This window comes from Burkholderia sp. D-99 (assembly GCF_011605345.1).
Lineage (GTDB): Bacteria > Pseudomonadota > Gammaproteobacteria > Burkholderiales > Burkholderiaceae > Burkholderia.
This window is the reverse complement of sequence record NZ_JAAOXM010000010.1, coordinates 56,330-170,158: the sequence shown is the minus strand read 5'-3', so window position 1 is coordinate 170,158 and position 113,829 is coordinate 56,330. Positions and strand designations below refer to the sequence as shown.

The following is a 113,829-nucleotide window of genomic DNA, read 5'->3' as shown; positions in this document are numbered from 1 at the left end:
GTCGCGGTGCCGGAAGGCACGCCGATCGTGCCGCCGCATCGCGACCGGCCGACGGTGCATGGCGTGCAGGCCGCGATCGTGGTCGGCGAGCCGGGCGGCCGCGTCAGCAGCACGCGCGATCACCAGGTCCGCATCCAGTTTCCATGGATGCGCGGGGTCGCACCGCTGCCGGGCGGGCTGACTGATACGGCGAGCCGCGCCAATCCGGCCGGCCATGCGCCGGGCGACCATCGGTCGGGCATCCTGGTCCGCGTCGCCGAACAGGCCGCCGGGCCGAATTTCGGTCATGCGTTCGCGCCGCGCGTGGGGGCGGAGGTGGTGGTCGGCTTCGAGTCCGGCAACATCGATGCGCCCGTCGTGCTCGGGCAGGTGTACGGCGGCCGGGTGCGTCCGCCGTTCTCGGCCGGCGAAGGCAGCGACGCGAATCATTCAGGATCGCTGACGGGCCTGCAGACGCAAACGCTCGACGGGCAACCGGGTAGCCGCTGGGTGATGGACGATGCGGCCGGGCAATTGCGCCACGAGCTGAACAATTCGACAGCCGGCACGCGCCTCGCGCAGGGCTATCTGATCGACCAGCAGGGCACGATGCGCGGCGCCTATCGCGGCGAAGGCTTCGAACTGGCGACGCAGGGTTGGGGCGTCGTGCGGGCCGGCGCGGGCCTGCTGGTATCGAGTACCGCGCGTCAGCTCGGTGCGTCGACGCAGATGGACGTCGCCGAACGCGTGGAGCAGTTGAAGGACGCGGCGAAAACCGCGCATGAGCTCGACACGGCGGCGACCGGCGCGCAGGCGGTCGGCCTGAGCGCGAACGCGGCGCTGACGGATTTCCTGAAGGCGATCGATCCTGCGCAGGACGGCAAGTATGCGGGGAGCGTGGGCGGCCAGAGCGCGACCAAGCCGAGCGGCACGCAGCGCGACGGCGGCGATCCCGTCGAGCGATTCGCGACACCCGCGGTGCTGATGGAGTCGCCGGAGAACATCGTGGTGACGACGCCGGACAGCGCGGTGTCGTATGCGGCGCAGCATGTTCATGTGACGTCGCAGGGCGACGCGCACGTGGGCGCCGGTGCGACCGTGGCCGCGGCGACGGGCGATGCGATGAGCCTGTACAGCGTGGCGGGCGGGCTCAAGGCGATCGCGGGCGAAGGGCCGGTGAGCGTCGAGGCGCACGCGTCGACGATGGAGATTCTCGCGGACCAGACCGTGCGCGTGACGTCGACCGACGAGCGCGTCGACGTGCTCGCGCAGGATGCGATCGTGCTGCAGCAGGGACCGAACCGGATCACGCTGAAGGGCGGCGACATCATCGTCGAGACGCCGGGGCAGTTCGCGGTGAAGTCGGGCGGGCATCCGTTCCCGGGGCCGCGCGCGACGAGCGTGAAGCTGCCGGCGCTGCCGGTGTTGCCGCAGGGCGATCCGTGTGACTTCCTCGTACAGGCGCTGGCGGCGAGTCCGGCGGGGAGAGGGGTGGTGGCGGCGGGGGTGAGTGCGGTGGGGGCGGCGACATGGAGCGGGGCAGCGTCGGGCGCGACGGCTTTGATGGCCGACATGCCGGCTCCGGGAGCAGGTAACTTGCCGCTTGTCCCGCAGGCATTGGCAGATGAGTCGAGTCGATCCATGCCGGCACCGGTACCCGCTTCGTCGGGACAGAATGCGGCGCCCGGCCCGTCGCTCGGTTATTCGACTCCGCCGCCGGTGTCCAGCGAACTGGAAGGCATGCCGAAGAAAGGCCCGGCTGCGCAAAGCGGGACGTGCAATCTTCACGTCCCCGCGATTTCCACCGAGCTTCATACGGTCGATGCCGGATGCGTCAGCTATTACCAGACGGGAGAGGACGGCAAGGCGGTGCTCAAGGACAAGAAGCGAATCTGGCTGAATATGTCCGGCACGGAGGATTCGTATGACATCGAATACGCACCCGCGACGGCGACCGTGACGGCGATGATCTATATCAAGGTCAACCTGAAGGACCAGTACTGGATCAAAGACGGAACCGTCTACATGGATCCATCGACAGGAAAACCGTTCTCGGTGCCGTTCAATAGCGATGGAAACCGTAAAGACCTGGTGATTAAGATCGTGGACCGGCCGGGTGGTCTGGGTCCCATATCGTCGGGCTTCAAGAAGCGCATCGAGGACGGGCTGAATAGAGGGAACTATTCGATGCAGCCGAAAGAATGCCCGCTGGGTAGTGCATGTACATGCAAGGTCAAGCTGAGACTGGAAGTCGAACTGGTTCAAATTGGGCGATGCCATGCGGAGGTCAATCTGTTTCCGATGGCGACCCGGGCGGATTCGGGGAACTGGGGGGAAGTGAACGTCCAGTGGAACGGCCGGGAGAATCGGTACGTGCCGCTGAAAACGCAACATACGATCGTGCACGAGGCCGGCCACCTGTTCGGCTGGCCCGATGAGTATTTCCTGGATGGCGGGTCGGTGTATGGCAAATACATCAACTCGCAACACCTGGTCGACGTGAAGATGGCCCAGCTTGTCGACAACTGGCAGCGCGACACCCCCACGAACTTGATGGGCCGGGGGGTGTACACGGAGAAGCCGGAAATTGCGAAGCACTACATGTACAGCTTCCGCAACTGGTTCAACAAGAAAACCGGGATTGAATGGGAGGTGCTGAAATGAAGCGCTCGATCCTGTTCCTGGTGATGTCAACGATTTCTTTCGGGGTGGCGGAAATGACGCTTGCACATGATCGTCCGGATTATTTCGAGATTCGTAGCGGACAGGGACAGCTCAATCCGTCGCCATCGATGGTCTTCACGGCCGATGGTCAAACGGTGTCATATTTTTCGCGTGGGCGGGACATCGACCCGATGCCGCCATCGAGTTACGTCGGAATCGGGAAATATACGGCGGATCTCACGGGAACCTATCGCCAGCATGTCGATATGGTCAAGGCGACGTTGAGCAGCAGGACAATCCCCCAGATCCGCGCAATCAATAAGGGGTCCGTGCTCGTCTATTCGTTCAACAAGGATGGCCACCATTACGAGGGCACGTACAACTATCAGTTCGACGATCAATTCAACGAGAACCTTTCGGCGCTTTATGACCTTGCCCACGATTTGCTGGCGCGTGGCACGCCCGAGATCAATTTTCATCCGGAATTTTCGGTGCGATCCACCGCCGACCATCTTGTCGTCGACGTGACGTTCGCAAACGATGGCAAGCAGGATGTGGCGATCGACGGTCCTGATCGTTGGTCGCCAGATCTGGCGAGGCCCGATGTGCAATACATGGAGATCAGCGGCGGCAACAAACTCGTGGGTTTCGACGTCAGGCTTGTCAGCAAATATCTGAGTGACGTATCGCGCCACTATCGGCGCGAAATCGTCGTCAAGCCCGGTCAGCCCGAGAAGATGGAATTCCTCGTGCCTTACGCAGATCTGACCTATGACGCCGATTCGCCGATGCGCCGTGTCGAGCCCGGCACCTACGTCTTCGCCGGCAAGATGAACGTCGACATCCTGCGTCCGCAGGAAATGGACGGACGGATCTTCACGCCGACGAATCGGTTGGAAAACGTGAACCTGACGGGGAAGTGACCCTCACGTGATGCGCGTTATACGAATCCTGGTGTTGGTGGCATTGCTTCCCTGTGCGACGGACATGGCAGTGGCTGAAACAAAGATAGATTACTTCACGATCGCGGACAGCCCCGGGCAGAGCAAGCCTTTGCCTCCGCTGGCTCTCGCGTTCGACGGCAATCGTGCCGCCTACTATTCGCGTGGACTGGATCTTGATCTCATGCCGCCGCCGAAGTATGTGGGAATCGGAAAATACACGGGAGAACTGAGCGACGGATATCGTCGGGCGATCGATCAGATCAAGCAGATTCTGGTCAATCACGAGGTCGAGTCTGTCCCGGGCCGGAATATCGGATCGGTCCTGAGATATTCGTTCGATCAGAATGGAACGCGTTACCACGGCAGTCTTCAGTATCGATCCAGTGACGAGATCAACGGCAAGCTGTCGTTTCTTGCTGAGCTTGCACTGGATCTACTTGAGCATGGCAAGCCGGAAATCAATCTGCATCCGGAGTTTTCCGTGCGTTCTGCGTCGCGAAATCTGGTGGTCGATGTCGTGTTCAGGAATGAAGGAGAACAGGACGTCGTTATTGACGGTCCTGCCGAATGGGTGCCGAAAATTACGAATCCGAATGTGCAATACCTTCAGATCCATGGACTCGGCGACTCCGGTGTCAACTTCAAGGTCAGACTCGTTGCGAAGTACTTGACTGCCGCATCCGGATCCTATGCTCCGTCAATTGCCATCAAACCGGGGCAGACGGTAAAGGTCGAATTCGTCGTGCCTTATACGGAGGTGACGTTCGATCCGGACTCGTCTGCACGGCAGATCCATGCGGGCACGTACCGGATGGGAGGCGCACTCAAGGTCAACATTCAGTCGCCCGACGAAATGAAGGGCGAGATGTTTACGCGAATGGACATGCTGCCGGCCGTCGAACTGACCGAGTAGTGATGCGGGCTTCGGGCATCCCGAACGCCTCGATTGGAAACACCGCCCCCCGCGAACCCCGAACCCACACATCATGTCGACCCAATCTGACCTCATCCAGGCGTTCTTCCGCGGCTGGTCGCAGCACGACCGGTTCCTGTGGCTGACCACGCCGCTCGGCGTGGACAAACTCGTCGCCGAGAGTCTGCACGGATGGGAGTCGCTCGATCGCGGCGGCTTCCGGTTCCAGGTCACCGCGCTGACCGAGCGTCCCGACGTGCCGCTCGACAAGTTGATCGGTGCGCCGATCCTCATCGAATGGCAGGCCGCCGACGGGCAGGACGTACGGCGCCCGTTCCACGGCCATGTGATTGCCGCGGAGCTCGTCGGTTACAACGGCGGGCTCGCGCGCGTGCGGCTCGTCGTCGAACCGTGGCTCGCGCTGCTGCAGCAGCGCGTCGACAGCTACAACTTCGTGAACGCGAGCGTGGTCGAGATCAGCGAACAGGTCTTCGCGCACTACGCGCGTGGCGCGGTCGCGCCGGCATGGCGCTGGGCGCTCGCCGACCCCGCGCGATATGCGAGCCGCAGTCTGACAGCACAGGCCGGCGAATCGGACTTCGCGTTTCTCGAACGTCTGTGGGCGGAAGAGGGCATCTTCTACTGGTTCGAACACGAGGGCGACGCGCAGTCGACGAACCTCGGCAAGCACACGCTCGTCCTCGCCGATACGAACCAGCGTTTCGACCCGGCCGAACCCGAGGTCGTCGGTTTCCATCAGACGAGCGACGGCGATCCGCGCGGCGGTATCCGGCACTTCCTGCATGCGCGCCGCTGGCGCATCGGCAGCGTCGCGCGCGCAAGCTGGGATCATCGAAACCTGTCGACCCGTCCGTCCGACGTGCGCGCGATCGGCGCGGTCGTGCCGGGCGAGGATCGCGACGTCGCCGGCCCGTACGCGTTCCAGACTGCCGCGATCGGCGACCAGCGCGCCCAGCAGCAACTCGACGCACAGCGCGTGGCGGCGCTGCAGGCCGAAGGCAGCGGCACGCGTCGCGATCTGCGGCCGGGGCTGCATTTCGCGATGTCGCAGCATCCGTCGCTCGATGCATCGCACGCGTTCGTGTGCCTGCGCGTCGAGCACGACGCGCGCGCGAACGTCGGCGCCGACGTGCACGGCGCGATCGCGCAGAGACTGGGCGCGATTCCGCCGATGCTCGACGCCGCGCCCGGCGAGTCAGTCGGATACGGCGGCGCGCAGGCGCTGCGTGCGGCATTCGACGCCACGACGCACGCCGGCGGCGCGCTCGTGGACGGCGACGAGGTGTACCGGAATCGCTTCGCTGCGTTGCCGTTCGACCAGGCCTATCGGCCGCTGGCGCCGAACGGGCACGGTGCGCGCGTGCATCCGGTCGCGGTGATGCCGGGCGCGCAGACAACCGTCGTGGTCGGCGCGGGCGATCCGGTTCACACCGAACGCGATCACCGGATCCGGATCCAGCATCACGCGCAGCGCGGGCAGAATTCCGCGAGTCGCGAGGCGCATCCGCGCGCGGCGAATGCGCCGGCCGATCGCGGCGCCGGCACCTGGACGCGCATGGTGACCCCGGTCGGCGGCGACAACTGGGGCGGCGTGAGCGTGCCGCGCGTCGGTCAGGAAGTCTGGACCGAGTGGCTGGAAGGCCAGCCGGACCGGCCGGTCGCGGTCGCCGCGCTATACAACGGGCAGGGCAACGCCGACGCGCAGCACAACGCGCTCGCGGGCGGCCCGAGCAGCAGCACGGCCAATTCGGCGGCCTGGTTTGCCGGCAACGACCATGCGGCCGTGCTGACCGGCTTCAAGACGCAGGACATGAGCGCGAGCCAGACCGGCGCGGGCGGCTCGCGGCAATTCATGCTCGACGATACGGCCGGCCAATCGAGTGCACGCCTTTACACGACCGATCACGGCAGCGGCCTGACGCTCGGGCACATCAAACAGGTACAGGACAACCGGCGTCTGGCCGATCGCGGCTACGGCGCCGAACTGTCGACGCAGGCGGCCGGTGCGCTGCGGGCCGGCGCCGGCCTGCTGATCAGCACGGCGCCGGGCGTGAACCAGATGGACGCGAGCGCGGCGAGCCAGGTGCTCGCGCAGCAACGCGAGATGCTGCAAGGGCTCGCGGATTTCGCGCGCAAGCAGGGTGCGGAGCCAGGTGCGGGTGCGGCGCAGCCCGGTGCCGCGAGTGCCGGCGCCACCGCCGCCCCGTCGCCGCTCGCGGCGATCGAGGGGCTGCAGCAGAGCCAGGCGTCGATCGGCGCGACGCGCGAAGGCAACGGCGCGGGCGGTGCCGGCGGCGGCGGTGCGGTTGCGTGGCAGCATCCGCATCTTGTCGCGCACGGCGCGGCCGGCGTTGCCGCGGTGACGGCGCGAAGCCACGTGTGGACGTCGGGCACGCAAACCGTGCTGAGCGCCGGACGCGACGTGCAGGTCACGGTCCAGGGCAAGTCGAGCATCGTCGCGAAGGAAGGCATCGCGCTGTACACGCACGGCACCTCGGGCGGCGCTCGCCCGGTGCCGGCCATCGGCATCGCGCTGCACGCGGCGACGGGCGCCGTCACCGTGCAGGCGCAGAACGCCGGAGCGCTCGACGCCAATGCGCAGCGCGCGGTGACGGTGTCGAGCGCACAGGCGAGTGTCGCGCTGCAGTCGCCGAAGCGGCTGCTGCTGACGGCCGCCAACGCGTTCCTTAAGATGGAAGGCAACGACATCGTGATCGGTGCGCCCGGCAAGGCGACGTTCCATGCGGCCCAGCACACGCTGACCGGCCCGCGTTCCGCGAACGTGCAGTTGCCGTCGATGAACAAGCCCGCGTGCGTCGAATGCATGCGGGATCTCGCGCATCGCCACGAAGCGATCGCCACGCGCGGGTGATGGCGATGACTACGTTGCTTCAGGCATGGGAAACGACCGCCGCCGCGGAGCACACGGCGTTTCCGGATACCCATCGCTATCTGCTGGCCGATGCGTCGCAACTGCCGATCAACGCGGCGCCGTGGCGCGAGCTGATCGCGCAAGGGCAGGTTCACAACCTGCTCGCCGGTCAGCCGGAAGCGAGCAACCCGGAAGTCTGCGCGTTGGTGTGCGACTATCGTGCGCCGCACGTGTCGGCGTTGCTCGAACGGCAGCTCGCGCGGCGGCCGTTCGCGTTTCTGTCGCTGGTCAGCGTCTATCCGCTCGACGAACTCGCGCCGAAGCTTGGCGTCAGGACGCGCGTGACGCTGCCCGACGATCGCGACGGCCTGCTGCGGTTTTACGACGCGGCGGTGTTCCAGACGCTGGCGGGGGCGCTGTCGGAATCGCGCTATCAGGCGTTGCTGTCGCCGTGCGTGTCATGGACCTACGTCGGTCGCGACGGTGTCGTCGGGACGGCGCGGCACCCGCGCCGGCATGAACGGATCTTCTATGCGCGCGTGGATGCGCGCGAGCTCGACGCATTGCGCCACGACGGCAGGCCGGACGCGGTGATCGCCGAGCTGCGGCGCAACGGCCGGATCACCGTCGATGCCGATCCGTTCGACACGTATGCGAGCATGCGAAACCTGTACGCGCTACTGGATGCGCACGGGCTGCCGGACGACCGGCTGGCCTACCGGATCGACGCGACGCTGGCGATGTACCGCACCGTATCGCTCGGCAATGCAGCGATCGACGAATGCATCGCGTTGCATCGCAACGACCACGATGCGTTGTGCGATGCGTTGCTCGACCGGTTGCTCGAACATGACGAGGCGATCGCCGATGCGACCGACCCGAGGGCACAGCGATGAGCGTGCCAACGCTGTTCTCGTTCAGCGGCCGTGCCGGCCGCATCCAATGGTGGAGCGTGACGGTGCCGCTGCTGATCGCCGGTTCCCTGATCGACGCACTGGTCGACCTGCCGTTCGCGCAGCGCATGGCAACCTTCGTCGACGTCGTCGGCTGGGCATTCGCGATCGTGATGGTCTGGATGCTCGTGGCGGTATCGGTCCGGCGCTGGCACGACCTCGGCAAGTCCGGATGGTGGACGCTCCTTCATGCCATTCCGATCGGCGGCGCGTTCATCGTCATCGCGATGAACGGGTTCTATCGCGGGGACGACGCACGTAACCGGTTCGATCCGCCATTGCCGGAAGCAGGCAACAACGACGCAAGTGTGTGAGGGTATCGATGAAATTCAGAGCAGGGATGCACGTTTTGGCGCTGGTCGGGCTCGGTGTGCTCGCCGCATGCAGCAAGCACGGTGTCGACGTGTCGGCGGAACCGCACAACGTGTGCGTCACCGGATATAACGAGTACGGCCGCAAGCTTCACGAGTTCTGGCTCGACAACGAGCACAAGTCCGGGTGCTTCGGCAATCCGTCGGCACGGGAAGACGGCGAGGCATTCGGCGGCGGCGGCGGATTCGCGTGCGGCTGCAAGGTGACGCCGGGGCAGAAGGTAAAGCTGTTCTGGGAGTTTGCGCAGCCGCTTGACGACATTCAGCGCGGCATCCAGCCCGAGCGCAAGACGATCGACGTGACCATTCCGCAGCCGGAATCGTCGACGTCGCGCTATCTGCGCGTGTATTTCCGCAAGAACGGCACCGCCGAGCTGCAGTGGGTCGACGACATGAACGCGCCCGAACTCAAGCCGACTCAGGAGAAGTGAGCGCCATGGCCGAAATCAACCTGAAGAAGGACGCCGTAAGCGCGGAGACGGATCGCGTCAAGGCGGAAGCCGAGCAGATGTGTCCCGCGTGCGAGCACATGCTGTGGGTCAGCTTCTATTTCGACGGATTCGGTTTCGGCGACAAGGAAGGACCGCGAACCAACATCCTGAAGCTGTTCAATGCCGCCTACGACAAGAAGAACAAGAACATGCGGCGCTTCTACTATCCGGGGCTCGGCGCCGACTTTGATCCCGAAGCCGCCGTGCTTCGGCAGGTGTTGAAGGACAAGGCGCTCGACACCGCCGGTGAAAAGGCCGGCGACAAGTTCAAGGAGATGACCGTCGGCAAGGCCAAGGAGACGGTCATTAAAACGACCGGGGACGCGTGGAAGCAGAGCGGCAGGACCGGGAATCCTACGTTGAGCCGCCGCGTCGGCGACACCCTCGACACGGTGCTCGGCAAGGCGAAGGAAGGCGTGGGCGATGCGCGCAAGCGGGTCGAGCGTGCGATAGAGCGGCCGGGCTCGGAAAAGAACCGCGCGTTGCGTTACCTGAAGCGCGAATGGCGGGGGTTATGGCGTGATGTCGTCAAATATCCGTACCGGATTCCCAAGGCCATCGCGAGGGAGATCGGCAAGGAAACGGTCGGTGCGCTGGCCGAGTCGTTCCAGCTCACGCGCGACACGAAGCTGGGCGCCGCCCTGTTCAATACGGGCGTCGATACGCGCCTGAAGGCGGCGGACGAGGATTTCAAGGCGGCGGTGGCCGGCGCGAAGCAAGCGGGCACGGTGAACAGGATTCACGTCGCGGTTTTCGGTTACGACATGGGCGGCGGCCTCGCGCTGGCCTTTGCCAAGCAGTTGCTGGAGGAAACCTGCAAGGGCGGCAAGTACGACGGCGTGGCGGTCAAGATCAAGTTCATGGGGCTGTTCGACTGCGTGACGAACCGCTTCGACGACAACCTGCTGACGGGCTACATCCCGATGAGCAACGCGGTGTCGTCGGATCTGATCCTGTCGCCGGACATCGAGAAATGCGTGCACTACGCGGCCGCGCACGAACTGCGCGTGTACAAGCCGCTGACGATGCTCGGCGTCGACCCGGCCGACATGCGCGGCCGGCGCCAGGAGCGCCTGTTTCCCGGCGCGCAGGTGGACGTGGGCGGCGGTGCGATCGAAGGCGAGGACGGCATTTCCGACAAGCTGGCGCGCCTGCCGCTCGAGATGATGTACCACCGCGCATACGGTGCCGGTATTCCGATGCCGGGCCTGACCGCGCTGGCGAACGAGGACGGCGCGCTGTATCAGCAGATCGTCGCGCCGCAGGACGTGCAGAGCTTCCAGCTCGACTACCGGATGGCCGTCAAGAAGCTCGTGGCGACGACGCGCGAGATTCCGCCGCTGTCGCCGCTGGGCGCGGGCATCGGCTATCCGTCGGCGGCGCTCAAGCCGTCGACCGGGCCGCTCGACTTCCTCAATCCCAAGCCGGTGCCCGACATGACGGACGGTTGCCGCGTGCCCGATCCGGCGCCGCCGCGCCCGGTTGTCGTGACCGATCTGCCGAAGGACATCCAGGGCGAACTCAAGGGCCACATGGTCGTGTATATCCAGTGGCTGCGCATGTGGTACGACCGGGCCGAGAATCGCACGGCCGCGGAGCAGCGCAAGCCGGGCTGGCTGGGTGGCGCGGCCAACCCGCTCGCGTACGGGCGTTACGAGAAGCTGGTGCGCGAAATCGACTACCAGAAGCAGCACGGTACGCGCCCGGGATACGGGTTCGACCGGAAGCAGGCGATGAAGCAGCTCGACGGCGAGTTGCCGGCGTCGATGTTCAACACCGACCCGCAGGCGCAGGCGCTGTTCTGGCTCTGGAGCAATCCGGGCGAGCGCCTGCCGCAGGTCGAGGCGATGTATCCGCTGTTCGTGAAGCACGTGCACGACAGCATGGCCGAAAGCGATATCGAGGCGGTGTGGAGTCACCTCGTGTCGATCAAGAACTACATGAATACGCGGGCCATGCAGAAAATCGCGACCGCACCCGACAAAGCGTTCCTGGACCGCGTCGCGGACGTGTACCACTCGCTGGTGTCGACCGTATCCGCGCCGTCCGGCACGACGGTCGTCCGATAGTCCGCCGGCCGCCGCACGCCGGTCGACGGCGCGCGGCTGGCCCGTGCGTTACTTCGAGAGATACCAGAGCGCGTCGGTGCTGACGCGCGCGGCCGGCTTCGTCGTGGCGGGCACCGGTGGCGTCGCAGCGGGGGGCGGCGTGTTCGACGTCACTGCGGTGGGCCACGTCGCCGGCGTATTCGACGGGGTCGATGCCGTCGGCGCATTGGCCGTACTCGAGGTCGCTGCAGAACCCGACGTCGATGCCGTGTCGATATACCAGAGCGCATCGGACGACGCGGCGCGCTTGGCCGACGCATTCGCACCCGGCTGTTTCGCTGCCGGTGCGGTGGCAGCCGTTGCCGCCGTCGCGCCCGAACGCGGCGTTCCCGCTGCCGCTCCTGCTCCCGCCCCAGCCGTTGCCTGCGCCGTCGTCCCGGCGCCGCCACGCTGCGCACGCGCCTCGAACGGCCCGAGCTGGAAGATTAACGTTTGCGCGGGACGCGTCAGGACGGCATACGGGAACTGCAGCTCCCACGACATCAGCACGCGGCCCGACGACGTTTCGGTGAAGATCGCCGGCAAGTGCTTCATGTCGCTGAACTGCACGTAGATTCGCGAACCGTCGTCGAACACCTGGGTCGGCTTCGCCTGGTCGGCACCGGTGACCGTCCAGCCGAAGTTGTACGTGCCGGCCGGGCCGGCGGGCCCGCCCTGCGGTGGCGGAGGCGGCGGGGCCGACGAGATCGTGCGCGGACGCGTGACCTGCTGCGGGGCGGACACGCTCAGGCTCGCGAACGGGTTGTACGCCTGTGCCTGTTGCGGCGGCGTAAAAGAGGGAGGCAGGATAGGCATGGGAGTATCCGGCGAATCCGGCATGGTCCGGATTGCATCATAGACCTTGCGCGCATACGCGAGGCGCTTGTCGGGCGAGGCGGAGTTGTACGCGCCGATCGCGTTCCAGTTGGCGCCGAGCTGGCGGATGTTCTGCGACAGGATCCACGCGCCGACATACGCGTTCGTACACGCATCGAACAGGCTCTCCCGCGTAATGCCTTCGCGTGCGAGCGTCGGCAGCCAGGTGCTGTTGATCTGCATCAGGCCGATGTCGACCGTGCCGTTCGTATTGGTGTTGACGGCGTTCGGGTTCATGCCCGACTCGACTTGCGCGATGCCGCGCATCAGGCTGACGCTCACGTGCTGGAATGCGGCCGCGTCGTCGAGGCAATCGGCCCGCGCGACACCGTGCAGCGCGCACGAGAGTGCAATCGTCGAGGCGATTTTCAGCGTTTCTCGGCTGATCGAACGGGTGGTCTGACGCGGCATGGCAGGATGGGGCGGAATCCGGGCGCCCGGTGCAAGGAAATTACGCGAGACGCGAAGTGTGCCATAGCGCGCAGGCAAATGGCTCGCGTCAAACTTTCCTTTGCATTTGCCCATGCGTTCGCCGCGCATTTTTATCGCGTCCGATCACGCGGTCAGGCGACGCATTATCGGTAAAAATGGCCGGATTTCATGATGAATGGCGGGGCAATGACGGCGCCGGAATACTGACGCATCGCGTCATTTATCCCGTGAAATCGGTGCTGAATCGAACCGGATTGGAAATCGGGCGGCAGTCGATATCCGGGTTGAAAAGGGCGATGAAAAGGCGATCCGGAAACGCCGGCGGCCGAAACCGCCGTGTCGGTCGATGCGGATTCGGCCGGCCGCGCAACGCACCGCCGGCCGTCTTGCATCAGAAGCTGTGACGCAGGCCGAGGTTGACCATCGTCTGCGAGCTCGTGCCCGCGTAGCCGTACGAACCGATCGACGCCTGCGCGGCCATCGACCCGCCGCTGCCGTCGCCGGTCCGGCCGCTCGCGTGCTGGTACGCGGCGGTCACGTACACGTCGGTGCGCTTCGACAGGCTGTAGTCCGCGCCGGCCGATGCCTGGTGATAGGTCGCCGACGTATCGCCGCCCGAGCGCGTATAGCTGTAGCCGAGGCCGATGAGCAGTGCACTCGTCGCCTGGTAGTTCACGAAGCCTTGCCCGGTGTTGTAGTGCTCGTTCGAATTGAATACCGAGCTCGCATCGCGGCGGTACTGCGCGTTGCTGTAGCCGAGGCCGAACGTGAACGGGCCGGCGACGTACTGGCCCGCGATGCGCGCGATGCCGATCGAGTGCGCGCTCGCGTAGCCGTTGTTGATCGGGCCGTCGAAGGTGCCGTCCGACGAGCTGGTCCAGCCGTTGCGCAGCCCGTTCGATGCAGGGCTGTTGGTCGCATGGAAATAACCGCCCGCGACGCTGAACGGCCCGTTGTTGTACGACACGGCTGCCGAATACGACTGCGCGGCGCCGGTGCTGCCGGCGATCCCCCCAAACGAATACATCGCGGAGAACTGCAGGCCCGAATACACGGCCGACGTGTACTTCACCGCGTTGTCGACGCGGAAGCTGTTGTCGTAGTTGTCGACGTCGCCGGGTGTCGCAAACACGCTGCCAAGATAATTGTCGGCGGTGATGCCCTGCACGAGATCGACGAGCGGATCGTACTGGCGGCCGAACGTGAGCGTGCCGTAGCGGTTGCTCGTCAGGCCGACGAACGCCTGCCGGCCGAACATGCGGCCGCCCTGGCCCTGCCGGCCGTTGCTCGGGTCGAAGCCGTTCTCGAGCTGGAACAGCGCCTTCAGCCCGCCGCCGAGATCCTCGGTGCCTTTCACGCCAAAGCGGCTGCCGGCCAGGTTGCCCGCGCTGCTGTTGCCGAGCATCCACGCGTTGTCCTTGCCCTGCGCATGGTTCACATAGGTGATCGACGTGTCGATCACGCCATACAGCGTGACGCTCGACTGCGCATGCGCGACGGGTATCGCCGCGAACGACGCGACGGAAATCAGCGAGAGGGTCGTGCGTTTCATTTCATCTCCTTGCGCATTGGCTTGTGTTCGTGATCCGGAATGGCAGGAGACTACCGAGCCCGATTAAAACGGCAAAAATGAAATTCTCTTTTGTGGCCTGACGCAGACAGGGATGTCCTCCGATCTCGACGATCGAGGGATTTGAATTATTGAAAATTACGTATCAATTGATTGTCATTTCGCGATTTCGCCATGGCGGCTTGCATATCTCGCGATAATTCCGGGCAATTCGACGGGGAATAAAGGTGGCCGGGATATTGTTATCGATCAGTCAAATAATTATTTAATGAATCGATTTGGCTGGGCTGTAATGCATGTGTTAGCGACGCGCGTATCCGGCGACGGCATCGCGGTTTGGTCACCCATTCCTGCCTCGTTGTCGCGGTGTACGTCGAACGCCGTGCTTGGCCGCCCCCGGGCGTGAACGACATCGGTGCGCCCCCCGCCGATGCGCGGCAGCGGCCCGCACGCACCGGAGCACCGGTCGTCGCCCCGGTTTTGTATATAATAATCATTCTCATTTACAAGATCGTTGACGCCTGCGCACCCCGGAACCCGGCCATGTCTGCTGACCAGCTGTCCCTCCATCGAGAAATCGACGCCCTCTATACCGGCCACCACGCGTGGCTGCGCGGCTGGTTGAGCCGGAAGCTCGGTTGCGCGCACCGTGCGGCCGATCTGGCGCACGATACGTTCATGCGGCTGCTCGCGCGCGACGAGCCGATCGGTGCCGACGAGCCGCGCGCGTTCCTGACGACGGTTGCGCAGCGCGTGCTGAGCAACCACTGGCGGCGCGAGCAGATCGAGCGCGCGTATCTCGATGCGCTTGCGCAGCGGCCTGAAGCGTATGCGCCGTCGCCGGAGGAGCGGGCCGTCGTGCTCGAGATGCTGCTCGAAATCGACCGGCTGCTCGACGGCCTGCCGCTCGCGGCGAAGCGTGCGTTCCTGCTCGCGCAGCTCGACGGGCTCACGCAGGCCGAGATCGCGCGCGAACTCGGCGTGTCGCTGGCGACGGTGAAGCGCTATCTCGTGAAGGCCGGCACGCAGTGCTTCTTCGCGATGGCGGCCTGACCGATGGCCGCCCCGGGAGCGCCGGCGGTGCCGCCGCAGGTTGCGCGCCGCGCGGTCGAATGGTGGGTCGACCGGCAGGCCGGCCGCACCGGCGAAGCGTTCGACGCCGCGCTCGCGCGCTGGCGCGCGGAGGATCCGGCGCACGACGCGGCATGGCGCCATATCGAAACGATGCAGCACCGGCTCGGCGGGCTGGCGGCCGGACTCGACCCGCAGGTCGCGCGCGCGGCGCTGCTGCCGCCGCGTGCGGGCCGCCGCCGCGCGGCCGTGAAGGCGCTGGCCGTGCTGCTGTTCGCGGGCGGCGCCGCATGGATGGCCGAGCCTGCGCGGCGCGCGGTGATCTGGCCGGCGGACCTGCGAACGGCGGTCGGCGAACGGCGCACGGTGACGCTCGCGGATCGCACGGTCATCGTGCTCGACACCGATACGGCGCTCGACGTGCGCTTCGACGACACCGCGCGTCACCTGCGCCTGCTGCGCGGGACGATCATGGTGACGAGCGGCCACGACGAGCGCGTGCCCGCGCGGCCACTCGTCGTCGCGACTGCGCAGGGCGAGCTGCGGCCGCTCGGCACGCGCTTCACGGTACGGCAGCGCGACGGCGCGACGCGTGTCGAGGTGTTCGCCGGCGCGGTGCGCGTGCAGCCGGCCGACGCGCCGGCCGGCACACGCGTGATCGCGGCCGGAGAGGGCACGGCTTTCACGCGCGACGCAATCAGCGAGCCGACGCCGCTCGATGCATATGCGTCCGCGTGGACGGACGGCATGCTCGTCGCGTCGCGCATGCGGCTGGCCGACCTCGTCGCGGAGCTCGACCGCTATCGCCGCGGCAGCCTGCGCTGCGATGCGGCCGTGGCCGACCTGCGCGTGTCGGGCACCTATCCACTCGACGATCCCGCGCGCGTGCTCGACACGCTGAAGGCGACGTTGCCGATCGACGTGCGCTACCTGACGCGCTATTGGGCGACGGTCGTGCCGGCCCGTTCCTGAAGCGCGTCGAAAAAAAGTTTCCGCCGACCTGAGCTGTTTCTCGATGTTCGCGTGACATGGGTAATGAAAGCAGCACTGGCCCATCGTCCACCGACTTCCCGATCATGGTTTCCATCCGTCTCACCTATCGGCGCCGTCCGGCGCCCGACCGACATCTGCCGCGCGCCGCGCGCCCGGCCGCACCTGCCGCGCCGGGTCGCCTCGCGCGCCGGCTGGCCGGCGCCGTCCTGGTGTCCGCGCTGCTGCCGCTGCCCGCGCTGGCCGACACCGACACCGATGCGGCGCCAGCCGCGCAGCGCGGGGCGCGCCGTGCGTTCGACATTCCGGCCGGGCCGCTCGAAGCGGCGCTGAACCGGTTCGGCCGCGACGCGGGCATCCTGCTCGCGTTTCCGGCCGAACTGACGGCCGGCCTGACGAGCGGCGGCGTGCAGGGCCGCTTCGACGTCGACGGCGCGCTCGATCGCCTGCTGACGGGCACGGGGCTCGTCGCGTTGCGCCAATCGGGCGGCGGTTACACGCTGAAGCGCGCGGACAGCACGGTCGCACGACCCGTGGCGGCCGGCGTCGCCGCGGGCGCCGAATTGCCGGCGATCACGGTGCGCTCCAGTGCGCTGCGCGCCGAAAGCTACCGCGCGCCGAAGGAGGCGGGCGTGCTGCGTTCCGACATTCCGCTGCTCGACACCGCGCAGGCCGTCAACATCGTGCCCGCGCAGGTGCTGCGCGACCAGCGTCCGCGCAACCTAGACGACGCGCTCGGCAACGTCAGCGGCATCACGCAGGGCAACACGCTCGCGGGCACGCAGGACACGATCATGAAGCGCGGCTTCGGCGGCAATCGCGACGGCTCGATCATGCAGAACGGGATGCCGCTCGTGCAGGGGCGCGCGTTCAACGCGGCGGTCGACAGCGTCGAGGTGCTGAAGGGGCCGACTTCGCTGCTGTACGGGCTGATGGACCCGGGCGGCGTGGTCAACGTCGTCACCAAACAACCGCAGCTCGTGCGCTACAACGCGATCTCGCTCGGCGCGTCGACGTTCGGGCACGGCAAGAACGGCGGCAGCGCGACCTTCGATTCGACCGGGCCGATCGGCGATTCGCGGCTCGCGTACCGGCTGATCGTCGACCAGTCGAACGAGCAGTACTGGCGCAACTTCGGCGAATACCGGCAGACCTTCGTCGCACCGTCGCTCGCGTGGTATGGCCGCGATACGCAGGTCGTGGTGTCCTACCAGTACCGGACATTCCATTCGCCGTTCGATCGCGGCACGGCGCTCGACCCGCGTACCAACGCGCCGCTCGACATTCCCGCACGGCGGCGCATCGACGAGCCGTTCAACAACATGGACGGTGAATCGCACCTCGCGCAGCTGAGCGTCGATCACCAGTTCAACGCCGACTGGAGCGCGCATGTCGGCTACAGCTACAACCGCGAGACTTACGACGCGAACCAGTTGCGCACGACCGGCGTCGATCCGGTGAAGGGCACGATGACGCGCAGCAACGATGCGACGCACGGCTCGCTCAGCACCGACAGCTACGGGATCGGTTACGTGAACGGCAAGCTGACGCTGGGCGGGATGCGGCACGACGTGCAGGTCGGCTTCGATACCGAATACCGTCGCATCTACCGCAAGGACATGCTGCGGCAGGCCGTGAAGACGCCGTTCAGCTATATCGATCCCGTCTACGGGCTGCTGCCGCCGTCGAGCACGGTGTCCGCGAGCGACAGCGACCAGACCGACACGCTGCACGATGCGTCCGCATTCGTGCAGGACACGATCCACCTGACCGACAAGTGGATCGTGTCGGGCGGGTTGCGCTACATCACGTACAACCAGGTCGCGGGGCGTGGCCGGCCGTTCAAGGCGAACACCGATCTCAGCGGCTCGAAGTGGCTGCCGCGAGCGGGCGTCGTCTACAAGTGGACCGATACGTTTTCGCTGTACGGCAGCTATTCGCAGTCGCTGAAGCCGTCGTCGTCGATCGCGCCGATGACGGGCTACATCATCGACGGTGCGACACCGCCCGAGGAAGCGACCGCGTGGGAAGTGGGCGGCAAGCTCGATCTGCCAGGCGGGATGACGGGCACGCTGGCATTCTTCAACATCGACAAGAAGAACGTGCTCGTGTCGCAATACAACGACGCGACCAAGCTGACCGACTGGCGCACGTCGGGCAAGGCGCGCTCGCGCGGGATCGAGCTCGACTTGTCGGGCAGGATCGGCGAGCGCGTGAACGTGATCGCGAGCTACGCGTACATCGACGCGAAGACGACCGAGGATCCGCTTTACGCGGGCAACCAGCTGTGGAACGTCGCGCGCCACACGGCGTCGCTCGCGGCCGTCTACGATTTCGGCACGGTGGCAGGCGGCGACGACCTGCGCGTCGGCGCGGACGTGCGCTACGTCGGCGCGCGGCCCGGCGATTCGGCGAACAGCTTCACGCTGCCGTCGTACGTGCTCGCCGATGCGTTCGCCACGTACGACACGCGGATCGGCAAGCAGAAGCTGTCGTTCCAGCTCAACGTGAAGAACCTCTTCAATCGTACCTACTACCCGTCGAGCGCGAACCGCTACTTCGTCGCGATCGGCGATGCGAGACAGGTGTCGCTGCTCACCACGCTGCAGTTCTGACCACGCAATCGCCGCGCGGCCGTCACGGCGGCGCGCGGCTTCGGAGAAGATCCAGATGAACCGGAACATGAAGACCGGCGCCGTGCGCGCCGCGGCCGCCGGTGCGCGGCGTCGCACCTTGCGCGCGATCGCGGGCTCGGTGCTCGCGATCGGCGCGGGCCTGGGCCTCGGCGCGGGTGCGGCCGCCCCCGCGTGGGCGGCCGATGCACCGCAGGCCGTCACGCGCGTCGCGATGCTCGTGCAGCTGCGCGGCCCGAACCTGAAGGTCGACGAACGCATCGGCCAGCATCTCGGCGAACGCGGCTACGCGGTGCGCCTGATCGACGAGTCGTCGACGCCCGATGCGGCGCGCGACGCCGACCTGGTCGTGATTTCGTCGACGGTGTCGTCGAAGAACGTGCGGCCCGGCTGGCGCACGCTCGACAAGCCGCTCGTGACCTGGGAAAACGACCTGCTCGACGATCTCGCGATGACGGGCAAGCGTCATGACGTCGACTTCGGCGAAACGGGCAAGGAACGCTACCTGTGGCTCGTCAATGCGCCGCACCCGATCTCGGCCGGGCTGCCGGCCGGTACGACGAACGTGTACGGCAAGCAGGCGCCGATGAGCTGGGGCAAGCCGGGGCTCGGCGCGATCACGATCGCGACCGTGTACGGCCAACCCGACAAGGCCGCGATCTTCGCGTACGAGAAGGGCGCGACGATGGACTACGAAGCGCTCGCGCCGGCGCGCCGCGTGATGTTCTTCCTCGACAACGACACGTTCGTGAACCTGTCGCCGGCCGGTGTCGCGCTGTTCGATGCGGCGGTCGACTGGGCGGCCGGTCGGCGCTGATCGACGACATCGGTGCTATGCCGCCTGCGGCGGCAAGCGCCGCCGCGACGCCGCTTCGATCAGTTGCGCCAGTTGCTGCGCCGGCTCCGACATCGTCCGCCGCGCGCGATGCACGAGCCCGATGTCGCGGTGGAACGTGTGATGCCCGAGATCGAGCGCGCGCACGCCGGCCGGCCAGCGGCGATACACGGCGGTCTGCGGGACGATCGCGACGCCGACGCCGTGCTCGACCAGCTTGACGATCGCGTCGAGCTCGTCGAGTTCACACGTGTCGCGCACCGCGATGTGCATCTTTCTCAGGAAACGATCGACCTGGCGGCCGCCGAACGACGCGCGGTCGTAGCGCACGAACGGCTCGCTCGCGAGCAGTTCGGCCCAGTCCTTGCCCTTCACGCTGCGCGGCACGATCAGCCGGAACGGTTCCTGCGCGAGCGTCGTCCAGTGCAGGTCGCTCTGCAGCGAAAACGGCGGCCGGATGATCGTGGCCATGTCGATCTCGCCCGCGTCGACCCGATTGACCAGTTCGATCGACAGCCCCGGTATCACGCGCGTCCGGCAGCCGGGATGGCTACGATGGAAATCGGCCAGCGCGGCCGGCAGCAGCGCACTCTGCACCGACGCAATCGCGCCGATCGTCACGCGCACGGCGGCCGGCGAGCCGGGCGCGGTCGAGCTCAGGTTCTCGTACAGGCCGAGCAGCGCTTGCGCCTGGCCGAGCACGTGATGACCCATTTCGTTGAGCCGAGCCGACCGGCCTTGCCGGTCGAACAGCGCGAAGCCGAGTTCGGCTTCGAGGCGCTGCATCTGCGCGCTCACGGCCGCTTGCGTGAGCCCGATGCGGTGGCCGGCCGCGGCGAACGTGCCTTCCCGGGCGACGGCGACGAGGGTTTTCAGTTCGCGGATCATTCATCAATTCCGTTTGTGAATGGTGCAACTATATATTGATTTAATTTCTGCTTGACCTTGACTACCATGGTGCCGTCCTCGCGTCACGCGAGCGTTCCATCACGAGGCAACCATGAGTCTTTCCCCGTTTCACCTGGCGATTCCGGTCTACGATCTGGCGGCCGCGCGCGATTTCTACGGCCGTGTGTTCGGGCTGGCAGAAGGGCGCTCGAGCGCGCAGTGGGTCGACTTCGACTTCTACGGGCACCAGCTCGTGATCCATGAGCATCCGAAGACCGCGTCGCAGGAAGGCGCGCATACGAATGCGGTCGACGGTCACGACGTGCCGGTGCCGCATTTCGGGATCGTGCTCGACTGGGCGAGCTGGGAAGCGCTGGCCGAGCGGCTGAGGTCGTTCGGCGTCACCTTCGTGATCGAGCCGTACGTGCGGTTCCAGGGCCAGGTTGGCGAACAGGCGACGATGTTCCTGTTCGATCCATGCGGCAATGCGCTCGAGTTCAAGGCGTTCCGCGACATCGGCCAGTTGTTCGCGAAGTGACGCACGGGGCCGTCAGCGCCGATTGAAATTGGGTGCGAGAATGCGGCCTTCGGCCGGGCCGCGCGCACGCGCGCCGGCCGGTGCCGCGCCGCATGGCCTTCGTCCGTGCGCGCCGTTCTCCAAGGAACCCGTATGGACAGTCATATCGCTCCGGTGGAGCTGAAGAAAGCCTACCGTCTTCTCAACCACGGGCCGACCGTGCTCGTGTCGGCCCGCCACGGCGGCATCGACAACGTGATGGCCGCCGCGTGGGCGTGCGCGCTGGACTTCCTGCCGCCGAAGCTGACGGTCGTGCTCGACAAGTCCGCGAAGACGCGCGAGCTCGTCGAGCGCAGCGGCACGTTCGTGATCCAGGTGCCGACGGCCGCGCAGCTGCGGCTCACGCACGCGGTCGGCAGCCACAGTCTCGCCGAGCGGCCCGACAAGCTGCGCGAAGCGGGCGTCACGCTGTTCGACGTCGACGGCCACGACCTGCCGTTTGTCGCCGGATGCTCGGGCTGGCTCGCGTGCAAGCTGATTCCCGAGCCGCACAACCAGCAGACCTACGATTTGTTCATCGGCGAAGTGGTCGGTGCGTGGTCCGACACGCGCGTGTTCCGCGACGGCCACTGGTATTTCGAATCGGCCGATCCCGCGCTGCGCAGCCTGCACTACATCGCGGGCGGCAATTTCTATGCGATCGGCGAATCGCTGCACGTCGATCCGGACGCACCGTAAGCGTCACGCGATCTTCCGGTTTCGCTCAGGGCGCGCGGTTCACGCGCGCTTTTTCAATTCCGCCAGCATCGCTTCGGCGAACGCCTGCGCGACGCGCGGCAGCGTGCGGCCGCGCTTCGTGACGAGCGCGATCGGCCGCACGAACGCGGGATCGTCGATCGGCCTCGCGACCAGCTCGGGCTCGGCGCGTACCTCGCGCGCGGTCGCGGGCAGGATCGTCACGCCGAGGCCGCCGCGCACCATCGCGACGGCCGTCATCATGTAGGTCGGTTCGCACGCGATGTCGGGCGTGCAGCCGGCCGCGTCCAGCGCGGCATCGACGACGCTGCGCACGCTCGTGCCCTGCGCGGTGAGCACGAGCGGCACGGCCGCGACATCGGCGGTGCTCACGCGGCGCTTGCGCGCGAGCGGATGATCCTTCGGGCATACGGCAACGAGCCGGTCGGCGCCTGCATACAGCACCTCCAGCGACGCATCGAACGTATCGCCGCCCGTCAAGCCGAGATCGGCCTCCTCGTTGCGCACGAGCGCGGTGACGAGGCTCGCGACGCCGTCGCGGATCTCGAAGCCCGCACGCGGCACGTCGCGCCGGAACGACTGGATCAGCTCCGGCAGCACGCTGGACGCGAAGGTCGGCAGGCACGCGAGCCGCACCGTGCCGCTCGTGCCTTCGCCGAGCGCGCGCGCATCGCGCAGCACGCGCTCCATGTCGTCGAGCGAGCGTTGCAGCAGCGGCAGCAGCTCGCGCCCGGTCTGCGTGAGCGCCACGCTGCGGCTGTTGCGGTCGAACAGGCGCGCGCCGACGATTTCCTCGAGCCGGCGGATCTGCACGGTCAGCGCCGGCTGCGACAGGTGCAGCCGCGCGGCCGCGCGCGTGAAGTTGCCGGCCTGCGCGACGGTGACGAACGCGCGAATGTCGCGAAGATTCAGATCCATAACGGTTCGTGATTGCTGCGATCAAATCATTTCAATTGTGCTATCGCTGCGCCGACCTTACGCTCGTCTCCAACAAAAGACAAGGTAGGAGACACGGATGCTGCCGTTACTCGGGCTTGGCACGATCGTCGTGCTGCTGGCCGCGATTCTGTCGAAGCGGATGTCGCCGCTCGTCGCGCTGATCATCGTGCCGATCGCCGCCTCGCTGATCGGCGGCTTCGGGCTGCACACCAGCAAGTTCGTCATTGACGGGCTGAAGGGGCTCGCGCCCGTGGTCGGGATGTTCGTGTTCGCGATCCTCTATTTCGGCACGATCACCGACGCCGGCACGCTCGACCCGATCATCGACCGCATCCTGCGCGCGGTCGGCACGCGGCCGACGCGCATCGTGATGGGCACGACGCTGCTCGCGCTGCTGATCCACCTCGACGGCTCGGGCGCCGTGTGCTTTCTCGTGACGATTCCGGCCGTGCTGCCGCTGTACGACCGGCTGAAGATGGACCGGCGCGTGCTGGCTGCCGCGGTGTCGATGGCCGCGGGCATCAACTTCCTGCCGTGGACGGGGCCGATGATCCGCGCGTCGGCGTCGCTGCACCTGCCGGTGTCGGCGCTGTTCAACCCGCTGATTCCGGTGCAGGCGATCGGCCTGGTGTTCGTGTTCGGCGTCGCGTACTGGCTCGGGCGGCGCGAGGAGAAGCGGCTCGGCCTGTCGCGCGACGATGCGTCCATCCCGCTGCCCAAGCGCGAGCTGACACCCGACGAGCAGGCGCTGCGCCGGCCGCACCTGTTCTGGTTCAACCTCGTGCTGACGCTCGTCGTGCTCGGCACGATGGTCGTGATGGGCGAGAAGATCCCGCCCGCGATCATGTTCATGGTCGGGCTGTGCATCGCGTTGATGGTGAACTACCCGGACGTCGACATGCAGCGAAAGCGCATCGACGCGCATGCGCGCGCGGCGCTGATGATGGCCGGCATCCTGCTCGCGGCCGGCGTGTTCACGGGGATCATGCAGGGCAGCGGCATGCTGAAGGCGATGGCGCAGGCGGCGGTCGGCTTCGTGCCGCCGTCGATGGCCGGCCACATCCCGGTCGTGCTCGGCTTCGCGTCGATGCCGCTCAGCATGCTGTTCGATCCCGATTCGTTCTACTTCGGCGTGCTGCCCGTGATCGCGGAAGTGGCCGGCCAGCTTGGCGTGCCGGCCGTGCAGGTCGGGCAGGTCGGGCAGGCCGCGCTGCTCGGCCAGATGACGACCGGGTTCCCGGTCAGCCCGCTGACGCCCGCGACGTTCCTCGTGGTCGGCCTGTGCGGCATCGAGCTGGCCGAGCACCAGAAATTCACGTTCCCGCTGCTGTTCGGCGCCTCGATCGTCATGACGATCGCGTGCGTCGTGCTGGGCATCTTTTGACTTTTCCCGGCGGCGCACCCGCCAAACGACGGTATGGACATGACAGCAAAGCAACCTGAACGGCGCGTGCGCATCGGCGCGGGTGCCGGCTACTCGGGCGACCGCATCGAGCCCGCGGTCGAACTGGCCGAACACGGGCAGTTGGACTATCTCGTCTTCGAATGCCTGGCCGAGCGCACGATCGCGATCGCGCAGCAGGCACGGCGCAACGATCCGGCACTCGGCTACGACCCGCTGCTCGACGCGCGGATGCGCGCCGTGCTGCCGGTCGCGGCGGCGAAACGCGTGCGCATCGTGTCGAACATGGGCGCGGCGAATCCGCGTGCTGCCGCGCGGCGCACCGCGCAGATCGCGCAGTCGCTCGGTATCGCGGGGCTGAAAGTCGCGGCGGTCGAAGGCGACGACGTGCTCGACGTGGTGCTGAGCGGCGCGTTCCGCTTCGAGGAATCGGGCGACGACGTCGCCGCGTATCGCGACCGCATCGTGTCCGCGAACGCGTACCTCGGCGCCGCACCGATCGTCGACGCGCTTGCGGCCGGTGCGGACGTCGTGCTGACCGGGCGTGTCGCCGATCCGTCGCTGTTCGCCGCGCCGCTGATCCACGCGTTCGGCTGGCGGATGGACGACTGGGACACGCTCGGGGCTGCGACGGTCGTCGGCCACCTGCTCGAATGCGCGGGGCAGGTGACGGGCGGCTATTTCGCCGACCCCGGCTACAAGGACGTGCCGAACCTCGCGCGGCTCGGCTTCCCGATCGGCGAAGTCGCGGCCGATGGCTCGGTCGTGATCACGAAGGTGCCGCACGCGGGCGGCCGCGTGAGCGCGGCGACCTGCAAGGAACAGCTGCTCTACGAGATCCACGATCCGGCGCGTTACCTGCAGCCCGACGTCGTCGCGGATTTCACGCGAGTCACCGTTGCCGAGGAGGCGCCGGACCGCGTGCGCGTGACGGGCGGGCGTGGCACGGCGCGGCCCGACACGCTGAAGGTGTCGGTGGCTTACGTCGACGGCTGGATCGGCGAAGGCCAGATCTCGTACGGTGGCCCGGGCGCGCTTGAACGCGCGCGCCTTGCGCTCGAGATCGTCCGCGAGCGGCTGGCATTGACCGGCGTCGCCGCGACCGAATTGCGCTTCGACCTGATCGGCGTCGATGCGCTGTATGGCGACGCGACGCCGGCCGTGCGCGGCGAGCCGGCCGAGGTGCGTGTGCGGGTGGCCGGCCGCGCGGCGAGCGCCGCCGAAGCGGCGCGGATCGGCAATGAAGTCGAGACGCTCTATACGAACGGGCCGGCCGGCGGCGGCGGCGCGTTCAAGTCGACGCGCGAGGTGATCGCCGTGCAGTCGGTGCTGTTGCCGCGCGCGGCCGTGACGCCGTCGTTTTCATTCGTGGAGGCATGATGCAACTGCGTGAACTCGCGCATGCGCGCACCGGCGACAAGGGCAATACGCTGAACGTATCGGTGATTTGCCGCGATCCGCGCCATTACGATCATCTGCGCATGTACCTCGATGCCGACGCGGTGAAGGCGTGGCTCGCGGGCATCGTGCACGGCGACGTCGTGCGTTACGAACTGCCGGCGCTCGGTGCATTCAATTTCGTGCTGCGCGATGCGCTCGGCGGCGGCGTCACGCGCTCGCTCGCGCTCGACGCACACGGCAAGTCGGTCAGTTCGGCGCTGCTGGCGATCGAGGTGCCCGACCCGGCGTGACGGAGGGCGCCGCGCCGGGCGGGCGAGCGCTTACGGAATCAGCAGTTCGCGAAGGCCGTTGGCGTGCTCGATACGTTCGCCGGCGAGGTGCAGGCGCCGATCCCTGCGATAGTCGTAGACCGCGCGCGACACGGCGAGCTGGTCGAAATCGAGTTCGACCGCGTGACGCGATTCGGTGTTGCCGGCCTCGAAGATCAGGTTGCCGAACGGATCGGCCGCGAGGCTGCCGCCCGCGAATACGACATCGTGCGTGCTGCCGCCGACGCGGTTGGCGACCACCGCGAACACCTGGTTCTCCATCGCCCGCGCCGTTGCCGACGTGCGGTGGACCGGGCGGTACGGCTCCATGTTGCCGTCGGTGATGAGGATCAGCTCGGCGCCGAGTTCGGCGAGCGCGCGGCCGGTTTCGGGGAATTCGTTGTCGTAGCAGATCAGCAGGCCGATCCGCACGCCGTGCCATTCGATCGTCGCGTAACGGTCGCCGGGCAGCACGACGCCGTGCTCGCTCACCCACAGATGCGTCTTGCGATAGCGCAGCGCGATGCCGCCCGGCGTGACGAACACGGTAGTGTTGTAGAAGCGGCCGCTGTCGTTCTCGATCAGCCCGACCACGACGGCAACGTCACGCGCGCGTGCGGCCGCGATGACCGCGCCGACGCTCGGGCCATCGAGCGGCTCGGCGCATTCGGCGAGATTCGACGGATCGAGGAAGCCGGTGAGCTGCGCTTCCGGGAACATCACGATGTCGGTGCCCGGTGCGCAGGTCGCGATCGCGTCGAGCGTGCGCTGCAGGTTGTAGGGTGTGTCGCCGTCGCGACCGGCGAGCTGGACGATGTCGAGCTTCAGTTTCATGGGCGGTTTCGGTAGGCGGGACCGGCGCGGCCGGCTCCGCAACGATGGATGTCGGAACGCCCGAGTATGCGCCGAACCGCCGGTTTTCCCATCCCGCCGGCGTGTTAACCCGTCGGGGGTATCCATCTCGCGTGCCGTCGCCGGCATGGGTTCGCCACTTTTTTTGGGCGGTCTGACCAGTCGAACCTCAAGTTGCGTCGCGGGTGGTCGTTAAGGACGGTTGAGTGCCCATTTGACCCATCGAGAACAACGCGGCAACCGGAGACCACTGTCATCATGCTGTCATCGATTCGCGCCCGGATTCTGGCGACCTGCGTCGCCATCGTGGTCACGGCTTTGGCCGTGACGGGCGGCCTTGTGTACTACGTCGTCAAGCAACACAACGACACGACCATCGACCAGAACCTGCAGTCCGTCCTGACCGGCCACGCGCTCGCGCTCGACGAGTGGGTCGCGAGCCGCGCGCAGCAGACCCAGGCGCTCGCCGACACGCTGGCGCCGGGCGAAGGCGACCCGCTGCCGGCGCTGACGCTGCTCGGCAAATCGGGCGGTTTCCAGGTGCTCACGCTCGGCTTGCCGGATCGCACGGCGTACTCGAACGTCCCGCTCGCGGCCGGCTACGATCCGACCGCGCGCCCGTGGTTCAAGCAGGCGGTCGAGGCCGGCCGGCTCGTCGTCACGGCGTTGTACCGCGACGCATCGACCGGCAAGCCCGCCTTCGCGTTCGCCGCACCGATCGTACGCGGCGGCACGCTGAAGGGCGTGCTCGCGGCGAGCCTCTACATGGAGCGCGCGAGCGCGATCGTCGCATCGATGCACCCGACGCCGTCTAGCTTCGCGTTCCTCGTTGACAAGGGCGGGCGCCTGATCGCGGGCGCGAAGACCGATCTGATCATGAAGCCGGCCGCCGAGCTGTCGCCCGAACTGACGCCGGAGCGGCTCGCCAGCCTGCAGACGGTGACCGAACCGGTGGCGATCGACGTGGACGGCGTGACCAAGCTGCTCCGCGCGCGCCCGATCGCCGGGACGGACTGGTCGCTCGTCATCGCGCTCGACCGGTCGGACGTGACGGCCGGCATGCGGGCCGTCGCGACGACGACGCTCATTGCGATCCTCGTCGTCGCCTGCATCGCGGCAGCGCTCGTCGGCGCGCTGACGAACGCGGCATTCAAGCGCGTGCTGCTCGTGCGCGACGCGCTGACCGACGTCGCGAGCGGGAGCGGCGACCTGACGAAGCGGCTGCCGGCCGACGGCGGCGACGAGGCCGCGCAGATCGCGCGCGCCTTCAACCTGTTCGCCGAAAAGATCAGCGCGATCCTGCTGCAGATACGCGGATTCAGCGAATCCGTGAGCGTGGCGAGCGCGGAGATCGCGCAGGGTAACCAGGATCTGTCGAGCCGCACCGAACATGCGGCATCGAGCCTGCAGGAGACGGCGGCGGCGCTCGAGGAGATCGCCGGCACGGCGCGCAACTCGGCCGATTCGGCCACGCAGGTGAGCCGGCTGGCGGAATCGGCGTCGGGCGTTGCCGTGCGCGGCGGCGCGGTGGTGAGCGAAGTGGTCGCGACGATGGGCGAGATCACGAAGGCGTCGGCCGAGATCTCGAACATCATCGGCGTGATCGACGGCATCGCGTTCCAGACCAACATCCTCGCGCTGAATGCGGCCGTCGAGGCGGCGCGCGCGCACGAGCACGGGCGCGGCTTCGCGGTCGTCGCGGGCGAGGTGCGCACGCTCGCGCAACGCAGCGCGGTGGCCGCCCGGGAAATCAAGCAGCTGATCCAGTCGTCCGTCGAGAAGATCGAAGGCGGTTCGGGGCTCGTGCAGACGGCCGGCGCGACGATGGACGAGATCGTCGAGGGCGTGCGCGGCATCACCAGCGTGATCGCGGAAATGACGGTCGCGGCGAACGAGCAGAGCACCGGGCTCGCGCAGGTGAACCAGGCCGTGTCGCAGCTCGATCACTCCACGCAGCAGAACGCGGCCCTCGTCGAGGAATCGGCCGCGGCCGCTGCGCTGTTGCGCGAGCAGGCGGCGCAGCTCGCGCAGACGGTCGGCGAATTCAAGCTCGCGGGTTCGCACCGGGCCGCGACGGCATCGGCGTGACCCGGCCGCGGCCGCCGACGGCGGCCGGAACGCGGCACACAGGGCCGAGCGCGCGCCGGCGGAACGTGCGTCGCGCACTATCCGTCGGTCTGCGCCTTCAGGAACAGTGAAAACAGCTCCGATTGCGAATTGATCGCGAGCTTCCCGTAGAGGTTGCGGCGATGCACCTTGACCGTTTCGGCGGAAATCGACAGCTTGTTCGCGATTTCCTTGTTCGAGCGGCCGCTCAGGATCAGCCGGATCACGTCGAGTTCGCGCGCGGTGAGCGGCGTGCCGAGCCGCGCCATCGCCTGCTCGAAGCCGTCGTGCGCGCCGGGCCGGCGCGGCGGCGCATGTTCCGCGGACGCGGGCTCGAACGCGAGCCGCTGCCGCATCAGCCCGGCCACCCACGGCCGGATCAGGTCGAGCAGTGCAACCTGCCCGGGGCTGAAGCGCCGCTTGCTGCCGAGCGACAGGCACAGCGTGCGCGCATCGTCGAGCACGACGTTGAACTGCACCTCGTCCTCGACGACGTTGTGCGTGAAATAGCGCGTGTAGTACTCGGTATCGCGAAAGCATTCGGGCGCGACGTCAGATAGCCGGAACAGGCCGCTCTTCGGCGCGTCGCGGTTCGCGATGTAGAACGGGTCGAGCTGGTACAGCCCCTGCACGTAGTCGCGGAACAGCGGGTCGGGGCCGCCGCCTTCGTACGGGCATTCGGCGAACACCTGCGGGCGGCCGTCACCGAACGTCAGCGCGACCCAGCTGTCGACCGCGACGTATTCCTCGATCAGCCGGATCAGCGCCAGCCAGAAGCCCGGCTGGTCGAGCGACTCGATGAGCCGCCCGACCGAACGGTGCCATGCGACATCCTGCAAGGTGAGGTTCATGCGTATTCCGGGGCGGGCAGGACCGGTCGATGCGCATCGCGCTGGCGCACCGTGCGCATCGAACGGATCCGGGAATGAAGAACGAGATCGTAACGCCGCTCGACCCGAATGGCGAGGCCACGCACGGCCACCGTCTCCTGATAAGCTATCGCGATTCCGAGATGGGGGAGTCGATGACCCCCAGCGCCAATACAACTACAAACACCCATATCGATATGACAACGATGACCCTGACGGGCCAGCCGCTCGACACGCTGATGAACCGGCTCGAAGCCGATCTCGAAGAAAGCGATTCGAGCCGCGAGAGCGACCTTGCGGCAAGGCTGCGTGCCCAGCCGTTGCGTGCCGATTCGCTCGACGCGATCGCGCGCCTGCATTCGCTGTGGATGCACGCCGGCGATCCGGCCGCCGCGCGCGCCGTGCTCGACGACGACGGCGCGGGCGTGCACGACGCGGCGCCACCCGACGCGCGAGCCGATATCCGCATGCAACTCGCGCTCTACCGGCTGCGGGTCGCCCGGCACCTGGGCGAAAACGACGCCGTCACGCACGCGATCGGCCAGATGCACGACATCGTGCGCACGTCGCCGACGCTCGATGCCGATCACTTCGTCCGCGCAGACATTTTCGATACGCTGGAATACGACCATGCGGAGCACGCGCTCGACGCGATCGAACTGCGGTATGCGCTGAACGGCGCGATTGCCGAACGGGCCACGTTTCGCGCATGGGACGAGGCGAACCGGCAATGTCTGCGTGCGTGGGCACTGCAGCGTCTCGACCGCGCCGACGACGCGCGTGCGGCGGCCGAGGCCGCGGTGGCTGCCATCGCGTCGGCAGCCGCGGACCAGGACATCGACGCCGACGACTGGCTGCGGATCGGCCGGGCGATGATCGAGATCGCACCGCTGCAGTACGACACGATTCGCCAGGCCGTCGAGTCGCGCATTGCCGACTGGGCGCTGCCGCCGCGCCGCGAAGCCGAGGTGAGGCTGGCGCGGCTTGCCGCGCGGGCGGCGCACGCGCAAGGCGATCTCGCGGGCGCGCTCGCCCGTTGCGAGATGGCGAGCCACAGCCTCGAGTCGGGCGGCTCAGACGATTTCATCGAATACGAACTGCCGTGGCTGCTCGAGGCGGGCCGCTTCGACGAAGCTGGGCGCCGGGCGTTCTTCCACGTGTACCAGATCGAAAGCAGCATGCTCGACCGGGTGGGGCAGATCATCCATGCACGCCTGGCCGAGCCGACCGACACGTCGGTCTGGTGGCCGTTGTGCGCGATGCGCGCGGCCGGTTTCCAGCCGACGCTCGAGCGGCTCGTCGAACTCGGCGCAGAACGGCCTGACGCGCTGGCCGCGCGTTCGCCGGCGCATGGCGAGATCTTTGCCGCGCTCGGCTCGCTCGAGGGCGACGCGTTGCGCTACGCGATCGCCGACGCCGCGCGCGAGGTCGCACTGCGGCGCGCGCCCGGCCATCCGTGGATCGCCCGGCTCGCGGCGGTGTACGACGGCGAAACCGGCCGCATCGACGCGACGACCCAGGCCGCGCGCCTGCTCGCGGCCGCGCAGGAAGGCGAGATGCACGACAACCGCACCGCGTTCACGCTGACCGAGGCGCGCATTCGCGCGCTGGGTGTCGCCGCCACGATGAAGCTGCCGCCGCCGTCGCTGCGCAGCGGCTTGTGGAGCTACGCATTCGCGGGCTGGATCGAGGATAAGGCCGAGGAGGCGATCGACGCGCTGCCGGCCGCGGAACAGACGGCGGTGCGCGCCGATCTCGAGCGCCTGCGGATCGCCGCCTACGAGCAGGGCCGCGCGTGCATGGAGCGCTTCTTCGAGACGGGCAAAGGGCATCCTTACGATGCGTGTGCGCACCTGTATTCGATGCTCTGCAACAACCTCGCGATCCTCTATCGCGGCGTCGAGCGTTACGACGACTCGCTGGTCCTGCATCGCAACGGGATTGCGGCGAGTTCGTTTGCCGAGCATTACGACGGGGTTCGTTATGTGCTTGCCCGCCAGGGCAAGGACGACGAGATGCTCGAAGCCGCCGAGCAGTTGTGGCACTACGCCGCCGAATACGGCTACAGCCGGCACGAGCCGAACTGGTACGTGCGCGACGTGGTGCGCGCGCTGTACCGTGTCGAGCGCTGCAACGAATTGCCGATCTGGCTCGAGCGCCTCGTCGGCTGGCAGCGCGAGCACAACCAGTTCGACGGCAGCCTGCCCGGCGAGGCACTGGTGGCCCGCCTGTTGTTCGCGGTCTACATGGCGGAGTCGCATCCGGACCAGGCGTCGGCGCTGTACGACGCCGCACGTGCGCAGGCCGACGCGTCGCGCGATCTGGACGTGCTGCTCGGGGCCGGCAACGCGGCGTACGAACTGGGGCGCCAGCCGGACGCGAAGTATTTTTACGAACGTGTGCTCGCGGGCAACCGGCACGCCGCCGAACCGCTCGACCTGAAGGTGGACGAGATCGAGCGGCGGATCAACGAGGCCGGTGCGCCGCCTCCGGCATCGGGCCCGACGACGGCCGCGCCGAACAAGCGCTGGTGGAAGTTCTGGCAATGACGGCCGTCGGTCGGCAGGTCGGTTATGCGCCGCGCAACGCGTTGAACGCCGATGCGCTGAAAGCGGCAATCGCTGCGCGCAGCACCGCGCGAGGCGATGCCGACGCGGTGTGTGCGTGGCTGCTCAACCATTTCTATCGGCATGTCGTCGCGAACTTCGAGCCCGCGCGCACGATCGGGTCGCTCGACGATGCGCGGCAGGCACTCGGCCAGGCCGCGCCGCCGGCGTGGGTCGCGCGGCGCTTCGGTGCGGACGCGAAGACGATCGGCGAGGCCGACGCCGGCAGGCAGGCACCCGTCGTCTGGGTCGACCCGGGCGATCCGCAGCTCCTCGCGCTCGAAGCCACGCTCGTCGAGTTTCTCGAATCGCGCAATGGGACCGGGCTCGAGGGCAAGCTCGACCGCGTCAATTGCCCGCAGGCGCTCGCGATGTGGGAGCGCGAGCATGCCGAGATGGCGACCCGGATCGCGCGCGGCTGGCGCGAGAGCCAGCCCGATGCGCTGCGCACGTGGTGTGAAACCGCGAACGGGCGCTTCGTCGAATTCCTGCCGGACAGTACGCTGCTGCGCGCCGAAATGGCGTTCGAGAGTTACGTGATGCGTCATTGCCTCGGCCAGTTCGCCGACCGGCAAGCGCTGGCGGGCGGCTACGGCGGGCGCTACGCGGAAGCGATCGAGGCGCGCACGCTGCGGCTGCTGAGCTTCCGGGATGCGAGCGGCCAGCCGCACATCACGATCAGTGTCGCGGTGCGTGCCGACGGGGGGCTCGACGTCGATCAGGTCAAGGGCAAGCAGAACCGGCCGCCGGTCGAGCGCTATGTCGACGACGTGCTGGCCTGCCTGAATGCGCTGGGGACGACGGATCGCACGCCGCCCGACTGCATCGCGCTCGGTGTCGTCCATACGGCATCGGGGTGGTGCAGGATCGAGGACGTGGCGGATGCCGCGTCGCAAGCACGGCTCGTCGCACGCCATCCGCAATTGTTCGGGCGGCTCGCCGAGCCGACGCCGACCGTCGAGTGGCTGGTTGCCGCGCGGCAGCCCGAACTGTTGCAGGCGCGGCCGCCGCGTGCCGGTTCGGTGCGTTACGCGGTGCGCGCGACGCTGGCGCCCGCGGTGCCGTCCACACCGCCGGACGACGCACGGCCCGCCTTTGCAACCGAGAACGTGCGCTGGCCCGGCTACGACGCGCCGCGTGGCGCCAGTGCCGGCGAATGACAGGGCGAAGACCATGATATTCAAACTGATCGTTGCCTTGTTCGTCCTGTGGCGTATCGTCCGCTACTTCCGCCGGCGCGGGGCGCGCCATTCGACCTTGTCCGCCCGCAAGCGCTGGGCGCTGCTGCTCGCGCATCCGTACGTGGAAGCGACGGGGTTCGCGGGTTTCGACGATGCGGATACGAGCCACCTGAACGACACGTCGCGCAAGTTCCTGCGCGCGCAGATGCTGCACCAGATGGAGTTGCGCACCGACGCGACGGACGACGATGCGCGCGCGCACCTGGCACGCGTGCTCGAGACGCAGTGGTTTCGCGCCGACCTGCATGCGCTGCAGCCGACCGACGACCCGCGCGCGGCACTCGCGTTCGCCGGTGCGCGGATGGCGTTCCTCGCGCGCGTGGCGATGCTGATGGGCTGGACCGAGCCGGACACCGCATGGCGCGTGTTGTTGCTCAACGCGCAGCGCGCGCAGGATTGTTTCGACAGCTGGACGGATTTCGGTAGCGCATACGTCGCGGGCCGCAAGCAGTGGGTGGCCGGGTTTCGCGCCGATCCGTTCGGCAAGGCGTTCGACGACGCCACGCTGCAGCGCTGGCTCGCCCCGGGTGACGGTGCGTGGGGGCAGGCGGCGTGGCCGGGGCTGGCGGCGTTCGATCCCGAGCCGGTCGCGCAGCCACGGTGATGCCGCCGGTCGTTCGTTTCCTGCACCGCTTTTCATCCCGATCGACGCCGACATGATTTCATCCGTTCATCCCCTGTTGCGACGTCTGGCGCTGTCCGTTGCGTGCGCGGTGCCGGCGTCGGTGTTGCCCGCGGCGGCGCACGCGGTCGAGCCGGCCGCGGCCGACCGCCTGCTGCGCACGTTTCTCCACGACGGCTACGGCAACTGGCGCGCGGACCGCAAGGGCTGGCAGTCGGACGCGGGCGATTTCATCTATTCGCCGTGCGGGTCGCTGCGTGTCGCGACCGCCGACGGCCCGCGGTATCTGCTCGCGGTGTGCGGCGAGACCGACGCGGCCATGCAGAACGGAATGCCGGGGATGGATTCGGAAGGCACGACGGGCACCGTCGACCTGTACGTGCTGAAGCCCGCGGCGGACGGCAAGACGCTCGAACCGGTGGTGAAGAAGACGGATATCGCGTCCGGCAAGCGCGGCGAGCCGGGTACGGTGCACATCGAGCGGTACGGCCCGCACCTGTTCGGCTTCACGATCGGCGACGGCGTCACGCTGCAGGGCTATACGATGGCGATGCGGTCGATCTGGCTGCCGGTCGGCAACGCGATCGTCGAAGCGGCGCCGCGCATCAACGAAGCGCTCGACAACACGGGGTCGCTCGATTGCGGGAACGCGAAACCGCATTGCGAGAGCCGGACGTTCACGATCGTGCCCGACACGACCGGCACCGGCGACGTCTATCCGTTGACCGTCACGGAAACGGGCTCGCGCGGCGACAAGGACCTCCACGCGCGCTACACGGTGAAGTTCGACGCGGCGCGCGGCCGCTACGTCGTGCCGAAGGTATTGCGCGAAGGATACTGATCGTCCGCGCGAAGGAACGGGCGGCGCGATGCCGCCCGCGCGTCACACGTACAGATACCGCACGAGGTGGAAGAACACCGGCGCGGCGAAGCAGATCGAGTCGACGCGATCGAGCATGCCGCCGTGGCCCGCGATCATCGAACCCCAGTCCTTGGTGCCGAGCGAGCGCTTGACGGCCGACAGCACGAGGCCGCCGACGAAGCCCGCGATCACGATCGCGAGCGAGATCCCGAACGCGGCGCCGAAACTGAACGGCGTCACGCGATACAGCGACGCGCCGCACAGCGTCGCGAGCAGTCCGCCGCCGACGAAACCCTCGATCGTCTTGGACGGCGACAGCTGCGGTGCGATCTTGCGCTTCCCGAACAGTTTGCCGACGACATACTGCAGCACGTCGCTGACCTGCACGACGAACAGGAAGAAGAACAGCAGCAGCGCGTTCTGCCCCGTGTAGTGCGGAATGTCGAGGATCAGCACGGCCGGCGCGTGGCTCAGCCCGTACACGCACACCATCAGCGCCCAGTTGATCTTCGCGTTGCGGCTCAGGAATTCGCGCGTGTCCTGCGTGAGCGCCGACACGAGCGACATCGCGAAGAACAGGTGCACGGGCACGAAGATCGAATACATCCCGTACCAGTCGATCCCGAGCAGCAGGTACTGCACGGGGATCGCGACGAAGAACGCGATGAACAGCGTCGTGTGGTCGCTCGCGGTCGTCGGCGTGAGCGTGATGAATTCGCGCAGCGTCAGGTAGGACAGCACGGCGAACACGAGATACGTGATGTTGTTGCCGAGGCTGATCGCGATGACCATGATCGCGATCATCGCCCACCACGCACGGATGCGCTGGTTCAGGTTGACGATGGTCGCGCTCGTGCCGCCGCTGCGCGCGCCGAGGATCGCGCCGATCACGGTGGCGATGGCGAGCACGCCCGTGACGCCCGCGACCAGTTCCCAGAAAAGAGTTCGCATGGAGATATCCGCAAAAAGGGAGAGGAGGGGGCGGGGTTCAGCCGGCCGGCCGCTGCGGCGGCGCGAGCGCGACGATCGCGTCGCGCATGCGGGCGAGGAACGTCGGCTTGTCTTCCTGGGCGCCGAGCGCATCGTTCGCGCCGAAGTGCACCTTGCAGATCAGCGGCACCGGCCAGATCGCACCCTTCGGCATGATCCGTTGCAGGTTCTCGAGATAGACGGGCGCGAGCGCGACGTCCGGAAACTCGGTCGCGAGGTGGAACAGCCCGCTCTTGAACGGCTGCGGCAGGATCTCCGCGCCACGCGTGCCTTCCGGGAAGATGATGATCGAATGGCCCTGCTTGAGCGCGTCGCGCACCGGGTCGAGCGGGTCCCCGCCGGATTCGCGATGGCGATCGATCAGCACGACGTTCAGCAGCTTCTGCGCGATGTGGCGCTTCATGTCGCTGCTGTCCCAGTAGTCGCGCGCGGCGACCGGGCGCACGACCGCGCGCACGTTGCGCGGCAGCGCGGCGAGGATCGCGAGCGTGTCGATGTGGCTCGTGTGGTTCGAGAAATAGATCTTCTGCGTCGGGGATGGCGGCGCCTGATGCCAGACCGGATACGCACCGGCGACGAGCCGCACGATGGACAGCAGGAAATCGCGCTGCCAGACATTGAGAATGTTCATCGGCGCAGCGCCCCCTGCCTGCCTGCATGGCCCGCTGCGCGTGCGCGGCGGGCGGGACCCCGGAATGCCGGTGCGGCAGGATGCGCGCCGGACGGTCCTTGTTTAAATTTTTTCAAATTCGTGGCTGCCTGTCGCAGGTCCGCGATAATCGGACGATTCGCCGCCACACGCTGTTGCGTCCCGGCGAATGCGCCGGTCGGCGGCGTGATAATCGGCTGTTGCACGAGTGCCCGTTTGCAGTTCGAATGGATCGTGCTGCGATCGGGCCAGCGGATTATCGCGAGTTTCCGTCAAAAACGCCAGATTGGCGCCGCGCTTGCGGGCCGGGCGCATGCTTGACGCATCGGGGCCGCTCGGCGACGATTAGGGCCGTCCATGGAAGGCCGTCCAGGGCCGTTTCGCCGCCTGGGGCATGGCGGCGGGAAAGGTGTCCGACTGTGCCGCGCGAATAGAACGAATACGAAACGATGAGCCTCTACGCACTCAAACCCAAATTCCAGAACCGTCTGCGCCCGTTCGCGAACTCGCTCGCCGAGCGCGGCGTCACGGCCAACCAGGTCACGCTGTTCGCGGCCGGCGGCTCGATCGTCGTCGGCGCGCTCGCCGGGCTCGGCGTGTTCGCCCGCGCGCTGTTCCTGCTGATCCCGCTGTGGCTGTTCGCGCGGATGGCGCTCAATGCGATCGACGGGATGCTCGCGCGCGAGCACAACCAGAAGAGCACGCTCGGCGCGTACCTGAACGAACTCGGCGACGTCGTGTCCGACGTCGCACTGGTATTGCCGTTTCTCGCGATTCCGGCGTTCGCTCCGGCAGACGTCTGGCTGTTCGCGCTGACGGCGGTAATCGTCGAATGCGCGGGGCTGATCGGCCCGCTGGTCGGCGTGAGCCGCCGCTACGACGGCCCGTTCGGCAAGAGCGACCGTGCGCTCGCCCTCGGCGCGTTCGCGCTGTGGATCGGGCTCGGGTTTCCGGTCGGCGGGCTCGCCGCCTGGCTGTGGCGGTTGCTGATCGTGCTGTCGATCGTGACCGTGGTGCGGCGCGTGCAGGCCGGCATCGCGGAAAAGGGCGGTTGAAAGGGCAGTAAAGGCAGTGACAGGCAGTTGCGGTACCGGGCGCCGGAGGGCGGCGCACCAAGATACGAATAACGAAACGAGAGAAAACGCATGAGCGCACGCATGGCCCGCGAGGCCGACTTCATCACGCACGACGGCGAAACGCTGTTCTATCGTCACTGGCCCGCAACGGGCCCGCGTTGCCGCGGCGCCATCGTGCTGCTGCATCGCGGCCACGAACATTCGGCGCGCGTCGCACACCTCGTCGACGAGCTCGACCTGCCCGATTTCGCGTTCTTCGCGTGGGATGCGCGCGGCCACGGCCGCTCGCCCGGCGCGCGTGGCTACAGCCCGAGCGCGGCCGCGTCGGTGCGCGACCTGCAGACCTTCGTCGAACATATCCGCGACACGCACGGCATCGCGATCGAGGACATGGCCGTGGTCGGCCAGAGCGTCGGCGCGGTGCTCGCGGCCACCTGGGCGCACGACTACGCGCCGCCGATCCGCGCGCTCGTCGTCGCATCGCCGGCGTTCCACATCAAGCTCTACGTGCCGTTCGCGCGGCCGGGCCTGCGGCTGATGCACAAGCTGCGTGGGCTGTTCTACGTGAACAGCTACGTGAAGCCGAAATTCCTCACGCACGATCCCGAGCGTATCGCGAGCTATGCGTCCGATCCGCTGATCACGCGGCCGATCGCGGTCAACATGCTGCTCGACCTGCACGACACCGCGCAGCGGATCGTCGCCGATGCGGCCGCGATCACCGTGCCGACGCAACTGCTGATCTCGGGCGCCGACTGGGTCGTGCATCGCGGCCCGCAGGACCGCTTCTTCGAACGCCTCGGCTCCGCGCGCAAGGAGCGCATCGTGCTGCCGGGCTTCTATCACGACACGCTCGGCGAACGCGACCGCGCGCAGGCGCTCGCGCCGCTGCGTGCGTTCGTGCTGCGCGAATTCGATGCGCCGAGCCCGCGTGTGTCGCTCGCCGAAGCCGACCGGCGCGGCGCGTTCCACGACGAATACGCAGCGCTCGGCCGCCCGCCCGCGAATGCGTTCGCGCGTGCGTACTGGGCGCTCACGCGGGCCGGCCTGAAGGCGGGCGGCGCGCTGTCGGACGGTATCGCGCTCGGGCTGCGGCTCGGCTTCGATTCGGGCTCGACGCTCGACTACGTGTACCGCAACCGCGCGCAGGGGCGCCTCGGCGTCGGCGCGCTGATCGACCGCACCTATCTCGATTCGCCGGGCTGGATCGGCATCCGCCAGCGCAAGGTGCATCTGCAGGAACTGATCGGCGCGGCGATCGGCCGCCTGCGCGGCCACGGCACGCCGGTGCGGATCGTCGACATCGCGGCCGGGCACGGGCGCTACGTGCTGGATGCGATCGCGACGGCCGCCGAGCGCGACGGCGCGGCGCCCGACGACATCACGCTGCGCGACTACAGCCCGCCGAACGTCGAGGCCGGGCGCGTGCTGATCGCGCAGCGCGGCCTGGAGCCGATCGCGCGCTTCGAGCGCGGCGACGCGTTCGACGAGGCGTCGCTCGCGACGCTCGAGCCGCGTCCGACGCTCGCGATCGTGTCGGGCCTCTACGAGCTGTTCGGCGAGAACGCGCTGATCGAGCGCTCGCTGCGCGGGCTCGCGCAGGCCGTGCCGCCGGGCGGTTATCTCGTCTATACGGGGCAGCCGTGGCATCCGCAGCTCGAATTCATCGCGCGCGCACTGAACAATCACCGCGGCGAGGCGACCTGGGTGATGCGCCGCCGCTCGCAGGCCGAGATGGACGAACTCGTCGCGCGCGCGGGTTTCCGCAAGCTCGACCAGCGGATCGACGAAATGGGCATCTTCACGGTCAGCCTCGCGCAGCGGGTCGACGCGTCATGAGCGCGCTCGACGGCGGCGCGAGCGGCCTCGCCGAACCGGCCGCCGCCGGCGCGCGCGACGCGTCGTTCGCGCTGCGCCTCGGCTGGCTCGCGGTGATGGGCGCCGTGTTCTTCTCGACCTACGGCTTCGCGAACTGGCTCGCCGCGCGCCGCGCGGCGGTGCCGACCTTCGCGTTCGGCTGGGAGCACGCGATCCCGTTCGTGCCGTGGACGATCGTGCCGTACTGGTCGATCGACCTTCTGTATGCGCTGTCGTTCTTCTTCTGGACGCGCCGCGCCGACCTGCTCGATCACGTGAAACGGCTGTTGACCGTGCAACTGATATCGGTCGCGTGCTTCATCGCGTGGCCGCTGCGCTTCGGGTTCGAGCGGCCCGACGCGGGCGGCGTGGCCGGTGCGCTGTTCACGCTGCTGATGGGGTTCGACAAGCCGTTCAACCAGGCGCCGTCGCTGCACATCGGGCTGCTCGTCGTGCTGTGGGCGGTTTATGCGAAGCACCTGCGTGGCAGGCTCGCGCGCGTCGTGCTGCACCTGTGGTTCGCGGCGATCGGCGTGTCGGTGCTGACGACCTACCAGCATCACGCGATCGACGTGCCGACCGGTGCGGCCGTCGGCTGTCTCGCGCTGTTCCTGTTTCCGCTGCGCGATGTCGCGGGCCGGTTGCCGCTCGCCGATGCATTGCCGGGGGCACCGGGCGCGGCCGGCCGTGCGCTCGCGCGCCGCTATGCGCTTGGCGCGGCGGCGGTCGCGCTCGTGGCGCTCTGGTGCGTGCCGCGCGCGCCCGGCTGGGCGCTGGCGGCCGGGTGGGTCGCGCTGGCGCTCGCGTGTGTCGCGTGGATCTACCGGCGCGGCGCACCCGGCGCGTTCCAGAAGGACGCGCACGGGCGTTTCCCGGTCGTCATCCGCTGGCTGCTCGCGCCGACGATCGCCGGCGCATTCGTCAATTCGCGGCTGTGGACGTTCCGGCAGCCGGCGCCGGTGCGGATCGACGAACGCGTGTCGATCGGCCGCACGCCGACCGCGCGCGACGTGCGCCGCCACGGTTTCACGGCACTGGTCGACCTGACGGCCGAAATGCCCCGCTGGGCGGCGGCCGATGCGTCGCTCGCCTATGCGGCCGTGCCGCAGCTCGATCTCGTTGCGCCGACGGCCGCGCAGCTCGCGCAGGCCGTCGCGGCGCTCGAACGCCTGCACGGGGAAGGGCGTGACGTGCTGGTCTGCTGCGCGCTCGGCTACGGGCGCAGCGTGCTGTGCGCGGCCGCGTGGCTGGCGGCGCGACGCGGGTTCGGCGATGCGCGCGACGCGCTGGCCGCGGTGCGCGCGGTGCGGCCGCATGCGGTGTGGTCGGACGACGGCGTGGCCGTGCTGCAGCACTGGATCGATCGCCGTCGCAGCGCGGGAGGCGTGTGATGCGCGACCCGTCCGCGCCATTCAGGATTGCCGCCGCGCGCGGCGCGCTCGATGCGGGCGCGTGGGCGATCGCGGCCGCGCTGGCCGCGGCCGGCGCGGGCGGGTGGATCGCGTCGGGCTGGGCGCCGGCGACGGTCGCGCGTGTGCTGCTGGCCGTCGTCAGCACCGGGTCGGGGATCGCGGCGCTGTGGTATGCGGTGCGGATCGGGATCGACCGCCGGCTGTTCGCCGCGCTCGCGCGCGCGGCGGCAGGCGACGCATCGATCGACGACGGGCTAGCGGCGCTCGACCGCGCGCTCACCGATCTCGGCTGGATCGACGCTTCGAAGGCCGGACGTGCGCTCGACGCCCGCGTGCGCGGCGCGGTCGGGCTGTGCCGGGCCGCTGTGCTCGTCGCGATCGTGCAGTGGCTCGTGGTCGGGCTCGCGATCGCCGTTCCGCAGATCGGCTAGTCAGCGAACGTTCAAGCCCGCCGCGGGCGGTCGAGGACGTCGTTCTGCCCGCCGGCCCGTCAAGGCAGCAGCACGTCGAGTGCGCGTTACGCGTGAGCCGTCCGCTGCGACCGCGTGCGCTTCACTTCATACATCGCCTGGTCCGCATGCTCGATCAGCGCGGTCATGTCGGTGCCGTCGTCGGGCAGCAGCGCGATCCCGACGCTGACGCCGAGCCGCAGCGGGCGTCCCTCGAATTCGAACGGCTCGCCGACCTGGCGCGCGAGCCGCGCGCTTTGCGCATGCGCATCGTCGCGGTTGCCGATGTTCGGCAGGATCACCGCGAATTCGTCGCCGCCGATGCGTGCGACCGTGTCCGAGCGCCGCACTGCTCCCTGCATCCGCGTGGCGATCTCGCGCAGCGCCGCATCGCCCGCGCGATGGCCGAATCCGTCGTTGATCGGCTTCAGCCCGTCCATGTCGATGTTGAGGATGCCGAGCCGGCCGTTCGCGCGCAGCGTCGTGTGCATGGATTGCCGCAGGCGGTCGTAGAACAGCGCGCGGTTCGGCAAGCCCGTGAGCGCGTCGTGTGTCGCGCGCAGGTAGAGTTCGTTCGCCTCGTTGCGCGCCGCGTGGAACATCGCGGCGGCGATCAGGTCGGCCGTCAGCCGCAGCGTGCCGGCGTCGGCTTGCGAAAAGCCGTCGACTTCCGGCGACATCACCTTCAGCACGCCGACCGTCGTGTCCGCATGGGTGAGCGGCATCACGAGCATCGAGCGCAGGCCGACACGCCGGCATGCGTCGCGATCGACGCGCGGGTCGGTTTCCGAGTCGATGCAGTGCAGCAACTCGCCTTGCTGCACGCACAGCCCCGACAGGCTGCCCGAGCGCCGCAGCCGCAGGCCGAGCATCCCGGCCGCGGTGCCCGACGCGGCGCGGTACACCATGTCGTCGCCCTCGGCGAATTCGACCGCGGCGGCGCTCGCGCCGGTGAGTTGCGGCACCTGCTCGGCCACATAAGCCATCACGCTGCCGAGGTCGAGGCCGAGCTTCGCGATCTCGGTCTGCGCGGCGATGATGCGCAGCAGGGTATCGGGGGACGGGGTGGCGGAGTCGGCGATTTGATTCAAGTCAGTTTTCCGTGAAAGAAAGCACGTCCGGCGGCGCGGGATTGCGGTAGCATACGCGCCGCCTCGCGGCAGCGCGCTCCGGGGCGGTCTGCAACGGACCGCCCGCCGGCCAGCCGTATCGCGCCAGCAGTATGCCGTTCGGCCCGTCGGGCGACAACGGCGCAATTCTTACCATTCGTCCCTCTCGCGCAGCATTTCCGACTGGATTGAGGCTTTTTTCGCTTCATCGTCGCGAATCGGGGTGAGTTTTGTCCTATTTTTGAGATAGTGTGACGAATGGGCGTGTGCCGGTGCCAGGCGCGCGCGCAGCACGGTGACAGGCGATTAAAGAAATCGCCGCATCGTTTCGATAAATGAATCAGGCCAATTAGATATGAGGGGAAGCAGTGGGGATGTTCACTCACGGGCATAGCTGCTTTGCGCGCATCGGTTTCGATGCGACGGATGACCGGATGATCCTGACGAAGCGGAGCGGCGCATGAAGCCGGCCGTGTCGCTGCTCGTCCTGTCGGCCGCCATGGTCGGCGCGTTTCACGCGGCCGCGCTGTCGGCCGCGCCGATCCCGGCCGTGCCGGCCGCCGCTGCGGCCTCCGGCACAGCGCCGGCGCCGGTGCTCGCGGCCGCGCCTGCGGCGGCCAGCGCGCCGTCCGCCGGCCTGCCGGCGACCACGGTGCACCTGCCGTTCGCGTCGCTCGGCGCGTTCGATCCGCTGCGCCTGCGCGGCGCCGACGACGCGCGCACGATCAACGCGGGCGTGCGGCTCGACCGCGTGGTGACCGGCGCGCGGCTGCGCCTGACCTACGCGTATTCGCCGTCGCTGGTGTTCCCGATGTCGCACCTGAAGGTATCGGTGAACGGCGAGGTGATCGCGACCGTCCCGTTCGACGCCGCACAGGCGGGCCGCACGGTCACGCAGGAAATCCCGATCGATCCGCGCTATTTCTCGGATTTCAACCAGATCGGCCTGCGCCTGATCGCGCACTACACGCTCGACCATTGCGAGGACCCGACGAACTCGGCGCTGTGGGCCGACGTGAGCCCCAAGAGCGAGCTGATCCTCGACGAGTCGCCGGTGCGCCTGCCGAACGATCTCGCGCTGCTGCCCGCGCCGTTCTTCGACCGGCGCGACAACGGCCGCGTGCGGCTGCCGTTCGTGCTGCCGGCGTCGCCGGATTCGGCCACGCTGCGCAGCGCGGGCGTGCTCGCGTCGTGGTTCGGCGCGCTGGCCGACTACCGGCATGCGCGGTTCCCGGTGTCGTCCGGGCTGCCGGCGGACGATCAGGCGGTGGTGATCGGCACGGCCGCGACGCTGCCGGCCGGCCTTGCGCTGCCGTCGATCAACGGCCCGCTGCTCGCGGTGGCCGACAACCCGGCCGCGCCGGGGCGCAAGCTGCTGGTCGTCACGGGCCGCACGGCGGCCGAGGTCGACGATGCGGTCGCGACGCTCGTGCTGGGCCGCGTGGCGCTGTCGGGGCCGGCGGCGACGGTCGCGCACGTCGATCTCGGCGCGCCGCGCAAGCCGTACGACGCGCCGCGCTGGCTGCCCGTGAACCGGCCGATCGCGTTCCGCGAGCTCGTATCCGATACGCGCGACCTGGAAGTGCGCGGCACGACGCCCGACGCAATCCGCCTGAACCTGCGCGTGCCGTCCGATCTGCATTCGTGGAACGGCGCGGGCGTGCCGATCACGCTGCGCTACCGCTACACGGCCCCGACCGTGCAGGACAACTCGACGCTCGCCGTCGAGATCAACGAGCAGCTCGTGAAGTCGTACCGGCTCGGGCCGGCCCATGCCGAGGACGCGCACGGCCGCATGCAGCTGCCGCTGCTGTCGGCGCCGGAAGGGCGCGTGACGAGCGACGTCGACATCCCGGCGTTCCGGGTCGGCAGCGGCAACCAGCTGCAGTTCCGCTTCACGCTCGACTCGCAGAAGACGGGCCTGTGCTCGAGCACGGCGAGCGAGCCGCAGCGCGCGGCGATCGATCCCGATTCGACGATCGACTTCTCGCACTTCGTCCATTACGCGCAATTGCCGAACCTCGCGTTCTTCGCCAACAGCGGCTTCCCGTTCACGCGTTTCGCCGACCTGTCGCAGACGGCCGTCGTGATGCCTGACCGGCCGTCGCCGCAGGAGCTCGAGGCTTACCTGACGATGCTCGGCCACATGGGCGAATGGACCGGGTTTCCGGCCCTGCGCGTGCAGGTCGCGCGGCCCGGCGACGTTGCCGCGCTGTCGGGCAGCAAGGATCTGCTCGTGATCGACGGCTCGCCCGCGTCGCCGCTGCTCGCGCACTGGCGCTCGGCGCTGCCGCTCGTGATCGGCGAGCAAGGCAGCGCGGGAGGCGAAGGTGCCGCGCGCATCGCGTTCTCGGTGAAGGAGCGCTGGCGCAACGGCGCCGGCCTCGCCGAAGGCGGCGCGCATATCGAACAGACGGGCTCGCTCGCGGCGCTCGCCGGGTTCGAGCTGCCGGGCAGCCGGGGGCGCAGCGTCGTCGCGCTGACGGCGACCGACCAGCCGCGTCTCGGCGATCTGCTCGACGTGTTCGAGAGCGCCGGGCTCGTGTCGCAGCTGCAGGGCGACCTCGCGCTGGTGCGGCCGGGGCAGGTCGACAGCCTGCGCGTCGGCGAGCCTTACGTGGTCGGCTTCGTGCCGTGGTATGCGCGCGTGTGGACGCAGGCGGCGCGGCATCCGGTCGTGCTCGGCGCGGTCGGCGTCGTCGCCGGGCTGCTGCTCGCGCTCGGCGTGTTCAGCGTGCTGCAGAGAATCGCCGCGCGTCGACGGGGGATGTAACGGATGGCGCGGGTTATGGCGAAGCGACGGGCAACGCGGCCGGCGCGACGCGTCGGCGCGGCACTCGCGCTGGCGGTGGCGCTCACGTGCGCGGGAACCGGCATGGCCACGCGCGCGCAGGCCGCGGGGGCCCGTGCGGCCGACGCGACCGACGCGGGATGCGGCGCGGCGTGGCCGCGCTGGGACGCGTTCAAGCGCGATTTCATCTCGGCCGACGGCCGCGTGATCGACGTCGGTTCGGCCGATTCACGCACGGTGTCGGAGGGGCAGGCGTATGGACTTTTCTTCGCGCTGGTCGCGAACGACAGGCGCATGTTCGACACGATCCTCGCATGGACCGAGAACAATCTCGCGCAGGGCGACCTGAGCGCGCACCTGCCGGCGTGGCTGTGGGGCCGTGCGCCCGACGGCGCGTGGCGCGTGCTCGACGCGAACGCGGCGTCGGACGCCGACTTGTGGATCGCGTATGCACTCGTCGAGGCCGGGCGGCTGTGGCACGAGCGCAGCTACACGGCGCGCGGCGCGCTGCTCGCGAAGCGCGTGCTCGACGTCGAGACGGCGAGCGTGCCGGGCCTCGGCCTCACGCTGCTGCCGGGGCCGACGGGGTTCAAGCTGGCCGACGGCCAGTGGCGTGTGAACCCGAGCTATTCGCCGCCGCAGGTGATTCGCGCGCTCGGCGCGCGGCTGCCCGACGACCGGCGCTGGGCCGCGCTCGCCTCCAGCACCGGGCGCGTGCTGCTCGACACCGCACCGAAAGGCTTTTCACCCGACTGGGCGTTGTATCGCGCGGGCACGGGTTTCGGGCCCGATCGCGAGACGCATGCGGAGAGCGCGTACAACGCGATCCGCGTGTATCTGTGGGCCGGCATGCTCGACCGCGCCGATCCGCTCGCCGCGCCGCTGCTCGCGCGTTTTGCGCCGTTCGCCGACTACATCGCCGCACACGGCGCGCCGCCGGAGAAGGTCGACACGACGACGGGCGTCGCGGGGCCGAACGACGGCAACGGCGGATTCTCGGCGGCCGCCGTGCCGTTCCTCGACGCGCGCGGCCAGCGCGCGCTCGCGGATGCCCAGGCGGCGCGTGTCGATACGCTCGCGCGCCAGTCGGCGCCCGGTTACTACACGAACGTGCTGACGCTGTTCGGGCTCGGCTGGCGCGACGGACTGTACCGGTTCGGCGCGGACGGCACGCTCGATACCCGTTGGGGAGGCCGTTCGTGCGCCGCCCGCTGAAGCGCGCCGCGCCGCACGTCGTGGGATTCGCGTGGCTCGCGTCGTCGGTGTGCGCGGCGGCGCCGGGCACCGCACCGGACGCGACGATGGCGACCCGCGCGACGCCGGCGACCTCCGCGTCCGCCGATGCGCAGCGTCAGCTCGACACCGCGCGGATGTGGGGCGTCAAGCATCGCGACGACCTCGCGCGCGATGCGTTGCGCAAGGGGCTGCTGATCGCGCCGGGCGATCCCGACCTGCTGGCCGAACAGGTTCGCGTGCTGCTGCGGCTCGGCGACGCGAAAGGCGCGCAGGCCTCGCTCGCGCGCCTGCAGGCGCAGTCGCCGAATGCGCCCGCCACACGGCGGGCCGCCGACGAATATCAGGTTGCGACGAGCGGGCGCGGCGAGATGGCGCAGATCCGTCTGCTCGCGCGCAGCGGCCGTTCCGACGAAGCGGCCCGGCGGATCGTCGCGCTGTTTCCGAACGGCGCGCCGGAGGGCGCACTCGGCGCCGAGTATTACCAGATCGTGTCGAATGCACCGGGCGGGCGCGAGCCGGCGATCGCCGCGCTGCGCCGCGCGATCGCGGCCGACCCGCAGGACACGAGTGCGGCGATGGCGCTCGCGCGGCTCCTGAACCAGCGCGCCGACACGCGGCCGGAGGCGAACCGGCTTGCGTGGGCGCTCGCGAAACGCGCCGACGCCGACCATACGGAGGCGATGGCCCTGTGGCGGCGCGTGCTGCAGTCGGCCGGCAACGATCCCGCGTATCTCGACGGGCTGCATGCGTATCTCGCGCTCGTGCCGGACGACACCGAATTCGTCGATCGCGTGGCGGCACTGGATCGCAAGCGCGATGCGCAGCGCCGGCTCGAACGCAACCCCGACTACATCGCGCAGCAGCGCGGCCTGCAGGCGCTCGCGCGCGGCGACCTGGCCGGCGCCGATCCGCTGCTGACACGCGCCGCGCGAGCGCGCGCGGACGACGCCGACGCGCTCGGCGGGCTCGGCCTGCTGCGCCTGCGCGAAGGGCGGCACGACGAAGCGCGCGCGCTGTTCACGCGCGCCGCGGCGCTCGCGACCGACCAGCGCGGCAAATGGCAGGGCCTCGCGCGCACCGCGCAGTTCTGGGGGCTGCTCGCGCAAGGCCGCGCGGCGGCCGCCGCAGGACGTGCGCAGGACGCGGAGCGCGCGGCCCGTGCGGCACTCGCGATGCAGCCGGACAGTCCGGATGCGAAGCTGCAGCTCGCCGATGCGTTGCTCGCGCAGCGCGACTGGGCGCGCGCGGAGCCGTTGCTGCGCGAGCTGCTGGCCGCGCGTACGCCGACCCTCGGCGCCGTGCGCGACACGGCCACGCTGTATCAGAACACCGGCCGCGCGGACCGGATCGGCCCGCTGCTCGACGCGCTGCAAGGCCGCGTGACGGGCCGCGACGACCGGCGTGCGCTCGACGGCCTGCGTGCGGATCTGCTCGCGGATCAGGCGCGCGCGCTGGCGGACAAGGGCGAACGCGGGCCCGCCGCGCAGCGCTACGAGGCGGCCGTGCGCGCGGCGCCCGACGCCCCGTGGACGCGCTTCGCGCTCGCGCGCCTTTATCGCGACATGGGGTTGCCGCAGCTCGGCCGTACGGTGATGGACGACGGGCTCGCGCAAGGCGCGACGCCCGAGATGCGCTACGCGACCGCGCTGTATCGCAGTTCGCTCGACGACGTGGCGGGTGCGCAGGCCGCGCTCGCGCCGGTCGACGACGCGCACCGTTCGGACGGGATGCGCGCGCTCGCGCGCAAGCTCGATGCGCAAGGCGCGCTCGCCGACGCACGCAATGCGCTCGCGCGCGGTGACCGCACGGCGTTCGCCGCATCGCTCGCACAGGCGCAGGCGAGTGCGCCGGACGATCCCGACATGCTCGCCGCGATCGGCGCGCAGTGGATCGACGCGGGCGAGCCGGATCGCGGCCTCGCGCCGTTGCACGACTGGATCGCCGCCCACCCGCGCGAAGCCGATGCGGACGTGCGGCTGCGCTATGGCGACCTGCTCGGCAGCGCGGGGCGCGACGACGCGCTTGCCGCGTGGCTCGACACGCTGCGCCGGGAACCGTCGCTGACGCCCGCGCAGACGGCGCGGATCGACGACCAGTCGCTGCGGCTCGTGTTGCGGCAGACGGACGATGCGATCGCGCAGCAGGATTACGCGCAGGCGAGCAAGCGGCTCGATCGTGCGAGCCCGGTCGGCCGCGCGGACAAGCGCTATGCGCTCGAACTGGCCGATCTCGAACGCGCGCAAGGCCATTACGACGCGGCGCGCGATGCGCTCGCGCCGGTCGTCGCGCGCACGCCGGACGATGCGGATACGCAGCTCGCACTGGCACGCATCGACGAGGACAGCGGCAACCGTGCCGCCGCGCTGGCGCGCGTGCAGGCGGTGCTCGCGCGCACGCCGGACGACGACGTCGACACGCAACTGTCGGCCGTGCGCCGGCTGAATGCGCTGCGCCGCGCGGACGAAGCCGTGCAGGTGACCGACCGGCTGCATGCCGCGTATCCGGCGCGCGCCGACGTGACGGTCGCGGCCGGACGCGTGGCCGAGGTGCAGGGCCGCTATGACGACGCGGCGTCGCTGTACCGGTTGTCGCAGTCGCAGGAGCGCGCGACGGGCGTGAGCCCGGGCCGCGACGGCCTGACGCCCGCGCAGGCGGCGTTCGCGGATCTCGCGCAGCGGCGCAATCCCGAGATCGAGACCGGCTGGACGCCCGCGTACAAGTCGGGCGACGAAGGCATCTCGTCGTATCGCGCGCAGCAGGTGCCGATCTACGTGCAGATGCCGATCCGCTACGACGGGCACGTGTTCGCCCAGATCGACACCGTGCATCTCGACCCGGGCACACTCGATACGAGCGACCCGAACGCGTATTCGCTCCAGACATTCGGCACCTACGCGGCGCTCAAGGCACAGAACGCGCTGACGCCCGCATCGATCGCGAATCCGCCAGGCTCGCTGCACCAGACGGCCACGGGCGTCGCGCTCGGCGCCGGCTATCTGACGGACGCATGGCGTTTCGATCTCGGTACGTCGCCGCTCGGTTTCCCCGTGCATTACCTCGTCGGGGGCGTGCGCTATCGCTTCGACGCGGGCCCGGCCAGTTTCTCGGTGAACGCGTCGCGGCGCCCGGAAACGAGCAGCGTGCTGTCGTACTCGGGGATGCGCGACCCGTGGACGGGCGCGGTCTGGGGCGGCGTGCGCCGCGACGGCGTGAACCTGCGCGCGTCGGTCGACGTCGGCCGCACGAACCTGTTCGCGGAACTCGGCGCGGGCGTGCTGTCCGGCCGCAATGTGGAACGCAACGCGGAAGTCACGCTGCGCACGGGCTTCACGATGCCCGTGTACGAGCGCGCGACGATGAAGGTCAGCACGGGGCTCGTCGGCAATGCGTGGCATTACGCGGAGAACCTGCGCTATTACACGTACGGGCAGGGCGGTTACTACAGCCCGCAACGCTACCTGTCGCTCGGTGTGCCGATCGAATGGGCGGGGCGGCACGATGCGCTGTCGTGGGACCTGACCTTCACGGGCGGGATCTCGAACAGCTACGAGAAGGATTCGCTGTATTACCCGATGTCCTCGGACCAGCGGGCCGCGCAGGTGGCGGCCGGGTTCGTGTACGCGGGCAGCTCGACGCGCGGCGTGTCGTTCTCGTACGGAATCAACGGGATCGTCGAGTACCGCGTGAACCCGCACCTGAGTGTCGGCGCGCAGCTGCAAGTCGACCGCTCGCACGACTATGCGCCGAGTTCGGCGCTCGTGTACCTGCGCTATGCGTTCGACGCGCGCGCGCCACGCAGCTGGCTCGTCACACCGACGCCGGTGCGGCTTTATTCGGATTACTAGGGGAACGCGCCGTGAATACGGAATTCGAAGCCACCCGTCCCGTGCTCGGCGCCGCCGGCCTGCTGGGCCGCCTGCGTGCGCTGCTGGGCGCGGGGCCGGCCGGCGGTCGCGCCGGCACGGCGAGCCGGCTCGCGATCGACGGCTTGCCCGACGCCTGGACACAGCTGGAAGCCGGCGGCCTGTACGCGATCTACGCGGCCGGCGGTACACCGGCCTGCGATGCGCTCGTGTGGGAAAGCGCGCGACAGGCGCGCACGCGCGACGTGACGGTGGTGCTCGCGCGCGACGCGGCACACGTCGCCGAACAGATGCAGGCACGCGGCTTCGCGGACGGCGCGCAGCCGGCCGGCTGGCCGCGCAACCTGAACGTGCTGGCGATGCCGCCTGCAGCCGAGCCGGCCGGCGGTGACGGCGCAGGCGCAACGACCGACGCCCCCCGTCGCGCGGCACCGGGCCCGTTCGCGCGGCTGACCGGCGGCCTGCGCGCGATGAAGCGTTATGGCTTTCGCGCGCGCTCGCTGTATTTCGTCGAGGGCGCGCAGCGCTGGTTCAGCTGGGACGACCCGATCGCGCTCGCCGACGAGGCGCACGCGCTTGCCGACTGGTGCCGCACGCGCCGGATCGCGCTCGTGCTGCTGCTCGACCCCGAGGCGACCCGTGCGGGCGACGCGGCACGCACCGACGATGCACCGCTCGTGCGCGATGCGGATCGCACGCCGCGCAGCGGTTTCCACGGTATCTGCTCGGGCGTCGCGCAGTTGCAGCGCACGCACGGCGAGATGCTGTGGATCGTCGATTTCTGGCGCGCGGGCGATACGCTCGCGGCGGGCGAGGTACGGCCGCTGCGCTTTGCGCCGGGCGGCCGGCTGTCGGCGAGCATCGACGGCGGCGCGACCGAGCCCGCGCACCGGATGAAGCTCGCGAGCGACGAGGATCGCGTGGTCGTCAGCCGCGCGGTGCTCGATGGCACGAACCGCGCGCCGGAGGGCTGGGAAATCGTCGAGGACAACGCGGCCGTCGTCGCGGCGTGCACGCATGCCCAGGCTGCGACCGCGGTGCTCGTGTTCCGTTCGCATGCACAGCTCGAAGCGCTGTGCGCGGACGTGCACGCACTGCGCCGGCAGTGCGGCGGCGCGCTGAAGATCGCGATCGTCGAGCGCGGCGAAGTGCTGCGCCAGCAGTTCGAGATGCTCGTGCTGAGCGTCGGCGCGAGCCGCGTCATCGCGCGCGACCTGCCGGTATCGCGGATGCAGGCTGCCGTGCACGCGCTGCGCGGCCAGCTCTATGCGCGGCCCGTCGCGGCCGACTATCGCGCCGCGCTCGCGGCCGCGCTCGGCGATTCGGTGCTCGGCTATCTGCCGGTCGGCGCGTTCTGCCTGCGGATTCGCGCGGTGCTCGATCGCGGCGCCGTGCTCGCGCTGCCGCACACGCTCGCGAAGATCGCGCTGCTGCCCGGCGTGTCGCACGTCGACGCGCTGCGGCATTGCCGGCCGCGCCGCGCGGGCGACGTCGTGACGGCCGATGCCGCGCACCTGTACGTGTTCCTGTTCGCGTGCGAACCGGTGGACGCGGAGGACGCGCTCGCGCGCATCTTCGACGTGCCGATCGACACGCTGTCCGACCGTGTCGTGTGCCTCGGGCAGGGCAGCATCGATACCGAACTCAATGCGCTGAAGGCCGAGAACCGGCGTGCGCCAATTGCCGACTACAGCGATTTGTTCGCGGCCGCGCAGCCGGCGGGCGCCAAGCGCCCACCGCTCGTGCGCGCCGGTCCCGGCGAAGCGTTGCCCGACGCGAGCGAAGTGAGCGGTGCGATCGATACGATCGACACGATCGTCGCGCTCGAGGCGATCGGTGCGACGCCGGAGGCCGCGGCGGCCGACGCATCGGCGCCGGAACCCGTCATTCTCGCCGCGCGCAAGCGCAGCGCCATCCGCAGCGCGATGCCGCTGCGCAAGCAGGGGGTCGCATGATCGCCGAACTCGTCATCGGATTCGTCGTCGGCATCGCGATCGCGGTGCCGGTGTGGATCGTCGCGCAGCACCTCGGCATCGGCCGCGGCTTTCATGCGCCGCGCGGGATCGACCGGCGCGACGCGGTGCCGTGCGAACTCGTGCCGGTCGCGCTGCGCGGGCGGCTGCTGCCCGGCGCCGAGCGTGAAGAGCGTGACAGTGAGGCGGCCCGATGAAGACGATCGCGATTACATCGACGACCGGGGGCGCGGGCCGCACGACGCTCACGGCCGCGCTCGCCGTGCTGCTGGCGCGCCGCGGCCGGCCGGTCGTCGCCGTCGAATTCGATGCGCAGAACCTGATGGGCGCGACGCTCGGCCTCGACACGCTCGCCGAGCACGGCCTCGCGCAGAGCGTGCTCGGCGGCGCCGAGCCGTGGCATGCGCATACGTGGCGTAACGTCGACGGCGTGCTGTTCGTGCCGTACGGGCAGGTCGACGCGGCCGGCGCCGCCGCATGCGATGCGCGGCTCGCGGCCGATCCCGCGTGGCTGTCGCGCGCGCTCGACGAGATCGCGTTGCCGGCCGACGGCGTCGTGCTGATCGACACCGCGCGCTATCCGTCGACGCAGGCCGAGCAGGCGATTCGCCGCGCGGACCTGACGCTCGTCGTCGTGCCGCCCGAGCCGGCCGCCTGCGCGACGACGGCCGCACGGCTCGGTGCGCTCCGGGCGGGCGGCGGCGAACTGCAGATCGTCGTGAACCGGCTGAATCCGGCGCGCGACATGCAGCGCGACGCGCTCGCGATGCTGCGCGCGGTCGCGGGGCCGGCGTCGATGCTCGAGCAGCGCATTCACGTCGATGCGGCCGTGCCCGAAGCGCTCGCGCGCGGCAGCTGGATCTTCGACGACGCGCCGTATTCGCAGGCGTCGCACGACCTGAACGGCGTCGCGAACTGGGTCGATACATGGCTGGCGGCGGGTGCCGCCGGTCGCCGCGGAGCAGCGCGATGAACGCGGGCATCGCGCCGCGCCTGCGCGCATTCGGTCGCCGCGCGGCCGACTGGCTCGCACGCGGCATCGGGTTGCCGGCGCAACGCACGCTGGTGGACTGGCTCGTGCGGCTGTTCTTCCACGCACCGCCGCCGGGCCGGCCCGATCACGTGCGCCGCTGGGTGCGCGTCGCGTCCCTGCGGCTGGCGCAGGAGTGGGGCGTGCTGCAGCCGCTCAGCCCGCGCGAATGGCTATGGCGCGCGATCGTGCGGGCGCCGCGCGCGGCCGACAGCCGTCCCGCGCGCGATCCGCTCGCGTGGTTCGACAAGTATGTCGTGCCCGTCTACGTGGCCGGGCGCGCGGTCGGCCGGCGCATCAACGCGTTGCTCGAGCGCCTGCCGTGGGTGCGCTGGGGCGGCTGGCTGGATGCGCGCGCCAACGGCGTCGGCCGGCGCCGCTGGCTCGCGCCGCTGCTGCTGACGGCCGGTGCGCTGTTGTGGGCCGCGGCCGGGATGTCGCCGCTGATGCCCGGCGCACAGTTCGCGTTCTTCGCGATCGTCGCGGTGCTGGCGCTCACGCTGCGCCGCCTGCCGGGCCATCTGCCGACGTTGGCACTTGCATCGCTCGCGCTGCTCGCGACCGTGCGCTACGTGTGGTGGCGCACCACGCAGACACTCGATTTCCGCGGCCCGGTCGAGGCCGTCGCAGGCTACCTGCTGTACGGCGCGGAAGCCTATACGTGGATGATCCTGCTGCTCGGCTTCGTGCAGACCGCGTGGCCGCTCGACCGGCCGATCGCGCCGCTGCCCGACGATCCCGATACCTGGCCGAGCGTCGACATCTACATCCCGACCTATAACGAGCCGCTGTCGGTCGTGAAGCCGACGGTGTTCGCCGCGCAGAGCATCGACTGGCCGAGCGCCAAGCTGCGCGTGTACCTGCTCGACGACGGCAAGCGCCCCGAATTCGAGGCGTTCGCGCGCGAGGCCGGCATCGACTACGTGACGCGCGACGACAACCGCCACGCGAAGGCCGGCAACATCAACCGCGCACTGCCGAAGACGCACGGCGAATACATCGCGATCTTCGACTGCGATCACGTGCCGACGCGCTCGTTCCTGCAGACGACGATGGGCGTGTTCCTGCGCGACCCGAAGTGCGCGCTGGTGCAGACGCCGCACCATTTCTTCTCGCCCGATCCGTTCGAGCGCAACCTCGGCACGTTCCGCGAGATCCCGAACGAGGGCAACCTGTTCTACGGCCTCGTGCAGTCGGGCAACGACCTGTGGAACGCGACGTTCTTCTGCGGTTCGTGCGCGGTGCTCAAGCGCAGCGCGCTGGAAGAGGTGGGCGGTGTCGCGGTCGAGACCGTCACCGAGGATGCGCACACGGCGCTCAAGCTGCACCGGCGCGGCTATACGTCGGCGTACCTGCCGACCGTGCAGGCGGCCGGCCTCGCGACCGAAAGCCTCGCGGGCCACGTGAAGCAGCGCACGCGCTGGGCGCGCGGGATGGCGCAGATCTTCCGCATCGACAACCCGTTCCTCGGGCGCGGGCTCGGCCTGATCCAGCGGATCTGCTACGGCAACGCGATGCTGCACTTCTTCTACGGGATTCCGCGGCTCGTGTTCCTGACGATCCCGCTCGCGTACCTGTTCTTCCACCTGTACTTCATCAACGCGTCGGCGCTTGCGCTCGCGAGCTACGTGATCCCGTACCTGGTGCTCGCGAACGTCGCGAACTCGCGGATGCAGGGGCGCTACCGCCATTCGTTCTGGGCCGAGGTCTACGAGTCGGTGCTCGCGTGGTACATCGCGCTGCCGACCACCGTCGCGTTCTTCAGCCCGAAGCACGGCAAGTTCAACGTGACCGACAAGGGCGGCAAGATCGACGAAGGTTACGTCGACTGGTCGACGTCGAAACCGTATCTCGTGCTGTTCGGGCTGAACGTGCTCGCGATCCTCGCCGGCGTCTGGCGGCTCGTGTCCGACCAGGGCGACGAGGCGTCGACGATCCTGATCACGCTCGGCTGGACCGTGTACAACCTCGCGATGCTCGGCGCGGCGCTGGCGGTTGCGCGCGAGACCAAGCAGGTGCGCGTCACGCACCGGATCGCGATGCGCGTGCCGGCCATGCTGCTGCTGGCCGACGGGTCGACGGCCGCATGCTTCACGAGCGACTACTCGACCGGCGGCCTCGGCCTCGAAGCGGTGCCGGGGCTGCCGCTCGCCGTCGGCGACACGCTGACGGTGTGCGTGACGCGCGGCGACCGGCCGTTCCCGTTCCCGGTGCGCGTGAGCCGCGTGACGCCGACCCATGTCGGTGTGAGCTTCGAGGAACTGACGCTCGAACAGGAGCGCCAGCTCGTGCAATGCACGTTCGGGCGCGCGGACGCGTGGCTCGACTGGCACGAAGGCGAGCGCCTCGACACGCCGCTCGGCGGGCTGAAGGAAGTGTTGCGCATCGGCCTGGACGGCTATGTACGGATGTGGAAGGGTGCGGCGCGCGGCCTGCAGGCCATGCTGGCGCCGAAACTCGATCGGGCGCGCGACTGACGCGGCGCTCATCATGGAGTGGGTTAGATGACGTTCTGGAATCTGTATTTCATCCTGAAGTTCGGGCTGTTCGCGACCGGGCACCTGCAGCCGTTCTGGCTCGCGAACCTCGCGTTCGCGGTGGCGCTCGCGGTGAGCGCGCCGATCCGGCGGCGCGCGTGGCGCATCGTCCGGCAGCTCGCCGCGATCGGGATCGCGGTGCCGCTGCTCGCGCGCGAGCTGCATGCGCCGCCGCTTGCCCGTCTCGCCGAGGCCGCGCAGGAAGTCAGCACGTTCCGCCTCGACTACTGGATGGAGCTGCTGCCGCGCCTGCTGCCGCCGGTGCTGCTGTTGACGGTGGCCGGCGTGCTGATCGTCTACTTCGTCGTCAACCGCTGGCTGCGCGTCGCGACGTTCGTACTGGCCGTGCTGATCGTGATGCCGCTGTGGCAGGCCGGCAGCGGGCTGATGGCGCGCGTCGTCGCACCGGCCCCGCAGCAGGCGAACGCGGCGGGCACGACGCTCGCCGGCCAGCCCGAGGATCATAACGCCGCGCTCGCGACGTTCCGCACGCAGGAATCGCAGCGCCAGGTCGCGTTCGGCCATCTCGGTAACGATCCGGCCGCACAGTTCGACGTGATCGTGCTGCACATCTGCTCGCTGTCATGGGACGACCTCGATGCCGCGAAGGTGCGCAACCATCCGATGCTGAGCCATTTCGACTACCTGTTCTCGAACTTCAGCACGGCCGCGAGCTACAGCGGCCCGGCGGCGATCCGGGTGCTGCGCGCGAGCTGCGGGCAGGAAGCGCACGCCGACCTGTACAAGAGCACGCCGCAGCAGTGCTACCTGTTCTCGCAACTGGCGAGCGCCGGTTACTCGGTGCAGTCGCTGCTGAACCACGACGGCCACTTCGACAATTTCCTGCAAGTGATCCACGACAACATCGGCGTGGCCGATGCGCCGATGATCTCGAACGCGGCCGCGCCCGTTGCGATGCATGCGTTCGACGGCTCGGCGATCAAGGACGACTACACGACGCTCGCGAACTGGTATGCGCAGCGCGCGTCGGTGCCGGGCCCGGTCGCGTTGTACTACAACACGATCAGCCTGCATGACGGCAACCGGATCGTCGGCAGTTCGCTGACGAGCATCGATTCGTATCCGCAGCGCGCCACGAAGCTGATGGACGACTTCGACCGCCTCGCCGACCTGATCGCGCAATCGGGCCGCCGCGCGGTGATCGTGTTCGTGCCCGAGCACGGTGCCGCGCTGCGCGGCGACAAGTACCAGGTCGCGGGCCTGCGTGAGATCCCGACGCCGCGCATCGTGCACGGGCCGGTCGGTGTGCGGCTCGTCGGCTTTGCCGGCAACCACGGCGCGACGACCGTGATCGACCAGCCGACCAGCTTCCTCGCGCTCGCGCAACTCCTGTCGAACCTCGTGTCGAACAGCCCGTTCAAGCCCGGCACGACGCTCGCGCAATATGCGGCCGACCTGCCGCGCACGCGGATGGTCGGCGAGAACGAGGGCACGGTGACGATGCAGACGGCCGAGGGCTACTCGGTGAAAACTCCGGATGGCGTATGGATCGACGAACAGTAATGCTTCACGGGGACGGCGACGACGATCGCCTGTCGCAACCGAACGACGTGCTCGGCCTCGCGCGGCATCTGCCCGCGCTCGATCCCGAGCGTTATGTCGACGAGCAGGCGCGCCGCGCGTTCATCGAATCGCTCGACCGCTGGCCGACGCTCGCGAAGCTGATGGGATTGAAGCCGTCAACGTAAAACGGCCGGCATGCGTGCCGGCCGTCGCTTGCTTGCTTGCGGGTGATCCTGCTTATTGCGCCCGGCGTTCCGGCTGGCGCGTCCATTCGTTTTCTTCGCCGGGCACCTTGCCGAAGGTCTGGTCGGCCCACGCCGCGCGGGCCGCGTCGATCTTCGCGCGCTCGCTCGACACGAAATTCCATTCGATGAAACGCTCGCCCGGCAGGTGCGCACCGCCGAGCAGCATCACGCGTGCGCCGTTCGCGCTGGCGAGCGCCACGGTCGCGCCGGGTTCGAGCACGGCCATCGTCGCGGGGGTGAGTGGCGTGCCGTCGATGGCGAGGTCGCCGTCGACGAGGTACACGCCGCGTTCCTCATGCTCGGCATCGAGCGCGAGCGTGCCGCCTGCCGTAAATTCCGCAACCGCATAGAGTGTCGGCGAGAACACGGCGACCGGCGACGCGAGCCCGAACGCGGTGCCCGCGATCACGCGCACGCTCGTGCCGTCGCGCGTGAACGACGGCAGCGTGTCGGCCGGATGATGGACGAACGCGGGCGCGGTGTCTTCATGCTCGACCGGCAGCGCGACCCAGGTCTGGATCCCGTGCACCGGCTGCTCGCGCGGCCGGTCTTCGTCGGGCGAACGCTCCGAATGCACGATGCCGCGGCCGGCCGTCATCCAGTTCACGTCGCCCGGCACGATCTTCTGCCGGAAGCCGAGGCTGTCGTGATGCATCAGCGAGCCGTCGAACAGGTAGGTGACGGTCGCCAGGCCGATATGCGGATGCGGCAGCACGTCGATGCCGCGGCCGGCCGGCAGCACGGCCGGCCCCATCTCGTCGAAGAAAATGAACGGGCCGACGAGGCGTGCGGCACGCGCGGGCAGCACGCGGCGCACGACGAGGTTGCCGATGTCGCTTTCGCGCGGCGTGAGCAGGGTCTTGATCGAGACGGACATGGTGGGGATTCTCGTGGTCGATGCGGTGTGCGATCAGGCGATCGCCGTGTCGATGGTGATCGGATGCGTGAGGATCTTGTGCACCGGGCATGCGTTCGCGATCTGCAGCAGGCGCTCGCGCTGCTCGGCGGACAGGTCGCCGTCGAGCGTGATGCGGCGCACGATCGTGCTGCCCGCGCTGCCCGATTCGTGCGCGAGCTTCACGTGCACTTCGGTGAGCGGCCAGCCCTTGCGTTGCGCATACATCTTCAGCGTGATCGCGGTGCATGCGCCGAGGCTCGACAGCAGCAGCGCGACGGGCGTCGGCGCGGCATCGCCGCCGCCGAGCGATGCAGGCTCGTCGGCGCGCCACTGGTGGACGCCGTCGCTGAAGTGGACGAGGTAATCGACGGAGCCGATGCTTGCTTCGACGGACAGTTCGCTCATTGCAGTTCCATAAGGAGAAAGGGGAGAGGTGGCGGCTTGGCCGGGCTTCAAGGTTCGAGCAGGCGCTGCAGGCGCAGTTCCTCGAAATCGAGTTCCGATTCGATCCGGTGCAGCACGGTGTCGTCGACCTTGCCGTCGCGATGCAGGTCGAGCAGCGCATCGCGCGACACGCCGACGAGTTCGAGCTCGACGCGCAGCATCCGCACGCGCATGTCGGCCGGTTCGGCGCCTTGCCGATGCGCACGTTCGTTGAGCGTGACGCGGTTCCGGTATTCGGCGAGCAGTCGGTCGAGCGAAGGGCGTTCGAGGCTCGACCCGCGCTGTTCGAGCGCGTCGAGCTCGGCGAGTGCCGCGCCGAACGTATGCGCGCGCACCGCGTGCTCGGACATCGTGTGCCGGGCGGCCGGCCGCAGCTTCAGCACGCGGATCAGCGGCGCGAGCGTGCCGCCCTGCACGACGAGCGTCGCGATGATCAGCAGGAACGTGCTGAACAGGATCAGGTCACGGCCGGGGAAGTTGGCGGGCAGCGCGATCGCGGCCGCGAGGCTCACGACACCGCGCATGCCCGACCAGCCGAGCACGACGGCCTCGCGCCATGACCACGGAGCGTGGCCGGCGCGCGGCGCGCGCAGGCGGCCCGGCAGCCACATCGCGACGAACACCCACACGATGCGCGCGGCGATCGCGGCGGCGGTGGCGGGCAGCGCGACGCGCAGGCCGGCCATCAGCACCGCGCCTTCGTGGTTCACGCGCGCGAGGATCGCGTGCAGCGCGAGGCCGATCAGGATGAACACGAGCGCGTCGAGCACGAACACGATCGCTTCCCAGGTCGCCTTCGCCTTGATCCGCATGTCGGCGTCGAACACGCGATGCTGGCGCACGCCGAGCACGAGGCCGCAGGTCACCACCGACAGCACGCCCGAGCCGTCGACGGCTTCCGCGATCCCGTAGCTGCCCCACGCCATCGCGAAGGTCACGACGATGCCGAGCATCGGGTCGCGCAGGCGCGGCAGCACCCAGCACATCGCATGGCCGCACGCGAGGCCGACCGCGATGCCGATCAGCGTGAGCGAGAAGAACAGCCCGGTGGCGCTCGCGGCCGTGATCGACACCGCGAGCGCGGCCGACACGGCCATCTGGTACAGCAGCAGGCCCGATGCGTCGTTGACGAGGCTTTCGCCTTCGAGCACCGCGACGAGCCGAGCGGGCAGCGGGTGGCGTTGCAGGATCGCCTTCGCGGCGACCGCGTCGGGCGGCGACACGATCGCGCCGAGCGTGAAGCATGCGGCCCATGGCAGCGCCGGGTTGGCGGCATGCACGGCGAGCGCGACCGCGACGGTCGTGAACACCACCGCGCCGAGCGCGAGCGAGGCGATCGATGCCAGCTCCTGCCGGAATTCCTTCCACGCGGTGTAGAACCCGCTCGACATCAGCAGCGGCGGCAGCACGGCCGCGAGCAGCAGCGCCGGGTCCATGTCGGGCACGCGCTTGCCGGCAACCGCGACCACGCAGCCGCCGAGCAGCAGCACGACGGCCGGCGGAATCGAAATCCGCTCGGCGAGCCACGTGAGCGCGCCGGCGCCGCAGATCAACAGCAGCAGGTAATGAAACAGCTCGACGTTGGTCATGAGTCTTGCATCACGACGGCTTGCGGTCGTTCGCGGCGCCGCCCGGCAGCGTGCCGAACATGTGCTGGCTGCACTGCGCGTCGCGCCACGCGGTATTGAGCCGGTAGCCGGACAGCATGCGGCGCGCGAGCGGGAGGATCTGTTCGCCGGCCAGCATGCCGAGCAGGCCGAGGAGCGCGATGATCGGCGGCGCCGGCGAATTCACGCCGAGCGCACCGTAGATGACACCGGCGAGGAGGCCGGCGAGCAGCGACAGAAAATACGGTTTCATGATGAAAACCTCTCGTGGTAGGCTGATCGGGCGCGAAGGCTGTGCCTTCAATGTGCTGGAAGCGTATCGGTTTTACGTGCGGAAAAAAAGGGCGGACAGCCCTCGGAGACACCCCTCTTTCGGAATTCGATCGATTCCGTTTCTTGGATGTTCGAGCCGCGACTTTTCCGATTAAATGGCTGCAACCGGAAGACACCAGTCCGGGGCAACGCACAGCCGGCTCCTCTGCCGTTCCGGTCGAGGCAAGCCTTAAACGTTTCCAGTCCAAAGGATGATTCGCGCCATGAGCAACCCCAAGCTTGAAGTCCTCACTCCCCTGAACAGCCAGTTGATCTTCATCGACCAGCAGCCGCAGATGGCGTTCGGCGTGCAGTCGATCGATCGCCAGACGCTGAAGAACAACGTCGTCGGGCTCGCCAAGGCCGCGAAGGCATTCGACATCCCGACCACGATCACGACGGTCGAAAGCGACAGCTTCTCGGGTTACACCTACCCCGAACTGCTCGATGTTTTCCCGAACCAGAAGACGCTCGAGCGCACGTCGATGAACTCGTGGGACGACCAGAAGGTGCGCGACGCGCTGGCCGCGAACGGCCGCAAGAAGGTCATCGTCTCCGGCCTGTGGACCGAAGTCTGCAACACGACGTTCGCGCTCTGCGCGATGCTCGAAGGCGACTACGAAATCTACATGGTGGCCGACGCGTCGGGCGGCACGTCGAAGGACGCGCACGACTACGCGATGCAGCGGATGATCCAGGCCGGCGTCGTGCCCGTCACCTGGCAGCAGGTCGCGCTCGAATGGCAGCGCGACTGGGCGCGCCGCGACACCTACAACGCGGTGATGGCGATCGCGAAGGAACACTCGGGTGCATACGGGATGGGCGTCGACTACGCGTACACGATGGTCCACAAGGCCGCGCAGCGCACCGCGACGCCGCACGAGTCGATTCCGGCCGTGCCGGCGAAGTAACCGGCCGCATGCGGCCGCCCGGTCAGACGGGCGGCAGTGCCCACGGCGCGTGTGACAGGTTTTCGACGAGAAAGTCGAGCAACGCGGTCACGCGCGCGGCGCGCAGCATGCCGGGCGGTGTGACGAGGTTGACGTTGATATCGGGAATTTTCCAGTCATGCATCACTTCCTCGAGCACACCGCTTTGCAACTCGTTCCACACCAGGAACGACGGCTGCAGTGCGAGGCCCTGGCCGGCGATCAGCGCGGGGCAGAGCACGTCGGCGTTGTTCGCGCGGATACGCCCGCGCACCGGCACGCCGAAATCCTCGCCCGACGTCGTATGGCGAAAGCGCCAGTATTCGGGCGTCGGGATGTTCGTGTAGGTCAGGCACACGTGCTGGTCGAGTTCGCTCGGATGGGTCGGCCGGCCGTGGCGGTCGAGATACGCGGGCGATGCGACGAGCGGCCGGCGCACCGCGCACAGGCGGCGCGCACGCAGCGACGAATCGTTCAGTTCGGCGATCCGGATCGCGACGTCGAAGCCGCCGGACACGATGTCGACGAAGTTGTCGGTCAGCACGAGGTCGACGTCGACGCGCGGATAACGCTCGAGAAACGCGGGCAACAGCGGCGCGAGATTGCACAGGCCGTAGGACATCGGCGCGTTCACACGCACGAGGCCGTGCGGTTCGAGCGCGTGCGCGGATGCTTCGCCTTCGATCAGTTCGGCATCGGCAAGCAGGCGGATCGCGCGATCGCGCAGCAGTTCGCCGGTCGGTGTAAGCGACAGCTTGCGCGACGTGCGGTACAGCAGCATCGCGCCAAGGCGCTTTTCGAGGCGGGCGATCGCTTTCGACACGGTCGGTTGCGAGACGCCGAGCAGGTCGGCGGCCTTGGCGAACGAACCGGTCTCGGCGACGCGCGCGAAGATGGCCCAGGCTTCGAGATCGGGAAGATGTTGCATGGCTGGAAAGCGTGACAGGCAAGCGAAGCGGGTGGTGCGGCAGCGGATCGCGCCGCGGGCGCATGGCGCCCGGGCGGGCGGCGATGCGGGTCATTCTAATCCAGTCGGGAGGAGCGTATGGAATCGTATGTCGTTTCATTGGGTGCCGGCATGCTGGTCGGCGTCATGTACAGCGTGATCAAGGTGCGCTCGCCCGCACCGCCGCTGATTGCCCTGGTCGGGCTGGCCGGCATGCTGATCGGTGTCGCGGCCGTCGCACCGGTCCGTCACTGGCTCGGTTTCTGATTGCATCGAGGACACATTGATGAGCACACCCGACACTCAACCCGATCTCATCCTGCATAACGGGCGCATCACGACGCTCGATCGTGCGAACCCCGTCGCGACCGCCGTCGCAATCAAGGACGGCCGCTTCGTCGCGGTCGGCCACGACGCGGACGTGATGCCGCTCGCGGGCCGCGCGACGAAGGTCGTCGACCTCGGTGGCCGCGCTGCGCTGCCGGGCCTGATCGACAACCACTGCCACGTGATTCGCGGTGGCCTGAACTACAACATGGAACTGCGCTGGGACGGCGTGCCGTCGCTCGCGATCGCGATGGACATGCTCAGGCGGCAGGTGGCGATCACGCCCGCGCCGCAATGGGTGCGCGTGGTCGGCGGATTCACCGAGCACCAGTTCGCCGAGAAGCGCCTGCCGACGATCGAGGAACTCAACGCGGCCGCGCCCGATACGCCGGTGTTCATCCTGCACCTGTACGATCGCGCACTGCTGAACGCGGCCGCGCTGCGCGTGGTTGGTTATACGAAGGACACGCCCGAGCCGCCGGGCGGCACGATCCTGCGCGATGCGGCGGGCAACCCGACCGGGCTGCTGCTCGCGAACCCGAACGCGACGATCCTGTACGCGACGCTCGCGAAGGGGCCGAAGCTGCCGTTCGAATACCAGTACAACTCGACCCGCCACTTCATGCGCGAGCTGAACCGTCTCGGCGTGACGGGCGTGATCGACGCGGGCGGCGGTTCGCAGAACTATCCGGACGACTACGAGGTGATCCGCAAGCTGCACGACGCGGGCGAGATGACGATCCGGATCGCGTACAACCTGTTCACGCAGAAGCCGAACGCGGAGAAGGAAGACTTCGTGAACTGGACGAAGAGCACGAAGTACCACGACGGCACCGACTACTTCCGCAACAACGGCGCGGGCGAGATGCTGGTGTTCTCGGCGGCCGATTTCGAGGACTTCCGCGTCGCGCGCCCGGACCTGCCGGCGCAGATGGAAGACGATCTCGAAGGCGTCGTGCGCGTGCTTGCACAGAACCGCTGGCCGTGGCGCATGCATGCGACCTACGACGAAACGATCAGCCGCGCACTCGACGTGTTCGAGAAGGTGAACCAGGACATCCCGCTCGAAGGGCTGAACTGGTTCTTCGATCACGCGGAAACCATCACCGAAAAATCGATGGACCGCATTGCCGCGCTGGGCGGCGGCATCGCGGTGCAGCACCGGATGGCGTACCAGGGCGAATACTTCGTCGAGCGCTACGGCGCGCAGGCGGCCGAAGCGACGCCGCCGGTCGCGAAGATGCTGTCGAAGGGCCTCAAGGTGTCGGCCGGTACCGACGCGACGCGCGTGGCGTCGTACAACCCGTGGGTGTCGCTGTCCTGGCTCGTGACGGGCAAGACGATCGGCGGGCTGCGCATGTACCCGCAGCGCAACCTGCTGGATCGCGAGACCGCGCTGCGCATGTGGACCGAGTACGTGACGTGGTTCTCGAACGAGGTCGGCAAGAAAGGGCGCATCGCGGTCGGGCAACTTGCGGACGTGGTCGTTCCGGATCGCGACTTCTTCGCGTGCGCGGAGGACGACATCGCGGGCACGACCGCGCTGCTGACGGTGGTCGGCGGCCGGATCGTGTGGGGTGCGGGGCCGTTCGCGTCGCATGACGCACCGATTCCGCCGGCGATGCCGGACTGGTCGCCGGTGCGCGAGTACGGCGGCTACGGCGGCTGGGGCGCGACGCAGCGCAGCGGCGCACCGCTGCAACGCGCGGCGGCGGCCGCCGCGATGTGCGGCTGCGCGAACGCCTGCAACGTGCACCAGCATGCGCATGCGGGCGCGTGGGGCAGCGCATTGCCGACGTCGGACGCGAAGGGCTTCTGGGGCGCGTTCGGCTGCTCCTGCTGGGCGGTCTGACATGGCCACCTCGAGCAGCCACAGCGGCTTCGACAACCCGGCATGGGTCCACGCGCTGCTGGCGCAACCGTGGATCCTGCCGCTCGCGCGGCTCGCGCTGGTGTCCGCCTACCTGATCGGCGGCGTCGCGAAGGCGCTGGATTTCGATGGCGCGGTCGCCGAGCAGGCGCATTTCGGCCTGCATCCGGCAGCGTTATGGGCGGCGCTCGCGATCGCGGTCGAAATCGGCGGTTCGCTGTGCATCGTGTTCCGCCGCTTCACGTGGCTCGGCGCCGGCAGCCTCGGCATGCTGACGCTCGTCGCGATGGGGGTGGCGAACGACTTCTGGAACCAGACGGGTGCCGCGCATTTCATGGCGCTCAACAGCTTTTTCGAGCATCTCGGGCTGATCGCGGCACTCGTGCTCGCGACGCTGCTCGCCGATGCGAAGTATCCGGCCGGCGACGGCCGTACCACTCGATGACGATCAACAACAAGGAAATCCAGTCATGAAAACGATTCGTTCCGCTTTGCTCGCGCTGGCGATCGCCGCCGGCCTCGTCGCGGCGCCGGCCGTGTACGCGAAGCCGCCCGTGCCGCCGGCGGCCACGCCGACGCTCGCGGTCGGGGCGCAATACGACACGACGCACGTGTACGTGGCGCCCGAGGATTTCGATCGCTTCACCGACAGCTTCGTCGCGACGTTCGGCGGCAAGAAGTCGCAGCAGGGCGTGTTCCAGGTCACGCCGACGCCGAGCCAGACGATGTCGCAGCTCGTGTTCACGCCGGTCGGCACGATCTCCGTGTTCGGCTTCAAGACGCCGGTGCCCTGGCCGTTCGGCGCGGAGCGCACGGGTTATCTCGTCACCGACATGGACGCCGCGATGAAGGTCGCGCGCGAGCACGGCGCGGACGTGATCGTCGATACGTTCCCCGATCCGATCGGCCGCGACGCGGTGATCGCATGGACCGGCGGCGTGAAGATGCAGCTCTACTGGCATACGCAGGCGCCGAAATACGACGCACTGCAGACGATTCCAGAGAATCGCGTGTACGTGTCGCCGCAGAGTGTGCGCAAGTTCGTTCACGACTTCGTCAAGTTCTCGAACGGCAAGGTGGTGTCGGATGATCTCAAGGCGCCCGGCATCGAGATCGGCCGGCCGAACGACACTTATCGCCGCATTCGCATCACGTCGGGCTTCGGCAAGATGACCGTGCTCGTGACGGACGGCCACCTGCCTTATCCGTACGGGCACGAGATGACGGGCTACGAAGTGTCCGACCTGGCCGCGACGCTGGAGAAAGCCAAGGCGGCCGGCGTCAACGTGCTCGTGGCGCCGTACACGGCAGACGGTCGTGACGCGGCGGTGGTCCGGTTCCCGGGCGGCTATATCGCGGAGATCCACGCGGGCGCGGCACGATGAAGCACGAGGATACGATCCTTGCCGCGGTGGCCGGCTTCGTCGACACGCTGAGCTTCGTCGCGCTGTTCGGGCTATTCACCGCGCACGTGACCGGCAACTTCGTGCTGATCGGCGCGGGTGTCGCGGGGTTCGGCCAGGGCATCCTGCTGAAGCTCAGCGTGTTCCCCGCGTTCGTATGCGGTGTCGTCGCGAGCAGCCTGATCGCACGCGCCTTTTCCGGGCGGCCCGCGTGGCAGGGCGCGCGGGCGCTGCATGCGGTCCAGGGCGTGCTGCTGCTCGGCTTCTGCGCGGCCGGCGTGTGGGCGTCGCCCGTCACGCAATCCGACAGCCTGCCGGTGCTGCTGGCCGGCATCGTCGGCACGTTCGCGATGGGCATCCAGAACGCGCATCCGCGCGTGATCGCACGTGCCGGCGTGCCGAACACGGTGATGACCGGCAACGTCACGCAGGCGATTCTCGACGTCGTCGACCTGCTGTCCGCCGGCACGCCCGACAGCGTGCGCACGGCGGCGCGCGCGCGCTTCGCGAAGATGTGGCCGGCGATCGTCGCGTTCGCGCTCGGCGCGATGGCCGGTGCGCTGGGCTTTCGCCATGTCGGGTTCTGGGCGCTGCTGGTACCGGCCGGTGCGCTTGTGGTGCTGGCGGTTTGCGCGGGGATGTCCGCCCGCACGGCTACGCAGGAGCATGCATGAACGGGTGGCGAGGCGGGATGCGGGGCGACTGCGAACGGCGAGCGGGCCGCACGGATGCGCGCGAGTGCGAACGAATGGCCGCGACGGGCGGGCAGCATCGGGCGACGGCACGAACCGGTCGCCTTGACCGGGTTGCCCGCGCGTCGGTCGTCGCGGGGCTGCTGCTCGCGGGTGCCGATGCGGTGCGCGCGGATACGGCGAGCGCACCGGCGGCCGCCGACGGCGCGCCCGCCGCGACCTGCACGGCGAACCGACCGACCGTGCTGTTCAACCGCTGGCAGGAAGACTGGTCGGTGCTCGCGAATCCGTGCGTGCCGCGCGCGCCGCTCGACGGGTTGAAATACATCCCGCTCGGCAACGATCCGGCCTCCTATCTGTCGCTCGGCGTGAACCTGCGCGAGCGTCTCGAGACCAACGACGCGCCGCTGTTCGGCATCGGCTCCGCGCAATCGGATACGTACCTGATACAGCGTGTCGAGGTGCACGCCGATGCGCATCTCGGCCAGCACTGGCAGTTCTTCGTGCAGTTGCAGGACGACCGCGCGTTCGGCAAGAACACGATCTCGCCGGTCGACAAGAACCCGCTCGATCTCGAGCAGGCATTCGCGACCTACACGGGCGCGCTCGGCGGCGGCACGCTCAAGTTCCGCGTCGGCCGGCAGGAGATGGCGTTCGACTTGCAGCGCTTCATCGCCGCGCGCGACGGCCCGAACGTTCGGCAGGCGTTCGATGCCGTGTGGGCCGACTACGAGTACCAGAAGTGGCGCTTCATCGCGTATGCGACGCAGCCCGTGCAGAACCGCACCGTGTCCGCGTTCGACGACGTGTCGAACCGCGACCTCACGTTCAGCGGCGTGCGCTTCGAGCGGCAGTCGGTGGGGCCCGGTGACCTGTCGGGCTACTGGTCGCGCTACAACCGCAGCAACGCGCGTTTTCTCGATGCGAGCGGCGCGGAGCGCCGTGACGTGTGGGACCTGCGTTACTCAGGCACGCACGATCGCTTCGACTGGGATCTCGAAACGATGCTGCAGACGGGCACGGTCGGCAGCAGCACGATCCGCGCGTGGGCGGTCGGCTCGATCGCCGGCTACCGGCTCGACGCGCCGTGGTCGCCGCGCATCGCGTTGCAGCTCGACGCGGCGTCGGGCGACCGCCATCCGCACGACGGCCGTGTCGAGACCTTCAATCCGCTGTTTCCGAACGGCTATTACTTCACGCTGGCCGGCTTCACCGGGTATTCGAACCTGATCCACGTGAAGCCGTCGGTGACGCTGAAGCCGTCGCCGAACCTGTCGCTGCTCGGTGCGCTCGGTTTCCAGTGGCGCGAGACGACCGGCGATGCGGTCTACCAGCAGGGCAACGCGGTGGTGCCGGGCACGGCAGGCAAGGGCGGGTTGTGGACGGGGATGTACGTGCAGCTGCGGGCGGACTATACGATCGCCGCGAACCTGATCGGTGCGATCGAGGCCGTGCATTTCCAGGTCGGCGATGCGATCCGTCAGGCGGGCGGGCACAACGCCGACTATGTCGGGGTCGAGCTGAAGTACGGCTGGTGACGAAAGCGCGCAATCACGCGCATCCATGCAAAAGGGCGGCCGCGAGGCCGCCCTTCGTTCGTTCGGGCCGGCAGCACGGCCGGCCCGTCCGTCGCGATGCCGTTACAGGTTCGGCGACAGCGCGAGCGCGTTCGTCAGGTCGCCCATCGGCTGCCCGCCGTTGGCCTTCAGCGCGTCGTCGCGCTGTTGCAGGCCGGTGAGGCGCGGCAGCGAGAAGCGGCGCGTGATGAAGCGCAGGATCGACGCGGTGTCGTACTGCGTGTGGTCGACGAAGCCCTTCTTCGAGAACGGCGACACGATCAGCGCCGGAATGCGCGTGCCCGGGCCCCAGCGATCGCCCTTCGGCGGCGACACGTGATCCCAGAAGCCGCCGTTTTCGTCATACGTGACGACCACGACCATGTTCTTCCACTGCGGGCTCGCCTGCAGGTGCGCGATCAGGTTCGCGATGTGCTGGTCGCCGCTCGACACGTCCGTGTAGCCTGCGTGTTCGTTCAGGTTGCCCTGCGGCTTGTAGAACGAAACCTGCGGCAGCGTGCCCGCGTCGATCGCCTTGATGAACTCGCTGCCGTCGGTGCCGCCGTCGAGCAAGTGCTGCGCGCGGCTCGTGCTGCCCGGTGCCTGGTCCGCGTAGTAGTTGAACGGCTGATGGTGCGGCTGGAAGTTCGGCGCCGTCATGTTCGGGCCGTAGATCACGTTCGCCGTGCCGCTTTGCGCGGCTTGCAGTGCCTGGTTCCACGCACCGCCGTACCATGCCCACGACACGCCGGCGTTGGTCAGCAGGTCGCCGATGTTCTGCTGCGTCTGTGGCGGCAGCGTCGATGCGGCGCCCGGATCGGCGAGGTTCGGGTCGCCGCCCGAAGCGGCCTTGTTGCCGCTCGGCTGGTACGGCGGCTGCATCGTGTTGATCGCGTAGAAGTCCGGCGTCAGGTTGCCCGAGTTCACGAACTTCGGAATGCCGTCGAGCGCGGAAGCCGGCGAGTTGCTCGCGAGCTGCAGCGACTTGCCGTCGGCGCCGACGGCCGAGATCGAGCCGGCGGCCGGGCTCTTGTCCGCGTTCGCGTAGAACGGCGCGCACGCGCAGATCAGGTACTGGTGGTTCAGGAACGAGCCGCCGAACGCGCCCATGAAGAAGTTGTCGGCCAGCGTGAACTGCTGCGCGATCTTCCACAGCGGCAGCTTCGTCGCGTCGGGCGTGTAGTGGCCCATCACGAGGCCGCCCGAATCGGCCCATGCGGCGAACATGTCGTTCTTGCCGCCGTTGATCTGCATCTGGTTCTCGTAGAAGCGGTGATACAGGTCGCGCGTCGTCACGCTCATCGGCGTGTTGAAGCCGTTCGGGTCGTCGATCGCGAACGGTGCGTTCGGCAGGTTGGCCGTCATCGCCTCGGTCACGGCCGGCGTCACGCCCTTCGCGGTCAGGCCGCCCCAGACCTTCGGCAGCGTCGCGAGCGGCTGGCCGTTGCGGTCCTTCTGCTGCGCGCTGGCCGCGGTCACGTTCTGCAGGCCGTTCGCGCCCGGGAAATTGCCGTACAGGTTGTCGAAGCTGCGGTTTTCCGCGTAGATCACGACGACGTTCTTCACCGTCGACAGGCCTTGCTGCTGGACGTCGTCGCCGCCGCAGGCGGTGAGGGCGGCGGCCGCGGCAAAGGCGATCGGTGTAATGCGAATCCAGGCGTGGTTTTTCATCCGTTGTACTCTCTATCTCTCTCTTGTCGCGTGGGGAACCGGAGCATTCGTGTACCGCCGGTTCGCGAGGGTAACCGTGGTAGGTCCGGCTGTAAGCATTTTGAGGGTGCGATTTGACAGCCGGGTGTAGGCGTCCTTTCGATTAGCTGTCGATCGATCGTCATGTAACGGTCATGCGGCTGACATAAACTCCGGCCGCTCCTGAACCCACTTTCCGACGAATCGATGAAGCCTCGCCAACCGACAGCCGGCGCGTTCGCGCGTTCGTGGCTGCACCTGACCGGCGCGCTCGCGCTGGCCACCACGCTTGTAACCCTTGCCGGCTGTGACGGACAGCCGGGTGCGGGTGCGCCGCCCGCGCAGGCCGCGAGCGCGGCGAATGCGCCGGGCGCCGCGAACGTGGTTGCGTCCGCAACGGTTTCCGCCAGCGGCGCGGTGGTCGAGACGAACCAGCCGCAGACGCGGGCACAAGTTTACGAAGGCGTGCGCCGGATGACGGCGCTCGGCAAGCAACTTTTCTTCGACCCTACGCTGTCAGGTTCCGGCAAGCTGGCGTGCGCGTCGTGCCACAGCCCCGATCACGCATTCGGCCCGCCCAATGCGCTGGCCGTGCAATTGGGCGGCGACGACATGAAGCGCCAGGGCTTTCGTGCGGTGCCGTCGCTCAAGTACCTGCAGGGCGTGCCGCAGTTCACCGAGCACTTCCACGATTCCGACGACGAAGGCGACGAGAGCGTCGATGCGGGCCCGACGGGCGGCCTCACGTGGGACGGCCGCGTCGACACGGGCGCCGAGCAGGCGCGCATTCCGCTCACGTCGCCGTTCGAGATGAACAGCTCGCCCGCGAAGGTCGCGCAGGCCGTGAAGGCCGCGCCGTACGCGGAGGAGTTTCGCGCGGTGTTCGGCGTGAAGGTGCTCGACGACGACGCGGCCATGTTCAAGGCCGTCCTGCGCGCGCTCGAAACGTTCGAGCAGACGCCCGAACTGTTCTCGCCGTACACGAGCAAGTACGACGCGTATCTCGCCGGCCGAGCGCCGCTCACGCCGGCCGAAATGCGCGGTCTGCAACTGTTCAACGACGAGAAGAAGGGCAACTGCGCGAGCTGCCACATCAGCCAGCGCGCACTCGACGGCACGCCGCCGCAGTTCAGCGATTTCGGGCTGATCGCGATCGCGGTGCCGCGCAATCGCGCGCTGCCCGTCAATCACGACCCGCGCTTTTACGATCTCGGCGCGTGCGGGCCCGAGCGTACCGACCTGAAGGGCCGCGACGAATTCTGCGGGCTGTTCCGCACGCCGTCGCTGCGCAACGTCGCGCTGCGCAAGACCTTCTTCCACAACGGCGTGTATCACACGCTCGAGGACGTGATGCGCTTCTACGTCGAGCGCGACATTCATCCGGAGAAGTTCTACCCGGTCGTGCACGGCAAGGTACAGATTTACGATGACCTGCCGAAGCGCTACTGGCCGAACATCAACCGCGAGGCGCCGTTCGACCGCAAGCGCGGCGAGCAGCCGGCGCTGAACGCGGCCGAGATCAAGGACGTGATCGCATTCCTCGGCACGCTGACTGACGGATATCAGCCAACGGCCGCGCCAGCCGGCCACTAGAAGGCGGCGCCGACGGCACGCATGCTATCCTCGCTCGCTGACAGGCGCAGTGTGCGTGCCGGAGGGCCGGCCCCCGGTTCGCCGGCCTGCACGCCGCGCCGTTCGATCGAACATCCAAGGAGAACAACATGTCGATGCGTGCATCCCTTTCCGTCGTCACGCGCGTGCTGGCCGGTGCCGCGTGCGCAGCCGCGATGCTGCCCGCCCATGCGCAGAACAACCTGAACTTCCTGACCAATACGCCGCTCAGCTATTTCAGCAAGGCCGACACGGCGTCGCTGTCGAAGGCCGCCGAGCAGGTGCGCGACGAAGGCAAGGACGGCGAGACCACGACGTGGCAGAGCAGCGGCCGTGGCACGCAGATCGATGCGAAACTCACGCCGACCACAACCGAGACGGACGGCAAGACCTGCCGCGAAATCACCGCCGACATCACCGCGAAGGGCCAGACGATGACGCTCAAGCCCGTCTACTGCAAGACGGCCGCGGGCAAGTGGCAGCTGCAGAAGCACTGAGCACGCGCGTGATGAAGCGGGGCGGCGCGCCGCGCACGGTGTCGTGCGGCGTCGTGATCCTCGATGCGGCCGGCCGCGTTTTCCTCGCGCATGCGACGGATACCACGCACTGGGACATCCCGAAGGGGCAGGGCGAGCCGGGCGAATCGCCGGTCGACGCGGCGCTGCGCGAACTGCTCGAAGAAACCGGCATCGTATTCGCGCCGGCCCGGTTGCTCGATCTCGGCCGCTTTGCGTACCGGCACGACAAGGACCTGCACCTGTTCGCGGTGCGGGTGGCCGAAGGCGAGATCGATCCCGCGCAGTGCATGTGCACGTCGCTGTTTCCGAGCCGTCGCGACGGCTCGATGATCCCCGAGATGGATGCGTATCGCTGGACCGTGCCGGGCGACATCGACGCGTATGCGAGCCGCAGCCTCGCGCGGCTGTTTCGCACGAAGCTGTCGCTGGTGGATCTGCATCGGCGGTTGACGGGCGCGTAGCCTCGGCAAGCAATAAAAAACCGGCGAAAGCCGGTTTTTTTATGGTTCGTCCGATGCGCTGTCAGCGAGTCAGGTCAGCCATCGGTCGGTGTCGCGATGCTGGTCGAGGCCGATCGCTTCGAATTCGTCGATCGCCTCGCCCCTGGCGACGCCGAGATGGCGAAGCGCTTCGTTGATCGCATGGTCCGACACGACGAGCGGGCCGCTCGCGCGGCCATCCGCGAAGCGCGCATGCGCCTGGCCGCCGCTGCCACCGAAGAATTCGGCTTCGATATAGGCCAGTGCAGATTGCGCACTCAACTGTTCGCACAGCGACAGAAGTGCCGGCGGCAGCACCGTGTCGTCCCCGTCGGTCAACGGGCAGAACGGAATGTCGTGAGCTTTCCGGTACGGGGTGTCGAGCGGGATCATGTCGATGTCGCCACGCAGGCGGACGACGCGCAGCCCCTGCGGCAGTGGCGCGGACGAAAATGCGCCGGATCTGGCGACAATGGCCTGCAGCGAATATGCCATGGTGACGGTTCCTGACGTGGCGTTCGGGGAAGGCCGCCCGGGCGGTTGCCCGAGCGGGCCGCACATCGGCGCAGCCGTTGAGTGCGCATGACGAATGGGGCAGGCGAGGGCGACCGGCGCCGCGCCTGCCCGACCATCACGCCGGCTTGCCCCAGCTGTCGCGCAGCCCGACGATCCGGTTGAACACGGGCTTGCCCGGCTTCGAATCGACGCGATCGGCCACGAAGTAGCCGTGACGCTCGAACTGCAGGCGCGTTTCCGGTGCGATGTCGCTGTTGCCCGGCTCGACGTACGCCTGGACGATCTTCTTCGAATCGGGGTTCAGCGCCTCGAGGAAGTTCGCGCCGCCCGCGTCCGGATGCGGTTCCTTGAACAGGCGGTCGTAGATCCGCACTTCGGCCGGCTGCGCATGCTTCGCGCTGACCCAGTGGATGTTGCCCTTGACCTTGTACGTGTTCGCGCCTTCGGTGCCCGACTTGCTGTCCGGGAAGTAGTTGCAGTGCACGGCCGTCACGTTGCCGTCGGCGTCCTTGTCGAAGCCGGTGCACTCGATCACGTAGCCGTAGCGCAGGCGCACCTTGTTGCCCGGGAACAGGCGGAAATAGCCCTTCGGCGGGTTCTCGACGAAGTCCTCGCGCTCGATCCACAGCTCGCGCGAGATCGGGAACGTGCGCACGCCGCGATCCGGGTGGTGCGGATGCACGGGCGCCGTGCATGCTTCCTCGAGATCTTCCGGGTAGTTGTCGATCACGAGCTTCAGCGGATCGAGCACGGCGACCGTGCGTGCCGCCTTGTCGTCGAGGTCGTCGCGCAGCGCGCCTTCGAAGATGCTCATGTCGATCCACGAATCGATCTTCGTCACGCCGATCCGCTCGCAGAACAGGTGGATGCTCTCCGGCGTGAAGCCGCGGCGGCGCACGCCGACGATCGTCGGCATCCGCGGGTCGTCCCAGCCGTCGACGTGGCCTTCGGTGACGAGCTGCAGCAGCTTGCGCTTGCTGGTGATCGCGTACGTGAGGTTCAGTCGCGAGAATTCGATCTGTTGCGGCAGCGGGCGCGTGAACATGCCGGCTTCCGCGAGTTCGTTCAGCACCCAGTCGTACAGCGGGCGGTGATCCTCGAATTCGAGCGTGCACAGCGAATGCGTGATGCCTTCGAGCGCATCCGAGATGCAGTGCGTGTAGTCGTACATCGGATACACGCACCATGCGTCGCCGGTACGGTAGTGGTGCGCGTAGCGGATCCGGTAGATCACCGGGTCGCGCATGTTCATGTTCGGCGAAGCCATGTCGATCTTCGCGCGCAGCACGTGCTCGCCTTCCTTGAACTCGCCGGCCTTCATGCGGCGGAACAGGTCGAGGTTTTCTTCCGGCGTGCGTTCGCGGAACGGCGACGGCTTGCCGCCTTCCGTCAGCGAGCCGCGGTTCGCGCGCATCTCTTCCGCGCTCTGGCTGTCGACATACGCCTTGCCGCGCTGGATCAGCAGCTCGGCGAACTCGTACAGCTTGTCGTAGTAGTCGCTCGCGAAGTACTGGTGATCGACCGCGTCCTTGCGCCAGTCGAAACCGAGCCAGCGCACCGCGTCGACGATCGAGTCGACGTACTCGACGCTTTCCTTTTCCGGGTTCGTATCGTCGAAGCGCAGGTGGCACACGCCGCCGTAGTCGCGCGCGACGCTGAAGTTCAGGCAGATCGCCTTGGCGTGGCCGATGTGCAGATAGCCGTTCGGCTCGGGCGGGAAGCGTGTTTCGACGCGGCCGCTCCATTTGCCGGTGCGGTTGTCGTCGTCGATGATGTTGCGGATGAAATTGGAAGCCGCGGGGGCGTCGTTGCGTTCGGTGCTCATGCGGATGGCGTCAGGTTGTGTCGGCGCGTCGCGCCGGTTTAATCCCGTGATTCTACCTGACCGGGGTCCGTCCCGCGCGGCTGGCGGCACGGCAGGGGCGGGTTTCGACGGTTTATCTCGATATTGTGTCGGCTGTAACACGACGTAAATCGGATTGCCCGGGCCGTTTGGCGTTGCCTATGATGGCTTCACCGATTCAATGCCGCCGTTCGCGTTGCCGCGCGGCGAGAGGAAACCAACAATCATGATGAAGAAGACCACGTTTATCGTTCGTACCGCCGTGATCGTCGCGGCGCTGTCGCAACTCGGCGCGTGCGCCATGACGCATACGCAGCGCAATGCCGGCATCGGTGCGGCCGCGGGCGGCGCGCTCGGCTACCTGGTGACGGGCGGCCCGCTCGGCACGGTCGCGGGCGCCGCGGCGGGCGGTATCGTCGGCGCGAACGTGCGCTGATCGATGACATGACGCGAGCCGCGTGCAACGCGGCTTGCCGTCCGGTCGAGGCACCGTCCAGAACGCGTCCCGACCCCACGCACATCCTTCCGGTTTCAGACAGGCAGCATCAGGGAGGAACGGGTGTGCGACACTGCGCCGACGCACCATCACGATTTCATTCGTCGACGCACCTTCCATGAGCTCATTCCCCGTTCTCGTCCTGCCGGGCTACGCCAATTCGGGCCCGCTTCACTGGCAGAGCCGCTGGGAGCGTGCCGATGCACGTTTCTCGCGCGTCGCGATGCCCGACTGGGATCGTGCGTTCCGCAACGGCTGGTGTCTCGCACTCGATCGCGCGGTCGAAGCCGCGCGCGGGCCGGTGCTGATTGCCGGCCACAGTCTCGGTACGCTGACCACCGCGTGGTGGGCGACGCGCTATGCGCGCCCGGCCGCGCTCGCGAAGGTGCGCGGCGCGCTGCTCGTCGCGCTGCCCGATCCGGGCGGCCCCGCGTTTCCGGCCGATGCGCACGGCTTCGGGCCCGTGCCGTATGAACGGCTGCCGTTTCCGACCTGCGTCGTCGCCAGCAGCGACGATCCGTATGGGTCGCTCGCGTTCGCTCGCGGCTGCGCGAACGCATGGGGCAGCGCATTCCACGATATCGGCCCGCGTGGTCACGTCAATGCGGACAGCGGGCTCGGCGACTGGCCCGATGCGCGCGGCTGGCTCGACGCGCTCGCCCGCGGCGGCTGACGGCGCGAGGCGGTTGCGGCCGCCGCAGCCTGCCTGCGAGCACCCGCACCCGCACCCGCACCGATCGCCGTAATCAGATCGCCTGTTTCGCGCGCAGCGCGGCGATCTTCGCGTCGTCGTAGCCGAGCATGTCGCGCAGCACGTCGTCGGTCTGTGCGCCGAGCAGCGGCGGGGCGGTGCGCGCTTCGGGCGGCGTCGCGCTCATCCGGATCGGATTGCGCACGAGCTTCGCGTCCGCGCCGCTCGGGTGCGGCAGCGACACCTGCATCCCGCGCGCGACGACCTGCTCGTTGTCGAACACCTCGTCGAGATCGTTGATCGGCCCGCATGGCACGCCGGCCGCTTCGAGCACATCGATCCAGTCGGCCTTGCCGCGCGCCTTCACCATCTCCGCGAGGATCGGCACCAGCGTGTCGCGGTGGCGCACGCGCGAAGGATTCGTCGCGAAACGCTCGTCGTCGGCCAGCTCGGGCCGGCCGCCGGCCTCGACGAACTTGCGGAACTGTCCGTCGTTGCCGACCGCGACGATGATCCACCCGTCGCTCGTCTGGAACGTCTGGTACGGCACGATGTTCGGATGCGCGTTGCCCCAGCGCACCGGCGGCTTGCCGCTCGCGAGGAAGTTGGTGTTCATGTTCGCGAGCAGCGCGACCTGCACGTCGAGCAGCGCCATGTCGATGTACTGGCCTTCGCCCGTCCGGTCGCGGTGTGTGAGCGCGGCGAGCACCGCGATCGTCGAGTAGAGGCCGGTCGCGAGGTCGGCGATCGCGACGCCGGCCTTCTGCGGGCCGCCGCCCGGCTCGCCGTCGCGCTCGCCGGTGATGCTCATGAAGCCGCCGATCCCCTGGACGATGAAGTCGTAGCCCGCGCGGTGCGCGTACGGGCCCGTCTGGCCGAAGCCGGTGACCGAGCAGTAGACGAGGTCGGGCTTCACCGCGCGCAGCGAGTCGTAATCGAGCCCGTATTTCTTCAACTGGCCGACCTTGTAGTTCTCGAGCACGACGTCGCTTTGCGCGGCGAGTTCGCGCACGATCTGCTGGCCCTCGGGCGTGGCGATGTCGACCGTCACCGAGCGCTTGTTGCGGTTCGCCGCGAGGTAGTACGCGGCCTCGGCGGTATCCGCGCCGTCCGCGTCCTTCAGGTACGGCGGCCCCCAGTGGCGCGTGTCGTCGCCGGCGCCCGGGCGCTCGACCTTGATCACGTCCGCACCGAAATCGGCAAGCGTCTGCGCGCACCACGGGCCCGCGAGCACGCGGGTGAGATCCAGCACGCGGATATGGCTCAGGGCACCCATCGTTGAATCGTCTCCTTTCATGGCTGGCCTTGGCGGGCAAGGCGAATTGGCATGCCGAGCATATTAAGGCGAATCGGCCGCTGGAGTGGCCCAGCCGGCCCGGCCGGAGGGCCGAGCCGCTTTGCCGGCGCTTTACCCGGAAGCCGGCCCCGATCCCGTATAATCGATCGTTTCCGAATCCATGCCGCCGTGCGCCCCGCCAGGGGCGCCGGCGTTTGAAGCCGTCTTTGCCAGACTGTCCCCGCACGCCATGAAAGCTGCCGAAATCCGCGAGAAATTTCTCAAATTCTTCGAATCGAAGGGCCACACGATCGTCCGCTCGTCGAGCCTCGTGCCCGGTAACGACCCCACGCTGATGTTCACGAACTCGGGCATGGTCCAGTTCAAGGACGTGTTCCTCGGCACGGACCCGCGTCCGTATTCGCGCGCCACGACGGCGCAGCGCAGCGTGCGCGCGGGCGGCAAGCACAACGACCTCGAGAACGTCGGCTACACGGCGCGCCACCACACGTTCTTCGAGATGCTCGGCAACTTCTCGTTCGGCGACTACTTCAAGCACGACGCGATCAAGTTCGCGTGGGAGCTGCTGACCACGGTCTACCAGTTGCCGAAGGACAAGCTGTGGGTCACCGTCTATCAGGAAGACGACGAGGCGTACGACATCTGGGCGAAGGAAGTCGGCGTGCCGACCGAGCGCATCATCCGGATCGGCGACAACAAGGGCGCGCGCTACGCGTCGGACAACTTCTGGACGATGGGCGACACCGGCCCGTGCGGCCCGTGTACCGAAATCTTCTACGACCACGGCCCGGACGTGTGGGGCGGCCCGCCGGGATCGCCTGAAGAAGACGGCGACCGCTACATCGAGATCTGGAACCTCGTGTTCATGCAGTTCAACCGCGACGCGCAGGGCAACATGACGCGCCTGCCGAAGCAGTCGGTCGACACCGGCATGGGCCTCGAGCGTCTCGCCGCGGTGCTGCAGCACGTGCACAGCAACTACGAGATCGACCTGTTCCAGAACCTGATCAAGGCCGCCGCGCGCGTGACCGAAATCAGCGACCTCACCAACAACTCGCTGAAGGTGATCGCCGATCACATCCGCGCGTGCTCGTTCCTGATCGTCGACGGCGTGATCCCCGGCAACGAAGGCCGCGGCTACGTGCTGCGCCGGATCGTGCGCCGCGCGATCCGCCACGGCTACAAGCTCGGCCGCAAGGGCGCGTTCTTCCACAAGCTGGTGGCCGACCTCGTCGCCGAGATGGGTGTCGCGTATCCGGAGCTGAAGGAAGCCGAGCAACGCGTGACCGACGTGCTGCGCCAGGAAGAAGAGCGCTTCTTCGAGACGATCGAGCACGGCATGTCGATCCTCGAGGGCGCGCTGGCCGACGTCGAAGCGAAGGGCGGCAAGGTGCTCGACGGCGAGCTCGCGTTCAAGCTGCACGATACGTACGGCTTCCCGCTGGATCTGACGGCCGACGTCTGCCGCGAGCGCGGGATGACGGTCGACGAGCCGGCATTCGACGACGCGATGGCGCGCCAGCGCGAGCAGGCGCGCGCGGCCGGCAAGTTCAAGGCCACGCAGGGCCTCGAATACACGGGCGCGAAAACCACGTTCCACGGTTACGAGGAAATCGCGTTCGACGACGCGAAGATCGTCGCGTTGTACGTCGACGGTTCGTCGGTCAATGAAGTGAAGACGGGCCAGGACGCGGTCGTCGTGCTCGACCACACGCCGTTCTACGCGGAATCGGGCGGCCAGGTCGGCGACCAGGGCGTGCTCGCGAATGCCGCGACGCGCTTCGCGGTGGCCGATACGCTGAAGGTGCAGGCCGACGTGATTGGCCACCACGGCACGCTGGAACAAGGCACGCTGAAGGTCGGCGACGTGCTGCGCGCGGAGATCGACGCACACCGTCGTGCGCGCACGCAGCGCAACCACTCGGCCACCCACCTGATGCACAAGGCGCTGCGCGAAGTGCTCGGCGCGCACGTGCAGCAGAAGGGTTCGCTGGTCGACGCGGAAAAGACCCGTTTCGACTTCGCGCACAACGCGCCGATGACCGACGATGAAATCCGTCGCGTCGAGCAGATCGTCAACAACGAGATCCTGGCCAATGCGCCGGGCATCGTGCGCGTGATGCCGTACGACGAAGCGGTGAAGGGCGGCGCGATGGCGCTGTTCGGCGAGAAGTACGGCGACGAAGTGCGCGTGCTCGACCTCGGCTTCTCGCGCGAACTGTGCGGCGGCACGCACGTGAGCCGCAGCGGCGACATCGGCTTCTTCAAGATCGTCGTCGAAGGCGGCGTCGCGGCCGGCATCCGCCGCGTCGAGGCGATCACCGGCGACAACGCGGTGCGCTTCGTGCAGGATCTCGACGCCCGCGTGAACGAAGCGGCAGCCGCGCTGAAGGCACAGCCGTCGGAGCTCACGCAGCGTATCGCGCAGGTGCAGGACCAGGTGAAGTCGCTCGAGAAGGAGCTGGGCGCGCTGAAGTCGAAGCTCGCGTCGAGCCAGGGCGACGAGCTCGCGCAGCAGGCCATCGAAATCGGCGGCGTGTACGTGCTGGCCGCGACGCTCGACGGTGCCGACGCGAAGACGCTGCGCGAAACGGTCGACAAGCTGAAGGACAAGCTGAAGAGCGCGGCGATCGTGCTGGCGGCTGTCGAAGGCGGCAAGGTCAGCCTGATCGCGGGCGTCACGCCCGATGCGAGCAAGAAGGTCAAGGCCGGCGAGCTCGTGAACTTCGTCGCGCAGCAGGTCGGCGGCAAGGGCGGCGGCCGTCCGGACATGGCGCAGGCTGGCGGCACCGAGCCGGCGAATCTGCCGGGCGCGCTGGCTGGCGTGAAGGGCTGGGTCGAAGAGCGGCTCTGATCGTCACGACCGATGCGATGCCGTCTCGTTGCGGCATCGCGTGAAATGACAAAGACCCGATCGGCACATGCCGGTCGGGTCTTTTTGTTGATATGCGGGCACAACGTGTGCCGGTCGCCCGGCGATTCAGGCCGGCACGCTTACCGGCGGCTTCGCCGCACCGTCCGGCTGTCGCGCGGCTTCGGTGAGCGCGTCGCGCAACGCGGCCAACGCCGCCGACGCATAACCTTGTCGCCACGCGAGCAGTGTGTCGATGCCCTCCAGTTCGGGAATCACGTGTGCGGCGATGGTGCCGGTCTCGGGCTGCAGGTCGAGCACCGAACGCGGCGCGACCGCGATGCCGGCACCTGCCGCGACGCACGCGACGATTGCGTGATACGACCCGAGTTCGAGCACGCGCGCCGGCTTGACGCCGTGCGCCGCATACCACTGCTCGACGTACTTGCGATACGTGCAGCCGCGCTCGAATGCGATCAGCGTCGGCAGGATCACGTCGCGCGGCGTGCGCACCGGCGGATGGCCGCGCGGGGTGAGCAGCACCAGGTCCTCGCGGAAGATCGGCACGGTCTCGAACGTGTCGGGCAGCGTGTCCGGTGCGGGCGGGCGCGCGAACAGCGCGGCGTCGATCTCGAAGTCGCGCACGCGGTCGATCAGCCAGCCCGTCGTGCCCGTCAGCAGTTCGAGCGACACGTCGGGCCACGCGTGGTGATAGCGCGCGAGCACGGTCGGCAGGCGGCTCGCGGCCGTGCTCTCCATCGTGCCGAGCCGCAGCCGCCCGCGCGGCGTGTCCTCGCGCACCGCGTCGCGCGCTTCGTCGGCGAGCGCGAGCAGGCGCTCTGCATAGGGCAGCAGCGTGTGCCCGGCCGGCGTCAGCACGAGCCGGCGGCCGTCGCGCACGAACAGCGCCGCGCCGAGTTCTTCCTCGAGCTGCTTGATGCGCGTCGTGACGTTCGACTGCACGCGATTGAGCTTGGCCGCCGCGCGCGTCACGCCGTTCTCGCGCACCACGGCCCGGAAAATCGCCAGCGCCGCCAGATCCATGATTCTCTCCGAGCGATGAGTGGATTCTCAATTATTCATTTTTCGAGAACGTTTGGTCAAGCTACGATGGAAGCGTTCCGATTTCCGATCCGGCCGGCGCGTTGAACGCCGGCCCATGCCGCCATGTCCCGTTTCGATGCCTCGACCGCCGCCGCCGGCGCGCCTCCTGCCGCCGACGCCGACCGCCGCGCCCGCACGGCCGCGCTGGCCTGCATGGTCGGCCTCGCGGTCGTGCTCGGCGTCGGCCGCTTCGCGTTCACGCCGCTGTTGCCGCTGATGCTCGCGGACGGCTCGATCGGCCTGAAGGCCGGCGGCTGGCTCGCCTCGGCGAACTACGCGGGTTACTTCGTCGGCGCGGTCAGTTGCGCGGCGCTGCGTGTGGCGCCCGCGCGCATGGTGCGCTTCGGGCTCGTGGCCACCGTGTTGCTCACTGCCGCGATGGGTGTCGGCCACCTGCTGCCGGTGTGGCTCGCGGTGCGCTTCGTCGCGGGCGTCGTCAGCGCATGGACCTTCGTATTCGTGTCGCAATGGGGGCTGCGGCGGCTGGCCGAACTGTCCGCGCCGGAGTGGAGCGGGGTGATCTATGCGGGCCCCGGCGTCGGCATCGTGGTGACGGGACTGATCGGCAGTGCGCTGGCCGGCCAGCGCGCGGCGTCGGGCTGGCTCGGTTTCGCGGCGCTGTCGGCCGTGCTGTCGATCGCGATCTGGCGCACGTTTGCGACCGCCCCGGCGCAGGCCGTACCGCCGGGCGGTGCCGCGCCGCATGCTGCCGCCGCAGCTTCCGCAGCTTCCGCAGCTTCCGCAGCTTCCGCAGCTTCCGCAGCTTCCGCAGCTTCCGCAGCTTCCGCAGCTTCCGCAGCTTCCGCAGCTTCCGCAGCTTCCACTGCTTCCGCACCCTCCGTGGCGCAGGCCGACTCGCGCCGTCATCGCGCGGACGCCGCATGGCTCGTCGTGCTGTACGGCATGCCGGGCTTCGGCTACATCATCACCGCGACGTTCCTGCCCGTGATCGCGCGCGCCGCGCTGCCGGCCGGTTCGCCGTGGCCCGACCTGTTCTGGCCGATGTTCGGCGCGGCGCTGATCGTCGGCGCGATTACCGCCGCGCGACTGCCCGGGCACTGGGACAACCGGCTGCTGCTGGCCGCCGGTTGCGCGACCCAGGCGCTCGGCATTGCCGCCGGGATCGTGTGGCCGAACGCGGCCGGCTTCTCGGTCGGCAGCGCGCTGCTCGGCCTGCCGTTTACCGCGATCACGCTGTTCGCGATGCGCGAGGCACGGCGTTTGCACGGTGAGCGGGCAGCCGGGCTGATGGGCTATGCGACCGCGTCGTACGGGGTCGGGCAGATTCTCGGCCCGCTCGTCGCCGCACCGCTGGCCGCGCGCTTCGGCTCGTTTTCCCCCGCGCTGTGGGTCGCGGTGGCCGCGCTGCTGCTGGGCGCCGCCGGCTTCGCGGCGACCGCCGCACGCGGGCGCCTGCAACCCTGATTTCGGCGGGGCCGGATCGTCTGCGGCACGGGCAAACTCGCTAGAATGAAGCCTTTCCCGCGCCGAGCGGGTGCGCGGGCAGCCGGCTGGCGGCCGTCCGGCGTCCGCCAGATCCCCATCGATGACCACCGCCGACTACCGCTTTTGCCCGCGCTGCGCGAGCCCGCTTACCGAGCGCGCCGATCCCGACCATGAAGGCGGCCGCATTCGCCAGGCGTGCCCCGACGACAGCTGCGGTTATGTCCACTGGAACAACCCGCTGCCCGTCGTCGCCGCGATCGTCGAGCTCGACGGCAAGATCCTGCTCGCGCGCAACGCGGCCTGGCCGGAAGGCATGTTCGCGCTGATCACCGGCTTCCTCGAGAACGGCGAGACGCCCGAGGACGGCATCGCGCGCGAGGTGTTCGAGGAAACGGCCCTGAAGGCCGAGCACGTGTCGCTCGTCGGCGTCTACGAGTTCATCCGCAAGAACGAGCTGATCATCGCGTACCACGTGCGTGCGTCGGGCACGGTCGCGCTGTCGCCGGAACTGCTCGAATACAAGCTCGTCGATCCGCCGCTGCTGCGCCCGTGGCGCGCCGGTACGGGCATCGCGCTCGGCGACTGGATGCGTGCGCGCGGCCTCGATTTCGAATTCGTCGACCGGCCGGGGCAGTGACGGGCCGGCCGGCAGGGTTGCAGCCGCCCGCCGTGCCGCGCGCGATCGCGGCACGGCGCCCGGCTTCTTGCCGGCGCGCCGTGTCATGCGGCCGCCGCGCTTCTTCCTCAGCGCTTTCATCGTCCTGACCGCCATCGCCATGTCCGACAAGCCGCAACCGCGTCCGCGCGACGCCTATCGCCACTTCCTGCCGATCACGACCCGCTGGATGGACAACGACGTCTACGGGCACGTGAACAACGTCGTCTACTACAGCTACTTCGACACGGTCGTGAACGAATACCTGATCCGCGCCGGCGTGCTCGACGTCGAGCACGGGCAGACGATCGGCCTCGTGGTCGAGACGCAGTGCAACTACTTCGCGCCGCTGGTGTTTCCGCAATCGGTCGACGCGGGCTTGCGCGTCGTGAAGCTCGGCACGTCGAGCGTGCGCTACGAGGTCGGGCTGTTCGCGCAGGGCGACGCGTCGCCCGCCGCACAGGGGCATTTCGTGCACGTGTACGTCGATCGCGGCACGCGCCGGCCGGTGCCGCTGCCCGACGCGCTGCGCGCCGCGCTCGAGCCGCTCGCGGCCTGATTTCGCCGTGCACGCATTCGCGCTCCAGGCTTTCAACGGCCTCAGCTACGGCCTGCTGCTGTTCATGCTGTCGGCCGGCCTCACGCTGATCTTCAGCGTGCAGGGCGTGCTCAACTTCGCGCATGCGAGCTTCTACATGCTGGGCGCGTATGTCGGCTACAGCATCGCGGCCAGTGCGGGCTTCTGGCCCGCGCTGGTCCTCGCGCCGCTCGCGGTCGGGCTGCTCGGCGCCGGCTGCGAGCGCACGCTGCTGCGCCGCGTTCAGGCACGCGGCCATACGAGCGAACTGCTGCTGACCTTCGGCCTCGCGTACCTGATCGGCGAAGGCGCGAAACTCGTGTGGGGCCTGGCGCCGCTGCCGGCTCCGGTGCCGGCGCTGTTCGACGGCGCACCCGTGACCGTATTCGGCCTCGCGCTGCCGCGCTACCGGCTGTTCATGATGGGGATGTCCGCGGCGATGCTGGTCGCGCTCGGTGCGTTGTTGCGCGCGTCGCGCATCGGGCTCGTGGTGCGCGCGGCACTCACGCATCGTGCGGCCGTCGAGGCGCTCGGCTACGACGTGCCGCGCGTGATGACGGCGCTGTTCGGCGCGGGTACCGCGCTGGCGGCGCTGGCCGGCGTGATCGGCGCGCCGCTCGCGGTGATCGAACCCGCGCTCGCCGAAACCGTCGGGTCGGTCGTGTTCGCGGTCGTCGTGATCGGCGGGCTCGGTTCGCTCGGCGGCGCGTTCGCGGCGTCGCTCGCGGTCGGTTTCGCGCAGACCTTCGCGGCCGCGAGCGATACGTCGCTGCGCGACCTCGCGTTATGGGCCGGCATCGCGTTGCCCGACAGTGTCGCCGCGGTGTCGATCGCGCAGCTTGCGCCGCTGGTGCCGTACCTGCTGCTCGTCGCGGTGCTGGTCGCGCGGCCGCGCGGGCTGTTCGGCGAGCGCGCCGATGCGTAGCCGCACGCTCGCCGCCGGTCTGGCGCGCTGGTCGCTGTTCGCCGCGTGCGTCGTGCTGCCCGCGTGGCTGTGGCCGCATGGTGCCGTGCTGGGTTATCTCGCGCAGACAGCCGCGCTCGTCGTGCTCGCGCTGTCGTACAACCTGCAGCTCGGCACGACCGGGCTGCTGTCGTTCGGGCACGCGGCGTTCGCGGGCCTCGGCGCGTTCGCGGCCGCGCACTGGTTCAACCATATGGGCGGCCCGTTGCCGCTGTTGCCGCTCGTCGGCGGCATGGCCGGCGCCGGTTTCGGCTTCGCCGCCGGGCTGCTCGCGACGCGCCGTTCGGGCACCGCGTTCGCGATGATCACGCTCGGGCTTGGCGAATGCGTCGCGGCTGCCGCGTGGAGCGTGCCCGCCTGGTTCGGCGGGATCGGCGGCGTGCCGATCGACCGCGCGAGCGGCACGCCGTGGGGCGGCTGGCAGTTCGGCGCACCGGCGCAGGCTTATGCGGTGATCGCCGCGTGGTGCATCGCGTCGGCGTGGGCCATGCATGCGCTGACGCGCACGCCGTTCGCGCGGCTCGCGAATGCGGTGCGCGACAACCCCGCGCGCGTCGCCGCGCTCGGCACCGATCCGCGCCGCGTGCGGCTCGCGATGGTCACCTGCGCGTCGTTCTTCGCGGGTGTCGCCGGCACGCTGACGCTGATCGACGTCGAAATCGCGACGCCCGACAGCGTGTCGATGGCGCGTTCGGCGACCGTGCTGATCGCCGCAGTGATCGGCGGCACCGGTGCGTTCTTCGGGCCGGCGGCGGGAGCGGCCGTGCTGACCGCGCTGAGCATCGTCGTCGCGGGCGTGTCGCGGGCGTGGGCGCTGTATCTCGGCGTGCTGTTCGTCGCGATCGTCGTGGCCGCGCCGCGCGGAATCGCCGGGATCGTGCAGGCGCTCGCGCATGCATCGCGGCGCGGCGCGCCGGCGGCCGAGCGCTGGCGCATGCTGTGCGCGGTCGGCGCGTGCGTGTTCTGGGGCGTCGCGATCGTCTGCGCGGCCGAGCTCGGTTATGCGTGGCGCTTCGCGCAGGACGACGGCACGGGCCTCGCGTTCGGTGCCTGGGGCATCGACGCCGATACGCCGGCCGGCTGGGCCGTCGCGTGCTCGGCGGCCGGCATCGGCATGCTGCTGTGGGGCTGGCGCGCGCGGTTCGTGGCGGGCGGGCAGGCCGGCAAGCGGGAGGACGGGCGATGAACGGCAACGCGATCGCGCTTCATGGCGTCGTGCAGCGCTTCGGCGCGCAGACGGTGCTCGACGGCGTCGATCTGAGCATCGCGGCCGGCGAGCGTCATGCGCTGATCGGGCCGAACGGCGCGGGCAAGTCGACGCTGTTCGGCGTGATCGCCGGTGCGACGCGGCCCACGCGCGGGCGCGTCGTGCTGCACGGCGTCGACCTGCGCGGGCGCGGGCCGGTCGTCGCGAGCCGCCTCGGCATCGGCCGCAGTTTCCAGCAGACGAGCGCGTTCGCGCGGCTGACCGTGTTCGACAACCTGCGTTGTGCGGCGCTGCATGCGCCCGCCGAACGGCGGCGCTGGTGGAACCGGCTGCGCGAATCGGCGTCGGTCGATCTTGCGGCCGGGCGCGTGCTGCACGACATCGGCCTCGACGCGCACCGCGACACGCCGGCCGCCGAGCTGAGCTATGCGGAACAGCGCGCGCTCGATCTCGGCATCGCCCTCGCGAGCGGTGCACGCACGCTGCTGCTCGACGAGCCGACGGCCGGCATGAGCCGTGCGCAGGCGGCGCGGATGATCGCGCTGATTCGTGCGACGACGCAGGGGCGAACGGTACTGCTGATCGAGCACGACATGGATACGGTGTTCGGCTTCGCCGAACGCATCACGGTGCTCGTGCGCGGCACGGTGGTCGCGACCGGTGCACCCGATGCGATTCGCACCGATCCGGCGGTGCGCGCCGCGTATCTCGGGGAGGGCAGCGCACCATGAACGCATTGCTCGACATTCGCGACCTGCGCGCGGGGTACGGCCCGCAACCCGTGCTCGACGGCGTCGATCTTGCGCTTGCGCCGGGCGAGACGCTCGCGCTGCTCGGTCGCAACGGCTCGGGGCGCTCGACGCTCGCGAAGGCCGTGATGGGGCTCGTGCGCACGGCCGGCTCGGTGCGCATCGCCGGCGCCGAATGCGTGGGCGCGCGCACGTTCGAGATCGCGCGGCGCGGTGTCGCTTACGTTGCCGAAAGCCGCGACGTGTTCCCGCTGCTGACGGTACGCGACAACCTGCGGCTCGGGCTGCGCGGTGCCGGCGGTGCGGCCGAACGCACGGCGCTCGAACGGCTGTTCGACCGCTTTCCGCTGCTGGCCGCGCGCGCGGACGTGAAGGCGGCGCGGCTGTCGGGCGGCGAGCAGCAGGTGCTCGCGCTGGTGCGTGCGCTGGCGGGCCGCCCGCGCGTGCTGATCGTCGACGAACCGGCTGAAGGGCTCGCGCCGCTCGCGGTCGACGAGGTCGGCGCGTGCCTCGCCGCGCTGCAGGCCGACGGCGTCGCGATCCTGCTGATCGAGCAGCGGCTGCAGTTCGCGCCGCGGCTCGCGCGGCGGGTCGCGGTGATGGGGCGCGGACGGATCGTCTACGACGGCGCGCTCGACGGCCTGGGCGGCGAGGTCGCGAACGCATGGCTCAGCGCCGGCTGACGGCGCGCGGGCGATTGTTCGGAAAACGCCGCCAGTCAATTCGTGGCGAGCCGCTTTATCGCTGCCGCATCGCTCAGTAAATTGCCAGTCATGCCGGTCGCCGTATCAACGCACCGCGTGGCAACCGGCGCCATCCATCGAGAGTCTTCTGACTGAGGAATGAAATCATGAGCAAGCTGGCAGGCAAGGTCGCGATCGTCACGGGCGGATCGAAGGGCATCGGCGCGGCGATCGCGAAGGCACTGGCCGCGGAAGGTGCGTCGGTCGTCGTCAATTACGCGAGCAGCAAGGCGGGTGCCGATGTAGTCGTCGGCGCGATCGTCGAAGCCGGCGGCCGCGCGGTCGCGGTCGGCGGCGATGTGTCGAAGGCAGCCGACGCGCAGCGCATCGTCGATACGGCGATCGACACGTACGGCCGTCTCGACGTGCTCGTCAACAATTCCGGCGTGTACGAATTCGGGGCGATCGAGGCAATCACCGAGGAGCACTACCGCCGGCACTTCGACACGAACGTGTTCGGCGTGCTGCTGATGACGCAGGCAGCCGTCAAGCATCTCGGCGAAGGCGCAAGCATCGTCAACATCAGCTCGGTGGTGACCAGCATCACGCCGCCGGCCAGCGCCGTCTACAGCGGCACCAAGGGCGCGGTCGACGCGATCACCGGTGTGCTCGCGCTCGAACTCGGCCCGCGCAAGATTCGCGTGAACGCGATCAACCCGGGGATGATCGTGACCGAGGGCACGCACAGCGCGGGCATCATCGGTTCGGATATCGACAAGCAGATGCGTAGCGAGACGCCGCTCGGCCGCCTCGGCGAGCCGGACGACATCGCGTCGGTTGCCGTGTTCCTCGCGTCGGACGACGCACGCTGGATCACCGGCGAGCATCTCGTCGTGAGCGGCGGGTTGAAGTGATCGTGCGGGGCGGTGCGCCGGCGCGTTCGCGCCGCCCGTGCCGTTACGCGTGCATCGCGAGCGCGTAACGGCCGACGTGCCACTGCAGGCTCTCGACCACGAGCGCGTGATTGTGTTCGGAGTCGAGCCCCGCGATCGTCATCGCGCCGACGATGCCGGCCCCGGCGATTCGCAACGGTACGCCGCCGCCGTCGAGCGCATAGTCGTCATCCGACAGCCCCTGCGACTGCAGCGACCAGCCGGCGCGACGAAAGCGTTTGCCGACCGCGAGCGAACTGAGGCCGAAGCGCAACACCGTGTTCTGTCGCCGGCGGATCGCGTCGCTGTCGTTGGCGTGGCTGCCGTCGAGCGCGCAGTAGAACAGCGGCGCCTGTTCGCCGACGATGCTTACCGCGATCGGCAGCCCGCGGCGCGACGCGAGGTTGACCGCGATCTCACCCATCCGGCGCGCGAGCGCCGCATCGAAGCGCGGCAGCGCCGGGTTCGACGCGTCGTCGTCGAAGGGATGGGGATCGAGGCGAAAGAGGGTCGTCACCATGGCGGCTCCGTGGCGTTCCCGGCTCTGGGTGCGCGTGCCGGGCGTCGCATCGTCACGGGCCGCGCGCGGGCCCGTCTTCCGTTCAGCGCTTCGGCGCCGCTTCGAGCATCCATTCGTGCGCGGGATCGTTCTTGAACGCCCACGCGCGGCTCGGCCCGGCCATCACGTTCAGGTAGTACAGGTTGTAGCCGTGCGGCGCGACCACCGGGTGGTAGCCGCGCGGCACCATCACGACGTCATGGTTCTCGACCGCGCACGCCTCGTCGAGGCTGCGGTCGTCCGTGTACACGCGCTGGAACGCGAAACCTTGCGGCGGATCGATCCGGTGGTAATAGGTTTCCTCGAGCGAGGTTTCGTCGGGCGCCGCGTCGCGGTCGTGCTTGTGCGGCGGATAGCTGCTCGAATGGCTGGCCGGCGTGACGACCTCGACCACGAGGAGGCGGTCGGCCGCCGGGTTGTCGCCCATCAGGATGTCGCACACGTAGCGCGTGTTGGTGCCTTGCCCGCGTACCGAGCGGCGCATCCGTTCGCCGTCGAGGCGTTGCACGGGCTTGTCGCCGCTCGCGTACGGCGCGGTGCACAGCGCGATTTCCGCATCGCGCGTCGCGATCAGCGTGAGCGTCTTGCCGCCCGGCACGTACAGCGCGTCCGGCGAGACATCCTCGAATACGCTGTCGCGCGTGCCGAGCGCATTGTAGGTTGTACCGTCGATGTCCGCGCGCACCGTGCCCGTGAGCACGACGACGCACAGCTCGCGGGTGCCGGTGTCGAGCGTTTCGGTGTCGCCGGCCTTCAGGCGCAGCGCGCGAAAACCGACATGCTTCCAGCCGGCCGACTCGGGCGTGACGTTGCAGATTTCGCGGTCGGCGGATGCCTTGACCAGCAGGGGAGAAATCGTCATGGGGTGGGGCTCCGCAATAGAGTAGGGCTCAAGCATCCGAGCACTTGCGTGCTCACGCGCTCAACCGGTCGACGATCGCGCGCAGCGATTCGTAGCCCTTCTTCGCATACGCATAGCTCGGCGCGACGGCGGGATCCTGCTCGGCCTCGACGACGAGCCAGCCTTCGTACCCGGCGTCCTTCAGCGTGCGCAGCGTCGCGTCGTAATCGAGTGCACCGTCGCCGGGCACCGTGAAGGTGCCGTTGATCACGCCGTTCAGGAAGCTCCAGCCGTCGTTGCGCGCGTGCGTGACGACCTGCGGCCGCACGTCCTTGCAATGCACGTGGACCACGCGCGAGACATGCTTCTTCAGCAGCGTCACCGGATCGGCCGCGCCGCCGAAATACGCGTGGCCGGTATCGAACAGCAGGAACACCTTCGCCGGATCGGTCAGCGCCATCAGCCGGTCGACGTCGTCGGGCGACTCGACGTACGCGCCCATGTGGTGATGGTAGGCGAGCTTGATGCCGTACGTGCCGAGCAGGTGCGCGCCGAATGCGTCGAGGCGTGCCGCGTAGCGCCGCCATGCGGCGTCGTCGACGAAGCGCGGCCGCTTCGCGACCGGCGTGTCGATGTTGCCCTGGATCGTGCCCGCGCATTCGCCGTACACGACCACGTTCACGTCGTTGTACTGCAGCTTCGTCATGTGTGCGCGGCAGCGCTCGATCTCGGCTGCGACCGCATCGGCGTCGCTCATGCCCGGCGCGACTTCCGCGAGGAAGCCCGAATACCAGCCCGACACGCACACGAGCCCGAACTCGGCGAGCTTCGCCTTCAGCTCGGGGCCTGTCTTCGGAAACTTGTTGCCGAGCTCGAAGCCCGCGTAGCCGATTTCGGCGCCTTCCTTCAGCGCCGTTTCGAGCGGCGTTTCGCCGCCGAGCGACGGCAGGTCGTCGTTCATCCACGACAGGGGATTGATACCGATGCGGACGTTCCAGCTCATGACGGGCTTCCTTGGTTCGAATGTGTTTTTCGCGGGGAGGGTTCGTGGGCAGCGCGCGCCATCAGCGCCGCTGCCGCAGCTTCGCGTCGAGATACGCGCGGTGCGCGCCTTCGACGCCCGCGCGCTCGGACACTTGCGGCACGGCGACTTCCCACCATGCGCCGCCGTCGTCGGTCGTGCGCTTGTGCGTGGTGTCGATCACGAGTACCTGGCTCGTCTTCGCCGCGCGGGCGCGCGTCATTTCGCGGCGCAGTTCGCCGACGTCGCGCACGTGCACGGCGTCGGCGCCCATTGCGCGTGCATGCATCGCGAAGTCGATCGTCGAGCGCGCGCCGCCTTCCGGCACGCAGTCGTCGAGCATGTTGTTGAAGCTTGCACCGCCGCAGTTCAGTTGCAGCCGCTCGATGCAGCCGTAGCCGCGGTTGTCGAGGATCACGACGATGATCTTGCGGCCGAGCATCACGGACGTCGCGAGCTCCGCGTTGAGCATCATGTACGAACCGTCGCCGACGATCACGATCACTTCGCGCCCGGGCCGCGCGAGCTTCGCGCCGAGGCCGCCCGCGACCTCGTAGCCCATGCACGAGTACGCATAGTCCATGTGGTAGTTGCCCGGCACGCCGCTGCGCCACAGCTTGTGCAACTCGGCCGGCAGCGTGCCGGCCGCGCACACGACGAGATCGTCGCGCGCGCTGTCGCGGCCCGCGTCGGCCGCGGAGTCGCGCACCGCGCCGATCACTTCCGCGTCGTACGGCAGCGTGTCGTTCGGCACGTGCGTCGTGAGTTCGGTCACGCGCGCGTTCCATGCGGCGGCCTGGTCGCGGTTGCTTGCCGTCCATGCCGTATCCGCGTGCCATCCGGCCAGTGCGGCCGACAGCTGGCCGAGGCCCGTGCGCGCGTCGGCCACGAGTTGCCGGCCGCGCTTCTTGCCCGCGTCGAACGGCTGCACGTTCAGGCTCAGCAGCGTCGCGTTGCCGTAGAGCGCATGCGAGCCGGTCGTGAAATCCTGCAGCCGCGTGCCGACCGCGAACACCACGTCGGCCTGCGCGGCCGCGCGGTTCGCGGCAGGCGAGCCCGTCACGCCGATCGACCCGAGGTTCAGCGGGTGGTCCCACGCGAGGCTGCCCTTGCCGGCCTGCGATTCCGCGACCGGCACGCCGTGCGTATCGGCAAACGCGCGCAGCGCGTCCCACGCCTGGCTGTACAACACGCCACCGCCCGCGACGATCAGCGGCTTCTTCGCGGCCTTCAGCACGTCGAGCGCATCGGCGAGCTCGAGCGCATCGGCCGGCGGCCGGCGCATCCGGATCACCGGCGGCGCGAAGAAATCCTCGGGCCAGTCGTACGCGAAGGTCTGCACGTCCTGCGGCAGCGCGAGACATACGGGGCCGCACTGCGCGGGGTCGGTCATCACCTGGATCGCACGCGGCAGCGCGACGAGCAGCTGCTCGGGCGACGTGATCCGGTCGAAGTAGCGGGTCACCGGCCGGAAGCAGTCGTTCGCGCTGACGTCGCCCTGTTCGAAATCCTCGACCTGCTGCAGCACGGGGTCGGGCAGCCGCGACACGAACACGTCGCCGGGCAGCAGCAGCAGCGGCAGCCGGCCGACGTGCGCCAGCGCGGCGGAGGTCAGCATGTTGGTCGCGCCGGGGCCGATGCTCGACGTCGCGGCCATCATCCGCTGACGGAAATTCGCTTTCGCGAACGCGACGGCCGCATTCGCCATCCCTTGCTCGTTGTGCGCGCGGAACGTCGGCAGCCGGTCTTTTTCAGCGTGCAGCGCCTCGCCGAGCCCGGCCACGTTGCCGTGGCCGAAGATCGCGAACACGCCGCCGCAGTAGGGCAGGATCTCGATGCGGCCGTCGGGCTGGACGACTTCGGCACGCAGGGCGGCCAGGTAGCGCACGAGCGCCTGGCTGACGGTCAGTCTTACGGTAGAGGTCATGTCGGTCGGTGAAGAAGATTCGGGTGGATCGTCGCGTCGCGTCACGCCGCGGCGGCGCGGGCCGCGGCCGCACGGCGGCCGAGCCACGCATCCACGAGCTGCGCGAAGTTGCCGGCGACTTCGTCGATCAGCGCCTGGTCGTCGATCCAGCCGGCGAACCAGTTCAGCGAGGCATCGGCCCACAGCGTGCGCCCGACCATGAAGCCCTTGACGATCGGGTTGGTCGCCGAGCGGAAGCTGTCGACGAGGTATTGCAGCGGCTGGTTCAGCCCGAGGATCACCGCGCCACGGCAGTGCGGGTCGCGCTCGGCGATCAGCGCGGCGAGCCGCGCCCAGCCGTCGGCGCTCAGCGGCGTGAGCTTCCACCATTCGGGCATCACGCCGAGGTTGTAGAAGCGCGCGATCGTGCGCAGCACCGCGTCGTCCTCGGTGCCGGCCGGCGTGACCGCGCGCGGTGGAATCATTTCCAGCAGCAGTTCGTTGCCGCTGGCCCGCGTGGCTTCCCACAGTTCCAGCACGCGCTGCTCCTGTTCGACGCGCAGGTCGACCTGATCGTCGGGGTGATAGTGAACGAGGCACTTCACGACCTGTTCGGTCGGCCAGTGCGTGAGCGACGAGCCGACCGAGCGCGTTTCGTCGAAACGCAGCGGCCGCGAGCCCGGCAGCTCGACCGGGCGGCCGACCCACCAGCCGCGTCCGGTGGCCGACGCCAGCGCATCGCTGCCGTAGCCGCCGCCGTCGATCAGCACGCCGACATGGCCTTCGATATGACGATCGCGTTCGACCTGCTCGACCGCGCGCACGAGCAGGCGCTTCAGCGTCCTGATGCGCGCTTCGTCCGCACCGGCCTGCATCGCGAGTTCGTAGAACTGGCTGCGATGGTCGAACGCCATCACGCACAGGTCGTCCCATTCGCGCCGCGGCACCGTCACGCGGTGCAGGTGCGCGAGCGTGTGATCGGCATCGACCACCGGATTGCGGCTGCCGTCGAACCAGTGTGCGAGCTCGGCCGGCGTCGGCATCGCAGCGGAGCACGCGTGGCGCGATACGACGATCGCGCCGCACGCGTTCGCGATGCGCGTCGACTCGGCCCAGTCGCTCCCGCGCAGCAGCCCCGACAGCAGGCCCGACAGGAACGCGTCGCCCGCGCCGAGCACGTTGAGCACCTCGACGCGTTCGCCGAGGAAGGTCGGCGCATCGTCGATGCGGGCGGGAATGTCGCCCTCGATCACGCAGCAGCCCAGCGCGCCGCGCTTGACGACCAGCGTCGCGTTCGTGATGGCGCGCACCGCCTGCAACGACCCGATCACGTCGTGCGGCACGCCGCCCGCGATCAGGAATTCCTCCTCCGTGCCGACCAGCAGGTCGAATTCGCCGAGCACCTGCTGCAACTGACGCGTCACCTGCGCGTCCGGCACGTAGCGGTTCTCGCCCGCGCCACGCGCGGTCAACCCCCACAGCACGGGCCGGTAGTCGATGTCGAGAATCCGCACGACGCCATGGCGGCGCGCATAACCGAGCGCGGTCAGCGATGCCTCGCGCGTGCCCGGCGTCGACAGGTGTGTGCCGGTGATCGCGAGCGCCCGGCAGCCGGCGATGAAGTCCTCGCTGATCTCGTCGGCGCGCACGGCCATGTCCGCACAGTTCTCGCGCACGAACAGCAGCGGGAACGTGTCGCGATCCTTCAGCCCGAGCAGCACCAGCGCGGTGAGGCGCTCGCGGTCGGTCTGCAGCTGGCTCGTGTCGCAGCCTTCGCGCTCGAGTGTCTCGCGCAGGAAGCGGCCCATCTGCTCGTCGCCGACGCGCGAGATCATCGCGGTCTTCAGCCCGAGCCGCGCCACGCCGAACGCGACGTTGCCGGACGAGCCGCCGAGATACATCTGGAAGCTGCGCGCGTCTTCCAGGCGGCTGCCGTACTGCTGCGCATAGAGATCCACGGCCACGCGGCCGAGGCAGGCGAGATCGATGGGGCGGTCACTCGGAAAGTTCAGCAGGCTCATATCACGTGTCACGCTCGCGGCCGGCGTTCGGCGATGCCGGCGGATTAGGGGACCGATCTGCTCGCGACCGTCCGCAACGTGTCTTGCACGACGCGGGACTGCCTGCCGCAAGGAATCGGGCTACGGACGCAGTCTAGGCTTTTTGGAAATCCAGTTCCCTAGGTGAAATCACGTAGAAATAAATTTCCAAATCGTAGAGGAACTGATCTACAGTTTCATCCGGATGCTTCAGTCCGTATCGGATTCGATCGGACTCGGCCCGGCGGCGCGCAACGCGCCGTCTTCCGCCCCCCGGAGATGAGGAGACAGATTGATCATGAAGACCAAGCTGATGGCCGTCGCGGCCGCCGCGATCCTGGCTGCGCCGCTCGCGCATGCCGAGAAGATCGGCGTGACGATGGCGTCGTTCGACGACACGTTCCTGACCATCCTGCGCAACGGCATCACCGACGCAGCGAAGAAGGACGGCGCGACGGTGCAGATCGAGGACGGCGGCAACGACGTCGGCAAGCAGTTGAGCCAGGTCCAGAACATGATCGCGCAGAAGGTCGACGCGATCATCGTGAACGCGGTCGATACCGACGCGACGCCGAAGATCACCAAGATGGTGACGGCCGCGAAGATTCCGCTCGTCTACGTGAACCGCAAGCCGGTCGATTTCGACAAGCTGCCGGCAGGCGTCGCGGTCGTCGCGTCCGACGAAAAGCAGTCGGGCACGCTGCAGGCGCGCCAGGTGTGCAAGCTGCTCGGCGGCAAGGGTGACCTCCTCGTGCTGATGGGCGAGCTGTCCAACGAATCGGCGCGCGCCCGCACCAAGGACATCGAGGACGTGATCGCGACAAAGGATTGCTCGGGGATGAAGATCGTCGACAAGCGCGAAGGCAAGTGGAGCCGCACGCAGGGCCAGGACATCACGATGAACTGGCTGAGCTCCGGCACGAAGTTCGACGCGATCATCTCCAACAACGACGAAATGGCGATCGGCGCGATCAACGCGTTGAAGGCCGCGCGCAAGTTGACGCCGAAAACCGTCGTCGCGGGCATCGACGCGACGCCGGACGGGCTCGCATCGATGAAGAGCGGCGAGCTGAAGGTGTCGGTGTACCAGAACGCGGCCGGGCAGGGGCAGCAGGCCGTCGCGGCCGCGCTCAAGCTCGCGAAGAAACAGCCCGTCGACCGCTACGTGAACGTGCCGTTCGAGCTCGTGACGCCCGAGAACATGAACCAGTACGCGAAGCACTGACCGGTGATCCGTTGAACTGCGCGGGCCCGGCATGGCCGGGTTCGCGCGCGACTTGTCGAGGAACGTCCATGTTTACAGCCAGAGTCGCGCGCCCGATGGCCGGCGGCGATGCGCCTGCCGCTTCGTCCGGCGCGGCCGGCTCGTCGGCCCCGCCGGCTTCTTCCGCGGCCGACTGCGTGCTCGAGGTGCGCGGTGTCGGCAAGTCCTTTCCCGGTGTCGTCGCGCTTGACGGCGTGCAGTTCCGCGTGCGTCGCGGCACCGTCCATGCGCTGATGGGCGAGAACGGCGCGGGCAAGTCGACGCTGATGAAGATCATCGCGGGCGTCTACACGCCCGACCAGGGCGAGATCCTGATCAACGGCGAGCCGGTCGTGCTGAACGGTCCGCTCGATGCGCTCGACCGCGGCATCGCGATGATCCACCAGGAACTCAACCTGATGCCGTACATGACGGTCGCGGAGAACATCTGGATCCGCCGCGAACCGAAGAACCGCTTCGGCCTGATCGATCACGCCGCGCTGCGCCGCCAGACGGCCGAGCTGTTCGAGCGGCTGTCGATCGACATCGATCCGGAAACCGACGTGCGCACGCTGACGGTCGCGAGCCGCCAGATGGTCGAGATCGCGAAGGCCGTGTCGTTCGACTCCGACGTGCTGATCATGGACGAGCCGACCTCCGCGCTGACCGACAAGGAAGTCACGCACCTGTTCCGGATCATTCGCCAGCTGCGCGAGCAGGGCAAGGGCATCGTCTACATCACGCACAAGATGAACGAGCTGTTCGAGATCGCCGACGAGTTCTCGGTGTTCCGCGACGGCAAGTACATCGGCACGCATGCATCGAGCGACGTCACGCGCGACGACATCATCCGCATGATGGTCGGGCGCGAGATCACGCAGATGTTCCCGAAGGAGGAGGTGCCGATCGGCGACGTCGTGCTGTCGGTGAAGAACCTCGGTGTCGAAGGCGTGTTCCGCGACGTGAGCTTCGAGCTGCGCGCGGGCGAGATCCTCGGCGTGGCCGGCCTGGTCGGCTCGGGGCGCTCGAACGTCGCGGAGGCGCTGTTCGGCGTCGTGCCGGCCACGTCGGGCGAGATCCGCATCGACGGCAAGCCGGTGCGCATCACGACGCCCGCGCAGGCGATGAAGCACGGGATGGCCTTCCTCACCGAGGATCGCAAGGACACCGGCTGCTTCCTGAATCTCGACCTGCTCGCGAACATGGAAGCGGCGGTGCTCAGCAACCGCTACGTGAAGTTCAATTTCGTGCGGCAGGCGCAGTTGAAGCGCGACTGCGAGGAAATGAGCCGGATGCTGCGCGTGAAATCGCCCGGGCTGCACGAGGAGATCCAGAACCTGTCGGGCGGCAACCAGCAGAAGGTGTTGATCGGCCGCTGGCTCCTCACGCAGCCGCGCATCCTGATCCTCGACGAACCGACGCGCGGCATCGACGTCGGCGCGAAGGCCGAGATCCACCGGCTCGTCGGCGCGCTCGCCGGCAAGGGCGTCGCGGTGCTGATGATCTCGTCGGAGATGCCGGAAGTGCTGGGAATGAGCGATCGCGTGATGGTGATGCACGAAGGGCGCATGACCGGCATCGTCGATCGCAAGGACGCCGACCAGGTCCGCATCATGGATCTCGCGTCGCGCTGAGCCGAAACAAGATTGGAGACAAATGAAATGGGCAACCTGAATCCGGCTGCGGATGCGCAGACCATGACGATCAAGGCGCGGCACACGAAGTGGCCGCCCGAACTGAGCATCTTCCTCGTGCTCGTCGGCATCAGCCTGTTCTTCGAGATCGTCGGCTGGATCGTCGTCGGCCAGAGCTTCCTGTTCAACGCCGAGCGGCTCGAGATCATCGTGCTGCAGATGGCCGTGATCGGCATCATCGCGGTCGGCGTGAACCTCGTGATCATCACCAGCGGGATCGACCTGTCGTCGGGGTCGGTCGTCGCGGCCGCGGCCGTCGTATCGGCGAGTCTGGCGCAGGTGTCGGACTTCCCGCGCGCGGTATTCCCGCACCTGACCGACCTGCCGATCATCTGGCCCGTGCTGGCCGGCGTGTGCGTCGGGCTGCTGGTCGGCCTGCTGAACGGCTCGCTGATCGCGATGACGGGCATCCCGCCGTTCATCGCGACGCTCGGCACGATGGTCGCCGCGCGTGGCTTCGCGAAGTGGTTCACCAACGGGATGCCGGTGTCGATGCTGACCGATCAGTTCGCGGCCATCGGCTCAGGCGCCAACCCGGTGATCATCTTCCTCGTGATCGCCGCGATCTTCCACGTCGTGCTGCGCTACACACGCTTCGGCAAGTACACGTATGCCATCGGCGCGAACCGTCACGCGGCCGTCGTGTCGGGCATCAACGTCACGCGCCACCTGATCTTCGTCTATGCGATCGCGGGCCTGCTGAGCGGGATCGCCGGCACCGTGACCGCCGCGCGTGCGATCTCCGGCCAGTCGGGCATGGGCGTGATGTACGAGCTCGATGCGATCGCGGCCGTCGTGATCGGCGGCACGTCGCTGTCGGGCGGTCTCGGCCGCGTGACGGGCACCGTGATCGGCGTGCTGATCCTCGGTGTGATGACGTCGGGCTTCACGTTCATCCGCATCGACGCGTATTACCAGGAGATGGTCAAGGGCGCGATCATCGTCGCGGCTGTGATCGCCGACCAGTACCGCAACAAGAAGAAGCGCCGCTGACTTGCCATGCATCGCCGGGCGAGGGCGGCACGTGCCGCCGCCTTCGTCCCGAACCCGCCACCGCCGAGGACCTTCGATGAAGATCGCGCTGGACCCCTACATGATTCGCCACCTGCCGCTCGACCGCCTGCCGCACGCGGTGGCCGAGCTCGGCTACGACCAGATCGAGCTGTCGCCGCGCAACGACTTTCTCGACTGGTGGGTGATGCCGCGCGCGACGCGCGAGCGAATGGCCGCTTTCCGGCAGGCCATGCGCGCGAGCGGCGTCGGCCTCGCGTCGCTGCAGCCGATGTACCGCTGGGCGAGCCCGTTCGAGGACGAGCGGTTATGGGCCGTGCGTTGCTGGAAGAAGGCGATCGAGGTCGCGCTCGAGATGGAGTGTGCGCTGATGGTATCGGAGTTCGGGCGCGGCGCGTCGCCCGAGCGCTCGGTCGGCGAACGCCCGGGGGCAAACCCGAGGGAGCTGTGCGAAGCCGCGTGGTTCCGTTCGATGGACGAGCTGCTGCCGATCCTCGAGCGCGAACGCATCGTGCTGTCGGTCGAGCCGCATCCGGAGGACTGGATCGAGCAGCTGCAGCCGGCGATCGACATCGTCACGAACCTGGGCTCGCCATCGCTGAAGCTGTCGTACATCGCGCCGCACACGTTCTACTACGGCGACGACATGGCTGCGATGATCGCGCAGGCCGCGCCGATCCTCGCGCACGTGCGCGTGGCCGACACCTTCGACCACCGAAAGAGCAGCCAGTTGCGCTACATCGTGAACCCGCCCGGCTCGAACCAGATTCGCGTGCACCAGCATCTCGACATCGGGCAGGGCGAGATCGACTGGGACGTGTTCTTTCGTGCGCTCGGCGTGGCAGGCTTCGACGGCGTGATGTCGTCGTGCGTGTTCGCGTGGGAGGACCGCGCGGAAGCGTCGTCGCGCTACATGCGCGACGCGATCCAGCGCTACGTCGATCGTCATTTCGATCGCACGGCGCGCTGACTTATTGCTGACCGGTGCGGTGAATGCCGCGCCGTAAATGAACGACTGGAGACTGTTAGATGACCTTGCAAATCGGCGTGATCGGCTGCGGCGCGATCGGCCAGGACCACATCCGCAGACTGACCCGCACGCTATCCGGCGCGCGTGTCGTGGCCGTCAACGACATCGACCCGCAGCAGGCGCGCGACGCGGTGACGAAGTACGGGCTCGATGCCGAGATCTACGGCGACGGCCACGAGGTGGTCGCGGCCGCCGACGTGCAGGCCGTGCTCGTCACGTCGTGGGGGCCGACGCACGAAGCGTTCGTGCTCGACGCGATCGCGCACGGCAAGCCGGTATTCTGCGAGAAGCCGCTCGCCGTCACGGCGGAAGGCTGCATGCGGATCGTCGAAGCGGAAGTCGCGCACGGCAAGCGGCTCGTGCAGGTCGGTTTCATGCGTCCGTACGACGAAGGTTATCGCGCGCTGAAGCGCGTGATCGACAGCGGCGAGATCGGCGCGCCCCTGATGCTGCATTGCGCGCACCGCAACCAGTCGGTCGGCGAGCGCTACACGACCGACATGGCGATCACCGACACGCTGATCCACGAGCTCGACGTGCTGCGCTGGCTGCTCGGCGAGGACTACGTGAGCACGCAGGTCGTCTATCCGAAGAAGACGCGTCACGCGTCCTCGCATCTCGCCGATCCGCAGATCGTGCTGCTGGAAACCGCGAGCGGCGTGCGCATCGACGTCGAGATCTTCGTGAACTGCCAGTACGGCTACGACATCCAGTGCGAGGTGGTGGGCGAGCAGGGCATCGCGAGGCTGCCCGATCCGCCGGCCGTGGGGCTCAAGCATGCGGCACGTCAGTCGGTCGAGATCATGACCGACTGGAAGGAACGCTTCATCGCGTCGTACGACGTCGAGCTGCAGGCGTTCATCGACGGCGTGCGCGCGCACGCGCTCACCGGGCCGTCGGCGTGGGACGGCTACGCGGCGGCGGTCGCGGCCGACGCCTGCGTGAGGGCGCAGAAGAGCGGCGCGGTCGAACCGATCGCGATGGCCGACCGTCCCGCGTTCTATCGCGGCTGAACCATGGCCACGCGCCGCTTGCCGGACTGACCGATATGACGATGAAGATGGGTTGCGCACCGTGCTGCTGGGGTGTCGACGACGTGAAGAACCCGCACCTGCCGCCGTGGCGGCAGGTGCTCGCCGAGGCCGCGCAGGCCGGCTACTCGGGCATCGAGCTGGGGCCGTACGGCTACATCCCGCTCGAACTCGACGTGGTGAGCGCCGAGCTCGAGCGGCAGCGCCTGAGCATCACGGCCGGCACGATCTTCGACGATCTCGTGGCGCCGGAGAACCTGCCGAACCTGCTGCGCCAGACGCGCGAGATCTGCGCGCTGATCACGCGGCTGCCGAAACTGCCGACGCAGGACGGCCAGCGCTACGCGGCGCCGTACCTGGTCGTGATGGACTGGGGGCATGAAGAACGCGATTACGCGGCCGGCCACGCCGATCGCGCACCGCGGCTGTCCGGCGAACGCTGGGCCGGCATGGTCGAGCACATCCGGCAGATCGCGACGATCGCGCGCGACGAATTCGGCGTGCGCACGGTGATCCATCCGCATGCGGGCGGCTACATCGAGTTCGCGGACGAGATCGACCGGATCGTCGCCGACATTCCGGCCGACACGGCCGGCCTTTGTCTCGATACCGGCCACCTGCATTACTCGGGCATGGACCCGGAAACCTGGCTGCGCCGCCACGCGGCGCGCCTTGACTACGTGCATTTCAAGGACATCGACGCGGCCGTGTACGACGCGGTGATGGGCGAACACATCGCGTTCTTCGCCGCGTGCGCGCGCGGCGTGATGTGCCCGATCGGCACCGGCGTGCTCGATTACCGGTCGATCCGCCGCGCGCTCGACGACATCGGCTACGCCGGGTACATCACGATCGAACAGGAGCGCGACCCGCGCAATGCCGGCACGAGCCTGCGCGACGTCGCCGCGAGCCGCGCGTTTCTAGCTTCGGCCGGCTTTGCATGACCCCCTGAACCCGCACCAGGAACACCACCATCATGATTGACGGACAGATTCTGCTTGGACATTCGATTCGCTGGGGCATGGTCGGCGGCGGGCTCGGCAGCCAGATCGGCTACAGCCACCGGTCGGCCGCGCTGCGCGACGGCAGCTTCCAGCTGGTCGCCGGCGCGTTCGACATCGATCCCGAACGCGGCCGCCAGTTCGGCGTGAAGCTCGGCGTCGCGGCGGACCGCTGCTATCCCGACTACGCGACGATGTTCGACGCCGAGGCACGCCGCCCGGACGGCATTCGCGCGGTGTCGATCGCGACGCCGAACAACACGCACTTCGAGATCTGCCGCGCGGCACTGAACGCGGGGCTGCACGTGGTCTGCGAGAAGCCGCTGTGCTTCACGACCGAGGAGGCCGAGACGCTGCAGCGCCTGTCGGTCGAGAAGAACCGGATCGTCGGCGTCGCGTATGGCTATTCCGGACACCAGATGATCGAACAGGCGCGCGAGATGATCGCGCGCGGCGATCTCGGCGAGATCCGCATCGTGCAGATGCAGTTCGCGCACGGGTTCCACAGCGAGGGCGTCGAGGCCGCGAGCGCGGCCGCGCGCTGGCGCGTCGACCCGAAGTTCGCGGGCCCGAGCTACGTGCTCGGCGATATCGGCACGCATCCGCTGTACATCTCGGAGATGATGGCGCCCGAGCTGAAGATCCGGCGGCTGATGTGTTCGCGGCAGAGCTTCGTGAAGAGCCGCGCGCCGCTCGAGGACAACGCGTTCACGATCATGGAATACGACACGGGTGCGGTCGGCTACGTGTGGTCGAGCGCGGTGAACGCGGGCTCGATGCACAGCCAGAAGGTGAGGGTGATCGGCTCGAAGGCCAGTGTCGAATGGTGGGACGAGCATCCGAACCAGTTGCGCTACGAAGTGCAGGGGCAGCCCGCACAGGTGCTCGATCGCGGGATGGGTTATCTGCATCCGCACGCATTGCGCGAAGATCGCATCGGCGCCGGGCATCCGGAGGGGCTGTTCGAGGCCTGGTCGAATCTCTATGCGCGCTTCGCGCTCGCGATGGATGCGGCCGATCGCGGCGACGCCGCAGCGTTGAAGAACATCCGCTTTCCGGATGTCCATGCAGGCGTGGAAGGCGTGCGCTGGGTCGAGAACTGCGTGCGCTCCGCCGACGCGGGCAGCGTGTGGGTCGACTATCGTTGAACCGACGGCACGAGCCGGTTGCGGCGAGGGGCGGGCGGCTTCCCGCCGTTTTGCACCGATGGCCGGCTCGGTAGACACCCTAATCTTTACGACGTCGCGCGAGCGTTGGACAATCGCCTCCAGTATCGCCGTGGAGCGTAGGCAAGTGATGATCGAGCGCGTGGGAGCGAGCGCGCGGCGCAGGCCGCGCCGCAAACGTGATTAAATTCGCCCTTCATGCATGTATCCAGCTGAGCCCCGGGCCGCGTCCGTCCGCATCGCGCGCGCATCGGGGCCGTCAACTTCGCGCTATCCGATGAGTTCATCCGAGAAACCTCCCGCCACCGTCGAACAGTTCCTGCAGCATCTGACGCAGGAGTACGACGGCCTCAGCAATCGCCTGAAGGTGATTGCGCGCCACGTGGAAACGCATCGGGACCAGCTTGGCCTGGAAGGCATCCAGTCGCTCGCGGAGGCGTGCGGCGTCCAGCCGTCGGCCGTCGTGCGCTTCGCGAAGCATTTCGGCTTTTCCGGCTTCTCCGAGATGCAGCGGCTGTTCCGCGAAGGGCTCGCGCAGCAGATCGCGCCGGGGCGCGCATACAACCTGCGGCTGCGCGACGTGATCGAAGCGGGCTCGTCGAGCCTGCAGCCCGAGCAGATCGCCGACGAGTTCATCAAGGGCAGCATCGCGGGGATGCAGCAGCTGCGGCAGACGCTCGATTCGCAAGCGCTCGCGCAGGCCGTCGACCTGCTCGCCGACACCCAGGCGATCTGGATCGCCGGCTCGCGGCGCGCGTTTCCGATCGCGGTGTACCTCGACTACGCGCTGCAGCACACCGACAAGCGCATCGGGCTGTTCAGCGCGCTGGGCAGCATGCATCTCGGGCAAATCCGGTCGGTGCGCGAGGGCGACGTGATGATCGTCATCTCGTTCATGCCGTACGCGGAGGAAACCGTGCAGGTCGCGCAGCAGGCCGTGCAGCGTGGCGCGAGGCTGATCGCGATCACCGACAGCCGGATGAGCCCGCTTGCGCGGGAGGCCGAGGTGACGCTGATGGTGCAGGACAGCGAGACGTTCGGCTTCCGCGCGCTGACGGCCACGATGGGCCTCGCGCAGAGCCTGTTCGTCGCGCTCGCGTACCGGCTCGAGCTGTCGTACCTGCCGACCGCCGACGGCGCGCACGGCACGAAGGCCGGTTGACCTTTACGGTCGGCGTGCCGCCTGCGACCTCGATCGGCGGGCTGCACGCCGGTTGGCTTACTTCGCGGTCGGCATCGCGAATTCGGCACCCTTGCCGATGCTCGACGACCAGCGCTGCATCACCGACTTCTGGCGCGTGTAGAAGCGCACGCCTTCCTCGCCGTACGCGTGCATGTCGCCGAACAGGCTCTTCTTCCAGCCGCCGAAGCCATGCCACGCCATCGGCACCGGGATCGGCACGTTGATGCCGACCATCCCGACCTGGATGCGCCGCGCGAATTCGCGTGCGATGCCGCCATCGCTCGTGAAGCACGACACGCCGTTGCCGAACTCGTGCGCGTTGATCAGGTCGACCGCCTCGCCGAAGTCCTTCACGCGCACGCAGCCGAGCACGGGCCCGAAGATTTCTTCCTGGTAGATCCGCATGTCGGGCGTCACGTGGTCGAACAGCGTGCCGCCGGTGAAGAAGCCAGCCTCGCGGCCCGGCACGCGCAGCCCGCGACCGTCGACCACCAGTTGCGCGCCTTCGTTCACACCTTGCTCGATATAGCCTTCGATGCGCTTGAGCGCATCGCCGGTGACGATCGGGCCCATCTCGACTTCCGGCGACATCCCGTCGCCGATCACCAGCTTGCGGGCGCGCTCGGCCACCAGCGGCACGATCTGATCCGCGACGTCGCCGACCAGCACCGCGACGCTGATCGCCATGCAGCGTTCGCCGGCCGAGCCGTACGCGGCGCCGATCAGCGCGTCGACGGCCTGCTCGAGGTTCGCATCGGGCATCACGACCAGATGGTTCTTCGCGCCGCCGAGCGCCTGTACACGCTTGCCCGACTGCACCGCGCGCTGCTGCACGTACGCCGCGATCGGTGTCGAGCCGACGAAGCTGACGGCCTGCACGTCCGGGTGGTCGAGCAGCGCGTCGACCGCACCCTTGCCGCCCTGCACGACGTTGAACACACCGGCCGGCAACCCGGCCTGCGTGAGCAGGTCGGCGATGAACAGTGCCGCCGACGGGTCGCGCTCGCTCGGCTTCAGCACGAACGTGTTGCCGGTCGCGATCGCGACCGGGAACATCCAGCACGGCACCATGCACGGGAAGTTGAACGGCGTGATGCCCGCGACGACGCCGAGCGGCTGGCGCATCGTCCAGTTGTCGATGCCGGTGCTGACCTGGTCGGTGAAATCGCCCTTCAGGAGCTGCGGCACGCCGCAGGCGAATTCGATGATGTCGATGCCGCGTGCGACTTCGCCCTGCGCGTCGGAGAACACCTTGCCGTGCTCGGCCGTGATGATCGCCGCAAGTGCGTCGCGGTGCTCGTTCATCAGCTGCAGGAAGCGGTGCAGGACGCGCGCGCGGCGGATCGGCGGCGTCGCTGCCCACGCGGGGAACGCGGCATGGGCCGACGCGACGGCCTGCTGCACTTCGCTGTCGTCGGCGAGCGCGACGCGGCGCACCGCGCGGCCGAGCGCGGGATTGAGGACGTCCTGGAAGCGGCCGCTGCGGCCGGCGACGGGCGCGCCGTCGACATAGTGGCCGACGTCGGCGTCGGAGGTGTACGCGGGAACCGGATTCATCGTGTCTCCTGGGGGATCGGGTGGGAGTGGACAGCACCCAGTCTAGGCAAACGCGCAGGGTGGGAGAAGGCCGCGCAGCTTGATTCACTGTTCAGAATTCTGAATAATCAGTGGATGAATCAGCAAAATGTCCAGGCGCTCTGGCCGCATATCCATTCGCTGACGGTGCTGGCCGCGGCCGGCAGTTTCACGGCCGCCGCGCAGCGGCTCGGCATCAGCAAGGCCGCGATGAGCCAGCGCATCGCCGATCTCGAAAAAGCAGCCGGCGTGCCGCTCGTGCGTCGCACGACGCGCAGCGTGCGGCTCACCGACGCGGGCCAGACGCTCGTCGACAGCACGCGCGACGCGTTCGAGTCGATCGGGCAGCACTTCGCGCGCGTGAAGGATCTGGCCGGCGAGCCGCGCGGCCTGCTGCGCGTGACGGTGCCGGTCGCGCTGGGGCGCCAGCAGGTCGTGCCGCACCTGCCCGATTTCCTGCGGCAGCATCCGGGCGTGCAAATCGAGCTCGACCTGTCGGACCGGCTGCATTCGCTGACGCAGGAGGGTTTCGACCTCGCGATTCGCCATACGACCACCGCGCCGCAGACCCACGTCGCATGGAAGTTGTGCGACACGCGCTCGTTGCTCGTCGCGAGCCGCGACTACCTGGACGCACGCGGCGCGCCGCGTCATCCGAGCGAACTCGTCGATCACAGCTGCCTGTGCTACCTGCGCGACAACGAGCCGGCCGCATGGAGCTTCGAGCCGCACGGCCGGCGGCGCGAGCGCGTGAGCGTGCCCGTGCGCGGCAGTTTCGCGGCGAACAACAGCGAGGCGATGCGCGAAGCCGCGCTCGGCGGGCTCGGCATCGCGCTGCTGCCGGATTTCAGCGCGCAGCGCGATCTCGACGCCGGCCGGCTCGTCGCTCTGCTCGACGGCTGGCGGCCGTCGGGCGCATTCGGCGATCACATCTTCGCGATCCGCCCGTACAGCCCGGTCGTGCCGAGCGCGGTGCGCGCGCTCGTGCGGCACCTGCGCGAGCGGCTCGCGGGCGGTTTTTCCGACGCGTGAGCCCGGTGCCCGTGCGCGCCACGCCATGGGCTGCCCGGGCAGGCGCGGCAGCGCTGCGGTAAAATCGCGGCTTCCTCCCGCGCCGCATGTGGCGCGTCATTCGAAGGTCGAAAGCCGATGCAGATTCACAAGGAAGTGGACGCGCGCGGGCTCAATTGCCCGTTGCCGATCCTGCGTGCCAAGAAAGCGCTCGCCGATATGGAAAGCGGGCAGATCCTCAAGGTGCTCGCGACCGATCCGGGTTCGCAGCGCGATTTCGCCGCGTTCGCGAAGCAGACGGGCAACGAAATCGTCGAATCGACGACGCAGGACAAGACATTCGTGTTCCTGATGCGCCGCCGCTGACGGCCCGCGTCACGGTGCCTGCCGCGCCCGGCGCCCGCCGGGCGCGCTTTTCTGACAATTCTTAAACCTCGCTTCGTGATCGGCTGCGTATACTGACCCGGCCGGTCGTCCGCTCCCAGCGGAGGCGCCGGCCACGGTACGTCTTATGGCGGGCACGGGGGCCATGCCTGACGCTACCGTCGTACAACGGGGAGAGGACATGTCCTTCAGACCAGGGACTATTCGAAGTCCGTCCGGAGCGGAACGCAGCGTATCGGGACTGAGCCGTATCGAGCTCGACCCGCAGCAGGATCGCCACGCGCGTGCCGCGCTGGAGGCCTATGCGGATTCGGCTGCGGCCGAGATGCCGTGGCTGGCCGAGTGGCTCGACGAACGGCTGCGCGATGCCGCGCTGGACGACGGCTCGGGCCTGACCTACTGCGGTGCGACGATCGAGCGCGTGTTCGATCTGGCGCAGGCGTGGGCGGCGGGCCAGCCGGACTACGCGGCCACCGCGTGGGAGCGCGTGCGCGGCCAGCTGCAGCGGATGCTTGCACAGCCGGCGCGTCCGGAATCGCTGTCGCAGCACTTGCCGGCCGACGATGTCGCCGAGCCGGTGGCGGGCGTCGACTAGGCGCTCGATTGCGCGGCGGGAAGGATTATTCGAAGAAAAGACGGTAGTCCGCGCAATTTATTGGCGAATTTCATACTACTATGATGAAATCGCCGGTTCGTCCGCGCCCCGTTTTTGAGATATTTAGCCGGGGTCGCCGGTTTGCGCAGATGGCGCGAGCGGCGAACGACGGCTCGCCGGCCGGTATCCGGAAGCTTCGCGCGTGCTGCGCGACCGGGTTGAGGGCGGGGAGCTGAACTGGACGAATCGATTTCGATTTGCGGGGTGCTATGAGAATTGCTGTACTGGATGACGATCCGGCCCAGACGGATTTCGTCAGTCAAACGCTGACGGCCGTTGGCCACACGTGCTATGCGTTCAAGGAAGGCAAGGCCCTGAAGAAGCGTCTGCAGCGCGAGACGTTCGATCTGCTGGTGCTCGACTGGAACGTGCCCGACATGTCCGGCGAGGAAGTGCTGAAGTGGGTGCGTGCCAATCAGACCGAGCACAGCCTGCCGATCATCTTCATGACGAGCCGTGACGACGAGGCGGGGATCACGCAGATCCTCAACGCCGGCGCCGACGATTACGTGGTCAAGCCCGTGTCGGGCCCGATCCTGCGCGCACGCATCGGCTCGCTGCTGCGCCGCGCGTATCCGGTCAACGCCGAGGCCACCGTTCGCGAATTCGATCAATTCCGTTTCGACGTGAACCTGAAGCAGGCCTACGTCGGCGACAAGGCCGTGAGCCTCACGCAGAAGGAATTCGAGCTCGCGCTGCTGCTGTTCCAGCACCTCGACCGGCCGCTGTCGCGCGCGCACATTCTCGATCTCGTGTGGAAGCAGGCGACCGACATCCCGTCGCGCACGATGGATACGCACATCTCGATGCTGCGCACCAAGCTCGGCCTGCGGCCCGAAAACGGCTATCGCCTCGCGCCGATCTACGGCTACGGCTACCGGCTCGAGCGGGTCGGCCAGGGGGAACCGGAGTGACCGCGGGAATCACGCAGCGCACGGCGAACCTGCGCACGGCGGCGCTGCGCGTGTCCTGCGCGGTCGCGTTTGCGTTCGCCGCGCAGCATGCGGCCGCGCAGCCGCCCGCCGCCGCGGGCAAGATGGTCGTCTACCGCACGCAGGCGGGCGACACGCTGTACGACGTCGCCGCGCGCTACCTGCAGGGCGCGGACGACTGGCAACTGCTTCAGCAGATCAACGGCGTGCCCGCGCCGAAGCGCCTGCAGCCCGGCATCGCGCTGAAGCTGCCGGTGGCGCGTCTGCGCAAGGAAAAGCTGACCGCGCGCGTCATCGCGGTGCAGGGTACGGCCGAACGCGCGTCCGGCGATGCTTACGCGCCGCTCGCGAACGACGCGACGCTCGCCGAGGGCGATCGCGTGCGCACGGGCCCGAACGGCTTCGTGACGCTCGAGCTCGCCGACGGCACGCACATGAGCCTGCCGCCCGACAGCCAGCTCGACCTGAAGGCGCTGCGCCGCACGGTGCTGACCGGTACGCTCGATCGTGAGTTCGAGCTCACCCGCGGCTCGGTCGACAGCGAGGTCACCCACCTGAAGAAACGCGACGACCGCTTCCAGATCCGTTCGCCGTCGGTCGTGGCCGGCGTGCGCGGCACGCACTTTCGCGTGAATTACGACGCGGTCGGCAATGCGTCGACGCGTGTCGAAGTGCTCGACGGCACGGTCGGCGTCGCGGGCGACCGGCAGCCGGCCGACCCGACGCTCGTGCATGCAAATTTCGGCAGCGTCGCGACCTCGTCCGGTGCGGTCGGCGCGCCCGTCGAGCTGCTGCCTGCGCCGGCGCTCGCGCATCCCGACAAGGTCCAGGACGAGCCCGACGTTGCATTCGACGTCGCGCCGCTCGCCGACGCGCATGCCTACCGTTTGCAGCTCGCGCACGACGCCGGGCTGCTCGACCTGTTCCGCGAAACGCGCACCGATTCGCCGCGCGCGGTCTTTCGCGACGTGCCGAACGGGAACTACTTCGTGCGGGTCGCCGCGATCGATGCGAACGGCCTTGAGGGCCGGCCGCGCACGTACGCGTTCGAACGCCGCGTGATGGGGCTCGACGCAAGCGCGTCGCCCGGCGCCGGCGGCTACGAGTTCCGCTGGTCGCCGAACGGTTCGGGCAAGGATGCGCGCTACCGGTTCGTGCTGTCGCGCTCGAAGGACCTGAGCGCACCGGTCGTCGACCAGGTCGGCCTGCATGCGCGCCAGATCACCGTCGCGCACCTGCCGCCGGGCGACTATTTCTGGGCCGTGACCGTCGAGGAATTCGAAGGCGGCAAGTTCTACGAGAAGACCAGTCCGGTCAGCGCGTTCACGCTGTCGCGCTGATCCGCGGCGCATGAAACCCGACTCCGTTTCCCCGCGGCGGCGCCTCGGCCGCCGCTTCCTGATCGAATGGATCGCGATCGGCTGCCTCGGGATCGCGGTGATCCTCGCATGTGCGATCGGCCGCCTGTCGGCGAGCGTCGACGGCCTGATCTACGACCGGCTGCTGATGCTGCGCAGCCTGCCGCTGTCGCCCGACGTGGTGGTCGTCGACATCGACAACCAGAGCGTGTCCGCCCTCGGCCGCTGGCCGTGGTCGCGCGACGTGCATGCGCGGCTGCTCGACACGCTGGCGCGCGCGCAGCCGGCGGCCGTCGTCTACGACGTGCTGTTTACCGAACCGTCTCCGGAGGATCGCACGTTCGCGGACGCGATGAGCCACGTGCCGACCTTCCTGCCCGTGCTGCTGAGCCCCGAGCAAGCGGACGGCACGCGCGAGGTCGATCCGCCGGTGGCCGCGCTCGCGGCGCGCGCGGTCGGGCTCGGCCACATCAACCTCGAAGTCGACCGCGACGGTATCGTCCGCAGCGTTGCGCTGTTCGAAAGCGACGGCCGCGTGCGCTGGCCGCAACTGATGGTGCCCGTGTATCGCGCGATCCAGGGAGGCCGGCTGCATCCGGTCGGCGGCGCGCCCGGCGCGCATGCGCACGACCTGTCGCGCGATGCGGCGGGCGAGGGCCGCTACCTGATCCCGTTCAGCCGCAACACGCCCGCCTATCCGACGCTGTCGTTCGACGACGTGCTCGAAGGGCGCGTGAAGCCCGACGCGCTGCGCGGCAAGATCGTCGTCGTCGGCGTGACGGCGTCGGGGCTGTACGACCGCTTCGCGACGCCCGTGTCCGGCGACTTCGGCCCGCTCGCCGGCGTGTATATCCATGCCAACGTGCTCGACATGCTGGCCACCGGCAGCGCGATTTCGCCCGCGTCGCGAGCCGGGCTGTTCGCCGCGTCGCTGCTGCCGCTCGCCGCGCTGCTGGGCGGCTTCCTGATGCTGTCGCCGTGGCGCGCGCTGCTGCTGACGCTGAGCCTTGCCGTGCTCGCCGTCGTCGCGAGCACGGCGCTGCTGTTCGAGGCGCGCATCTGGCTGTCGCCGGCGCCCGCGATCTTCGGGCTGATCGCCGTCTACCCGATCTGGAACTGGCGACGCCTGGAAATGACGATGTCGTACCTGCGCCGCGAGCTGCAGCGGCTCGCCGACGAGCCGCACCTGCTGCCCGAGGCGCCGCGCACGCGCAGCGTCGGCGGCGACCTGCTCGAACGGCAGATGGCGCTGATGGCGCAGGCCGCGCAGCGCGTGCAGGACATGAAGCGCTTCGTGTGGGACAGCCTCGACAGCATGCCCGAGCCGATCTTCGTGACCGACCTGGCCGGCACGGTGCTGATCGCGAACCATGCGGCGAAGCGCTACGGGTCGCGGCTCGCGCTGCCGCTGCCGGAAGGGCGGCCGCTGCGCACCGCGCTCGGCGAGCTGACGTTCATGAAGACCGTCGACGGCAACGCGGAGCACGATGCGGCGATCCGCGAGCACTGGCCCGCCGCGCTCGACCCGACGCTCGAGGCCGAGCACGACGCGATGGCGCGCGGTATCGAGGTGCGCGATCGCGACGGCCTCGACCATCTGTTACGCTACGCGGCTTGTACCAACGCGCAGGGCCGCGTGACGGGCTGGATTGCCGGCCTCGTCGACGTGACCGAACTGCACGCGGCCGAGCGGCATCGCGAGGAGGCGCTGCACCTGCTGTCGCACGACATGCGTTCGCCGCAGGCTTCGATCCTCGCGCTCGTCGAGATCGAGCGCGACCGCGTCGAGACCGACGCGACGCGCGGGCTGCTCGCGCGGATCGAGCGCTACGCGCACCGCGCGCTGTCGCTCGCCGACGAGTTCGTGCAGTTGGCGCGCGCGGAGTCGCAGGCGTACCAGTTCGAAGTGACGAGCCTCGTCGACGTGCTGATCGATGCGAGCGACGAGGTATGGCCGCAGGCGCAGGCGAAGCACATCCGCATCGACACCGAGGTCGGCGCCGACATGTGCTGGGTGCGTGCGGATCGCTCGCTGATCACGCGCGCCTTCGTGAACCTGATTAACAATGCGGTCAAATACAGTCCGTCCGACACCGTGATCGCGTGTACGCTGACGATCGAGCACGCGTCGAAGCGGATGTTCTGTACGATTCGCGATCAGGGGTACGGCATCGCGCCGGAAGATCAGCGGCATCTGTTCGAACGTTTCAAGCGATTCCACGCCGGCGAGCGGCCCGAGATTTCGGGTTCCGGGCTCGGCATGGCATTCGTGAAGACGGTCGTCACGCGCCATGGGGGCAGCGTGACGGTCGACAGCGAGGTGGGTGTCGGTACCGCGGTGACGGTATCGTTGCCCGCGATCGACGAGCCGTCCGCCTGACAGGGCCGGGCGCGACGGCAGGCATTTGGGGAAAGCCATGAGAAAGGAATGGGCAGCGGCCGCGCTGGCGGCGTCGCTGTTGACGGGTTGCGCCGGCGTGACGAGCGGCGTGAGTGCGATCGGGCAGCCGAACGCGTTCGCGTCCGATGCGCACGGCTACGATTTCGTGCGGACGGCCGCGCAGGCCAACGATGCCGAATACCGGCAGATCGAGACGCTCGTGCGCGACGAACTTGCACATCGCGGCTTCGATGCGAAGTCGCTCAAGGACGCGCGCTACCGGTTGTCGGTCGCCTACGCGACGCAGCCGACGGCGGTCGCGGCCGTCGCCGACCAGTGCGGTGCGGCGAGCAGCGCGTGCGTGACGGTCGATGGGCCGTCGCCGCTCGCGCTGCCGTTCGCAGGCAAGGTCTACCGCCACGTGCTGACGCTGCGGTTCGTCGACGCGAATTCGGGTGCCGACGTGTATCGCGTGACGGCGTCGCTGCGCGATCGCGACCCCGGCACGCAGCAGGCCGCGCCGGCGCTCGTGAAGAGCGCGCTCGCGAAGGTACCGTTCGACGCGGGCAACGGCTGGCTCGTCAAGACGAAAAAAGACGACGCGGGCGGAATGCCGGGCGTCGTCTCGGTGAAGCCGGCCGAAGCGCGCTGAGCGGCGGCCGGTGAGGTGAGGGCGGGCCCGCCGGGGCGAGCCCTTGCCGCGTT

At 68.6% G+C, this 113,829-nt stretch carries 98 protein-coding genes (2 of these 98 only partly in view); 71 read left to right on the top strand and 27 right to left on the bottom strand.

The window, feature by feature from the left end:
• The 8 genes from vgrG to HAV18_RS29025 all read left to right on the top strand — a co-directional run.
• On the top strand, positions 1-2,643 hold the 3' portion of the coding sequence (gene vgrG / locus HAV18_RS29060; protein WP_166963024.1) for a type VI secretion system Vgr family protein. It extends 1,089 nt beyond the left edge of the window; only the last 2,643 of its 3,732 coding nucleotides appear in the window; its start codon lies beyond the left edge, outside the window; it ends in the stop codon at positions 2,641-2,643.
• Entirely contained in the window at positions 2,640-3,566 is a 927-nt protein-coding gene (locus HAV18_RS29055) for a hypothetical protein (RefSeq protein WP_166963022.1), read from the top strand. Before vgrG ends, HAV18_RS29055 begins: the two co-directional genes overlap by 4 nt.
• Before the next feature lie 70 nt (positions 3,567-3,636).
• Positions 3,637-4,500 carry a hypothetical protein gene (locus HAV18_RS29050; RefSeq protein ID WP_166963020.1) on the top strand — a complete coding sequence of 288 codons (864 nt, stop codon included), beginning with the start codon at positions 3,637-3,639 and terminating at the stop codon, positions 4,498-4,500.
• Positions 4,501-4,573: 73 nt separating this feature from the next.
• A complete protein-coding gene (locus HAV18_RS29045; protein ID WP_166963018.1) occupies positions 4,574-7,393 on the top strand; it encodes a type VI secretion system Vgr family protein in 2,820 nt (939 codons plus the stop codon).
• Positions 7,394-7,398: 5 nt separating this feature from the next.
• Positions 7,399-8,289: a DUF4123 domain-containing protein gene (locus HAV18_RS29040; RefSeq protein ID WP_208102167.1), complete on the top strand. Its 891-nt coding sequence runs from the start codon at positions 7,399-7,401 to the stop codon at positions 8,287-8,289.
• Positions 8,286-8,660 (top strand): DUF805 domain-containing protein, encoded by a 375-nt coding sequence (locus HAV18_RS29035; protein WP_166963014.1) that lies wholly within the window; start codon positions 8,286-8,288, stop codon positions 8,658-8,660. The genes HAV18_RS29040 and HAV18_RS29035 overlap by 4 nt, the downstream gene beginning before the upstream one ends.
• Before the next feature lie 8 nt (positions 8,661-8,668).
• Entirely contained in the window at positions 8,669-9,148 is a 480-nt protein-coding gene (locus tag HAV18_RS29030) for a DUF3304 domain-containing protein (RefSeq protein ID WP_166963012.1), read from the top strand.
• A gap of 5 nt (positions 9,149-9,153) precedes the next feature.
• A complete protein-coding gene (locus HAV18_RS29025) occupies positions 9,154-11,277 on the top strand; it encodes a phospholipase effector Tle1 domain-containing protein (protein ID WP_166963010.1) in 2,124 nt (707 codons plus the stop codon).
• Between the two features lie 48 nt (positions 11,278-11,325).
• On the opposite strand, the gene HAV18_RS29020 is transcribed toward HAV18_RS29025, so the two are convergent.
• Entirely contained in the window at positions 11,326-12,582 is a 1,257-nt protein-coding gene (locus tag HAV18_RS29020) for a transglycosylase SLT domain-containing protein (RefSeq protein WP_166963008.1), read from the bottom strand.
• 412 nt (positions 12,583-12,994) lie between these two features.
• On the bottom strand, positions 12,995-14,155 hold the full coding sequence (locus tag HAV18_RS29015) for a porin (RefSeq protein WP_166963006.1): 1,161 nt from the start codon (positions 14,153-14,155) through the stop codon (positions 12,995-12,997).
• Positions 14,156-14,716: 561 nt separating this feature from the next.
• Between HAV18_RS29015 and HAV18_RS29010 the strand changes: the two genes are divergently transcribed.
• Genes HAV18_RS29010 through HAV18_RS28995 form a run of 4 tightly spaced genes read left to right on the top strand, consistent with a single transcriptional unit; the run spans position 14,717 to position 19,684 of the window.
• A complete protein-coding gene (locus HAV18_RS29010; RefSeq protein ID WP_166963004.1) occupies positions 14,717-15,226 on the top strand; it encodes a sigma-70 family RNA polymerase sigma factor in 510 nt (169 codons plus the stop codon).
• Between the two features lie 3 nt (positions 15,227-15,229).
• A complete protein-coding gene (locus tag HAV18_RS29005; protein WP_166963002.1) occupies positions 15,230-16,216 on the top strand; it encodes a FecR domain-containing protein in 987 nt (328 codons plus the stop codon).
• A gap of 56 nt (positions 16,217-16,272) precedes the next feature.
• Positions 16,273-18,849, top strand: coding sequence for a TonB-dependent receptor (locus HAV18_RS29000; protein ID WP_166963000.1), 2,577 nt, complete (start codon positions 16,273-16,275; stop codon positions 18,847-18,849).
• A gap of 55 nt (positions 18,850-18,904) precedes the next feature.
• Complete coding sequence (locus tag HAV18_RS28995; RefSeq protein WP_166962998.1) at positions 18,905-19,684, top strand: hypothetical protein; 780 nt, start codon at positions 18,905-18,907, stop codon at positions 19,682-19,684.
• Between the two features lie 15 nt (positions 19,685-19,699).
• Here the strand turns inward: HAV18_RS28995 and HAV18_RS28990 are convergent, their stop codons facing one another.
• Positions 19,700-20,590, bottom strand: coding sequence for a LysR family transcriptional regulator (locus tag HAV18_RS28990; RefSeq protein WP_166962996.1), 891 nt, complete (start codon positions 20,588-20,590; stop codon positions 19,700-19,702).
• 112 nt (positions 20,591-20,702) lie between these two features.
• Here HAV18_RS28990 and HAV18_RS28985 point away from each other — a divergent pair, with 112 nt between their 5' ends.
• Positions 20,703-21,128 (top strand): VOC family protein, encoded by a 426-nt coding sequence (locus HAV18_RS28985; RefSeq protein ID WP_048025897.1) that lies wholly within the window; start codon positions 20,703-20,705, stop codon positions 21,126-21,128.
• 132 nt (positions 21,129-21,260) lie between these two features.
• A complete protein-coding gene (locus tag HAV18_RS28980; protein WP_166962994.1) occupies positions 21,261-21,845 on the top strand; it encodes a flavin reductase family protein in 585 nt (194 codons plus the stop codon).
• 39 nt (positions 21,846-21,884) lie between these two features.
• Here the strand turns inward: HAV18_RS28980 and HAV18_RS28975 are convergent, their stop codons facing one another.
• Positions 21,885-22,781: a LysR family transcriptional regulator gene (locus tag HAV18_RS28975; protein ID WP_166962992.1), complete on the bottom strand. Its 897-nt coding sequence runs from the start codon at positions 22,779-22,781 to the stop codon at positions 21,885-21,887.
• Between the two features lie 97 nt (positions 22,782-22,878).
• On the opposite strand from HAV18_RS28975, the gene HAV18_RS28970 reads away from it, so the two are divergent.
• From HAV18_RS28970 to HAV18_RS28960, 3 genes are read left to right on the top strand one after another with little or no spacing between them, the layout of a single operon-like run.
• Entirely contained in the window at positions 22,879-24,186 is a 1,308-nt protein-coding gene (locus HAV18_RS28970) for a CitMHS family transporter (RefSeq protein WP_166962990.1), read from the top strand.
• Positions 24,187-24,225: 39 nt separating this feature from the next.
• Positions 24,226-25,584 (top strand): acyclic terpene utilization AtuA family protein, encoded by a 1,359-nt coding sequence (locus HAV18_RS28965; protein WP_166962988.1) that lies wholly within the window; start codon positions 24,226-24,228, stop codon positions 25,582-25,584.
• Complete coding sequence (locus HAV18_RS28960; protein ID WP_166962986.1) at positions 25,584-25,895, top strand: hypothetical protein; 312 nt, start codon at positions 25,584-25,586, stop codon at positions 25,893-25,895. Before HAV18_RS28965 ends, HAV18_RS28960 begins: the two co-directional genes overlap by 1 nt.
• A 30-nt stretch (positions 25,896-25,925) precedes the next feature.
• Here HAV18_RS28960 and HAV18_RS28955 read toward each other — a convergent pair whose 3' ends face one another.
• The gene (locus HAV18_RS28955; protein WP_166962984.1) at positions 25,926-26,747 is read right to left on the bottom strand and encodes a nitrilase-related carbon-nitrogen hydrolase; all 822 of its coding nucleotides are present in this window, start codon (positions 26,745-26,747) and stop codon (positions 25,926-25,928) included.
• Positions 26,748-27,023: 276 nt separating this feature from the next.
• On the opposite strand from HAV18_RS28955, the gene HAV18_RS28950 reads away from it, so the two are divergent.
• On the top strand, positions 27,024-28,853 hold the full coding sequence (locus HAV18_RS28950; protein ID WP_166962982.1) for a methyl-accepting chemotaxis protein: 1,830 nt from the start codon (positions 27,024-27,026) through the stop codon (positions 28,851-28,853).
• 77 nt (positions 28,854-28,930) lie between these two features.
• On the opposite strand, the gene HAV18_RS28945 is transcribed toward HAV18_RS28950, so the two are convergent.
• The gene (locus HAV18_RS28945; RefSeq protein ID WP_166962980.1) at positions 28,931-29,722 is read right to left on the bottom strand and encodes a response regulator transcription factor; all 792 of its coding nucleotides are present in this window, start codon (positions 29,720-29,722) and stop codon (positions 28,931-28,933) included.
• Positions 29,723-29,937: 215 nt separating this feature from the next.
• Here HAV18_RS28945 and HAV18_RS28940 point away from each other — a divergent pair, with 215 nt between their 5' ends.
• The 4 genes from HAV18_RS28940 to HAV18_RS28925 are packed head-to-tail and all read left to right on the top strand — an operon-like array spanning position 29,938 to position 35,050.
• Positions 29,938-32,289, top strand: coding sequence for a hypothetical protein (locus tag HAV18_RS28940; RefSeq protein WP_166962978.1), 2,352 nt, complete (start codon positions 29,938-29,940; stop codon positions 32,287-32,289).
• On the top strand, positions 32,286-33,506 hold the full coding sequence (locus tag HAV18_RS28935; protein ID WP_208102166.1) for a hypothetical protein: 1,221 nt from the start codon (positions 32,286-32,288) through the stop codon (positions 33,504-33,506). The genes HAV18_RS28940 and HAV18_RS28935 overlap by 4 nt, the downstream gene beginning before the upstream one ends.
• 13 nt (positions 33,507-33,519) lie before the next feature.
• Positions 33,520-34,191, top strand: a complete 672-nt coding sequence (locus HAV18_RS28930; protein WP_208102165.1) for a DUF1266 domain-containing protein — start codon at positions 33,520-33,522, stop codon at positions 34,189-34,191.
• Between the two features lie 52 nt (positions 34,192-34,243).
• Positions 34,244-35,050: a topoisomerase IV gene (locus HAV18_RS28925; protein ID WP_166962976.1), complete on the top strand. Its 807-nt coding sequence runs from the start codon at positions 34,244-34,246 to the stop codon at positions 35,048-35,050.
• Between the two features lie 42 nt (positions 35,051-35,092).
• Here HAV18_RS28925 and HAV18_RS28920 read toward each other — a convergent pair whose 3' ends face one another.
• The 3 genes from HAV18_RS28920 to HAV18_RS28910 all read right to left on the bottom strand — a co-directional run bounded on the left by HAV18_RS28920 (position 35,093) and on the right by HAV18_RS28910 (position 37,025).
• A complete protein-coding gene (locus HAV18_RS28920; RefSeq protein WP_166962974.1) occupies positions 35,093-36,022 on the bottom strand; it encodes a phosphatidate cytidylyltransferase in 930 nt (309 codons plus the stop codon).
• 37 nt (positions 36,023-36,059) lie between these two features.
• A complete protein-coding gene (locus HAV18_RS28915; protein ID WP_166962972.1) occupies positions 36,060-36,692 on the bottom strand; it encodes a lysophospholipid acyltransferase family protein in 633 nt (210 codons plus the stop codon).
• Between the two features lie 102 nt (positions 36,693-36,794).
• Positions 36,795-37,025 carry a hypothetical protein gene (locus HAV18_RS28910; RefSeq protein ID WP_166962970.1) on the bottom strand — a complete coding sequence of 77 codons (231 nt, stop codon included), beginning with the start codon at positions 37,023-37,025 and terminating at the stop codon, positions 36,795-36,797.
• 134 nt (positions 37,026-37,159) lie between these two features.
• Between HAV18_RS28910 and HAV18_RS28905 the strand changes: the two genes are divergently transcribed.
• From HAV18_RS28905 to HAV18_RS28890, 4 genes are all read left to right on the top strand, one after another.
• Entirely contained in the window at positions 37,160-37,765 is a 606-nt protein-coding gene (locus HAV18_RS28905) for a CDP-alcohol phosphatidyltransferase family protein (protein ID WP_166962968.1), read from the top strand.
• A gap of 90 nt (positions 37,766-37,855) precedes the next feature.
• Complete coding sequence (locus HAV18_RS28900; protein WP_166962966.1) at positions 37,856-39,625, top strand: bifunctional alpha/beta hydrolase/class I SAM-dependent methyltransferase; 1,770 nt, start codon at positions 37,856-37,858, stop codon at positions 39,623-39,625.
• Entirely contained in the window at positions 39,622-41,034 is a 1,413-nt protein-coding gene (locus HAV18_RS28895; protein WP_166962964.1) for a phosphatase PAP2/dual specificity phosphatase family protein, read from the top strand. The genes HAV18_RS28900 and HAV18_RS28895 overlap by 4 nt, the downstream gene beginning before the upstream one ends.
• On the top strand, positions 41,034-41,486 hold the full coding sequence (locus HAV18_RS28890; RefSeq protein ID WP_166962962.1) for a hypothetical protein: 453 nt from the start codon (positions 41,034-41,036) through the stop codon (positions 41,484-41,486). The genes HAV18_RS28895 and HAV18_RS28890 overlap by 1 nt, the downstream gene beginning before the upstream one ends.
• Before the next feature lie 86 nt (positions 41,487-41,572).
• Here the strand turns inward: HAV18_RS28890 and HAV18_RS28885 are convergent, their stop codons facing one another.
• Positions 41,573-42,595 carry a sensor domain-containing diguanylate cyclase gene (locus HAV18_RS28885; RefSeq protein ID WP_166962960.1) on the bottom strand — a complete coding sequence of 341 codons (1,023 nt, stop codon included), beginning with the start codon at positions 42,593-42,595 and terminating at the stop codon, positions 41,573-41,575.
• Between the two features lie 478 nt (positions 42,596-43,073).
• On the opposite strand from HAV18_RS28885, the gene bcsB reads away from it, so the two are divergent.
• Genes bcsB through HAV18_RS28840 form a run of 9 tightly spaced genes read left to right on the top strand, consistent with a single transcriptional unit; the run spans position 43,074 to position 57,752 of the window.
• Positions 43,074-45,386 (top strand): cellulose biosynthesis cyclic di-GMP-binding regulatory protein BcsB, encoded by a 2,313-nt coding sequence (gene bcsB, locus HAV18_RS28880; RefSeq protein WP_166962958.1) that lies wholly within the window; start codon positions 43,074-43,076, stop codon positions 45,384-45,386.
• A gap of 3 nt (positions 45,387-45,389) precedes the next feature.
• A complete protein-coding gene (gene bcsZ, locus HAV18_RS28875; RefSeq protein WP_166962956.1) occupies positions 45,390-46,619 on the top strand; it encodes a cellulose synthase complex periplasmic endoglucanase BcsZ in 1,230 nt (409 codons plus the stop codon).
• Positions 46,604-50,485 carry a cellulose synthase subunit BcsC-related outer membrane protein gene (locus tag HAV18_RS28870; protein WP_166962954.1) on the top strand — a complete coding sequence of 1,294 codons (3,882 nt, stop codon included), beginning with the start codon at positions 46,604-46,606 and terminating at the stop codon, positions 50,483-50,485. Before bcsZ ends, HAV18_RS28870 begins: the two co-directional genes overlap by 16 nt.
• An 11-nt stretch (positions 50,486-50,496) precedes the next feature.
• A complete protein-coding gene (gene bcsE, locus HAV18_RS28865; protein WP_166962952.1) occupies positions 50,497-52,458 on the top strand; it encodes a cellulose biosynthesis protein BcsE in 1,962 nt (653 codons plus the stop codon).
• A complete protein-coding gene (locus tag HAV18_RS28860) occupies positions 52,455-52,673 on the top strand; it encodes a hypothetical protein (RefSeq protein ID WP_166962950.1) in 219 nt (72 codons plus the stop codon). Before bcsE ends, HAV18_RS28860 begins: the two co-directional genes overlap by 4 nt.
• Positions 52,670-53,449 (top strand): cellulose biosynthesis protein BcsQ, encoded by a 780-nt coding sequence (gene bcsQ, locus HAV18_RS28855; protein ID WP_166962948.1) that lies wholly within the window; start codon positions 52,670-52,672, stop codon positions 53,447-53,449. The genes HAV18_RS28860 and bcsQ overlap by 4 nt, the downstream gene beginning before the upstream one ends.
• Positions 53,446-55,983 (top strand): UDP-forming cellulose synthase catalytic subunit, encoded by a 2,538-nt coding sequence (bcsA, locus tag HAV18_RS28850; RefSeq protein WP_166962946.1) that lies wholly within the window; start codon positions 53,446-53,448, stop codon positions 55,981-55,983. Before bcsQ ends, bcsA begins: the two co-directional genes overlap by 4 nt.
• Before the next feature lie 27 nt (positions 55,984-56,010).
• Entirely contained in the window at positions 56,011-57,567 is a 1,557-nt protein-coding gene (bcsG, locus tag HAV18_RS28845; protein WP_166962943.1) for a cellulose biosynthesis protein BcsG, read from the top strand.
• Complete coding sequence (locus HAV18_RS28840) at positions 57,549-57,752, top strand: hypothetical protein (protein WP_059526954.1); 204 nt, start codon at positions 57,549-57,551, stop codon at positions 57,750-57,752. The genes bcsG and HAV18_RS28840 overlap by 19 nt, the downstream gene beginning before the upstream one ends.
• A gap of 52 nt (positions 57,753-57,804) precedes the next feature.
• Here the strand turns inward: HAV18_RS28840 and HAV18_RS28835 are convergent, their stop codons facing one another.
• From HAV18_RS28835 to HAV18_RS28820, 4 genes are read right to left on the bottom strand one after another with little or no spacing between them, the layout of a single operon-like run.
• Complete coding sequence (locus HAV18_RS28835; RefSeq protein ID WP_166962941.1) at positions 57,805-58,689, bottom strand: pirin family protein; 885 nt, start codon at positions 58,687-58,689, stop codon at positions 57,805-57,807.
• A gap of 33 nt (positions 58,690-58,722) precedes the next feature.
• Positions 58,723-59,115: an OsmC family protein gene (locus HAV18_RS28830; RefSeq protein ID WP_166962939.1), complete on the bottom strand. Its 393-nt coding sequence runs from the start codon at positions 59,113-59,115 to the stop codon at positions 58,723-58,725.
• Between the two features lie 47 nt (positions 59,116-59,162).
• Positions 59,163-60,743, bottom strand: coding sequence for a sodium:proton antiporter (locus HAV18_RS28825; RefSeq protein WP_166962937.1), 1,581 nt, complete (start codon positions 60,741-60,743; stop codon positions 59,163-59,165).
• Positions 60,744-60,753: 10 nt separating this feature from the next.
• Complete coding sequence (locus HAV18_RS28820) at positions 60,754-61,014, bottom strand: DUF1427 family protein (protein WP_166962935.1); 261 nt, start codon at positions 61,012-61,014, stop codon at positions 60,754-60,756.
• Between the two features lie 283 nt (positions 61,015-61,297).
• Between HAV18_RS28820 and HAV18_RS28815 the strand changes: the two genes are divergently transcribed.
• Positions 61,298-61,984: a hydrolase gene (locus HAV18_RS28815; protein ID WP_166962933.1), complete on the top strand. Its 687-nt coding sequence runs from the start codon at positions 61,298-61,300 to the stop codon at positions 61,982-61,984.
• Positions 61,985-62,006: 22 nt separating this feature from the next.
• On the opposite strand, the gene HAV18_RS28810 is transcribed toward HAV18_RS28815, so the two are convergent.
• Positions 62,007-62,930 (bottom strand): LysR family transcriptional regulator, encoded by a 924-nt coding sequence (locus tag HAV18_RS28810; protein ID WP_166962931.1) that lies wholly within the window; start codon positions 62,928-62,930, stop codon positions 62,007-62,009.
• 117 nt (positions 62,931-63,047) lie between these two features.
• Between HAV18_RS28810 and HAV18_RS28805 the strand changes: the two genes are divergently transcribed.
• The 6 genes from HAV18_RS28805 to HAV18_RS28780 all read left to right on the top strand — a co-directional run bounded on the left by HAV18_RS28805 (position 63,048) and on the right by HAV18_RS28780 (position 68,778).
• Positions 63,048-63,215: a DUF1427 family protein gene (locus HAV18_RS28805; protein ID WP_166962929.1), complete on the top strand. Its 168-nt coding sequence runs from the start codon at positions 63,048-63,050 to the stop codon at positions 63,213-63,215.
• A 19-nt stretch (positions 63,216-63,234) separates the two neighbouring features.
• On the top strand, positions 63,235-65,127 hold the full coding sequence (locus HAV18_RS28800; protein ID WP_166962927.1) for an amidohydrolase: 1,893 nt from the start codon (positions 63,235-63,237) through the stop codon (positions 65,125-65,127).
• A gap of 1 nt (position 65,128) precedes the next feature.
• Positions 65,129-65,590: a DoxX family protein gene (locus tag HAV18_RS28795; RefSeq protein WP_166962925.1), complete on the top strand. Its 462-nt coding sequence runs from the start codon at positions 65,129-65,131 to the stop codon at positions 65,588-65,590.
• A gap of 25 nt (positions 65,591-65,615) precedes the next feature.
• Entirely contained in the window at positions 65,616-66,530 is a 915-nt protein-coding gene (locus tag HAV18_RS28790) for a VOC family protein (RefSeq protein WP_166962923.1), read from the top strand.
• Entirely contained in the window at positions 66,527-67,222 is a 696-nt protein-coding gene (locus HAV18_RS28785) for a YoaK family protein (RefSeq protein WP_166962921.1), read from the top strand. The genes HAV18_RS28790 and HAV18_RS28785 overlap by 4 nt, the downstream gene beginning before the upstream one ends.
• Before the next feature lie 74 nt (positions 67,223-67,296).
• Complete coding sequence (locus HAV18_RS28780) at positions 67,297-68,778, top strand: alginate export family protein (RefSeq protein WP_166963208.1); 1,482 nt, start codon at positions 67,297-67,299, stop codon at positions 68,776-68,778.
• Positions 68,779-68,880: 102 nt separating this feature from the next.
• On the opposite strand, the gene HAV18_RS28775 is transcribed toward HAV18_RS28780, so the two are convergent.
• Complete coding sequence (locus tag HAV18_RS28775; protein ID WP_166962919.1) at positions 68,881-70,467, bottom strand: acid phosphatase; 1,587 nt, start codon at positions 70,465-70,467, stop codon at positions 68,881-68,883.
• A gap of 225 nt (positions 70,468-70,692) precedes the next feature.
• Here HAV18_RS28775 and HAV18_RS28770 point away from each other — a divergent pair, with 225 nt between their 5' ends.
• From HAV18_RS28770 to HAV18_RS28760, 3 genes are all read left to right on the top strand, one after another.
• Entirely contained in the window at positions 70,693-72,078 is a 1,386-nt protein-coding gene (locus HAV18_RS28770) for a cytochrome-c peroxidase (RefSeq protein ID WP_166962917.1), read from the top strand.
• A 128-nt stretch (positions 72,079-72,206) separates the two neighbouring features.
• Complete coding sequence (locus tag HAV18_RS28765; protein ID WP_166962915.1) at positions 72,207-72,593, top strand: hypothetical protein; 387 nt, start codon at positions 72,207-72,209, stop codon at positions 72,591-72,593.
• 11 nt (positions 72,594-72,604) lie between these two features.
• Entirely contained in the window at positions 72,605-73,075 is a 471-nt protein-coding gene (locus HAV18_RS28760; protein WP_166963206.1) for an NUDIX hydrolase, read from the top strand.
• A gap of 69 nt (positions 73,076-73,144) precedes the next feature.
• Here HAV18_RS28760 and HAV18_RS28755 read toward each other — a convergent pair whose 3' ends face one another.
• Positions 73,145-73,588: a hypothetical protein gene (locus HAV18_RS28755; protein ID WP_166962913.1), complete on the bottom strand. Its 444-nt coding sequence runs from the start codon at positions 73,586-73,588 to the stop codon at positions 73,145-73,147.
• 136 nt (positions 73,589-73,724) lie between these two features.
• A complete protein-coding gene (locus HAV18_RS28750) occupies positions 73,725-75,434 on the bottom strand; it encodes a glutamine--tRNA ligase/YqeY domain fusion protein (protein ID WP_166962912.1) in 1,710 nt (569 codons plus the stop codon).
• Between the two features lie 244 nt (positions 75,435-75,678).
• Between HAV18_RS28750 and HAV18_RS28745 the strand changes: the two genes are divergently transcribed.
• Positions 75,679-75,888 carry an ornithine acetyltransferase gene (locus HAV18_RS28745; RefSeq protein WP_011351716.1) on the top strand — a complete coding sequence of 70 codons (210 nt, stop codon included), beginning with the start codon at positions 75,679-75,681 and terminating at the stop codon, positions 75,886-75,888.
• Positions 75,889-76,066: 178 nt separating this feature from the next.
• A complete protein-coding gene (locus tag HAV18_RS28740) occupies positions 76,067-76,621 on the top strand; it encodes an alpha/beta hydrolase (RefSeq protein ID WP_166962910.1) in 555 nt (184 codons plus the stop codon).
• Between the two features lie 73 nt (positions 76,622-76,694).
• Here the strand turns inward: HAV18_RS28740 and HAV18_RS28735 are convergent, their stop codons facing one another.
• Entirely contained in the window at positions 76,695-77,915 is a 1,221-nt protein-coding gene (locus HAV18_RS28735) for a CaiB/BaiF CoA-transferase family protein (protein ID WP_166962908.1), read from the bottom strand.
• Positions 77,916-78,165: 250 nt separating this feature from the next.
• Between HAV18_RS28735 and alaS the strand changes: the two genes are divergently transcribed.
• Positions 78,166-80,790, top strand: coding sequence for an alanine--tRNA ligase (alaS, locus tag HAV18_RS28730; protein WP_166962906.1), 2,625 nt, complete (start codon positions 78,166-78,168; stop codon positions 80,788-80,790).
• A gap of 126 nt (positions 80,791-80,916) precedes the next feature.
• On the opposite strand, the gene HAV18_RS28725 is transcribed toward alaS, so the two are convergent.
• Positions 80,917-81,831: a LysR family transcriptional regulator gene (locus HAV18_RS28725; protein WP_166962904.1), complete on the bottom strand. Its 915-nt coding sequence runs from the start codon at positions 81,829-81,831 to the stop codon at positions 80,917-80,919.
• Between the two features lie 123 nt (positions 81,832-81,954).
• On the opposite strand from HAV18_RS28725, the gene HAV18_RS28720 reads away from it, so the two are divergent.
• From HAV18_RS28720 to HAV18_RS28685, 8 genes are all read left to right on the top strand, one after another.
• On the top strand, positions 81,955-83,316 hold the full coding sequence (locus tag HAV18_RS28720) for a YbfB/YjiJ family MFS transporter (protein ID WP_166962902.1): 1,362 nt from the start codon (positions 81,955-81,957) through the stop codon (positions 83,314-83,316).
• Between the two features lie 121 nt (positions 83,317-83,437).
• Complete coding sequence (locus HAV18_RS28715) at positions 83,438-83,974, top strand: NUDIX domain-containing protein (RefSeq protein WP_166962900.1); 537 nt, start codon at positions 83,438-83,440, stop codon at positions 83,972-83,974.
• A 139-nt stretch (positions 83,975-84,113) separates the two neighbouring features.
• Entirely contained in the window at positions 84,114-84,551 is a 438-nt protein-coding gene (locus HAV18_RS28710; RefSeq protein WP_027787751.1) for a thioesterase family protein, read from the top strand.
• 7 nt (positions 84,552-84,558) lie between these two features.
• The gene (locus HAV18_RS28705; RefSeq protein ID WP_166962898.1) at positions 84,559-85,494 is read left to right on the top strand and encodes a branched-chain amino acid ABC transporter permease; all 936 of its coding nucleotides are present in this window, start codon (positions 84,559-84,561) and stop codon (positions 85,492-85,494) included.
• Positions 85,487-86,719: a branched-chain amino acid ABC transporter permease gene (locus HAV18_RS28700; protein ID WP_166962896.1), complete on the top strand. Its 1,233-nt coding sequence runs from the start codon at positions 85,487-85,489 to the stop codon at positions 86,717-86,719. Before HAV18_RS28705 ends, HAV18_RS28700 begins: the two co-directional genes overlap by 8 nt.
• Positions 86,716-87,471, top strand: coding sequence for an ABC transporter ATP-binding protein (locus HAV18_RS28695; RefSeq protein WP_166962894.1), 756 nt, complete (start codon positions 86,716-86,718; stop codon positions 87,469-87,471). Before HAV18_RS28700 ends, HAV18_RS28695 begins: the two co-directional genes overlap by 4 nt.
• Positions 87,468-88,172 carry an ABC transporter ATP-binding protein gene (locus HAV18_RS28690; protein ID WP_166962892.1) on the top strand — a complete coding sequence of 235 codons (705 nt, stop codon included), beginning with the start codon at positions 87,468-87,470 and terminating at the stop codon, positions 88,170-88,172. Before HAV18_RS28695 ends, HAV18_RS28690 begins: the two co-directional genes overlap by 4 nt.
• A gap of 167 nt (positions 88,173-88,339) precedes the next feature.
• Entirely contained in the window at positions 88,340-89,086 is a 747-nt protein-coding gene (locus tag HAV18_RS28685) for an SDR family NAD(P)-dependent oxidoreductase (RefSeq protein ID WP_166962890.1), read from the top strand.
• Positions 89,087-89,129: 43 nt separating this feature from the next.
• Here HAV18_RS28685 and HAV18_RS28680 read toward each other — a convergent pair whose 3' ends face one another.
• The 5 genes from HAV18_RS28680 to iolC form a co-directional block, all read right to left on the bottom strand.
• Positions 89,130-89,624 (bottom strand): heme-degrading domain-containing protein, encoded by a 495-nt coding sequence (locus HAV18_RS28680; protein ID WP_166962888.1) that lies wholly within the window; start codon positions 89,622-89,624, stop codon positions 89,130-89,132.
• Between the two features lie 82 nt (positions 89,625-89,706).
• Entirely contained in the window at positions 89,707-90,525 is an 819-nt protein-coding gene (gene iolB / locus HAV18_RS28675) for a 5-deoxy-glucuronate isomerase (RefSeq protein ID WP_166962886.1), read from the bottom strand.
• Positions 90,526-90,577: 52 nt separating this feature from the next.
• Positions 90,578-91,507, bottom strand: a complete 930-nt coding sequence (gene iolE, locus HAV18_RS28670) for a myo-inosose-2 dehydratase (protein ID WP_166962884.1) — start codon at positions 91,505-91,507, stop codon at positions 90,578-90,580.
• A gap of 61 nt (positions 91,508-91,568) precedes the next feature.
• Positions 91,569-93,452: a 3D-(3,5/4)-trihydroxycyclohexane-1,2-dione acylhydrolase (decyclizing) gene (gene iolD, locus HAV18_RS28665; RefSeq protein WP_166962882.1), complete on the bottom strand. Its 1,884-nt coding sequence runs from the start codon at positions 93,450-93,452 to the stop codon at positions 91,569-91,571.
• Positions 93,453-93,493: 41 nt separating this feature from the next.
• Positions 93,494-95,452 (bottom strand): 5-dehydro-2-deoxygluconokinase, encoded by a 1,959-nt coding sequence (gene iolC, locus HAV18_RS28660; protein WP_166962880.1) that lies wholly within the window; start codon positions 95,450-95,452, stop codon positions 93,494-93,496.
• Positions 95,453-95,768: 316 nt separating this feature from the next.
• Here iolC and HAV18_RS28655 point away from each other — a divergent pair, with 316 nt between their 5' ends.
• The 8 genes from HAV18_RS28655 (at position 95,769) to HAV18_RS28620 (ending at position 104,808) form a co-directional block, all read left to right on the top strand.
• Positions 95,769-96,695 carry a sugar ABC transporter substrate-binding protein gene (locus HAV18_RS28655; RefSeq protein WP_166962878.1) on the top strand — a complete coding sequence of 309 codons (927 nt, stop codon included), beginning with the start codon at positions 95,769-95,771 and terminating at the stop codon, positions 96,693-96,695.
• Positions 96,696-96,763: 68 nt separating this feature from the next.
• Positions 96,764-98,347, top strand: coding sequence for a sugar ABC transporter ATP-binding protein (locus tag HAV18_RS28650; protein WP_166962876.1), 1,584 nt, complete (start codon positions 96,764-96,766; stop codon positions 98,345-98,347).
• Between the two features lie 27 nt (positions 98,348-98,374).
• Positions 98,375-99,400, top strand: a complete 1,026-nt coding sequence (locus HAV18_RS28645; RefSeq protein WP_166962874.1) for an ABC transporter permease — start codon at positions 98,375-98,377, stop codon at positions 99,398-99,400.
• A gap of 76 nt (positions 99,401-99,476) precedes the next feature.
• Positions 99,477-100,388: a sugar phosphate isomerase/epimerase family protein gene (locus HAV18_RS28640; RefSeq protein ID WP_166962872.1), complete on the top strand. Its 912-nt coding sequence runs from the start codon at positions 99,477-99,479 to the stop codon at positions 100,386-100,388.
• 59 nt (positions 100,389-100,447) lie between these two features.
• Positions 100,448-101,461, top strand: a complete 1,014-nt coding sequence (locus HAV18_RS28635) for a Gfo/Idh/MocA family protein (RefSeq protein ID WP_166962870.1) — start codon at positions 100,448-100,450, stop codon at positions 101,459-101,461.
• A gap of 35 nt (positions 101,462-101,496) precedes the next feature.
• Entirely contained in the window at positions 101,497-102,423 is a 927-nt protein-coding gene (locus HAV18_RS28630; RefSeq protein ID WP_166962868.1) for a TIM barrel protein, read from the top strand.
• A gap of 32 nt (positions 102,424-102,455) precedes the next feature.
• Positions 102,456-103,628, top strand: a complete 1,173-nt coding sequence (locus HAV18_RS28625) for a Gfo/Idh/MocA family protein (RefSeq protein ID WP_166962866.1) — start codon at positions 102,456-102,458, stop codon at positions 103,626-103,628.
• A gap of 295 nt (positions 103,629-103,923) precedes the next feature.
• Complete coding sequence (locus tag HAV18_RS28620; protein ID WP_166962864.1) at positions 103,924-104,808, top strand: MurR/RpiR family transcriptional regulator; 885 nt, start codon at positions 103,924-103,926, stop codon at positions 104,806-104,808.
• A gap of 57 nt (positions 104,809-104,865) precedes the next feature.
• On the opposite strand, the gene HAV18_RS28615 is transcribed toward HAV18_RS28620, so the two are convergent.
• Positions 104,866-106,386 carry a CoA-acylating methylmalonate-semialdehyde dehydrogenase gene (locus tag HAV18_RS28615; protein ID WP_166962862.1) on the bottom strand — a complete coding sequence of 507 codons (1,521 nt, stop codon included), beginning with the start codon at positions 106,384-106,386 and terminating at the stop codon, positions 104,866-104,868.
• Positions 106,387-106,500: 114 nt separating this feature from the next.
• Between HAV18_RS28615 and HAV18_RS28610 the strand changes: the two genes are divergently transcribed.
• The 7 genes from HAV18_RS28610 to HAV18_RS28580 all read left to right on the top strand — a co-directional run bounded on the left by HAV18_RS28610 (position 106,501) and on the right by HAV18_RS28580 (position 113,776).
• A complete protein-coding gene (locus HAV18_RS28610; protein ID WP_166962860.1) occupies positions 106,501-107,436 on the top strand; it encodes a LysR family transcriptional regulator in 936 nt (311 codons plus the stop codon).
• 117 nt (positions 107,437-107,553) lie between these two features.
• Positions 107,554-107,781 (top strand): sulfurtransferase TusA family protein, encoded by a 228-nt coding sequence (locus HAV18_RS28605; protein WP_006402122.1) that lies wholly within the window; start codon positions 107,554-107,556, stop codon positions 107,779-107,781.
• Between the two features lie 199 nt (positions 107,782-107,980).
• Positions 107,981-108,394, top strand: coding sequence for a peptidase (locus HAV18_RS28600; protein ID WP_166962858.1), 414 nt, complete (start codon positions 107,981-107,983; stop codon positions 108,392-108,394).
• 269 nt (positions 108,395-108,663) lie between these two features.
• Positions 108,664-109,368, top strand: a complete 705-nt coding sequence (locus HAV18_RS28595; RefSeq protein ID WP_006490421.1) for a response regulator transcription factor — start codon at positions 108,664-108,666, stop codon at positions 109,366-109,368.
• Positions 109,365-110,726, top strand: coding sequence for a FecR domain-containing protein (locus HAV18_RS28590; protein WP_166962856.1), 1,362 nt, complete (start codon positions 109,365-109,367; stop codon positions 110,724-110,726). The genes HAV18_RS28595 and HAV18_RS28590 overlap by 4 nt, the downstream gene beginning before the upstream one ends.
• Before the next feature lie 10 nt (positions 110,727-110,736).
• Entirely contained in the window at positions 110,737-113,124 is a 2,388-nt protein-coding gene (locus HAV18_RS28585) for a CHASE2 domain-containing protein (RefSeq protein ID WP_166962854.1), read from the top strand.
• A gap of 37 nt (positions 113,125-113,161) precedes the next feature.
• A complete protein-coding gene (locus HAV18_RS28580; RefSeq protein ID WP_166962852.1) occupies positions 113,162-113,776 on the top strand; it encodes a DUF4136 domain-containing protein in 615 nt (204 codons plus the stop codon).
• A 52-nt stretch (positions 113,777-113,828) separates the two neighbouring features.
• Here HAV18_RS28580 and galU read toward each other — a convergent pair whose 3' ends face one another.
• A protein-coding gene (gene galU / locus HAV18_RS28575) for a UTP--glucose-1-phosphate uridylyltransferase GalU (protein WP_166962850.1) crosses the window boundary here: on the bottom strand, position 113,829 shows a 1-nt sliver of it. The gene runs 884 nt beyond the window's last position; only 1 of the gene's 885 nt is visible here; the start codon falls outside the window, past its right edge — the gene reads right to left on this strand; its stop codon straddles the right edge of the window (only 1 of its three bases is visible, at position 113,829).

Excerpts from the sequence above, each read along its gene's own strand:
- HAV18_RS29055 (WP_166963022.1), top strand. The coding sequence starts at position 2,640 with ATGAAGCGCTCGATCCTGTTCCTGGTGATGTCAACGATTTCTTTCGGG.
- HAV18_RS29045 (WP_166963018.1), top strand. The coding sequence starts at position 4,574 with ATGTCGACCCAATCTGACCTCATCCAGGCGTTCTTCCGCGGCTGGTCG.
- HAV18_RS29040 (WP_208102167.1), top strand. The coding sequence starts at position 7,399 with ATGACTACGTTGCTTCAGGCATGGGAAACGACCGCCGCCGCGGAGCAC.
- HAV18_RS29035 (WP_166963014.1), top strand. The coding sequence starts at position 8,286 with ATGAGCGTGCCAACGCTGTTCTCGTTCAGCGGCCGTGCCGGCCGCATC.
- HAV18_RS29030 (WP_166963012.1), top strand. The coding sequence starts at position 8,669 with ATGAAATTCAGAGCAGGGATGCACGTTTTGGCGCTGGTCGGGCTCGGT.
- HAV18_RS29025 (WP_166963010.1), top strand. The coding sequence starts at position 9,154 with ATGGCCGAAATCAACCTGAAGAAGGACGCCGTAAGCGCGGAGACGGAT.
- HAV18_RS29020 (WP_166963008.1), bottom strand. The coding sequence starts at position 12,582 with ATGCCGCGTCAGACCACCCGTTCGATCAGCCGAGAAACGCTGAAAATC.
- HAV18_RS29015 (WP_166963006.1), bottom strand. The coding sequence starts at position 14,155 with ATGAAACGCACGACCCTCTCGCTGATTTCCGTCGCGTCGTTCGCGGCG.
- HAV18_RS29010 (WP_166963004.1), top strand. The coding sequence starts at position 14,717 with ATGTCTGCTGACCAGCTGTCCCTCCATCGAGAAATCGACGCCCTCTAT.
- HAV18_RS29005 (WP_166963002.1), top strand. The coding sequence starts at position 15,230 with ATGGCCGCCCCGGGAGCGCCGGCGGTGCCGCCGCAGGTTGCGCGCCGC.
- HAV18_RS29000 (WP_166963000.1), top strand. The coding sequence starts at position 16,273 with ATGGGTAATGAAAGCAGCACTGGCCCATCGTCCACCGACTTCCCGATC.
- HAV18_RS28995 (WP_166962998.1), top strand. The coding sequence starts at position 18,905 with ATGAACCGGAACATGAAGACCGGCGCCGTGCGCGCCGCGGCCGCCGGT.
- HAV18_RS28990 (WP_166962996.1), bottom strand. The coding sequence starts at position 20,590 with ATGATCCGCGAACTGAAAACCCTCGTCGCCGTCGCCCGGGAAGGCACG.
- HAV18_RS28985 (WP_048025897.1), top strand. The coding sequence starts at position 20,703 with ATGAGTCTTTCCCCGTTTCACCTGGCGATTCCGGTCTACGATCTGGCG.
- HAV18_RS28980 (WP_166962994.1), top strand. The coding sequence starts at position 21,261 with ATGGACAGTCATATCGCTCCGGTGGAGCTGAAGAAAGCCTACCGTCTT.
- HAV18_RS28975 (WP_166962992.1), bottom strand. The coding sequence starts at position 22,781 with ATGGATCTGAATCTTCGCGACATTCGCGCGTTCGTCACCGTCGCGCAG.
- HAV18_RS28970 (WP_166962990.1), top strand. The coding sequence starts at position 22,879 with ATGCTGCCGTTACTCGGGCTTGGCACGATCGTCGTGCTGCTGGCCGCG.
- HAV18_RS28965 (WP_166962988.1), top strand. The coding sequence starts at position 24,226 with ATGACAGCAAAGCAACCTGAACGGCGCGTGCGCATCGGCGCGGGTGCC.
- HAV18_RS28960 (WP_166962986.1), top strand. The coding sequence starts at position 25,584 with ATGCAACTGCGTGAACTCGCGCATGCGCGCACCGGCGACAAGGGCAAT.
- HAV18_RS28955 (WP_166962984.1), bottom strand. The coding sequence starts at position 26,747 with ATGAAACTGAAGCTCGACATCGTCCAGCTCGCCGGTCGCGACGGCGAC.
- HAV18_RS28950 (WP_166962982.1), top strand. The coding sequence starts at position 27,024 with ATGCTGTCATCGATTCGCGCCCGGATTCTGGCGACCTGCGTCGCCATC.
- HAV18_RS28945 (WP_166962980.1), bottom strand. The coding sequence starts at position 29,722 with ATGAACCTCACCTTGCAGGATGTCGCATGGCACCGTTCGGTCGGGCGG.
- HAV18_RS28940 (WP_166962978.1), top strand. The coding sequence starts at position 29,938 with ATGACAACGATGACCCTGACGGGCCAGCCGCTCGACACGCTGATGAAC.
- HAV18_RS28935 (WP_208102166.1), top strand. The coding sequence starts at position 32,286 with ATGACGGCCGTCGGTCGGCAGGTCGGTTATGCGCCGCGCAACGCGTTG.
- HAV18_RS28930 (WP_208102165.1), top strand. The coding sequence starts at position 33,520 with ATGATATTCAAACTGATCGTTGCCTTGTTCGTCCTGTGGCGTATCGTC.
- HAV18_RS28925 (WP_166962976.1), top strand. The coding sequence starts at position 34,244 with ATGATTTCATCCGTTCATCCCCTGTTGCGACGTCTGGCGCTGTCCGTT.
- HAV18_RS28920 (WP_166962974.1), bottom strand. The coding sequence starts at position 36,022 with ATGCGAACTCTTTTCTGGGAACTGGTCGCGGGCGTCACGGGCGTGCTC.
- HAV18_RS28915 (WP_166962972.1), bottom strand. The coding sequence starts at position 36,692 with ATGAACATTCTCAATGTCTGGCAGCGCGATTTCCTGCTGTCCATCGTG.
- HAV18_RS28910 (WP_166962970.1), bottom strand. The coding sequence starts at position 37,025 with ATGCGCCCGGCCCGCAAGCGCGGCGCCAATCTGGCGTTTTTGACGGAA.
- HAV18_RS28905 (WP_166962968.1), top strand. The coding sequence starts at position 37,160 with ATGAGCCTCTACGCACTCAAACCCAAATTCCAGAACCGTCTGCGCCCG.
- HAV18_RS28900 (WP_166962966.1), top strand. The coding sequence starts at position 37,856 with ATGAGCGCACGCATGGCCCGCGAGGCCGACTTCATCACGCACGACGGC.
- HAV18_RS28895 (WP_166962964.1), top strand. The coding sequence starts at position 39,622 with ATGAGCGCGCTCGACGGCGGCGCGAGCGGCCTCGCCGAACCGGCCGCC.
- HAV18_RS28890 (WP_166962962.1), top strand. The coding sequence starts at position 41,034 with ATGCGCGACCCGTCCGCGCCATTCAGGATTGCCGCCGCGCGCGGCGCG.
- bcsB (WP_166962958.1), top strand. The coding sequence starts at position 43,074 with ATGAAGCCGGCCGTGTCGCTGCTCGTCCTGTCGGCCGCCATGGTCGGC.
- bcsZ (WP_166962956.1), top strand. The coding sequence starts at position 45,390 with ATGGCGCGGGTTATGGCGAAGCGACGGGCAACGCGGCCGGCGCGACGC.
- HAV18_RS28860 (WP_166962950.1), top strand. The coding sequence starts at position 52,455 with ATGATCGCCGAACTCGTCATCGGATTCGTCGTCGGCATCGCGATCGCG.
- bcsQ (WP_166962948.1), top strand. The coding sequence starts at position 52,670 with ATGAAGACGATCGCGATTACATCGACGACCGGGGGCGCGGGCCGCACG.
- bcsA (WP_166962946.1), top strand. The coding sequence starts at position 53,446 with ATGAACGCGGGCATCGCGCCGCGCCTGCGCGCATTCGGTCGCCGCGCG.
- bcsG (WP_166962943.1), top strand. The coding sequence starts at position 56,011 with ATGACGTTCTGGAATCTGTATTTCATCCTGAAGTTCGGGCTGTTCGCG.
- HAV18_RS28840 (WP_059526954.1), top strand. The coding sequence starts at position 57,549 with ATGGATCGACGAACAGTAATGCTTCACGGGGACGGCGACGACGATCGC.
- HAV18_RS28835 (WP_166962941.1), bottom strand. The coding sequence starts at position 58,689 with ATGTCCGTCTCGATCAAGACCCTGCTCACGCCGCGCGAAAGCGACATC.
- HAV18_RS28830 (WP_166962939.1), bottom strand. The coding sequence starts at position 59,115 with ATGAGCGAACTGTCCGTCGAAGCAAGCATCGGCTCCGTCGATTACCTC.
- HAV18_RS28825 (WP_166962937.1), bottom strand. The coding sequence starts at position 60,743 with ATGACCAACGTCGAGCTGTTTCATTACCTGCTGCTGTTGATCTGCGGC.
- HAV18_RS28820 (WP_166962935.1), bottom strand. The coding sequence starts at position 61,014 with ATGAAACCGTATTTTCTGTCGCTGCTCGCCGGCCTCCTCGCCGGTGTC.
- HAV18_RS28815 (WP_166962933.1), top strand. The coding sequence starts at position 61,298 with ATGAGCAACCCCAAGCTTGAAGTCCTCACTCCCCTGAACAGCCAGTTG.
- HAV18_RS28810 (WP_166962931.1), bottom strand. The coding sequence starts at position 62,930 with ATGCAACATCTTCCCGATCTCGAAGCCTGGGCCATCTTCGCGCGCGTC.
- HAV18_RS28805 (WP_166962929.1), top strand. The coding sequence starts at position 63,048 with ATGGAATCGTATGTCGTTTCATTGGGTGCCGGCATGCTGGTCGGCGTC.
- HAV18_RS28800 (WP_166962927.1), top strand. The coding sequence starts at position 63,235 with ATGAGCACACCCGACACTCAACCCGATCTCATCCTGCATAACGGGCGC.
- HAV18_RS28795 (WP_166962925.1), top strand. The coding sequence starts at position 65,129 with ATGGCCACCTCGAGCAGCCACAGCGGCTTCGACAACCCGGCATGGGTC.
- HAV18_RS28790 (WP_166962923.1), top strand. The coding sequence starts at position 65,616 with ATGAAAACGATTCGTTCCGCTTTGCTCGCGCTGGCGATCGCCGCCGGC.
- HAV18_RS28785 (WP_166962921.1), top strand. The coding sequence starts at position 66,527 with ATGAAGCACGAGGATACGATCCTTGCCGCGGTGGCCGGCTTCGTCGAC.
- HAV18_RS28780 (WP_166963208.1), top strand. The coding sequence starts at position 67,297 with ATGGCCGCGACGGGCGGGCAGCATCGGGCGACGGCACGAACCGGTCGC.
- HAV18_RS28775 (WP_166962919.1), bottom strand. The coding sequence starts at position 70,467 with ATGAAAAACCACGCCTGGATTCGCATTACACCGATCGCCTTTGCCGCG.
- HAV18_RS28770 (WP_166962917.1), top strand. The coding sequence starts at position 70,693 with ATGAAGCCTCGCCAACCGACAGCCGGCGCGTTCGCGCGTTCGTGGCTG.
- HAV18_RS28765 (WP_166962915.1), top strand. The coding sequence starts at position 72,207 with ATGTCGATGCGTGCATCCCTTTCCGTCGTCACGCGCGTGCTGGCCGGT.
- HAV18_RS28760 (WP_166963206.1), top strand. The coding sequence starts at position 72,605 with ATGAAGCGGGGCGGCGCGCCGCGCACGGTGTCGTGCGGCGTCGTGATC.
- HAV18_RS28755 (WP_166962913.1), bottom strand. The coding sequence starts at position 73,588 with ATGGCATATTCGCTGCAGGCCATTGTCGCCAGATCCGGCGCATTTTCG.
- HAV18_RS28750 (WP_166962912.1), bottom strand. The coding sequence starts at position 75,434 with ATGAGCACCGAACGCAACGACGCCCCCGCGGCTTCCAATTTCATCCGC.
- HAV18_RS28745 (WP_011351716.1), top strand. The coding sequence starts at position 75,679 with ATGATGAAGAAGACCACGTTTATCGTTCGTACCGCCGTGATCGTCGCG.
- HAV18_RS28740 (WP_166962910.1), top strand. The coding sequence starts at position 76,067 with ATGAGCTCATTCCCCGTTCTCGTCCTGCCGGGCTACGCCAATTCGGGC.
- HAV18_RS28735 (WP_166962908.1), bottom strand. The coding sequence starts at position 77,915 with ATGGGTGCCCTGAGCCATATCCGCGTGCTGGATCTCACCCGCGTGCTC.
- alaS (WP_166962906.1), top strand. The coding sequence starts at position 78,166 with ATGAAAGCTGCCGAAATCCGCGAGAAATTTCTCAAATTCTTCGAATCG.
- HAV18_RS28725 (WP_166962904.1), bottom strand. The coding sequence starts at position 81,831 with ATGGATCTGGCGGCGCTGGCGATTTTCCGGGCCGTGGTGCGCGAGAAC.
- HAV18_RS28720 (WP_166962902.1), top strand. The coding sequence starts at position 81,955 with ATGTCCCGTTTCGATGCCTCGACCGCCGCCGCCGGCGCGCCTCCTGCC.
- HAV18_RS28715 (WP_166962900.1), top strand. The coding sequence starts at position 83,438 with ATGACCACCGCCGACTACCGCTTTTGCCCGCGCTGCGCGAGCCCGCTT.
- HAV18_RS28710 (WP_027787751.1), top strand. The coding sequence starts at position 84,114 with ATGTCCGACAAGCCGCAACCGCGTCCGCGCGACGCCTATCGCCACTTC.
- HAV18_RS28700 (WP_166962896.1), top strand. The coding sequence starts at position 85,487 with ATGCGTAGCCGCACGCTCGCCGCCGGTCTGGCGCGCTGGTCGCTGTTC.
- HAV18_RS28695 (WP_166962894.1), top strand. The coding sequence starts at position 86,716 with ATGAACGGCAACGCGATCGCGCTTCATGGCGTCGTGCAGCGCTTCGGC.
- HAV18_RS28690 (WP_166962892.1), top strand. The coding sequence starts at position 87,468 with ATGAACGCATTGCTCGACATTCGCGACCTGCGCGCGGGGTACGGCCCG.
- HAV18_RS28685 (WP_166962890.1), top strand. The coding sequence starts at position 88,340 with ATGAGCAAGCTGGCAGGCAAGGTCGCGATCGTCACGGGCGGATCGAAG.
- HAV18_RS28680 (WP_166962888.1), bottom strand. The coding sequence starts at position 89,624 with ATGGTGACGACCCTCTTTCGCCTCGATCCCCATCCCTTCGACGACGAC.
- iolB (WP_166962886.1), bottom strand. The coding sequence starts at position 90,525 with ATGACGATTTCTCCCCTGCTGGTCAAGGCATCCGCCGACCGCGAAATC.
- iolE (WP_166962884.1), bottom strand. The coding sequence starts at position 91,507 with ATGAGCTGGAACGTCCGCATCGGTATCAATCCCCTGTCGTGGATGAAC.
- iolD (WP_166962882.1), bottom strand. The coding sequence starts at position 93,452 with ATGACCTCTACCGTAAGACTGACCGTCAGCCAGGCGCTCGTGCGCTAC.
- iolC (WP_166962880.1), bottom strand. The coding sequence starts at position 95,452 with ATGAGCCTGCTGAACTTTCCGAGTGACCGCCCCATCGATCTCGCCTGC.
- HAV18_RS28655 (WP_166962878.1), top strand. The coding sequence starts at position 95,769 with ATGAAGACCAAGCTGATGGCCGTCGCGGCCGCCGCGATCCTGGCTGCG.
- HAV18_RS28650 (WP_166962876.1), top strand. The coding sequence starts at position 96,764 with ATGTTTACAGCCAGAGTCGCGCGCCCGATGGCCGGCGGCGATGCGCCT.
- HAV18_RS28645 (WP_166962874.1), top strand. The coding sequence starts at position 98,375 with ATGGGCAACCTGAATCCGGCTGCGGATGCGCAGACCATGACGATCAAG.
- HAV18_RS28640 (WP_166962872.1), top strand. The coding sequence starts at position 99,477 with ATGAAGATCGCGCTGGACCCCTACATGATTCGCCACCTGCCGCTCGAC.
- HAV18_RS28635 (WP_166962870.1), top strand. The coding sequence starts at position 100,448 with ATGACCTTGCAAATCGGCGTGATCGGCTGCGGCGCGATCGGCCAGGAC.
- HAV18_RS28630 (WP_166962868.1), top strand. The coding sequence starts at position 101,497 with ATGACGATGAAGATGGGTTGCGCACCGTGCTGCTGGGGTGTCGACGAC.
- HAV18_RS28625 (WP_166962866.1), top strand. The coding sequence starts at position 102,456 with ATGATTGACGGACAGATTCTGCTTGGACATTCGATTCGCTGGGGCATG.
- HAV18_RS28620 (WP_166962864.1), top strand. The coding sequence starts at position 103,924 with ATGAGTTCATCCGAGAAACCTCCCGCCACCGTCGAACAGTTCCTGCAG.
- HAV18_RS28615 (WP_166962862.1), bottom strand. The coding sequence starts at position 106,386 with ATGAATCCGGTTCCCGCGTACACCTCCGACGCCGACGTCGGCCACTAT.
- HAV18_RS28610 (WP_166962860.1), top strand. The coding sequence starts at position 106,501 with ATGAATCAGCAAAATGTCCAGGCGCTCTGGCCGCATATCCATTCGCTG.
- HAV18_RS28605 (WP_006402122.1), top strand. The coding sequence starts at position 107,554 with ATGCAGATTCACAAGGAAGTGGACGCGCGCGGGCTCAATTGCCCGTTG.
- HAV18_RS28600 (WP_166962858.1), top strand. The coding sequence starts at position 107,981 with ATGTCCTTCAGACCAGGGACTATTCGAAGTCCGTCCGGAGCGGAACGC.
- HAV18_RS28595 (WP_006490421.1), top strand. The coding sequence starts at position 108,664 with ATGAGAATTGCTGTACTGGATGACGATCCGGCCCAGACGGATTTCGTC.
- HAV18_RS28585 (WP_166962854.1), top strand. The coding sequence starts at position 110,737 with ATGAAACCCGACTCCGTTTCCCCGCGGCGGCGCCTCGGCCGCCGCTTC.
- HAV18_RS28580 (WP_166962852.1), top strand. The coding sequence starts at position 113,162 with ATGAGAAAGGAATGGGCAGCGGCCGCGCTGGCGGCGTCGCTGTTGACG.